Origin of the sequence: Bacillus sp. T33-2 (assembly GCF_002860205.1) — a bacterium.
Classification (GTDB): domain Bacteria; phylum Bacillota; class Bacilli; order Bacillales; family Cytobacillaceae; genus T33-2.
The window spans coordinates 57,672-173,014 of sequence record NZ_PGVB01000029.1 but is presented as its reverse complement, the minus strand read 5'-3'; the positions used below and the strand labels follow the sequence as shown (position 1 = coordinate 173,014).

Genomic DNA, 115,343 nt, shown 5'->3' with positions numbered 1-115,343 from the left:
CCCGAAAACATCCTTTGCTTCTTCCGATAATTTCTTTGACAGTGGGAGGACTGCGGCTTTAAAAGGTGCAAGCGCGGGATGGAAATGCATCACTGCCCGTGTTGTTCCGTCCTCCAGCTGTTCCTCGTCAAACGCATCAATTAAATACGCCAGCGTCACGCGGTCAGCCCCCAGGGACGGCTCAATGCAGTAAGGAACGAATTTTTCGTTCGTTTCCTGGTCAAGGTAATGGAAATCTTCACCTGAAAATTCCATATGCTGCTTTAAATCATAGTCTGTCCGGGAAGCAATTCCCCATAGCTCACCCCAGCCAAACGGGAATTTATATTCAAAATCTGTTGTCGCGTTGCTATAGTGGGAAAGCTCATCGTCCGAGTGGTCGCGCATCCGGATGTTATCTTTCTTCATTCCCAGGGACAAGAGCCACTGTTCTGCGAATTGCTTCCAGTAATCAAACCATTTTAACTCTTCACCTGGCTTGCAGAAGAATTCCAGCTCCATTTGTTCAAATTCCCGTGTCCTGAATGTGAAGTTGCCGGGAGTAATTTCATTTCGGAAGCTTTTTCCGATTTGAGCTATGCCAAACGGCAGTTTTTTCCTCATAGTTCGCTGCACATTTTTAAAATTGACGAAGATGCCTTGCGCAGTCTCCGGACGGAGAAAGATTTCGTTTGTGCTTGATTCAGTGACACCCTGAAACGTTTTAAACATCAAATTGAACTGGCGGATTCCTGTGAATTCTTTGCTGCCACAATCAGGGCATGTGATGTCATGCTCTCTGATCAATTCCTCCATTTTTTCAAACGGCAGTCCATCAACGACCATTTCAATCCCTTTTTCGTCAAGGGCGTTCTCAATGAGCTTGTCGGCACGATGTCGTGCTTTGCAATTCTTGCAGTCGATCATTGGGTCATTGAAATTTCCTAAATGTCCTGACGCCTCCCAAGTACGGGGATTCATCAGGATGGCAGCATCCAATCCCACATTGTAAGGAGACTGCTGGACAAACTTTTTCCACCATGCCTGTTTTATGTTGTTTTTCAGTTCAACGCCAAGCGGACCGTAATCCCATGTATTCGCAAGGCCTCCGTATATTTCGGAACCAGGAAACACAAAACCCCTGTGCTTGGCATGCGACACGATCTGATCCATCGTTACACTCATCTTCTAATCGCTCCTTTTTAAGTAAAAAAATAAAAACTCCCGCCCCTATGCATGAAGCATAGGGACGAGAGTTACCCGCGGTTCCACCCTATTTGCTGCGACGCAGCCTCTTTAAAGCCATGTTGCTCGGGAACGCCTTCCTTTATTCTCCGTCACCCGGCTCGCACCGTCCCGGGTTCGCTTTTACAGAGGGGATAAAGTACTCTTTTCCTTCAGCGCAAACATATGTAATTTACTTTGAATCATATCGAAAAGAAAGTCGATTGTCAACAAGATCACAGCCTGTCTTTTAGCTGATCCATCTGGTTGAGGAACCGTTTCGTCTTCAGGTGCAGCCCTGAGTATTCCTCATAATAGGCGTTGATCACTTTCTTAAGCTCAGCTTTCGTTTCAGGCTTGACGGAAATGGAACCGAGCCTTGAAAGATCCAGAAGGTAAAACAGACGCAGCAGCTTTGCCGTTGCAGGGGAGATTTTAAAATGATACGGGTCTTTCGAAACACAGCGATGGCACAGCAGCCCCCCCTCCCTAACCGAAAAGGAAAAAGTGCCGTCGGTGCGGCCGCAATTAGCACACTGGTCCAGTACAGGGTACAGCCCCAGCACATTCAGCATTTTCATTTCATATATATTCGTCAATATTTCGGGGTCATATTCCTCATTTAAATATTGAAGAGTTTGTAAAAGCATCCCGAACATATATGGGTAGGGTTTTTTGTCATCAGTACTTTTATCAGTTAAATCTACAACATAACTGGCATAAGCCGTTAAAAATATGTCACCCCGGATGAACCTCATCGATGAGATCATTTCCCCTTGCTGCAAGCTTCCAAGGCCACTTCCAGTCTGGACAAGAAAATGGCCGTATGTAAAAAGCTGGGTGATGGCGGAAAGCCTGCTGTTCGGCTTTTTCGCTCCCCTGGCCATCACGCCAACTTTTCCCCATTCCCGTGTATATAAGGTCACGATTTTGTTTGTTTCGCCATAATCTGTTGTTCTTATCACGATGCCTTCACATTTCTGAAGCATCAGCGGTCACCATCCGTTGCAACAGGACAAACCTATGAGATGGGAAAATCAATTTCTGCTAGCTCTTCCTCCTGATTACCGGGCATTTCTTGTGTGTCCTTCTCCAATTCCTTGAAGAGAAGATATGTGTCAATGTTACCTGTTTGTGAAAACACCTTCCAGGTAAAATCCAACATCGAAAACCCCACCTTTCAAATATTCAACTAGCAATTTTATATCCCGAATCTATATCAATATCATAGCCTGTCAGTCCATTTTTCATGTTACATAAAAATTGTCAATCGATAATGCGCATAATTGGCAAAAGAGCTTAATAGTCTAGTTAGGGCTGTTTTTTTAGTGTATTGGGGCAGCCGGCCATCCCTGTCTCCTGTCTGCCCTTTAATATTCATCATCACGGAATCCGAAATCGCGGAGCTGTGAGGCCCTGTTTCTCCAATCCTTCTGCACTTTCACCCACAGTTCCAAAAAAACTTTTGTGCCAAGGAGATTTTCTATGTCGATCCGGGCACGCTGCCCAATTTCTTTGAGCATTTTCCCTTGCTTGCCGATGATGATGCCTTTTTGCGAATCTCTTTCAACTATGATGGTCGCCATGACATGCACGACCTCTTTGCCAGGCTTTTGTTCCATTTTTTCCATCACGACTGCCATCGAATGCGGAATCTCTTCACGGGTCAAATGCAATGCCTTTTCCCTGATCAATTCTGTAATAATAAACCTTTCCGGGTGGTCGGTGACCTGGTCCGCCGGGTAATATTGGGGACCTTCCGGCAGGTAGCCTTTTATTTGCTCGAGCAGCTTTTCGATATTGTTTCCGGTCAGTGCTGAAATCGGTACAATTTCCTTAAATGGATATTTTTCTTTGTAAGAATCAATCAAGGCTAAAAGCTGATCGGGATGGATTAAATCAATTTTATTTATTACGAGAAAAATTGGCGTCTTTACGGTCTGGAATTTTTCGATAATAAATTCTTCACCGCGGCCAAATCCCTCTTCAGCGTTTACCATAAACAGGATCAGGTCTACCTCTTTTAACGTATTCTGGGCTACCTTCATCATGAAATCACCAAGCTTGTGCTTTGGCTTGTGGATGCCCGGCGTATCAATAAAGATAAGCTGTGAATCATCCAGTGTTAACACACCCTGAACCTTGTTGCGCGTTGTCTGCGGCTTATCACTCATAATGGCAATCTTTTGGCCGATAACACGGTTCAGGAAAGTGGATTTGCCTACATTCGGCCTTCCGATAATTGAAATGAAGCCTGATTTAAATGTTGTGTCATTGGCATTATACATGTAATTCCTCCGGGGAAAATGCTTCTGGCAGTAATTGTTTAACCGTTATTTCTTTATTATCCCCTTTCGGATTGGCCAAAACCATCTTCATTTCATTTGGGCTGCCTAAATTGTTTAAGTCCACTATTTTTCTTCCTTCCTTACATTTTATTTTACCTTATTTTTACTGGAATTTCATCGGTTGTAGCAAAAACGTAATAAAAAATTTTTAATTTTCAAAAAACATAATTACAGTGGTAATATATGTACTATCCTGTCATTTTACTTAATATGGACAACGTTTTCAATAAGAGGGAGTCTTCCCAGGAGTCCATACAAACAAAAAGTTGCCGGGACAGGCAACCTTAAAGGAAAAATTAATTTATGATGTCCGCAAGCTTTGGCACAAAGATGATCAATCCCACCAGGACGCAAATAAACGCGAAGATCAGAACAGCACCAGCGGCTATGTCTTTCGCCTGCTTCGCAAGTGGGTGATACTCTTGAGAGGCTAAATCGACTGCCTTTTCAATTGCTGTATTGACTATTTCCAACGCAAGCATTCCACCAATCGCGAAAATCACGAAAAGCCATTCCACCCGCGTAAGCCCAAGAATGAACCCTGCCAGCAGGACTCCCGTCGACAGCCCCAGGTGGATCTGCATATTACGTTCATTTCTCACTGTGAAAGTGATTCCTTTAAATGCAAAACCAAACGAGGCTGCCAGTTTATGTTTCCTGCGGCTTAATTTACCGTTTGAGTCCGTATTCATCCAAAATTTCCTTCTGCCTGGAGAACATCTTCTTTTCGTCCTGCTCAGTTTCGTGATCATACCCGAGCAGATGGAGGAAACCATGCACAGCTAAAAAGCCCAGTTCCCTCATAAACGGGTGATTGTATTCTTCAGCCTGTTCCTGCGCTTTGGACACGGAAATAATGATATCACCAAGCACCCTTGGCATGTCCCCTCCAACCACCATCGTCTCTCCCTCTCCAAGCTCCTCCATGGCGAATGATATGACATCGGTTGCCCTGTCCTTGTCCCGATAATCCCGGTTGATTTCCTGGATACGTTCATTTGAGACAAATGTAACTGAAAGCTCACTCCCGGGTTCAATATTTTCTTTTTGGGCGGCAAAATTCAACAATCGTTGGATTTCCGCCATTTCTTCCTCTGACAATCTGTTTACTTCGTCAAGAAAATCAATTTCCAAAGTCATGCCTGCTTCACCTTCTGTTTAGTCATTTCCGGATATTCAATCCTTGAATGAAAAATCCCTTTCAATGTTTCATGCATCGTGAATGCAACCGTCTCCAGTTCTTTCAGGGTTATGTCACACTCCGACAACTGCCCATCCTGAAGCCTGTCGGAAATGATGTTCCTGACCAGCGCCTCAATCTGGTCAGGAGTGGGATGGGACATCGAACGTACCGCTGCCTCTACACTGTCAGCAATCCCGATGATGGCTGACTCTTTCGTCCTGGCCTTAGGGCCGGGATACCGGTAATCCGCCTCTTTAACATCCGCCCCGCCTTGTTTCGCTTTATGGAAAAAATACTTCAGCAATGTCGTGCCATGATGCTGTTCCGCAATTTCGACAATTTCCTTTGGCATCCGGTGTTTCCTCAGCATTTCTGCACCATCTGCAACGTGGGCAATGATAATATTTTTACTTGTTTGCGGTGGGAGCCTGTCATGGGGATTTTCAATGTTCATCTGGTTTTCTATAAAAAATTGCGGGCGTTTCGTTTTGCCAATATCATGGTAATAACAGCCTACTCTTGCCAGAAGCCCATTCGCGCCGATCGCTTCACAGGCCGACTCTGCGAGATTGGCCACCATCACGCTGTGGTGGTAAGTACCGGGTGCTTCTGTCAGGATTTTCCTTAGCAGCGGATGATTTGGATTGGATAACTCAATCAGCCTCATCGTAGATAGTATGCCAAATCCAGCTTCAAAAAATGGCAGCAGACCGATGGCTAAAACCGCCGAACTGATTCCCGACAGCAGTGCCACCATAAAATAATATCCATATTCAATGCCGGAGTAGTGGCTGTTCCTCAAAAAAGAAAATGAAACAATCAATATCAAGTTTACAAGCCCAACCAAAAGTCCGGACTGCAATATTTTTGATCGGTGATTCTGCTTTCTCAAAAACAGTATCCCGGCCTGTCCGCTGATAAGAATATAAAATCCTACCGTGACGTTTAATGCGCCTGTGACTCCTTCATTAAAAATGATGCTGCCGCACAGGGCGAGCATAACCGTCTGGAAAACAGCAATCCTTTCATCAACCAGTATCTTTATGAGCATCGCACCCATGGCAGCCGGAAAGATATACCCGGTCTCGAAGTACCCGAATTCCTTAAAAATGCTGAGCAGTTTCATGATCATCACAGCAATGACGAATATAAGGCTGAAAATCAGTAAATGTGCCTGTTTTTTCTCAACAACGCCATCCATGTCACTAAAAATAAAATACATGGCAGATACTAAAATGATGAGAAGCAATGCCAACCCGGCGAAGGGCATGAATGAATTTTCGCTTTCAAGCAGACCTACCAGCTTAAGCTGCTTGTATATTTCATTGTTTATGAGTTGGCCTTCCTCGACGAGAATCTGCCCTTCAAGGATTTTCACTGGCTCTACTTTGTCTATTGCCTGCTGTCTCAACTCCTGTGTGGCTTCAGGATCGTAAAACTCATTCTGGACTATAGCATAACGGCCAAGTTCAATTACAGCGTTTTTCATACTTGAGCTCAGGCTGGAATACTTTAATTCCTCCTCGACCCGTTTTTTTGCATTTTCAACGTCATCCCCCGGTATGCGCTGGCTCATCACATTATTTATGGCGGTGACTGCCAAATCCTTGCTGATTGCAAGCTCATCCTTGGGAGCCTGAAGCAACGCCGTGAGCACCACGTCTGATATGTCTTTTGTCACATCAGCCGTCAGCTTCGCCTTTAATCTTGTCAATTTGTCGGAGATGGGCAGATCGGTTACTGGCGGTGCACCACCCGAGCTCTGTCCGTTTTCCGCGCCTTCCCGATTTTTGCTGTCTGCTTCTTCTTTTGCTTCATCGTTTACTTCAGAAGCGGACTCGAAAATGGAGGTAATCAGGTCTACCCGGTTCTCGGTGTATTCCTTTTTAAGGATATAAACATCCTCCACTTGTTCCAAAGCCTCTTTGCGCTTCTTTTCAGTGTTTGATTTATCCTCCACCGTAATAGGAGAACGGACGGTCTGGCCGGCTACACTAAAAAGGCTTAAATCAAGCTTTTCAGGTTTTACATTGCTGTACATCGCTGCATACAGGAAAATTCCGATCAAAGAATATAACAGAATTTTAAAGAATGTAATATTCAGCAAGTTTCTTATTGCATTTAAATGCTGCTGGAGCTTTTCCACCTTTATTGCCCTCCTGCCATGGCTTTAGCTGCCAGATAAGCGTGTGTAAACTTTTGTTATGTAACATCATAACAGTTTTTGTCCGAACTTTCATCTACTATTGAAAGCAGTGAGTAAAGCCCGCTCCTGAAATAGGACGGGCTGTTGATTATTGTTTATTTACGTACGCTGAAATGATCTTTGCAACGAGAGGATGCCGGACGACATCCGACTGTTCAAGATGAACGAAAGAGATTCCCTGAACTGCCCCAAGTATCTCTTCAGCAACAATCAATCCTGACCTTACACCTTTTGGCAGGTCCACCTGGGTATTATCCCCGGTTATGACCATCTTTGAACCAAAACCCAGCCTTGTCAGAAACATTTTCATTTGCGCCTGGGTTGTATTTTGGGCTTCATCCAAAATGACAAACGCGTCATCAAGTGTGCGTCCCCTCATATAAGCCAGCGGGGCAATTTCAATTGTGCCCCGTTCAATCAGCCGCTGAGTATGTTCGGCGCCCAGTACATCATGGAGCGAATCGTACAGCGGGCGCAAGTACGGATCCACTTTCTCCTTCAGGTCACCCGGCAGAAAGCCGAGGCTCTCCCCCGCTTCTACCGCAGGGCGTGTCAAAATGATTTTATTCATATGCCCGTTTTTGAGCGCGTTCACTGCCATTACTACTGCAAGAAACGTTTTCCCTGTGCCTGCGGGTCCGACACCGAACACCAGGTCATTCTTTTTGATTGCCTCTATATAATATCGCTGTCCGAGCGTTTTTACCCTGATCGGCTTGCCTTTGGCATTTTTCGTTATTTCTTCATCATACAGGTCATGAAAATACTCCAATGTGCCTTTTTCAGCCATTTGGACTGCATAAAATACATCCCTCCCGCTGATGTTAATTCCTTTGCGAATCACAGAAAGAAGATTAACAAGGACACTGTTCGCCAATTTGGCGTTCTCCGTATTTCCGGCTACACTGATTGATTCACCCCTGGTAACAATGGATACACCGAGCTGCTGTTCAATGATTTTCAGGTTGGCATCAGCATTCCCGAATAACGAAACAGCTTCATCTGGATCTTCAAGTTTTATTTCAATTGTCAACAAATCTTCTGCCATTCTCAATCTCCTTGGATAATTGGTTGTTCTTTTGCAATATCCTGAATAATATCAAACGAAATGATTACCTTTACTTTATCATTCTCAATCGACTGATGTAAAATTTTTTCTTCTTTTATCTTAGCATCCTCAGAAAGGCGGCTTTTTATATCTTTTCTCGCTATTTCTTTTGCACTGGAGATCGCTTCCAAACGGGTATAGACCCGTGTAACCTGTTCGCTTTCCCGGATCGTCTCCTTCCTGAATGCAAGTGGGAGCTCCCATTTAAAAAGTTTGATTGTATGATCATGTGACGCTGTCTCATATTGTTTGAATTCGGGTTTGCCAAATCCCCAAACAGGGATGGCAAGTTTGCCAAGCTTTATAAAAAACTTTCTTTTTTCCTTTCCATTAAAAACCTGGAATTTGCTTTTCAGAGGGATTTCCACTTGTGTTTCATACCAGGTAATACCATGCACCTCACCTTTGGCTGCCACAGCCTGCTTTTCTTCTTCTTTGCCAATCAAGCCTGACACAAGCAAGTCTCCCTCTTTGACATAATCATTGATGCTTACGACAGGTTCACCTTTTTCAACAAACATGCTATGGATGACAGCTTCCCTGTCAGCCACCAGATTTTGAGGGCTTAGCATTTCAGGTTTTTCCGGCTCATCCTTTTCTACAACCTGAAAATGATAGGTTGTCCCTTTTAGATCAACACCAACCCACGTGAGAGCCTCAATATTATCGGTCAATTCCCTTTGGATCGACTCGGGGCTGCCAATGAAAAACTGCAACGTGCCCGTTTTGATCCCCATCTTGTCCAATTCTTTACGGATCAGGTGCTCTGTAGCAGGGCTTGCCCCTTTTATTTGTATTCCCCATACCATGTTTGATAAAAAGATGACCACAAACAAAAAGACAATGGCCCCCAGCACGAATCCGCTGTTTGTCCACAAACGGTATAAAAAGAAAGGCCCGCCGGACCGTTCAAGAAATCTTATTTTACACCCGTATGACCTGGCCGGGCCCCTTAATTTTTTTGCGTCCTTCAGCCTCATGCTGAATACAACTGCCTCTGTTCCATGTCTTTTCACATTCCATACATGGATGTCCATTCTGATCAGCTGGTTAAGAAATCTTTCTATGCCCTTTCCGGATACTTTCACTTTTAAAATACCAGAATAATATTCAATCCATCGGTTTTTCATGCCCTTCCCCCTGCATTAATCATTGATATATATGACCTGGTCGATTTTCCCCTCAAGCAATATTTCTTCAGGCAAAATGGTTTTTATGACAAAGGCTTTCCCTTTTACGAGCAGCTGGCCCTGCTTTAACAACAGCCTCAGCTCCACGTCGGAAAAAGCTAATAAACCCCGGTGGTTCTCAATATAAATGTGGATATGGCCAATCATGGTGATTCGGGGGAGATCCATGAGAACGTCTTGAGGAAGGTCCATTTTTTGGGTCATCCATTTCCGGATCCGCTGGCTCAATTTTTTTGCCATCAAAAAAGAACCCCCTTTCACCTCATATGTATGAGTTAAAAGGGGGTTCTAGCACATCTTTTTGTTTTTGCAGAAGGGTTATCTGCAAGTCCGGCCGCCCATTGTATGATGAGGTTTTTTTGACCGGGGCGGGCCCAGCACCTCTGCCCAGATAAGTCCTTCGACCAGTTTTTCACTATCAGGCTTTAAGTGTATGGCCAAACCAGAGTCTGTCGGCGCACTGCGCTGCAAATCTATTTTTTTTGGAGAGTTATCAGATGCCGGGCTGATATCCTGCTGCAGTTCCTGATATTCCGCTTTTTTTGAACGGTATATTTCCTCAATATTTCGCTCTGCGGTTCTATCAGTTTCACTGGAGCTCTCCTGTGTTCCCGGGTCCCCGGCCATCCTGCCGGCAACAGGATGGAGTGGGCGGTGTCGATTTTTGCCCTGTCCATTCCCTTTCAGGTTTTTGAAGAACATTGAGATGAGTCCGATTAATATAGCGAGGATGATTGGATTATCAAATAGAACTTCCATCAAGCTGCCCTCCTTCTTTACCGGGCGGGATTCTCCTGTCAGTCATTATTATCATGGTTATTTTTGCCGTTGGACAATCTTCCGATTGAATCCCTCATGTCTGTGTCAGCATTGAGATTTTGGATGTTCATATAGTCCATCACGCCAATATTTCCCTCCCGCAGTGCTTCAGCCATCGCCAGAGGAACGGTCGCTTCGGATTCAACTACTTTCGCTCTCATTTCCTGCACGCGTGCTTTCATTTCCTGTTCCTGTGCCACGGCCATGGCCCTGCGCTCTTCCGCCTTTGCCTGGGCAATTTTCTTGTCTGCCTCAGCCTGCTCAGCCTGAAGGTGGGCACCAATATTTTTGCCGATATCAACATCCGCAATGTCTATCGACAGAATTTCAAAAGCCGTGCCCGAATCCAGCCCTTTTGAAAGTACTGTTTGAGAGATCATATCAGGGTTCTCCAACACTTTCTTATGGTTTTCAGAAGATCCGATAGTGGACACTATCCCTTCACCAACACGAGCTACCACTGTTTCCTCGCCAGCTCCTCCAACGAGCCGGTCGATGTTTGCCCTGACGGTGATCCTCGCTTTTGCTTTTACTTCGATCCCATTCATCGCCACGCCGGCGATAAAAGGGGTTTCGATTACTTTCGGATTTACGCTCATTTGGACAGCTTCCAATACATCTCGGCCAGCAAGGTCAATTGCTGCGCTCCGTTCAAAGCTCAGTTCTATGTTGGCGCGGTGTGCGGCAATCAATGCATTTACAACCCTGTCAACATTTCCCCCTGCTAAATAGTGGCTTTCAAGCTGGTTTGTCGATACATTCAAACCGGCTTTATGGGCTTTGATCAATGGATTGATGACCCTGCTTGGAATTACCCGCCTCAGCCTCATTCCGACCAGCGTAAAAATGCTTACCCTTACTCCTGCTGCCAATGCGGAAACCCAGAGCATCACGGGCACAAATGTCAGTAAAACGCCAAGCAGGATTACACCAAGAACAATTGCGATTAGTAGAAACGCCATTCCTGCATCTATCATTGTGTTTTAACCTCCTTTTAGTACATGTTAAAGTTCTCTCACTACAATTCTTGAACCTTCTGTTTTTATTATCTTTACCTTTCTTCCTTTAGGGATGTATGCACCTTCACTGACCACGTCAATCCGCTCGTCCTCAATCAAAACGGTTCCCGCTGGCCGGAGCGGGGTGATTGCCACGCCTTCAAGGCCGATGAGCTCGAGCCTGTTCTTATTGGATACAAAACCTTTCTCAGTGCTGGTAGAATCAGTCAAAATGATTTTGTTAAACAGTTTCAACCTTTTGCCAAACACCCTCATCATGATTATTGCGGCAAGGATGGAAATACTGATGGCAATCAAAAGCGAGATGGCCATGTGGACCACATTATCCGCAGCAAGAAAGAAACTTCCCAGAATGGCTGCGAACCCCAGGGCTCCGATAATGCCCCCCGGCACAAAGAATTCAAGCAGAACCAGCCCTATGCCGATGATAAACAATATGATAGTCTCATATCCGGCCAATCCGGCCACCATATGCCCAAAAAAGAACATCAGCAATGCTGAAAGGCCAACAAATCCAGCCAGTCCAAACCCCGGCGAAAATAATTCAAGCACGAACCCAAGGATGCCAATAGTCAGCAGCACCGTGACGACAAACGGGTGGGTAAGAAACCGGGCAGCTTTTTCTGCAAAGGTTTCATCTATATTTCTGACTTCCGCATTCTCCAGTCCCGTTTCAGCAAGCAATTCCTCAAGATTATTCACTTCGTCTTCAGCGTAATCTACCTCAAGTGCCTGCTCAGAGGTCAATGTCAGCAGTTTTCCTTTGCCAGCCCCATACTGCGGCAGGTCTATATCTTCATCTGCCATGGCCAGCGCGTATATCGGATCTCTGTTTCCCTGCACGGCTGCACTTTTCATCGCTGCAAGCCAGTATGATTCCGCCTTTTTGCCCGCGGCGTTTCCCTGCTGGTCGATGATTGCCGCAGATCCCATCGTTGCACCTGGCACCATGTAGATTTTATCCATACATAAAGAAATATAGGCCCCGGCAGAAAGTGCCTGTTTATTAATAAAGGCAATCGTTTTCAAATCGGCGCTCGTGAGCAGCTTTCCAATCTCTGCAGCTGCATCGACTGCCCCGCCAGGTGTGTCCACTTCAAATATAATTGCTTTCGCCTGTGCCTCTTCTGCAGTGTCGACAGCCCTTTTTAAAAACGCATACAGTCCCTTTTCCACTGTATTTTCAATCGGCGCAACGTACACAATTTCGTCTTTAGCCAACGCTGTTAACGGAATGGCCAGGCCAGCCAAAATTAACACCAAAAGAAAACTGGAACAAATTCGCCTCAGGTTTTTCCTCAAAATATATGCCCTCCTTTCTAGTACACAAATTGGACTTTCCAATATTTACGTTTACCTATTAAAAAAGTTTCATGTTTTGAATAATTATTTATGTATGTAAACAATGTTTCAGATGCGGATTGCATATTAAAGGAGGAGTTGAACTTCATTGAAGCGACAGTCGGAGAGCGGGAGGAGGGGATTAAAGCAAAAAAGGCAGCAAGTCTTGGACTCGCGGCCTTTGAGCACTTATTATGAAAGGTGTTGTTGCACAAGTTTGTTAACCAATGATCCGTCTGCTTTGCCTTTAACCTTTGGCATCATCGCTGCCATTACTTTACCCATGTCAGCTTTTGATGCTGCCCCGGTTTCAGCAATGGTTTGTTTGACGATGTCCGCCAGCTCTTCTTCTGAGAGCTGCTCCGGCATATAATGCTCGACGTGTTTTAATTCGGTGCGAAGCTTTTCAACAAGATCTTCGCGGCCTGCTTTTTCAAATTCCTGGAGGGAATCCTTGCGTTGTTTTAATTCACGAGAAAGTACTGTTAACTCTTCCTCTTCGGACAGCTCCTGCTTGCCAAGCTTAATTGCTTCGTTTTGCAGTGACGCTTTGATCATCCGAATAGTCGTGAGTCTGTCTTTTTCTCTGTTCTTCATCGCTTGCTTCATATCATCATTTAAACGCTCGAGAAGACTCATTGATTCAACCTCTCTTACCACTTACGCTTTCTGGCAGCTTCAGACTTTTTCTTACGCTTCACACTAGGTTTTTCGTAGAATTCGCGCTTTCTTGCTTCCTGCAAAGTACCTGTTTTGGATACTGTACGTTTGAAGCGTCGAAGAGCATCTTCAAGCGATTCGTTTTTGCGAACGACAGTTTTAGACATCTCTTTCCCTCCCTCCGAGCACAACACACTTACACCAAGACACATGGAAATCCATGTACTTTGCAATTATAATATAACCTCCATACAAGGTCAACTGTAATTAGCCCAGGACAATAAAGTTTCAAGCCCATTTCAAAAACAAGCCCAACCTATTTCTCTATGTTTTAGCATGTCCATCGATGCTGCTCAATACATTTATAGTGAAGGGGGCGGAATCAATGGGTTTATTATGTCTGTTTATTCTCTGTATTGCTCTGTTTATTGGCGGAATGGCTGTCATGAGGAATGGCTTGTTCAAGCTGTCCGCTGAATCGCTGAAACGATGGCTTGCCTCCATGACAGACACTCCATTAAAGGGATTGCTGGCGGGCGCTGTCATAACGGCACTGCTTCACAGCAGCGCGGCGGTAATGGTGCTTACAATCGGTCTCATTTCGGCAAGGCTCCTTACTTTCCCCCGGTCGATCGGCATCATTCTTGGAACCAATATCGGCACGACTTTCACACTTGAAATGATTACCATCAATATCGATATATTTATTGTCCCATTCGCCATCCTTGGGGCAGTCCTGCTTTTTTCCCCGAAAGCGGCATACCGTAACTCGGGGGCAATTTCCCTTGGAATGGCCGCTGTGTTTGCGGCGATGCGTGGCTTTACTTTCATTGCGGAGCCTGTAACAAGCCTGCCCCAGGTTGGATCTTCCCTGCAGATGATGGCAGGCAGCCATTTCTGGAGTGTAATTGCCGGGGCTGCCATAACGGCAGCCATCCAATCCAGCACAGCTGTTACAGGGATTGTAATGGGTTTTTTATCCGAGGATATTTTAAAGCTGGATTCGGGGCTGGCTGTAATGCTCGGTGCGAATATAGGGACATGCATCACTGCCCTGCTGGCCTCGATTGGAGCAGGAAGGGAAGCAAAATTGACGGCTTTTGCGCATGTTTGGCTCAATATAGCGGGCGTGTCAGCGTTTTACCCTTTTATCGACCAATATGCCCAAATCACCTCTTTGACATCCAGCCATCCGGACGTCCAGCTTGCCCATGCCAGTGTACTGTTCAACGCGATAACATCACTTGTGGTGCTGCCATTCGCACAGCGATTTGGCAAAATGATAGAGTTTCTTCACGGACGTTAATCATTACACGAACAAGCAAAAGAGGCCGAAGCATTCCGGCCTCTTTCTTAATAATCTGTTTCTCCCTGCAGCCCTTTTACAATTGCAATCCCAGCGCTCGCGCCAATCCGCGTTGCCCCTGCCTCGATCATTTTTTTAACGTCGTCTGCGCTTCTGACTCCGCCTGAAGCCTTCACACCGATATCCGGCCCGACAGTTTTTCTCATCAGGGCGATATCTTCATATGTTGCCCCGCCTGTCGAGAAGCCGGTTGACGTTTTTACAAAATCTGCACCCGCTTTAACAGACATCTCGCAAGCCCGCACCTTTTCTTCTTCAGTAAGCAGGCTGGTTTCAATGATCACTTTTGTAAGCGCCTTGCCCCGGGCGGCATTGACAACGGCACGGATATCCTCTTCAACATATTCGTTGTCGCCGCTTTTTAAAGCACCGATATTGATGACCATGTCAACTTCACCGGCGCCATTTTCAATGGCATTGGCTGTTTCGAATGCTTTCGTTTCAGGCGTGGCAGCCCCAAGCGGAAAACCGATTACTGTACAAACCTTTACATCTGCCCCGGCAAGCAGCCCGCTGGAAAACTTGACCCAAGCCGGATTTACGCATACCGAGGCAAAGTTGTACTCTTTTGCTTCCTCGCAAAGTGTCTGAATCTGCTCTTTTGTTGCGTCAGCCTTTAATAATGTATGGTCAATCATTCTTGCAATATTTTCTGCCATATATATGTTCTCCTTTCTGTAAATAAAGCCATGCATCTTTATCATAACATTGAGTCCGTATAACCATGCAATTTTAGAGTGCTTTTATTAACAACGGTTGCTGCTGAAAGAGAGAACAGCCGTATTCACGCGTAATTCCTGCCATCTTGTGTAGCGTTGGCAAAACTATGAGGTGAAAGAACCATATCGGGGCCAGATTGAAATATATCGAGTGGGAATAACAAAATATCGAGTGAAGACTGGAATATTTGGAGTGAAAAATAAAAAATATCAATAAAAAATCGGTATATATCAGGGAATCTCCCATAAAAAAAGGAACCGTCCGAAAACAGTTCCTCACACTCACCATTAAATTACAACCTTTTCCATTACAGGCCCATCCTCCAACACGCGGACAAATTGCCCTTCGTTGTACGGATAGCCAGCCTTTGTGATCTTTACTTTTACAATTTGGCCGATCATTTCTTCCAAGGCAGGGAAAACCACTTTTAAATAATTGTCAGTGTACCCGACATAGAGCCCGTCTTGATCTGTACCTTCTTTAAACTTTTCTTCCGGAATAACTTCAAGCACTTCATTTTCAAATTGGGATGCATACTCTTTTGCAAGCTGGTCAGAGAGGGAGATCAAACGGTGGACTCGTTCGTTTTTGATTTCCTCGTCAACCTGGTCCTCCATCCGTGCTGCAGGCGTACCTGTCCGTTTGGAGTACGGGAACACATGAAGCTCTGAAAACTTGTGTTTTTTTATAAAATTGTAAGTTTCCATAAATTCTTCTTCCGTTTCCCCAGGAAACCCGACAATAACATCAGAGGTGACCGCAAGCCCAGGAAGGGCTTCCTTCAGGCGGTCAAGCCTCTCACCGAAAAATTCCATTGTATATTTACGGCGCATCCGCTTCAACACAGTGTCAGAGCCGGATTGCAGCGGAATATGCAAGTGCCTGACAACGATGTTCGACTGGTTGATCACTTCGATGACTTCATCGGTAATCTGGCTTGCTTCGATCGAGGAAATGCGAAGGCGTTTTAAACCACTGACCTTTGTCTCAAGATCACGGAGCAGCATGGCAAGGTTATAGTCCTTCATATCCTCCCCGTACCCGCCTGTATGGATGCCAGTCAGCACGATTTCTTTATAGCCGGCATCCACCAGCTGCTGGGCCTGACGGACGACTTCTTTAGGATCCCTCGACCTCATTAAGCCGCGGGCCCAGGGGATAATGCAAAATGTACAAAAATTGTTGCATCCCTCCTGGATTTTTAGCGATGCCCTCGTCCTGTCGGTGAAAGCCGGGACGTCGAGCTCTTCGTATACGCGGTTTTTCATGATGTTCCTGACACCGTTGATCGGCTGGCGCTCCTGCTTAAACTGATCAATATAGTCGAGCATTTTCACTCTGTCCTGCGTACCGACAACTATATCCACACCAGGTATCGCCATGATTTCCGCAGGGGAGGTTTGGGCATAACAGCCAGTCACGCAAATAACAGCGTCCGGGTTCTTGCGCACGGCCCGCCGGATCACCTGGCGGCTTTTTTTATCGCCAGTGTTCGTAACCGTGCATGTATTGATGATATATACATCAGAGCTTCCTTCAAAATCAACTCGCTCGTAGCCTTGTTCTTTAAATAACTGCCAAATGGCCTCTGTTTCGTAGTGGTTTACTTTGCATCCAAGGGTATGGAACGCAACTGTAGCCATTGATTTCACCTCAGTTCAAAATGATAAGAAGCGGCGGACAAAACATACAGGGGTGCTGTTTCAGTCCGGAGAATGCGAGGGCCGAGCCCGCATGGCACAAAACCATGTTCTTTAAGCAAAGCAATTTCTTCTGCAGCCAATCCGCCTTCCGGGCCGAATACAACAAGCAGGGACTCACCCTCACCCAGCTTTGAAAATGTGCTTGCAAGTACCGAAGACTCTCCCTGCCTTGCTTCTTCTTCATATGCTATTAATTTATAATCATAGTTCGGGCTTTCATTTACTAATTGATGGATATTTACAGGGGTACATATTTCCGGAACCCTTGTCCGGTGTGACTGCTCGGCAGCTTCCCTGGCTATCTTTTGCCATCTTTCGACCTTCTTGGCAGACTTTTTATCATCCCATTTGACGACCGAGCGGGATGCGATGAAAGGGACAAATTGAAAAGCACCCAGTTCAGTCCCTTTTTGGATGATCCACTCCAGTTTATCCCCTTTGGGCAATCCGCTCGCAATCGTAATGTGGACTGGAAGCTCAGATGATCCTTCTATCCATTTTACAATTTCAGCTGCGACAGTTTCATCGGTAATTTCTGCAATTTTGCACAATGCGCTCTTCCCGACAGGATCCACACAAATAATCTCAGCGCCTTCATTCATGCGCATCACACGCACTATGTGGTGAAAGTCGCCGCCTTTAAGATAAAAGCGATTCCCGCCAGAAGCTTCCATACTAAAATACCGCTGCATCCAAAGCACCTGCTCTCCTGATCCTGTAAAATTGATTTTACTAAAATATCCTTTGAAAGAAAAGTCCGCATGACGCTGGCTGTTGATACATTGCCGGTTTCCTGTAATCCAAAAACAGAAAAAGGGGCTTCGTGCTCCCCCTCTTTCCTTAAAATCTATTTCTTTTTGGCAATAATGGCTACCCAGTCTTCCATGACCATGATTTCTTCAATTTCAAAACCAGCCTTGATCAGGGAATCCTTTACGTCCTGCTTTTTCTGCTGAATGATTCCGGAGGTGATGAAATAACCGCCAGCTTTTACAATCCTGGCTGCACCATCGACAAAACGGACAATCACTTCGGCGAGAATATTGGCGACAATGATGTCCGCCGGCCCGTTAACGCCGTCCAAGAGATTATTTTGACGGACTGAAGCTATTTCCTGTACTTTATTCAGCTTGATGTTCAGCTTTGCCGCTTTCACTGCGACATCATCAAGATCAAGTGCCTCGACCCTGCCTGCCCCAAGCTTTGCAGCGGCAATGCTTAAAACGCCGGATCCTGTTCCAACATCAATCACGCTGTCGCCTTGCCTGACAGTACGCTCCAATGCCTGGATACACATGACTGTGGTCGGATGGGTGCCGGTCCCGAACGCCATTCCCGGGTCAAGCTCAATGATGACCTCATCGCTGTGGACAGGAGTATATTCTTCCCAGGTTGGGACAATCGTGAATTTCTCGGAAATCTTGACTGGGTTGTAGTATTTTTTCCACGCAGTCGCCCATTCTTCTTCATTTACTTCGCTGATCGTGACTTTGTTCATACCAATATCAATATTGTAAATAATTAAGTTATTGATCGCTTCTTTTATTTCATCAACCGTTTCACCAAGAAAGCTATTAACGGGAAGGTAGGCTTTTATAGTGACTCCCTCTTCCGGGTAGTCGTCAGGATTGAGCTGATAGATTTCCCCGAATTGGTCCTCTCTCTCTTTAACAAGATCAAACGGATCCTCGATCACTACCCCGCTTGCACCTGCTTCATGCAATATATTTGAAATCGGCTCAATCGCTTCGTTTGTTGTTAAAATGCTGATTTCGGACCATTTCATTTCCTGCCAGCCCCTCCATGTCTTTTATTCACCCTTAAAAGCTCTTTTCACTTTAGAGAAAAAGCCTTCTTCATGCTCCCCAAGAGGCATTTGCCCGCTGATGTCGGCAAACTCCCTCAGGAGCTGTTTTTGCTTTTCTGACAGTTTTGTTGGGGTCACAACACGGACGATTACATGTTGGTCGCCTGTTCCATAGCCGCGTACATTTGGAACCCCTTTTCCTCTTAACCGGAATTTAGTGCCAGTCTGCGTTCCTGCAGGAACCTTTAATTTTACCTTTCCATGGACGGTCGGTACCTCTATTTCGTCACCGAGCGCTGCCTGGACAAATGTAACCGGCATTTCACAATAAATGTCGTCTCCATCCCGTTCAAAAAATTCATGTTGCCTTATATGGAAAACAATGTACAGATCCCCATCAGGGCCCCCGTTTATGCCAGGTTCACCCTTGCCGGCAACTCTTAGCTGCTGGCCGTCGTCAACTCCAGCAGGGATTTTGACATGGATTTTGCGGCGCTTGTTAACTTTGCCTGTCCCTGAACATTTAGGGCACTTTTCCTTGATTTCTTTTCCGGTTCCATTACAGTGGTTGCAGACCCTGCGGTTTACGATTCTGCCAAACGGAGTGTTTTGCTCGATGTTAAGCTGGCCGCTGCCGTGGCAATGTCTGCATGTCTCCACTTTGGTTCCCGGCTTGGCACCGGAACCGTGGCAAGTGTCACATGTTTCTTCCCTTGGGATTTCAATATCGGTTTCTTTTCCGAATACGGCTTCTTCGAACGACAGTGTCATTGTATACTGTAAATCTGCACCCTGTCGTGGTGCATTCGGGTCACGGCGCCTTGAACCGCCGCCGCCAAAGAAAGTATTGAAAATATCCTCGAATCCGCCGAAGCCTCCAAAGTCAGCCCCGCCAAAGCCCTGGTTTGGATCAGCATGCCCAAACTGGTCATAATGGGCGCGTTTTTGCTCGTCGCTTAACACCTCATATGCTTCTTTTACTTCTTTGAATTTTTCATCGGCACCCGGCTCTTTATTAATGTCCGGATGATATGTTTTAGACAGCTTGCGGTATGCTTTTTTAATTTCTTCCTTAGATGCCCCTTTACTAACTCCAAGGACCTCATAGTAATCCCGTTTGCTCATGATTACCACCCCGAATCTTTTCACATAAAGATTATTTTATCACTCCCGGCATCGGGTGTGCAATAATTAATAGCGCTCAAAGAAAAAGCCAAAGCCAAGAATGACCTGACTTTGACTTTACAGCACTTACTTATCGTCATCTACTTCCTCGAATTCTGCATCTACAACATTATCGTCCTTGTTTGTTCCATCCGCACCCGGTTGGCCTTGCTGTGCCTGCGCCTGCTTTGCTGCTTCTTCATAAAGCTTCACAGTCAGGTTCTGGACGATTTCCTGCAGGGCGTCCTTCTTGATTCGGATTTCTTCAAGATCATTTTTCTCGATTGCAGCTTTCAGTTCATCTTTAGCGTCATTTGCTTTCTTCACTTCTGCCTCATCTACTTTACCTTCGAGGTCTTTTAGCGTTTTATCAGTAGTGAACACCAGCTGGTCCGCTTCGTTGCGAAGCTCGGCTTCTTCTTTGCGCTTCTTGTCTGCCTCGGCATTCTCTTCTGCTTGTCTTACCATGCGGTCAATCTCTTCATCAGACAATCCTGTTGAGGATTTAATCGTGATTGCCTGTTCTTTATTCGTTCCGAGATCTTTTGCACGCACATTTACAATACCATTTTTATCGATATCGAATGATACTTCAATTTGCGGGATGCCGCGTGGTGCAGGCGGGATATCGGACAATTGGAAACGCCCCAGTGTCTTGTTGTCCGCAGCCATTGGGCGCTCTCCCTGAAGGACGTGGATATCCACCGCAGTTTGATTGTCAGCTGCAGTTGAGAAAATTTGTGATTTGGACGTCGGGATCGTGGTGTTTCGGTCGATCAGCTTTGTAAACACGCCGCCCATCGTTTCGATTCCAAGTGAAAGCGGAGTAACGTCCAGCAATACTACATCCTTCACGTCGCCGGATATGACACCACCCTGGATGGCTGCACCCATTGCGACTACTTCGTCAGGGTTTACGCCGCGGGAAGGCTCTTTTCCAATTTGCTTTTTGATCGCTTCCTGGACTGCAGGGATACGGGTAGATCCCCCAACGAGAATGACTTTATCAATTTCCGCCGGAGACAAGCCAGCATCCTTCAACGCCTGGCGGGTAGGCCCCATTGTACGTTCTACAAGGTCGGAAGTAAGCTCATCGAATTTTGCACGTGTCAGCGTAACTTCCAAATGGAGTGGACCAGCTTCCCCGGCAGTGATGAACGGAAGGGAAATCTGTGTTGAAGTTACCCCGGACAAGTCTTTCTTCGCTTTTTCGGCAGCATCCTTCAAACGCTGAAGTGCCATTTTATCCTTAGAAAGGTCAATGCCGTGTTCTTTCCTGAACTGGTCAACCAAATAATCGATGATGACCTGGTCAAAATCGTCGCCGCCAAGGCGGTTATCACCAGCAGTAGCTTTTACTTCGAATACCCCGTCACCAAGCTCAAGAATGGAAACGTCAAAAGTTCCGCCCCCAAGGTCATAAACAAGGATTGTCTGGTCCTGGTCCATTTTGTCAAGGCCGTAAGCCAATGCTGCAGCTGTCGGCTCGTTAATGATACGCTCGACTTCAAGGCCTGCGATCCTGCCCGCATCCTTTGTTGCCTGGCGCTCTGCATCGTTGAAATAGGCAGGGACGGTAACGACCGCTTTCGTTACCGGTTCTCCCAAATAATCTTCAGCATAAGATTTCAAATATTGAAGAATGATAGCTGAAACTTCCTGTGGAGTATGCTTCTTGCCTTCAATCTCAACAGTATGGCTTGTTCCCATATGCCGTTTGATGGAAATGATTGTGTTCGGATTTGTAATCGACTGCCGTTTTGCGACTTCCCCAACCTGGCGCTCTCCGTTTTTAAAAGCGACAACAGAAGGTGTGGTCCTGTTTCCTTCCGGATTCGGAATAACCTTTGGCTCGCCGCCCTCAAGCACGGCAACGCATGAGTTTGTAGTTCCCAAATCTATACCGATAATTTTGCTCATGTCCTTTTACCTCCCAGCTAATATGTAAATTTCTATTGGCTCACTTTCACCATTGAAGGCCTGATCACCCGGTCCTTCAGCATGTAGCCTTTTTGGAATTCTTCAATGACAATGTTGGATTCATGATTCTCGTCTTCAACCTGCATAACTGCCTGGTGCATATGAGGGTCAAATTCCTTGCCAACTGCGTCAATCGGTTCAATTCCCTCTTTTTTGAGGGCGTCAAGCAGGCTGCGGTATACCATTTCCATACCTTGAAGCAGTGACTTCGCCTGTTCACTGTCCGCTTCCATTTTTAACGCACGTTCGAAATTATCGATCGCCGGCAAAAGATCCGTAACCAGGCTTTGCGCTCTATATTTTGCGCTCGCTTCAAGATCGAGCCTTGAGCGGCGGCGGAAGTTATCAAAGTCTGCCTGAAGGCGCAGATAGCGATTGTCAGCCTCTTCCAATTTCTGCTCGAGCTCAGCTATTTTATCTTGATCTGAACCCTGCTTTTCCCTGGAAGCTTCCGGACCATTTTCAGGAGCTGAAGTTTCACTCTCAGCAAATATCTCCTCTGCTGCCCCATTTTCCTGGCTGTGTTCAGTTAATTGGGGCTCCTGCTCCACGCCAGTGTTTTTTTCTTCTTCCAAATTACTCACCTCCCTAAAAAGATAAAAGCATAAATTTATTGATGAATGTTCGCCCTGTTACAGGCTTGTGACAAGGATGGAGCAAGCCGCTCCACCCATAATCAATATTTCCAGCCTCAATGGTTTTGATACAGGTCTGTCAGGACTGCCGATAAATCAGTACTTATCAATTTCAGCAGGCTGATTACCCGGGAATACTCCATCCTTGTTGGTCCAAGGACAGCAATCGTCCCCAGCTTCTCGGCACCCATTGAATAGGTAGCCGTAATCAGGCTGCAGTTTTCCATGGCGGAGTTGTTGTTTTCCCTGCCGATCTTGACGTTAATTCCGGCTGGATTCTTCCGGATTAATTGGTAAATGCCATCTTCCTGCTCAATCATATTCATTAAGCTGCGGATTTTTTCAACATCATTGAATTCGGGCTGGCTTAACATATTTGTCTTCCCGCCATAAAAAACCTTTTCGCTGTCAGGCATTTTCAGGGTATCAGCAAGCGCATGGAACATTAAGTCATAATTGCTGATATGCTGCCTGAGCAGGGCTGCAACCTCTTTAAAAATTTTACCTTTTAATTCTACAAGAGGAACGCCTACAAGCCGTTCATTTAAAATGTTGACCATTTTTTCGACATCCCCGGGATCAACGCTGGATGGGAAATGGAACATCCTGTTCTCGACATGCCCAGTGTCAGTGACAATAATCGCGATCGCGGTTTCCGGGTTTAAAGGTATAATCTGAAGTTTTTTCAACTTGTTATCTTTTACAGCGGGACCTAGGACGATCGATGTGTAATTCGTCATATCCGACAAAATCTTCGCTGACTTCTGAACGATTTTTTCCAGTTCATATATTCTTTCAGCAAAGACCGATTTAATATTCTGGACATCTTCACTGCTCAACTTGGCAGGAAGAAGCAAATGGTCAACATAATAACGGTATCCCTGCTCGGAAGGCACCCTTCCCGATGAGGTATGTGTTTTTTCAATAAAACCGAGTTCTTCTAGGTCAGCCATTTCGTTGCGGATCGTTGCCGAGCTGAAGGAAATCTCCTCTTTTTTCGACAAGCTTCTCGACCCGACTGGCTGGGCAGAACGAATAAAGTCATCAACAATTACCTGTAGGATCAACAATTGGCGCTCTGTTAACAACATTCATCACCCCTGTTAGCACTCTGATAGAATGAGTGCTAAATCTAATAATAAATTATCAATAATAGGTGATAATGTCAATGATTTGATACACCAAGGAATGATTGAAATACTTCATTTCCGAGCAGGCGTCCAATCTTGGTAAGCCGGATTTCCTCCTTTGTTGCATAAAGAAGCTTTCTGGCAACCAGGCTGTCGATTTCATTTTTGAACAAGTGCCGGGGATCCGCCCCGAATTTCTCCATAAAACGTCGAACAGGCACACCATTTGTCTTCCTCAGGCCGAGAAATAGCTCTTCTTCCATCTGCTCGGACCGTGTAACAGGGTGGGAATCCAAAACAGGGAGCGATCCTGTCTGGAGCGGTTCCATATATTTTTTCAGCGGGCCATAGTTTGACTGGCGTAACCCGTGTACATAACTATGGGCACCTGCACCGAATCCATAATATTCCTCATTGTTCCAGTAAGTGAGGTTATGTCGGCTTTCGTAGCCCGGAATGCCGAAATTGCTGATCTCATATTGATAAAATCCGTGCAGTTCCATTTGCTCCATCAGCAGTTCATACATTTCTGCTTCTGTCTCTTCCCCGGGCAGACGAAGCGTGCCGCGGTTCATCAAATTGTAAAATACCGTCTTAGGTTCAATGATCAGTGAATATCCTGAATAATGCTGGATGTCAAGCCCAAAAGCAATGTCAAGAGTTTCTTTAAAATCAGCGAGCGTTTGGCCAGGAAGGCTATAGATCAGGTCAATGCTGATGTTGTTAAAACCGGTCTGTTTTGCGGCTTCAATTGATTTAAAGACATCCTTGGCACGGTGTGTGCGGCCGATAGATCTAAGCAGTTCATCATTGAAGGTCTGCACCCCAAAGCTGAGGCGGTTTACACCCGCATCTTTTAAAATCTGCAACTTTTCCTTCGAAAGATCTCCAGGATTGGCCTCAAACGTAAATTCCGTCCGTTCATCATATGGAAGCACCCTTCTTATCGATCCGCACAGTTCAAAAAGCTGGTTCTCATTCAGAGCTGTAGGTGTTCCGCCGCCGACAAAAATGGAGTCAAGCTTTGCAGCCGGCTTATCCTTTAAAGTCAGCACCATCTCTTTTTCCAGGGAAGCAAGATATTCGCCGACAGGCTGGTTTTTCAAAAACACCTTATTAAAATCGCAATAATGGCAGATATGCTCGCAAAACGGGATGTGGATATAAGCGGCTTTAATCATTTGTTCACTTCCTGTCATTTTTGAGTTAATTCCTGAATTTCCATATATCCATTCAAAAAGAGGCCGGGACGCGCCTGAACTTAAGCGTCCCCAACCTCCTTGATAAATCAAAATTCTTATTTCTTTGGATTGCTGTCGTCCATTTTTAATACCGCCATGAAGGCTTCCTGCGGAACCTCTACGGAACCGACCTGCTTCATCCGCTTTTTGCCTTCTTTTTGTTTCTCAAGTAGCTTCCGTTTACGGGAAATGTCACCGCCGTAACATTTGGCAAGGACGTTCTTTCGCATCGCCTTGATCGATGAACGAGCAACGATTTTCTGGCCGATGGCTGCCTGGACCGGCACTTCGAATTGCTGGCGCGGGATTAGCTCTTTCAGCTTTTCTACAATGATCTTGCCCCGGTCATACGCAAAATCCTTATGCACAATAAAACTGAGTGCATCAACTTTTTCACCATTCAAAAGGATATCCATCTTAACAAGCTTGGATGGTTTATAGCCAATTAATTCATAGTCAAAGGAAGCATAACCCCTCGTGCTGGATTTCAGCTGGTCAAAAAAGTCGTAAACGATTTCTGATAACGGAATTTCGTAAACAATGCTTACACGTGTTTCATCCATGTACTGCATATCGATAAAAATGCCGCGTTTTTCCTGGCAAAGCTCCATGATTGCCCCGACATAGTCATTCGGTGCCATCATTGAAGCCTTTACATATGGTTCTTCAATCCGGTCAATTTTCTGCGGATCAGGCATATTGGCCGGGTTGTCCACTTTGACTTCAGACCCGTCGGTCAGGATGACATCGTAAATTACACTCGGCGCTGTCGTAATCAGATCGATTTTGAACTCTCTTTCGATCCGTTCCTGAATGATTTCCATATGCAGCAGGCCCAGGAATCCGCAGCGGAATCCGAATCCGAGTGCCTGGGAGGTCTCTGGTTCAAACTGTAATGCGGAATCATTCAGCTCCAGCTTTTCCAGAGCTTCCCGTAAATCATTGAATTTTGCAGAATCGATTGGGTAAAGTCCACAGTAAACCATGGGGTTTAAGCGCCTGTAGCCAGGAAGCGCCTCGGTTGCCCCGTTTTTGGCTGTTGTAATTGTATCCCCTACGCGGGTATCGCCAACATTTTTGATGGAGGCGGTTAAAAACCCTACATCCCCGACAGACAATTCGTCAACCGCCACAGCTTTTGGCGTGAATACTCCTACTTCCGTGACTTCAAACTCTTTCCTTGTTGCCATCATTCTTATTTTATCGCCGACCTTCACCGTGCCTTCGACGACACGGATATAAGCAACAACCCCGCGGTATGCATCGTATAAAGAGTCAAAAATAAGTGCTTTGAGTGGTGAGTCCGGGTCGCCTTCTGGTGCTGGGACCTTTTCCACGATTTGCTCCAGTATTTCCTCTATTCCTATTCCCGCTTTTGCTGAAGCAAGAACTGCTTCTGAGGCATCCAGGCCGATCACATCTTCTATTTCATTTCGGACGCGTTCGGGATCTGCGCTGGGCAGGTCAATTTTATTGATGACTGGAACGATTTCCAGGTCATTATCCAAAGCTAAATACACGTTCGCCAGTGTCTGGGCTTCGATGCCCTGGGCGGCATCGACAACGAGGACAGCACCTTCACATGCTGCAAGGCTCCGGGAAACCTCATATGTGAAATCGACATGCCCTGGTGTATCTATTAAATGGAAAGTGTACACTTCCCCGTCCTTTGCCCTGTATTTTAATTGAACTGAATTCAGTTTAATTGTAATTCCACGTTCTCTTTCAAGATCCATGGAATCCAGCAGCTGGTCCTTCATCTCCCTTGATGTCAATGCATTCGTCTTTTCAAGGATCCGGTCGGCCAATGTGGATTTGCCATGGTCGATATGGGCGATAATTGAAAAATTACGGATCTTGGATTGTCTTTCAAGCCTTTCTTGTCTGTTCATAACTTCCACTCCTACTATACTCGCGCATGTACACTATTTTTGATTATATCAGTCAGGAAATCAAGATTCAATGATAATAGCGAGTCCAGCTGCTGGAAACACAAATATAGCGGGCTGTGTTCGCCCGCTATTCTTCCTGCCCGTCTTTTGTTTTGCCGGAGATTGATTCAATTGTTTTCTTCACGCCTGAGGATATGCCGTCAGCAAGCTCTTTCCCGATTGAGGAGAAGAAATTGAAGGCCTTCATTTCTTGCAGTTTCTCTCTTTTTTGTTGAAGGTCATGGCTGGACACATCGTTTCCCAGGATTGCGGCTTTATCCTCGTTGATGGACAAGCCACTTTTAAATTCTGGGTCCCCGTAGCCCCTCATATTGTTGATCCCTTCATTCGCCTGCTGCATTCCCACAAGGACAGACAGGAACATCAAGGCAGCCAGGAGGATGCATTTTAACATAAAAATTTTCATTTCGATCACCCGGCCAAATCGTTATTTCTTTTCAGCTGGCGAGCCTTCCGGCTGGTTGACTTTTTCCGCCTGCCAGTAGAATTCACTGAAAACATCAGCAAGAGCTTCGGCTGACCGGTTCAGTTCTTCGAACGTATTGTCCACCCCGCCAAATTCTATTAAAAGGGCATTCTGCGATAAATCCTGGTTGAATTTCCCGTTGGTAGTTTCGCCTTTTTTCTGGATGATTCCCCTGCTCAATCCCTTATATTTCTGCTGAAGCAATTCGTGCAATGCATTCGCCAATGTAAGATTTTTTTCATAATTTACGTTTTCTGCGCCGATGACAAACGCCAATTTGGCATACGGTTGGCCGTTTATATCAATGGTCGTCTTATCCCTGCGGTGGCCATCCCGATGGATGTCAATAAAGTATTGAAGGTTCCGGTCACCAGCCATGGCGGCTGCTACAACCGGGCGGGACTCCTGGTAGGCCCGGCCGAATCCAAGTCCTTTTTTGTTAAGGTTTTCCATGATATCCGTTTTATCCAAGGTGGTGCCGATCCCTTTGCTTTCGAGTGATTCTTTCAGCTTATCTCCTATCCTCGTCACATTAATTTCTGTGTGGTAGGCTTTGTTTGGATCGGTTACCCCTTTTAAATATGGCAGATAAGATTCGCGTGTATGTGTAAAGTAGACGTAAACAACCTTCCTGTCCCCTGTGGTCATCGGCGGTACTGCCGTTCCTGACCCGCTACCAGGGTTCTCAATATCTTCAGTATTCTGCAGGGCTGCCTCCTGCTCTGCTTTTAGCACCTCGATCGGCGGGGCCGACTCCATTGGCATGTTGGTGTAATTGGTTCCTTCTCCTGCTACAAGAATTTCCCCATCAAAAAACGAAAAACCTGGCAGTTCCCTTCCAAGCAAGCTTCGAGGGTCATCGAGGTTGACATTTGTGGAAAGCTTAAACATTAAGCTTGTCAAGCCAGGTGACGTATTTTTGTCGGGAACGGCATCCAGAAAGTAGTGATTTTCCCATCCCATCAGCTGGAAAAGCAATTCACCGGTTATGTTTGTCGCAGCATGATTAACAGAAGCGGAGGCAATACGGTATTCCGGCCGCAGAGAGGTCATTATCCCGCTAAGCGCAAAAACCGTTACAAGAAATAGAACAAACCCTGCAGCAACCTTAAGTACACTTGTCCCCTGGACAGACACAATAATGCCCGGACTTTTGATATGTTTCATCGTTCCACCCCGTTTAGCAAGTCTAGTAGATGTTATGACTTTGCTAGAGAAGATAGAACCGGTTTTTTGACAGATTGTCGTCAGCGTGTATAATAGCCTGCATTGTTTCCAGTTACTGTCTGATGCAACGCGTTATTCAAGCCGGTTGCAAGCAGGTTGGCCATATCTTCAATAAATACGTCAACTTCCTTTGGTGTAACCATCAGATTATGTCCAAGCGGGGACAGCACTTCAAAGATCAACTGCCGCTTCTCATCTTCCTCTAATGCACCTACCATTCCCAAAAAAGCTTTGCGGTGCTGTTCTTCGGGAAGATCGTCTTCCGTCAGTTTCCGCTTTTCTCCAAAGCTCATTCCCGCTGGTGCAAGCGCGCGTGATGGACGCCCGCCCTCCCTCATTTCCTTTCCGAAATGTTTAAGGATAAAATCAATTGTGTCGCTTGTGATTGAAACGGCATCCACAACGGTCGGCACCCCGATCGCAATAACAGGGATTCCCAGGGTTTCTTTGCTCAGCTCTTTCCGTTTATTCCCGACCCCAGACCCAGGATGGATGCCCGTGTCTGAAATTTGGATTGTGGCGTTAACCCGTTCAATTGACCTGGAAGCTAAAGCATCTATCGCAATGACAAAATCCGGCTTTGTCTTTTCTACTACCCCAAAAATGATGTCACTTGTTTCAATTCCCGTTAAACCCATGACTCCAGGCGCAAGCGCACTGACCGCCCGGTATCCTGCGCTGACATTTTCCGGCTGCAACTCGAAAAGGTGCCGGGTCACCAGCAGATTTTCACAAACAAGCGGACCGAGGGCGTCAGGCGTCACATTCCAATTACCCAGGCCTACTACGAGGCATGAGGCATTTTCTTGGAGCCCTACTTGTTTTAGAAAACGGGAAAATTCGTTGGAAAAAACCTTGCCTACATTTTTCTGCAGTTGGGTATCCTGCTGGCGGATACCTGTCACTTCAATGGTTATATACTTCCCTTGCTTTTTCCCCATTGCAGCTTCACCGTCCGCGGTGATTTCCACAAGGGAAATGTTAATCCCGTTTTCTTCTTTTTCTTTTGTGATCACCCCTTCGATCCTTGACTGGTCTTCCTGATCATGGACCGTACGGCCCCGGTCCGCCAAAACCATTTCCCTTGCTTCAATTGCCAAATCTGTTCGAACAGAATATTTGCTTAAATCGACAGATTCCTTCATCATAAACCCTCCAGCTATTGGGATTTTTTAAGTTGTTTCCTATCTTTTCCTTTCAAAGTTAAAAACATTCATGGAATAACTTAAATTGAAGTAGAGTATTGCATTATTATCAGTCGTTTGATAAAATATCACTTGTTCTTTATAATAAGAAATGTACTGGAAAAGTCGAGTTCCATAAATTCTCGATGCTTTTTTAGGAGGTGAACGGAATGCCAAACATTAAATCAGCAATCAAGCGTGTCAAAACTAGTGAAGCAAGCAAAGCACATAACGCTACTATTAAATCTTCCATGCGTACTGCAGTCAAGAAAGCTGAAGCTGGTATCACCAACAATGATGCTCAAGCTAAAGAAGCTTTCGCTGAAGCGGCTAGCAAACTGGACAAAGCTGCTGCAAAAGGTTTAATCCACAAAAATGCAGCTGCCCGCAAAAAGTCCCGCTTAATGAAAAAATTGAACGCAAACGGTTAATAGCCATTTAAAAACGACCCGTAAGGTCGTTTTTTTATTTTCATAAAAACCACGGACAAAATTTTCGTCCGTGGTTTTTCCATGCCTATTTTTGTTTGTCCTTGCCATTAAGCTGCAAGAGAATCATTTCGATTAATAACCCTTTTTTCATCCCTCCGCTTTTCATTTGGTAATCGGCATCAGCAAGCATCTTCATGATCCTTGCCAGTTCTTCGTCTGTGAAAGACCTGGCCTGGCCTGCGGCAAGTTTTATCCTGAAGGGGTGAACCTTTAAAAAGCCGGCAATCTGCTGCTGTCCATACCCTCTCCTTGCCAACTCTTTAACCTGGTAAATCAGCCGGAACTGTCCCGTTATGACAGAAAGAATTTTTATTGGTTCCTCATTTTGTTTAAGCAAGTCATAATATATCCTTAGCGCCTCATCTATTTTCCTATGTACAGCCTTATCGACTAGAGCAAAAATGTTCTGTTCGAGGGACCTTGCCACGAGCTTGTCGACCATCTCTGAATTAATTCTTGTATCCCTGCCTGCATAAAGGGCCAGCTTGTCCACTTCGCCAGTCAGGATAAACAAATTATTCCCGGATAGTATGAGCATCATGTCGATTGCGTCGTCGTCAATTTCAACACCGTTGGAAAATGCACGGTCCTTGACCCAGACTCTCAGCTCCTGCTCCGTTAGCTTTTTAGCCTCCACAATAGCAGCCTGCCGCTTTAATGCTTTTGTAATTTTCTTCCGTTCGTCCAGCTTCTCATACGGGGCAGCGAACACAACAACCGAATATGGAGCAGGCTGGTCCAAATATGCCTCAAGCCGCGACAGGTTATGCTCAACCTTTTCCCTGGTTTTCTCAGATGTCAAAAATACCGGATTTTGCAGCACAATCAGCCGTTTCCCACCCATGAATGGAAAAGTTTCGGCATCCTCTATGGCAGCTTCCACAGGCGTCTCTTCCAGGTCGTACACGGATAAATTAAAATCAGCTTCATCATCTGCCAATACGTGCTTCATCAAAAGCTGCTTTGTTTCATTAATAAGAAAAGATTCCGTTCCATATAATAAATACAGAGGCTGTATTTGATTTTTCTTGATCTGTTTCCAAATGTCTAAAAGCAATCGTCTCGCTCCGATCGAAATGAGTATGTTCCCCTCCTATCGTAAAGAAGCTTGGACATTTTGACAAGTACCCAAAGGGAACTGGCCCCCCTTGTTCCCGGACCAATTCCCAATTTATATTGAACGCCGCCATACAAGGCCTAGGATACTCATATGACGCCGGAAGATCTTAGTTGTAATTTTATTGTAGCCCCGGACAGGGAAAGTATTTGTGACAACTCTTGTCATAATAGGAAAGCAGACATGAGGAATGCTGGATTTTTATTTGGAAATCGCTTATAATTTATGGAAATAGGGGGGATGGACTGTGAACCAATTTGAAAAGAACGTTCAAAGCACTCGCAATGATGCCGTGGATTCAGCTGTGGGCTTCATCGTTTCGTTCGGATTCTTTGCAACAATGTTTATTATTGCAACAGTCATTCATTTAATCGGAAGCTAACAGCGGATACATAAGGTAATTCAGGAGACTGCATTGTCCATGCAGTCTCTTTGCTTTAAACCATGAAAAACCGCCGTCAATCCAAGGATTTAATATTTGGTTATATATTATGGGAGCTGTGTTGAAAATGTTCCATCTTGACCTTTAAATGTGTAGATGACCGCACCATTTTCATCCGTTCTATATGTTTTCACCCCGAAGTCAGATAGGCGGTCCAACACTTCAGTATGAGGATGGCCATAGCGGTTTTTTTCTCCTGCTGATATTACCGCAATCTCCGGCTTGACCATTTTGAGGAACGGATCAGAGCTTGATGACCTGCTGCCATGGTGGCCAACCTTCAATACATCTATGTCCAGCTGGCCATATTCATCAATGAAACGCGTCTCTCCTTCAAATCCCAGATCTCCTGTAAACAGCCACTTTTTTCCGCCGGCATTTGCCAGTATCACGATTGATCCATCGTTTTTATCCTGTGAACGGCCCATAGGGCTAACGATTTGGAAGCTTGTTTTTCCTTCCTTCCATCTGTTGCCGGCGGAAACAAATTTGACCGGAATGTTCCGCTGTTGAGCGAATTTAAGAATATTTCTCTCATAGCCCTCTGGCTGGACAAAGGCAGGCAGGACAATTTCTCTTGCATTGATTTCCGCAAGCAAGCCAACAGCACCGCCGATATGGTCCATGTCTCCGTGTGTCAGGATGAGCTTATCAATGTTCCTGATTCCAATACTTTTTAAGTATGGCACGAGAATATCCTTTCCCGGCTCAAAATCTTCCCGTTGTTTCTTCCACTGCTCTGTCTGGAACGGTATTCTGCCTCCGGTATCGACCAGGTAATTACCTCGATTGTAAGGGAGCTGTATATAAATGCTGTCTCCTTGCCCAATATCGATAAATACAATTTTTCCATAAGGGTTAATATATGGGATCATACACTGTAGCAGAAGGGGAAACAGCGGAATAAACAAGGCTAACAATTTCCTCTTTTCCCACATTAAAAATGAGGCGGGAATTGCACATACATATAGCAGCATTAAGAAAATCCCAGGTTTCCCCACTGTGAAATCTGACATAGGAAAGGCTGCAATGATTTCAGAAAGACGGTTCGAAGCCGATATCAGCTCAGTGGCCAGATTCAACAGTGGGTCAGCCAACTGGGATGATGCAAGATGGAGGAACAAAAGAACGATCACCAACGGGAGAATCGCAGAGAAAAGCGGGACGAAAACCGCGTTTGCGATTACCGATATGAGGGAGAATTCATAAAAGAAGAACAGCAGTACCGGCAGGCTGGATATCTGGGCAATCAGGGAAATTGCTGCTGATTTTGTTAAAAACGATTTGAATTTCGGTAAAATGCCCCGTGTGGATACGAGCAATGAAAAGGTGACACAAAAAGATAGCTGGAGGCCCGGTTCATAAATGGCAAAAGCATCAACCGAGATCAATAATATAAAAGCTAACGACACGGCATCAACGGGACCAATCTTAAAGCCGAACCGTTTTCCGCATAAATAGATCATCATCATGATCACCGCCCGGTTTACCGGCGGTGACAAGCCAGTCAAGACTGCATACACAGGCAAAAATAAAATGAGCGAGGTTTCTGCCTTTTCCCTTGTCATGCCTGTCCTCAAACATACGGCATAAATCATTCCGGAAAGCAGCGCAACATGCAGGCCTGATATGGACAGAATATGAACGGTTCCCGTTTTCTTATATGCCTCATAAGTACCAGGGTCAATTAAAGTCTGGTCCCCAAAAAGCAATGCTGAAGATGCAGCAGCTGTTTCAGGCGGGAAGTTTTTTACCACATATTGAATTCCTTCATGCCTGACCCTTTTTAGCCTGGTTAATAAATTTGCGTGCTGCTGCCTGCACATTCGGGGATCCAGGCTGTCTGGTTTCATAATCCAAAAAATACCCTGCCGGCTCAAGTATGTACGGTAGTTAAATGCATTAGGGTTGCGGGCTTCATCAGGAACATCGAGTGTACCGGTTATTTTACATGCCACACCTGGTTTTATCCTATTCTTCAGAAGTTCCTGTTCCTGCCAGGTTTCGATGTTGTGGCGTACAACAATTTTCTCTCCTGCAGGGATGGCGTTAACCGTTGCTGTCAGACGGCCGCCTTCTATCTTGATGTCTCCATCGAAATAAATGGCAATATCCTTTTCTTTGCCTGTAAGGCGTGTCATGTTTGTGGCCTGTGAAAGATGGCCAATGCCTATAAAAATAAAGTAAGCACACAGAAGCAAATATAGCTGTGCCTTGGTGAAGTTTCTAAACTTCTTTAACAGAATGCCAATGCAAACGAACAATCCAAAAAACAGTATAGACTCCTCTAACGCACTCAAAAGCCCAAGTAAGGAGGCGACCGCAAAATAAAACAGCTTGCCTTTCACATAAGATTCCTGCCTTTTGCCAGCAGGGTCACTGTTGCTCGGCGTTTTGCCCCGGGAACATGAGCGGCGGTGATTCTACCTGCTCAACCTTGACTCCCGCTTTCCTGAACAGTTCCACTGCGTACGGATGATTTTTATAAACCTCTGCATAGTAAACAGTTTTAATCCCTGCTTGGATAATGGCTTTACAGCATTGCAGGCACGGAAAATGAGTCACATATATTTCAGCACCTTCTGTAGGCACGCCAAATTTGGCACATTGCAATAGAGCGTTCATTTCGGCATGGATTGTGCGTATGCAATGGTGATCAATCACATAGCATCCTTCATCAATACAGTGCTCTCCTCCGGCAATGGAGCCATTATAACCACCCGCGATAATGCGTTTTTCCCGCACGATCGTGGCGCCAACTGTAAGACGTGTACACGTGCTTCGCAATGCAAGCAAATGGCTCTGCGCCATAAAATATTCATTCCAGGAAATCCTTTCCATGTTAACCCGCTCCCTTTCTGTCTTTTATACTATCTGTCCTATTTTAGTTTAAAGCTATAAGGAAACGGGCGCAATTCCTTTATGACTAGTTAACTGATATGTTGTCCTTCAACTTTTCAAACGTTTTATCCCCGATGCCGCTGATCAATTTTAAATCTTCTATCGCTTTAAATGGACCGTTTGTTTCCCTGTATTCTAAAATAGCCGTCGCTTTCGAGGGCCCGATGCCTGGCAGCGTTTCAAGATCCGCCGCCTCAGCTTTATTCAAATCAATTTTTCCAGTTCCGCCCGATGTGCCGGTGCCTCCGTTCAGGCTGCCTTCCACTGGTTGAGGAATATTTGATTGCTCACCTTTCTCGGGGATGTACACTGCCATTTCATCCTTGACATGAAGGGCAAAATTTACAGTTGCTGCATCAGCCGTTTCTGACAGCCCACCTGCCGTTTCAATCAAATCAATGACCCGGTCCCCTTCCTTCATTACATAGACGCCAGGCTTCAGCACCGCCCCTTTAATGTCTGCTTTGACCACAGCTGGTTCTGAAGGCTTCTCCTTGTCTTCTTTTTCTGTATCAACAGCTTTATTCTCGATGGCCCAATCCTCCTCTGGGCTGGATTCACCTGAATCTCCGGAAGCAAAAAAAGCATATCCTGAAAAAATCGCAACAAGAAGAGCACAAACTATATACACTTTCTGTTCTTTCAGCCAGTTGATCATTTTTTAACCGCCTTTCTGTTGGTATATTCTAATTTTTTTAATCATAAATTTATATGAGAAAATCGGGTACGAAGGAGGGATGGGATTTGAAAATTGGGATAATTGGCACAGGTAATATGGGGAGGATAGTTGCTGAGGCTTTAATCGATGGCAATGCCGTTTCCCCTTCTTCAATGACAGTGACAAACAGAACGATAGCGAAAGCTCTGCAAATAAAAAATATATATCCGGATATCGGTCTTTGCAAAAGTCCATTGGAGACTGCGTATCAATCCGATGCCATCTTAATATGCGTCAAACCTCACGATGTATTTTCTGTTTTGGAAAACATAAGGCCGGCACTGGCACCGTCAAAATGCGTCATATCAATTACGAGCCCAATCAGTGTCGAACAGCTTGAATGTACAGTGCCTTGCAATGCAGCACGTGCCATTCCAAGCATAACTAACCGCGCGTTGGCCGGGGTATCCCTGTTGACATTCGGTAAAAATTGCAGCGAACAGTGGAGGATGAAAATACAGGAGTTATTTAGCAGCATTTCGGTGCCAGTCGAAATAGATGAAAAAATAACAAGGGTAGCTTCAGACATCGTCAGCTGCGGACCGGCCTTCATCAGTTACCTGACACAGAGGTTTATTAATGCGGCGGTGAAACAGACAGCAATAGACCAGGAAACAGCAACGGTACTTGCAAGTGAAATGCTGATCGGCATGGGGGAATTATTACGGAAAAAGTATTACACATTGCCAGCGCTACAGGAAAAGGTGTGTGTAAAAGGCGGGATTACCGGAGAAGGCATAAAAGTCCTTGAGGGTGAATTGGGTGATATGTTTGAACATTTGTTTGAGGCAACACATTTAAAATTTGAGGATGATCTTGAAAAAGTAAGGGAACAATTTTCTATTAATAAATAATTCTCGATTAGAATGCCATTTTCCTTTTTGATAATAAAAAAAAATTTAAATACAATAAAAGGCTGCGGAAAAGGATCTGCAGCCTCTTAACTATGGTTTTATTGCTACAAAGAATATCCGCTCTGATTCTGGCGCCGGTTCTGTTTCGTTAAAATCCGCGGTTACTTCCTTCACAGTAAACCCACTTTTTTCCAGGAGAGAGTGATAAAAACTGACAGGGAAAGTCCGTTGAAAATGATCCTCATCGATCCTGTCATACTGGCCAGTTTCTTCATCGTGGACAAAGAAAGTCAGTTCATGTTCTACGCTGTCCGGATATTGTCCCGGAAAACAATGCCATATATAAGAAATATCATCCTGGTTCACCGCAAACGTGTGGTCCAGGAATATTTTTTTTATTTTATATTGTGAATGAACATCAAATAAAAACAGTCCGCCTTCATTCAGGTGGCGAAAAACACCAGTGAACGTTTTCTCCACATCATCCCCGGTGCGGAGGTAGTTGACTGAATCGCAATAAATGGACACAATATCAAATAATCCGGGTACATCGAGATCGGCCATATCCTGCTGGAAAAACTGGATTGAAAACCTTTGTTCATCAGCCTTCATCCTGGCAACAGCCAGCATATCATCTGACAAATCTACTCCTGTTACATCCAGTCCTGCACCTGCCAGACGGATCGACATCTCACCTGTGCCACAGGCTAGGTCAAGCAGCTTCGTGCCCTTTATGCCATACTTTTCTTTTAACTTCATCGTCATCTCGGCCCATAGTTCATATGGAACGTCCTGCATCAAGTGATCGTACAGATAGGCAAATTGCTTGTATGTCATTGCTGAAGTTCACTCTGGATGTTCACTAAAGGAGCATCACCCCATAGCCGTTCAAGATTGTAATAGCTTCTTTCTTCACGATGGAAAACATGCGCGACCACATCTCCAAGATCAATCAGTACCCACCTTGCTTCGTCGAACCCTTCCATTCGTTTGACAGAGCCCCCGTTTTCCTCAACTTTATCCTTGATTTCCCGCGCAATCGCCTGAACCTGTTTATCGGAGTTTCCGTGGCAAATAATAAAGTAATCCGCTATTAGCGAAATCCCTTTCATGTTGAGAACCATGATGTCCTCGGCTTTTTTATCATCTGCTGCTTTTGCAGCTGTTAAAAGTAGTTGTCTTTCACTCATTAAATCAGTCCTCCTGTTTACTGACTAGCCAATTATAGGTGTTGAACGTTTCTGGAAAGACAGGCTGGTTTTTTGCCATCAAAAACCTGACCGTATTTTTTATGGCCTGGATCAACGCTTGATCCAGGGTTGACCTTGCCATTTCCCTTACTTCTTCAACACCGGGAAAATGTCTTCCTGGCTCAATATAATCTGCTACATAGATAATTTTTTCAAGCAACGCCATTTTCGGCCTGCCTGAAGTATGAAACCTGATTGCATCCAAAATCTCCGGATCGTCAATTCCCGCCTCTTTTTGGGCAAGAAACGCCCCTACCGGCGCATGCCATAGTTCGCTGTTATAAAGAAGCAGCTCTGGAGGCATTTTCTCATCGATAATGATTTGCCTCATTTCATCTTTGGGGCGGAATTTAGCATAGTCATGGAATATTGCAGCGGTTTCCGCCTTTTTCTGATCCGCGCCGTATTTTCGTGCCAGCTCCAGCGCTGTTTCCAGCACACCGAGCGTGTGCTCGTAACGGTGCTCGGTCAGTTGCTCCCGAACGAGCCTTAAGGCTTTTTCACGATCCATATAAACCATTCTCCTTTATATACATCCTGACCGGCTCAGGGACCAGGTAGCGGATAGTCGTTCCTTGTTCAAGTCGCTTCCTGATCATGCTTGACGATATGTCCAGCATGGGGGTATCCACGTTCAATATTGGATAGTCGGTCACATGGCTGTAGTCAGGCCTTCTTACACCCACGAATGTAACCATTTTGATTAATTGGTCTATCTTATACCACTTGGGCAAATATTCAACCATATCTGCACCAATGATGAAAAAAAATTCGTGGTCATCATACATTTCTTTTAATATCTTCATTGTTTCATACGTATAGGAAGGGCCGCTTCTTTTCAACTCGACTGGCTCTGTCCGAAAACACGGATGTCCTTGAATCGCCAGGTTCACCATAGCATACCGGTCACCATTAGTCGCCCCAGCCGTTTTATGCTTATGCGGCGGCTGCTGGTTTGGCATAAACCAGATTTCATCAAGCCGCAGCGAAAACAGAACTTCATTGGCAATGACCAAATGTCCAATATGGGGCGGATTAAACGTTCCGCCAAGTATGCCTATTTTCTTCAATTTTGGCCCCTCCTCAGGTTACTTTTTCCGGCATATGTCCCGGCAAACGCCCAAAAACACCTGCCTGGTGAGTGGGTTAACCTTGCATGGGCCGGGTATGCATTATGGCAAAATGATTTGTTTGTTCTCTTTCGATTCCTTATAAAGGACGATGGTGTTGCCAATGATTTGTACCTGCTCTGCACCTGCGCCTTCGGAAAGCTTCCGGGCAACCGTATCCTTGTCTTCCTCGCAGTTTTGCAGCACACTCACCTTTATCAATTCCCTTGCCTCGAGCACATCCGCGATCTGCTTGATCATATTTTCATTTACTCCGCCCTTGCCGACTTGAAAAATCGGATTGAGATGGTGGGCTTTTGATCTTAAAAATCGTTTTTGCTTTCCAGTTAACATTCTGATCCTCCTAGCTGTTTCAGGACAATTCCCCTCATTCTGTCCACATCGGGAAAAATGCCGGTCCATTTCTCGAACGCAAGTGCCCCCTGCAGCACAAACATATCAAGTCCGTTTTGAACAGATCCACCTTTAGAAGCTGCATCGTTCAAAAGCTGTGTTTCCAACGGGTTATAAATAATGTCGCAGACAAGGCTGCCACGGTTTAACTTTTCTAAAGAAAGCGGCTGGGCGCTGGTGTCTGGAGTCATCCCTACACTCGTCGTTTGCACGATAATCCCATACTGTTCCATGTTTTCTTGCGCAGAGTGAGTATCCAATATGTTGGAATTAGACGCATAAGGGCACTGATTTACAATATTTGCTGCATTTCCGGGTGTACGGTTGCAAATATCAATCTCCGTCACTCCTGCTTGCGCGAGTGAAAAATAAATAGCCCGTGCTGCTCCGCCAGCTCCAATGATCAATATCTTCTCATTTTGAAACGTTGGAAAAGCTGTTTTCAAGCCATGGACAAATCCCGGTCCATCCGTATTGTAGCCTACATACTCGCCTTCCTCATTCACCACCGTGTTTACCGCCCCAATGGCAGCAGCAAGCGGATCCAGCCGGTCCAAAAGGGGAATGATGGCCGTTTTATGAGGTATGGTGACGTTAAAGCCTGCCGCTCCAATCGCCTTAAAACCTGTTATTGCTGCAGGCAGGTTCGCGGCTGTCACATGGAAGGGGAAATAATGGGCATCAATCCTGTAGTAATCAAATAAATCATTATGCATTAATGGCGACATCGAATGGGCGATTGGATCGCCAATCACTCCGTATAATTTTTTCAAGTTCCTCTCCCCTCCGGAAAAACGGGTTCACACGGAAGAGCTCTACAGCTGCGTGCCGTCTGCCGTGCAGCTAGATCAATGATTGCCTCACCATCACCTGAACTCCTTTTGGCACATGGGCGGCAACCTTCGCTCCGGGGTCATTCACGGTGACCCAGCCAAGCCCGGAAAAGACGATATCCGTTTTTCCTTCTTTAATAACAAATTCATGCCTGACGAGTTCAGGAAAAGTATCCATCTGTTCACGCCGGGGAGGCGTCAATAATTCGCCTGCATGGTTCGCATATAACTCAGAAGCATTATCCAGCTTTGTACGATGTATATTTATTTCATTGGATAGATAACAGACAAACGAACGCCGCCCTCCTGATATATGGTCAAAACGGGCCAGTCCGCCAAAAAACAATGTCTGCCCTTCATTTAGCTGGTACACTTTTGGTTTTATTTCTTTTTTCGGTGTAATCACCTTTAAGTCGCGTTTATCTATATAATGTGCCATTTGATGATGGTTGATGATGCCGGGAGTGTCAATGAGCGACTTTCCGTCATCAAGGGGGATTTTAATAATGTCCAAAGTAGTGCCCGGGAAATGTGATGTTGTAATGATATCGCCCTCTCCGGTCACTTCTTTTATTATTCTGTTTATAAACGTAGATTTCCCCACATTTGTGCAGCCTACAATGTAAACATCTTTTCCTTCACGGAACCGGTCGATTGCGGCCGCCGTTTCCTTGATATTCATCCCCTTGGAGGCGCTCACGAGGAACACCTCTTCCGGCACTAATCCCAGTTCTTTCGATTCCTTCTTCATCCAGTCGGTCAGTTTGTTTTGCTTCACGGATTTCGGAAGCAAATCCGCTTTATTTCCAATCAAAAGGACTTTGTTCTTGCCGGCAAAACGATGCAGGCCCGGAAGCCAGCTGCCGTTAAAATCGAAAATATCAACGATCTTCACGATAAGGGCGTCCTTGTTGCCAATCCCATTCAGGATTTTCAAAAAATCATCGTCTGTCAGGCTGACATCCTGAACTTCATTATAATGCTTCAGACGGAAACAGCGCTGGCACACAATTGCCTCTTTTTCAAGCGAGGGTGGCGGTGCATACCCGAGTTCATGCGGCTCTTCCGTCTGAATTTTAACCCCGCATCCAGTACAAATTATTTCTTGTTGTTCCAATGCTTTAGTCCTCCCAATTAAGCTTGCCTTTTTTCCTGAACCAATTTAGGATCCGCCTCTCAACCATACGGTTAAACCTGGTAACCACCCCGTCGGTCTTCGCAACGGGCACAACCAGGATTGTATGGAAGCCGTTTCTGTTTCCGCCCAGGACATCAGTAAGCAGCTGGTCACCGATCACTACCGTTTCCTGCTGGCGCAGCCCCATCTCCTTTAATGCCCTGCGAAATGCACGGCCCATTGGTTTTCTCGCCTGGAAAATAAACGGTATATGCAGGGGATCGGCAAAAGCCTTTACACGGGTTTCATTATTGTTGGAAACGATAGTCACAAGGATTTCATTCCTTCTCATTTCATCAAACCATTCGATCAATTTGGGAGTGGCGTAAGGCCTGTCCCATTCTACCAGAGTATTGTCGAGATCGGTAATGATTCCTTTAACTCCTTTTTCTTTTAAGTTTTCCGGCTTAATATCAAATATACTTTTAACATGCTGGTCAGGCAGAAAATGGTTTAACACTTTAATTACACCTCATTATATAATTCCTGTCGTAATGTAAACATCATAACTAATTTTACCCCATCTTACAAAACAAACCTGCTATACCAGGCAGTTCCGAGAACGGCTGTTTTTAGAAAATGGAAAAATGGCTGAATATCATCACCAGAAACAAACAAAATACTTGCCCGGCAGGTAATATTTTTCGACAAAAATCTTCTTGTTCCCAGCTGTGGATAACTTTATTCACATTTTACACATTGATTTCATTACTATTTTCCCATTTATAAACAAAATAATCACAGGTTATCCACGGGGCCCTGTGGATAACCAGAACGGTTGTTCTGCCTGATTAAATCTGATAGAGTAAGAGTACAACAAACTGAATTTACTATACTATTTCATAAGTGCTATTTAATTATCATTTTTCGGGGGTGAATGACTGGGATGCGGAAACTTTCAGATGAACTTTTGATTGAATCCTATTTTAAAGCAAGAGAATTAGACCTCAGCCTTGACTTCATTCGTTTAATTGAAACCGAAATTCATCGTCGTTCATTATCTCACAGAATAAGATATTCGTCCTGAACTCGCCCTGATGGGCTTTTTTTTTGCAACTATAAGAACGGCGGAAAAGGCACAGCATTTGAAGCTGTGCCTTAAATATCAGCTCCCAGTCCCAATAAAGCCGATTTTCTCCCCTACTTTTATTTCGGTGGGAAGCATGATGCCAGGCAATAGCTGAAACGAGTCTTTTTCGAATAAAAGCACAACTGTAGACCCAAAAGAGAAATAAGCCATTTCTTCTCCCCTCGTCAGTTGTTCCCCTTCATGCACCGTTTCTATCGAATTGACGAACATGGCTCCTACTTTCACTATCGCCACATGGCCCTTCCCATGATGTACTTCCGTTATGGTCCTGAAGTTTTTGGATAACGGACGGTCCCCATACTTAAGTCCCATTCTGTTAACCGGATACGATTTTGTGCCGAGAGTCCACCGGTTGACAACAGTGCCTGAAACCGGGCTGTGAATCCGGTGGTAATGGCTCGGGCTCAAATAAAGAATCACATAGGTCCCATCTTCGTATTTACGCGTTGCTTCTGGGCTTCCCAGCATTTCCGCAATCGAATATACTTTGCCCTTTACAGTGATCCTTTGATCGGCTCTAACGGTTCCAATATCCTCAATAACAGCATCGACAGGGCTTAACACTGCTGCAGGGTGTCCATCTTTCAGCCTCGCCCCTTCTTTAAGCTTCCTTATAAAAAAATCATGCAATGTTGGATATTCGTGAAGCGGTTTTTCCATCTCAGCGACATTAATTCTGTATATTTTTGCAAATGACGGTACCATTGTTTTGCTTGCCTTTGAACGGGCAAAGCGTTTTAAGGCGCTGGACGACCATCTTCCATTTGTTAATTCGATAAATAAACGATATAAATTCTGAATCAAAGAGCCTACCTCCGGAATGTGTAAAAATACTCTTTACGAACTTGCATAAAAAGCTTAAAATTAAATATTATTATACAACAAAAAACTGAAGGTGCTGCTCCCTTTCACTTTATAAGGAGTGAGGAGAATGTTTTTATTGGATGTACTTGACCACACAGTCAAGAAGCTCAAGGCTCAAACTGCCAATGTATTGACGCTTGCGAATCTGTCACTGGGCGGATTTGCCATAATTGTAGGAATTAACGGTAATCTCAACTTAAGTTTGCTGCTTATCTTTGTTGCAGCTCTGGCGGACCGTTTTGACGGGATGGTTGCCAGGAAGTTTAATATCGAGTCTGAACTAGGGAAGCAATTGGATTCCATGAGTGATATTATATCATTCGGTGTAGCTCCTGCACTATTATTATATCAAGGAATTCTCTATGAATTCGGGGCACCCGGTTCGTTTTTCACCGTATTCTATATTGGCTGCGGGGCTTTCCGCCTGGCCAGGTTCAACATCACTGAAAGCAACGGATATTTCACAGGCTTGCCGATTACCGCTGCAGGCTGCCTGGCTACCTTGAGTTTTCTTGCCATTCCGAACCTGCCGCCGCAGACGTTCCTATTTATTATCATCATCCTTTCTTTGCTGATGGTAAGCCCATTCAAACTAAGAAAGGTTTAAATTTTGTTTGTCAGGATATGCGCCTTGTTTGGCACCGTTGATGAATTGAGTAAGGGGCAGGCGTACCGTCTATCAATAAGCAAACCAGCCGGGTTCGGCTGGTTTTTTGTTTGCTATTCGGTCAGCTTCAGGAATTCTTCTACATCGTCGATGCATATCCTGACTGCTTTTTCCCAAAAATCCTTTTTCGTCAGGTCAACGTGCAGGTGCTTCATCGCAAGGTCCTCCACAGTCATTGAAGCAGAATCCTTTAACAGCGCTATATATTTTTCTTCATAGCCTTTTCCTTCCTCCATTGCCAGCGCATAAATTCCAAGCGAGAACAAGTATCCAAATGTATATGGGAAATTATAGAACGGCAGCCCGCTAATATAAAAATGGAGCTTGGAAGCCCAGAACAGCGGATGATATTGTTCCAGTGCCCCGCCATATGCCTCAGCCTGCGCTTCTTCCATCAATTTGTTTAAACGTCCTGCACTGACCACACCCTGCTTACGCTCTTCATAAAATCTTATCTCAAACAAGAAGCGGGCGTGAATATTCATCAGGAGCGCAACCGAACGCTGGATTTTATCTTCCAGAAGCCCCAGCTTTTCTTCTTTCGTCTTAGCGTTTTTCACAGAGGCATCGGAAACAATCATTTCCGCAAATGTCGAAGCTGTTTCTGCCACGTTCATTGCATAATTGCGGTTTAATAAGTGCTGATCTCTCATGGCATAGGTATGGAATCCGTGTCCCAGTTCATGGGCAAGCGTAGACACATTCGAAGGGGTGCCTGAATACGTCATGAAAATCCGGGACTGGCTGCTCTCCGGAAAAAATGTGTGGAAGCCGCCCGGCTCCTTTCCAGGACGGTCTTCTGCCTCAATCCAGCGGTTTTCAAAGGCCCTCTGGGCAAACTGTCCCATTTCATCACCAAAGAGCGAGAAATTTCCGAGGATAAATTCAGCGCCCTCCTGATATGACATTTTTGATCCCGCTTTTCCGACCGGTGCGTCGAGGTCTTGCCAGCCGAGGCCTTCCAGTCCCAAAAGTTTAGCCTTTCGCTGCAAAAAATCCACAAATGGCTGCTTGTTATTTGCAATGGCTTCCCACATTGCATCCAATGTTTCCTTTTTCATCCGGTTAAGATCAAGGGCCTCTTTCAATATATCCTCCCAGCCCCGGGCCTTATAGACGGTAAGCCGAAAACCTGCCAGGTGATTTAATGTTTTGGCAAAAAAGTCGCTCTTGCCTCCCCAGGCCTTTTCCCATTCATCAAAAACTTGAGTCCTTACGGACCGGTCATTGCTTGAAAACTTATTGGCTGCCTGGCCGGCTGACAAGTACTTTACCTGCCCGTCTTCACGAAAAGGAATTTCAATGCTGCTCACAAGCAAATCATACATCTGGCTCCAGCCATGATACCCATCAACGCCCAAGGCATTGATCAGCGATTCCTCGGCGCCGGACAGTTTTTCTGCAGCCCTTTCCCTGCGCTCTTCAAGAACAAACCTCAGATCTTTGAGGAAGTCATCCTTCATCAATTGTTCCCAATCATTCTGTCCTATTTGGGCAAGCTTTTGGTCAAATACCGTCAGCGCTGTTTGAAAAGCTGCACTTAGCCCTGTCACCGTCACTCGCAGCTCACCGGCTTTTTTGTCTTCCGTATTTTGGGCCTGGAGGCAGCTCACGAACGCACCGGCCTGGCGAATGAATTTTGCTATTTGCTCAAATTCCCCGATAATGACAGTCAAAATGGTTTCGTCAGCCGCATCATTTAGTGGATCCCAGCCGTTAATAATATTTTGAAAAGCTGAGATGCTCTGGGCAGTTTTTTTTAGATGGGAAGAAAACTCCGCTGAAGTGCTTCCCCCTTTAAAAAAGACTTCCAAGTCCCATACATCTGAATATGTAATCGCTGTCACTACAATTCCCCCTTTTTTCGCTTCTTTATTATAAGATTATATACCGGATTGTTCTATACTTTTAAGTTAGTCTTATTTTCTGAAATACTGATTTTACTGTTCTTTTCAAAATCAAATAAAGTAATAAGGCCTGATTCTATTAAGGAATCAGGCCCCTCCGGTTTCATTCCGATAATGCTTTGCTCGCCAGATTTACATCATTCATCAATAGCTTTTGGAGATCATATGACGGGTATAAGCCTCTCTCATACATATAATAAAAGACTCTTCCGTGCCAGTCGATGGCAGTGTTCAATTGTCTGGTCAGCACTTCCCTGAGTGCCGGGGTTGCCGTCTCTGTAACAGCAATTGCATAATACCTTACTGCAGTTTTCGCACTTCCAAGCAAATCCCCTGCAAAAAAGCCAATTTCAGCACGGGCCGCCTCAGGAAATCCTGGGGCCATTGGATAAAACCTTAACAGCTCACGTAAGTTATTTTCAAGAGCATTGATTGAAAAAGCGTAAAGAGCACGCAATTCAGGTTCGGTAACTTTGCGGACGTTCTTTTTAAATTTCCACAGCAAAACTGATTGAAAAGCAACTAGTTCATGCAGTTCCAAAGTTTCATGCCAGGCCAGTCTATTTTGCTTAGCCAAATTCCATACCTCCCAGTATATCAATGTCGACACGAGATACAGTATTCACACGCTCTGAACTGGGTGCATGGTTCTGCCTGGCATAATCCATTAGCGGTGCCAGTGGAAAACACTTTGTAGAATTTAATATGTCAAACCGCTCCATCGTAAGGTTCCGTCTAAATCAAACAGAACTGCCTTGATCAACTTATATCCAACTCCTCTGAAAGAAGCATCACTTATTTGTTAGAATTTTCAGTTTAAAATATAATTAAAGTATATATTACAGACAGGAGTGATGAAATGGCAAATTACCAATTTTCCCACCGGCTTAAGGTTCGATACTCAGAAATTGACGGACAAAAAATCGTGTTCAATGCTCATTACCTGACCTATTTGGATGTAGCGGTCGCAGAGTATTTTGAGGAAGGTTTAAGATTGGATTTGGCGGAGCTGGCGAGGAGCGGAGAATTTGATTTTGTGCTTGCCAAGACCACACTGGAATTTAAAAGCCCGGCACGTTTGAATGATTGGCTCAATGTATGGTGCCGAGTGGCGAGCATAGGGAACTCAAGCATAACAATGAACTTCAAAATAACGAGGGATGGGGAAATCGATCCCCTGCTGCTAGCGGAAATCATTTATGTAAGTTATGATCCACATACCAAATCATCCCGGCCGGTTCCTGATTTTGTACGAGAACGCATTGGACAGTTTGAACAAACAGAAGGCGTCAAGGAGACATAAAGTAACCCCATAAAACCACGGCAGGCCGAAAATTAGCCTGCCGTTTAACTCTTACTGATTTTGACGGGTCGCCCATATAAAGCACAAAAAAAAAGGATCCCCGACCCTTATCTAATTGCGATTCTTCCTTTTTTCTTTTTCTGCCCGGTAAAACTCATGGAACATTTTCATCAATGCGCGTTTTTCAATCCTTGACACATAGCTTCTTGAAATACCGAGTTCTTTGGCGATTTCGCGCTGGGTTTTTTCTTTTTGCAGGTCAAGGCCGAAACGGCCGATAATGACTTCCTTTTCCCGTTCATCCAGTACATCGATATATTCCTTAACCTTTTCAAGTTCCATATTGAGCTGGATTGTGTCTATGACATCCTCTGATTCTGACTTCAGCACATCAATAAGCGATATTTCATTACCCTCTTTATCCTGGCCAATCGGATCGTGAAGCGAAACATCTTTTTTCGTTTTTTTCAGGGCACGTAAATGCATCAGAATTTCATTTTCTATGCAGCGGGCAGCATAGGTCGCAAGTTTTGTTCCTTTACCCTCAGAATAGCTTTCAATTGCTTTGATCAGCCCAATTGTACCGATGGAGATCAGGTCTTCTGAATCCTCGCCCGTATTTTCGAATTTTTTTACGATATGGGCGACGAGCCGCAGATTATGTTCAATCAGCATATTGCGGGCATGAGGATCCCCGGTGGCCATCAGCCTTAAATATTTTCGTTCTTCTGCAGCAGATAACGGTTGGGGAAAGGCATTATTTTTAATATAAGAAACAAGAAAAATGACTTCTTTGACTATATAACCGAGTGCAGCCAAGATTCCAGACACGTTTCCACCCCCGCTTTTTAGGCATTTGCCTATATAAATTCCTATGTAAAAGACGGGCAGTTTGTGTCTGTCCGAAGAAATTATTAACCATGAAAAAATTTCCACCTAGCCGGAAATTATCTTTACAGTTCAGCCCACATGGACAAATTTTGTGTCATTCAGGTAGAATTAAGGAAGTTAAAGAAAAAAGAGGTTGGAAAATGGATCAGGAAAAATTGATTTTATTGGTTGTGTTTGTGGTGGTGGTATTTGCAAGCGGTGCCGAAATCATTTTTGAAGGGTTTTCAGTTAAAACAGTGCTGCTATTTATCGCCACCGCCGGGTTAGTCGCATTCTTATGGTTCCGGCCAAAACGAAAGCATTAACCGCTAGCGGTTAATGCTTTGAATGTTTCCAGCAGACTATTCGACACTCACTTCGGCAGCGATTATACAGCCTACTGCACCGCAAATCCCTAAGCCCATCACGATCATGAACATGTGCCACACCCCTTTAAAACCCCATCTTTACCCCAAATTTATCACATATCTGCAGTAAAAATGGCAGTGGGATGTGAACTTTTTGTTACAACGCGTGAGGCCAGCCTCCGTCTATTTATTATTTTTCGCATTGTTCTTTTTTTTAAAAACAAGGGTTAATAGCAGCACATGCAAGAACATGTTATCCCCTCCCAACTTCCAGTTAGGTGGAATCCTTCTCCACCCAGTAGTATGCAAGCCTTCCTTGAATATGAAATATCATTTTTAATTCCCACCTTTCCATGAATTTTTTTAATCAAAATCAGAACGGACGGTACATAGTGAATTGACGGTCTTTGTTTTCTTCGTGAATTTTTCTGACCATTTCGTCATGCACAGTTTCTTCAATGGATAATTCACGTTTTTGAATCGTAACCGTAAAAAAGAAAATATTCAAAGTCATCCTGTCTCACCTCCTCTTTCTCACATCCCTGAAAATTGAAAAAACCGCAGCGAGATTCCCCGGCGGCTTGTAAAAAGGCACAAAAATGCCGCAGGGCACGCTTCTCCCTGCGGCATGGATATGCTTATTTTAAGAATAAAAGATTCTTAAGCGATCCACTCCGGTTTGGTCGAATGCGTAAATAAGATATAAAATTGCTCTGCTGATACAATCTGGCACTTCATCATCATTTCATTCGACCTCCCTTTCCATAATTTCGCTTACAGAGGTAATTATATCCATTGCGGTTGTGTTTGTAAACCCTAATTAGCCTAAATTTTCGAAAAAGATTTCATACGCGGTTTTAACGATATTAAAACGACTGCAAGTTAGGATCACAACTGTTGAGCTTAATAGTCAATAAGATACAAAACCATGTGCTGTTCATCAAAGTATGTATGATCCACTTTCATCGCTCTTTTGTCTGTTCCAAAAGTCTCAAAACCTAAACAAGAATAAAGTTTTTTTGCCGACTCGTTGGTTGCCATAACGGTTAAATAAATCTGTTCAATTCCTTCAAGTTCTTGTGCTTTCTTAATAGCTTCGATCATTAGCCGTTTTCCAGCTCCTATGCCTCGATTAGCAGGAGAAACATACATGGCAAAGATGTTGGCACGATGCTTGAGTTTAAGTTTGGTTTCTTTAACCAAAGTAACAACGCCAATCAGCTTTTCCTCTTCGAAGGCACCAAGAGTAAAAGCTTCATCGGATTCCAATCTTGCCCTAAAGAATTCAACCGCATGTTCATTTTCCTCCTCATAGCTTGATGAAAAGGCTTCAGGATTGTTCTTAAGTGCTTCTAATCTTAAATTCCGGTAATTTTCCGCATCCCTAGGTGTTATTAGCCTTATATTCATAAATGCCTCCTGAAATAAGTAAGAATGATTTAATTAATATTACTTTATTACCCAGAGTTTTTGTTCAAATTTTTGAAAATAAATAAACGCCCAAAGTTGGACGTTTATTTTTTCATCAAATATTCCTGGCCTTCTTCTGTTTCTGTCAATTTGCTTTGACACTGTTTTGAAAGGAAAAAGAACAAAATCGAAAGCACCAGAAAGCCTGTTGATGCTCCGGCGGATATATAAATGTCTGAAGCGGCCTTTATTTCAGACGGAATAATGGTGCCGAGATAGAAAAATGCACCAACAGCTAACAAGACAACCGCATATTGCTTAAAGTCTATCATTTTCTCGTATAATTGCTTCGGATTCACTATAATCACCTGCACTTTTCTGCAAAACTCATAACTACTTTACCATATGGGAAATGCCGTGGAGCTATGTAATATATGGCAGGCGACATTTTTAACTGTATCTCCTTAACACGAACGTGCCAGGGTGATCAATTATAGTTAACAACTTTCTGTAACCTTAGGCAAAAGGGCACTGAAAAAGCCTGCTGCAATAAGCAGTATGAAAGCAATCAGGAAGGACAACTGGTAGCTGTTTGTCTCATCAAACAACAGTCCGGGAATATATGAACCTATCGCCGATCCCAGCTGGTGGCTCATAAACAGCCACCCTGAAAGCAATCCGAAAGACTGGCCTTTAAAGTAGTCTGAAAGCAGTTTAATAGTTGGGGCAACAGTAGCAAAGTCAACAAGGCCGAAGGAAACAGAAAACGCAAGCAATAAAACAGGGTAATCCATAAACAATTTCATAAGCCCGGCATTGCTTGAAAAAATTAATAGAAAAACAATTGTTAAAGCCCGAGCAAAATACAGGAAAATCAAGATTGTTTTATTGTTTATTCGATCAGCAAGAATTCCTGAAATGAGTGTCCCCAACACGTTGAAACCGGCTAATGCGGCTACAGCTGCGCTCGTTATTCCAGGTGTAAAGCCGCAGTATTGAGCAAATGGAATGAGATGTGTATCCATTAAGCCCGTTGTAGTGACACCGCAAACAAAAAAAGGAATCAACAGGAACAAGAATCGCCGGTCCCACAGACTTGTTTTACTTGTCTGCTGTTGTTTCTTGACCGGAGTAGTAATTTCATGACTGCTTTCGGATCCCAGTGCGGCTAGTCCGGATTCCGAAGGTTCAGATTTCAACAGGATTGCGAGGATGGGGCACACAATCAGGATAAGAAATGATCCCAATATCAGTACAGCCCATTTCCATCCGAATGATTCAATCAGCAGGATCGAGCTTGGAACCAGTACCATCTGGCCTGCCCCAAAACCTGCCTCAACTATCCCCAATGCCAGTCCGCGCTTTTGTGCAAACCACTTCGTAACAGCAACGGATGCTGTCACGCCTGATGCACCTCCGAAACCAAGTGATGCGATAATTCCGTACAAAATGAATAGCTGCCACACAGACGTCACAAAGAAGCTTAAGATGGTGGCAGCACCAACAATAAGCGTACTGAAAACAAAAATGGTTTTGACACCATAATTATCCACCAGCTTCCCGACAATAGGCTGAGACACTGCAAAAACTAAAAAACTGACAAATGATATAGCGGAAATTGTACCCCGGTTTGCGGAAAAGTAGTCTTCCCAAGAGCCCATAAAGGCACCAAAAGTGAAACGGACGCCTTGTGAAGCTAAAACTCCAATAAAAGATACCGCTAAAATTATCCAGGCATAGTGGATTTTTCGACCGTATTTAACTCCCATAAGTTTCCTTTCTATACTATCAATATCTTTTACGATATCCAAAGGAAAGCTATTTGTATAGTGTAAAAATATCTGTTGAATTTTGAAACTGCCCATCCCCATTCATTCTATTGCAAACATTAAAATCGTCCCTAAGTATGACGAAAAAAGGATAGATGAGCAGGCGAGCCTGCTTTCATCTATCCTTCTTTTCTGGTTTGTGGGTTGTCAGCTGTTTAGTGCCTGGTTCAAATCCTCAATCAAATCTTCTGCATCTTCCAGCCCGACAGAGATCCTGACGAGACCGTCGGATATTCCGAGCTCATCCCTGCGCTCCTTTGGAATCGATGCATGCGTCATCCTAGCCGGGACTGAGATCAAGCTTTCGACCGCTCCGAGGCTTTCTGCCAGCGTAAAGTATTTGACGTTTCCGAGGATTTTATCGGCATTTTCTTCACTTCCAACATCAAATGAGACCATCCCGCCGAAACCGCGGGCCTGCCTTTTGGCAATTGCGTGGTTCGGGTGGGTTTCAATCCCAGGGTAGAATACTTTTTTGACAGCCGGATGCTGCTGCAGGAATTCCACTATCCTGCGCGTTGTTTGCTCGTGCTCTTCCATGCGCACTCCAAGCGTTTTGATGCCGCGCATGAGCAGCCAGGAATCCTGCGGCCCCAAGATGCCTCCTGTTGAGTTTTGGATAAAATGCATATCTTCTGCATGCTTGCTGCTGTTCACAACTACAAGGCCAGCGACAACATCACTATGGCCGCCAAGATACTTGGTCGCACTGTGAAGCACGATATCCGCACCCAATTCAATCGGGTTTTGCCAATAAGGAGTAGAAAAAGTATTATCAACGATTGTCAACAGCCCATTTGATTTTGCAACACCCGCAGCCGCTGCAATGTCGGTTATTTTTAGCAATGGGTTTGTCGGTGTCTCAATATAGACTGCCTTTGTGTTCGGCCGGATATTCGCTTCAATGTTGTCGATGTTGCTTGTATCGACAAAGGTGCTGTCAATCCCAAAGCGGTTCAGAACCTTCGTCATGACCCGGAAAGTTCCACCGTACACATCATCTGTAAGGATGACATGGTCGCCGCTGTTAAAGAGCATCATCACCGCTGTTATGGCGGCCATCCCGGAACCGAAGGCAAAACCTGCTTCACCGCCTTCTATGTCCCTGATCAGTTCTTCAAGCGCCTGGCGTGTCGGATTCCCGGTCCTTGAATATTCAAAGCCTTTATGGCCCCCGACACCTTCTTGTTTATAAGTACTGACCTGGTAGATCGGCACAGAAACAGCCCCTGTGTGAGGGTCATTTGCAATCCCGCCATGGATCAATTTGGTTTTCCGCTTCACTTAAATCCCACCTTCATAAATCTTTTTACTTAAATATCGTTCGCTCCCATCCGGGAACACGACCAAAATGTTCGTGCCCGTTTTGGCTATTTTCGCTTCTTCCAGTGCTGCATGCAGTGCGGCTCCTGATGAGCTCCCGACCAAAAGGCCTTCCCGGGCCGCAGCCTCTTTAACCAGATGGAAAGCAGCTTCATCCGCAACCGTGTGGATACTGTCAAAATAAGCAGGATCCATATAGCCGGGCAAAAATTCCATCCCGATTCCCTCGGTTTTATGTGGACCCGGTTCCCCGCCGCCAAGAATCGATCCTTCAGGCTCAACGATGACCGTTTTTATGCCCGGTTTCTGTTCCTTCAAGTAGCGGGCCGTGCCCATGAAGGTGCCCCCTGTGCCTGCACCCGCAACAAATACATGAATTTTGCCGTCCATTTGCTCCCATAATTCCGGGCCGAGCGTTTTATAATATGTCTCAGGGTTGGCAGGATTCGCAAATTGCTGCGGGCAGTATGATCCAGGAATTTCACAGAGCAGTTCCTTTGCCTTCTGGATCGCGCCTTCCATTCCCTCGCTCGTCGGTGTATGGACGATTTCTGCACCGAGGGCCTTCATCAACTCCTGCTTTTCGATGCTAAACTTCTCCGGTACACAGAGGATCACCTTTATGCCAGTATTGATTGCCGCTAGTGCGAGGCCGATACCGGTATTGCCGGCAGTGGGCTCGATGATGGTCCCTCCCGGAGCCAGCTTGCCGCTTTGTAAAGCTTCCCGAAGCAATTCCAGTCCCAGCCTGTCCTTCACACTGCCGCCCGGATTCATATATTCAAGCTTTGCATACAGCCTGACCCCTTCAGGCAATGTAAAACTGGAAATCTCCACGATTGGCGTATTCCCTATTATTTCATGGATTTTTTTAAAGACTTGCAAACTTTTCCCTCCACCGATCATCTTTAATTGGCTTTTTTCAGTGAGGCAACGATTTTTAAAACAAGTGCTGCGGAATTTTTAGCGGCTGTTTCCAAAAACTTGTCAAAAGAAATGTCGGATTCTTTTCCCGCAATGTCAGATAAAGAGCGGATCACCACAAAAGGCTTTTGGAACTGGTAAGCGACCTGTGCGATGGCGGCCGCTTCCATTTCCACTGCCTGCAGTCCGGTAAATTTTGTTTTGATGTAAGCAACCCTGTCAGGATCGCTCATGAATGAGTCCCCAGTGGTGATCAACCCTTTGACTGTCTGTATGCCGGTGATTTCGTTAGCGCTGTTTTCGGCAATCTCCACAAGACGGGAGTCAGCTACAAAAGACGCAGGAAGCTGGGGAACCTGACCGTATTCATAGCCAAAAGCCGTTACATCGACGTCATGGTGGCGGACTTCTGTAGAAATGACCACATCACCCACATTCAAATCAGGATTTAACCCGCCAGCTGACCCGGTATTAATAACGTAGTCGGGATTAAATCGTTCAAGCAAAATAGCCGATGACATCGCCGCATTTACTTTGCCGATGCCAGACCTCAGCAGCACAACTTCCGTACCGTCTATGTGGCCGGACGTAAATTCGCAGCCGGCAATTGATTCCTGGCTCTGGTTCACAATTTTTTCTCTCAAAATGGACACTTCTTCTTCCATTGCTCCGATAATAGCCACTCTCATGCAATATATACCTCTTTCCTTACTTTTTCACACCTGTCATGATCCATACAAAATCGTTGCAGCGTTCAAAGCTTGAACTGAATCCGTTCTTCTCCAGCATTTCCTTTAAGACTGGAATCGTTGTATAGTATTCCCTCTGCAAATCCTCTGCTAGATTTTTGTAGCCTTTTGACAGTGCGTCTTCAACCGCTTTTTCATATGCTTCGATGGAATCATACATCGTGTCGGCAAACACTATTTTACCACCGGAAGCAACATGGTTTCCATAGCCGGAAACCGCCTGCTCTTTCTCCGCATCTGTCAGATGGTGGAACGCATATGTGCTGACCATTGTATCAAAAGTCTGGTCTTCGGGATAATTGAAGAAATCCCCGTCGAGAATGGCTGCTCTGCTTCCAAGCTTTTTCCGGGCAAGGTTTCTCATTGAAGGCGAGGGTTCAACAGCGGTGACTTGCAGGCCTCTTGCAACAAGCTTTTTCGTCAGGTTGCCGGTGCCCGGGCCGAACTCCAGTACTCTTCCCCAGGAACGCTCTGCAACTTCGTTCAGGATCTTTTCATAATGTAAAAACACGTCTTTATATTCAGGGTCATGGCCATCGACCGTAGCATCGTAAGTGTCAGCCCATTGTTCAAACAGCTCAAGAAACTCTTTGCCCATGTTGTTCACTCTCCGTTTTAAACTAATAATTCCTATAAACATAATATGAATTAAAAGATGACTTGTTCCAAATTTATCATAACAGGCAGGCTGAAATCAATTAATACTTGCTCTCGGCCGGCCAGTCCAAATAAAATGGAAAAGCGAAAGGATTTGAAAGGAGCATGAATGATGAATTTACAATTCGATTTGATTGAAGACAAGGTTGAATTCTTTGAGGCGCCTGATTTGAAAACTCTTGAAAAAAAGATCAATAGCCAGATCGAAATAAACAAAGCTATCCTGCTGACAGTCCATTCTGTATCGCACCAAATGCATGCGGATGAAAACGGTAGAACCTATTTCACTGCTGTCGTTCATTTTAAAGCAAAAAAATAAGCGGGGAACCTGGTTTCCCGCTTGTGTTTTGTCTCAGATCTGCCGCATTAATGCAATTCCTCCACTTTTACCGGCTTCCAGCCCTGTCCGTCAACCCATTCGATCGCAACCCTGTATTTCTGGTCTGAACCTTTCTGCGACACTGTACCAATTGCACTGTTCGGCCCGCCGTTATTCCCCAGGCGCCAGACAGTCATATTATTTTTATCCAGTCCGGAAGCATATGAGATGGCCTGGAGCATCTCCTGCCAGTCAACCGAGCTCTCATCATAGACAGCTGCATGCTCGCCTGTCTGGGTAGTGCCTACTGGCTTCCAGTCAGGGTTGACGATTGTGCGCTTAACATTGGGATCGCTTCCTCCCTCAGTAACAACCGGCTCGCTTGGTTCAGCAGTCTCACCTTCATTGGGTGGTTCACTATTTTCGCTATCATCGCCTGATTCAGTTTCATCAGAAGGCTCAGTTTCCACTACATCTTCTCCGTCAGTACCAGACTGGCCATTCTCGGTATTATCATCATTATTTTTTTTGTTTTGTGAACCCGATTTCTTTTTCGATTCGGACTTCTCTGTTCCGGTTTTCTTATTTTCGCTGACTGCCGTTTTGTTATCGGCCGCTCCTTCATCACCGGTAAAAAAAATTCTCATGGACACAAATACAATAAGCAAAATCACTATTACAATCAAGCTATTTAAGACGAGGTTGGTTTTTCTTCGTTTTGCCCGCCTTTTTGAACGGGAACCCCCATGCAGGTTTTCGTTATCGTTTCTCAATTTCTTCCCCTCCCATATAAGGCTGTCAACATTCTACCATGAGTTAATGCAAACATGAAGGATTTTGGCTATTTCTTATTCTGTTTTTTCCAGATTGTAATCATAAATCTCCTGTACCATATCGGCAAAAAGGGGATTGACAGCACCTTCATCCTCGAATACTCCCAGGTTCACTGTTACAAGGGCGTATTTCGGATTCTGGAATGGAAAATAACCGGCGAACCATTTATTGTGCAGCTGTTTTCCATCCACATATATCCCTGTTTCTGCTGTTCCTGATTTGCCTGCTGTTTCATATGGGAGCTCCTTGAACCACCGGCCGGTTCCATGCTCATTCACAACAACCTCCCTCAAAAGCTGCTGCAGCTTCATCACTGTATATGGGGCAAGAGTCTCTCCCTTGATCGCCTTTTGTTCGAAATCCAAAAGGGTTGTACCGTTCTGATAATCGATGGATGAAACCGCTTTTACCATCTCTGTCCTGCCACCCCTTGCTATCGTTGCCATCATATTGGCCACGCCCAGTGGAGTGGCTCTCACCTCATGCTGTCCAATTCCTGACAACGCCGCAAAATTATCGTCTTTACGGTCGTGATCATTCAGGAAAATCCTTCCTTTTTCTTCATCGGCAAGCTGTTTAAAACCTTCCAGATGGTAAACGTTCCCCTGCCATCCAGACGGGCCGGTAAGTGACATCTTCTGTGAGTACTGGTCAAGAATATACGGATTCGTATTTGTCAGTTCCGTGGCCAATTCTCCAAAAGTCCTGTTGCAGCTGCGCGCAAAGCTGTCTGTAAAATTTAGCATGCCATGGTCGTATTTACTGTCCGGCTGCCCATTGATTTTTTTGCTGCAGTCAAAAATCCGGCCTTTATCATCAAGCTGATAATCAATTGCAGCAGCGGCCACAACCGTTTTAAAAACGGAACCGATAATATGCTGTTTAAGCATTAAATTGTTTATGCCCGAATCAGAAAAAGGGTCTTTATGATTGATATTGGGTCTCGATACCATCGCCAGGATGCTGCTTGATTCAATATCTAGCAGTATGAGTCCCCCTTTTTTGATGCCATGCTTGTCGGCGAGGTTCTCCGCGATTTCCTGAAGAGGCTTGTCCAGCGTCGTTTTGATATTTACCGGATAAAAAGGATTGGCGGGCTCCACATATTTTACATTGATGCCAAACAGGGGATCACCCTCCCCGTCGACGTGGTAAACAAGCTTGGACTTTCCCTCACCGACTAAGAACTCATCAAAGCTTTCTTCGAGCCCCGATAATCCTACCAGGGTTTGCGAAGATAATTTTTTTCCTCCGTAGCGCTTGTTTAAAACAGATATGTTTTCTCCGGTAATGCCTATTAATTGCTCTGCCGGATTTTTACTTTTGGTGTATTTCCTTTCCACAGCGAACACACCAGGAATTTTCAGGCTGTTTATTTTATTCACTTCTGCCGGGGATAGAACTACCGGATCCGGGTCTCCAAAGGCGAAAGGTTCTATTGAATCCCCGACTTCTTTTAATAATTTTGTTTCTGAAACGCCAATGATGTGTGCGATTTTCTGTGAAGGCCACTCAATTTTCTTTAGAAAAGGAAACAGAATAAGCACAGGGATTTTATCATAGGTCAGTGGAGTTCCGTTACGGTCAATGAAATTGCCGCGCCCAGTATCGACTATCATTTCCTGCGACCTTTGCTTCACACTTTCCTCAAGGAGATTTATATTATGTTTTGAAAAGGATTTAGAATCAACAAGCTGAATCTGGACCAACCTCCCTATGAGGATGCAAATCATTGCTATGCAGAAAAACAGCCATAACAGGGTTCTTTTTTTCGCCATAAATAAACACCTCGTCAAAAGTGTTGACGAGGTTCGGACATTTCAAACGGGTTGACCGTGGATTAAAGCTAGAACTAATAGAAAAACCGCCCGCATATGATGCGGACGGCCCGTGAATTATTTGATTGAAGTAATGCGGACATTCATTTCGCCGCCTGGTGTCTGGACGGTCACTTCATCTCCGACTTTGCGGCCCATCAAGCTTTTTGCAATCGGGGAGTCATTGGAGATTTTGCCTTCGAAAGGGTCTGCCTCTGCGCTGCCTACTACCGAATAGGTTTCTTCATCGCCGTCGGGAAGCTCCTTGAAAGTGACTGTACGCCCAAGCGTTACAGTATCTTTGCTCAGTTCATCTTCTTCTATAATTTTCGCATTGCGGATCATATTTTCTAAGGTGGTGATGCGCCCTTCAACAAAAGCCTGTTCTTCTTTAGCTGAATCATACTCAGAGTTTTCTGAGAGATCGCCAAAGCTGCGCGCGATTTTAATTCGTTCCACAACTTCTTTACGCTTAACCGTTTTCAAATGTTCCAGTTCTTGTTCCAACTTTTCTTTTCCAGCCTGAGTCATCGGAAAAACTTTCTCTGCAGCCAAAATCATTCACTCCTTCTAGTGTTCACAATCCCCTGATTAGAATGTGTGCTCCATACTTTCTATGTAGTGTTTTTGCAAGGGCAAATAATAGGAGCGCGTCCCTTCCAGGCCGCGCATTAAAGAGTCCTTTTGAACTTTTATGCTCCTGTTCAGCATGCCTCTTAACAAAGCACATGTAAAATATACATTAAAAATCGGCGGAACCACTGTAAATAATATTACGTATTATTTACAATTCACAGGCTGTTCCGCGATCTTTATTTATGCTATTGTGTCACAAAAATGCTTTTTGTTCAAGAATTGTTTGAATTTTTGTTACCATAAGGTCAATTGCAACATGGTTCTGGCCGCCTTCAGGGATGATTATGTCCGCATAGCGTTTTGTCGGCTCGATAAACTGGTTGTGCATTGGCCTCACTACAGTGACATATTGCTCGATTACGGAATCCATCGACCGACCGCGCTCCTTTATGTCACGCAGCAGCCTCCGGATAATCCGCAAATCAGCATCAGTATCCACATAAAGCTTAATGTCCATTAAATCCCGCAGCCTCTCGTCCTCTAGAACGAGGATTCCTTCAAGGATGATGACATCTTTTGGTTCCACCGGGATGATTTCTCTTGAACGTGTATGGATGGAATAATCATATACAGGCTTTTCGATCATTTCATAATCCAAAAGCTTTTTGATATGGGCGATCAGCAGATCATTATCAAAAGCTAGCGGATGGTCATAATTTGTTTTAAGCCGTTCTTCCATAGGGAGATGGCTCTGGTCCTTATAATAATAATCCTGCTCGATCATCAAGATGGAGTGGCCTGTAAAACTATCGTATATTGCCTTCGTAACACTCGTTTTTCCTGAACCGGACCCGCCGGCTACACCTATTACTACAGGTTTTCGTCTCATCTTAGACTCTCCTTCCGCATCATGTTGTAAGGAGACACGGGCTTGTCCATAATAAATTTCACAATTTGAAGTGGATGGCGTGCAGCGTCCAGTTCATTTCCCGCTTCGTCCCAAATCTTTTCGATGGTATAGGTAAAGTTTTTAATGTCGGGGCCAAAAAATTCGACTTCTTCTCCAGGTTTGAAATGGTTGCGCTGCTGAAGTGTGACGATTTTTGTTTCAGGATCATAGCCAAGCACCATTCCGGCAAAATCTGACTTGGTCTTCTTGCTATGGTTTCCAAACATTTGCTCTTTATACCCGGGAACTCCTTCAAAAAAAGCAGGGGCGGATTCCCGAATCGCACATTTATCAAGCTCCTCCAGCCACTCGCGCTGGATCAGGAAGTTGTCGGGATCTGCACAATAGGCATCGATTACTTTACGGTAGACACTGACGACTGTTGCGACATAATGAATTGATTTCATGCGGCCTTCTATTTTAAGGCTGTCTATCCCCAGTTCAATCATGCGCGGAATCGATTCTATCAGCTTCAGGTCTTTCGGGCTCATCGCAAACGGGCTGTCACCTTCTCTGAAAAGAGGTGATTCTTCACCGTCATTGAGCTCGTACAGATCATAGTCCCACCGGCACGACTGGCAGCAGCCACCGCGGTTCGAATCACGTGCTGTCATATGGTTGCTCAGTGTGCACCGCCCGGAATATGCAATGCACATTGCCCCATGGATGAATGTTTCTACCTCAATGTCAACCTTTTCTTTTATTTCACGGATTTCCTCGGCACTTGTTTCCCTCGCCAAAACAACTCGTTCAAGGCCTTCTTCCTTCCAATATTGAACGGCCTTCCAGTTGGACAGTGATTGCTGGGTACTGAGGTGGACCTCAATTTCCGGTGCCAGGCGTCGGCATGTCTCTATAATAAGCGGGTCGGAGACGATGATTCCGGCAATGCCTGTTTCCTGAAGGCCAAGAATATAATCTTCAAGGCCGTCGATATTTTCGTTGTGGGCAAATATATTTGTCGTCACATAAATTTTGGCACCGTATTTTTGTGCGAATTCAACGCCTTCCTTCATTTCGGCGAAGGTAAAATTGTCCGCATTTGAGCGGAGCCCGTATTCCTGTCCGCCGATGAACACGGCGTCAGCACCATACCGCACTGCAATTTTCAGCTTTTCGAGATTTCCGGCGGGCGCAAGCAATTCCGGTTTTTTTACGATGACCCGTTTTCCGTCAACTATTTGTGAAATAGGTTCTTTCACTACAGTCAAGTTGCTTTCCTCCCTTTCCTGTCATGCTTCGGCATATTATTATTGTTTCTATAAGTAGTACAACAGGTACTTTGCATTCCATAGCAATCAACCGTTTATAAAAATATTACAGATTCCTTACAATCCTTAATAAACCGTTTCTTTAAAGAAAAATCCGGTGTCAAGCGGCCGGTTTCCAGGCTGGATCGATTCTGCCTCTTCAAGCAGGCTGTCCTTTTCCTCTTCGTATTGTTCCGGATTTTCACTTGCGAGGTCAATAGCCTTTCGGTACAGCTCAGTGACCGGCACAATATACTCGGGGCTTTTGAGGATCCCATCGATTTTAAAAGAATCGACCCCGGCATCCACCATCTCTTGCAGCTCATCAATGATGCATATGTCATTTGGGCTCATGATGTGGGTCCCGTTGTTATCCTGAAAAATTGGGTATTTGTTATCGCGTTCTTTATCGTGAAGAAACATATTTTTATTTTTTGCCCTGTTTTCCACTTCCATCGCTTTGCCCTGATATTCAAAGTAATTGCCAAGAAGGGAGCGTTTCGACTGGAACATGGCTGTCATGCCGTGGACCTGCACTTCAATTTCCACTTCAGCCTGTTCCTTTATTTCAATGATTGCATCCATATTGATTTCCCTGGCCAGGACAGCGCGTTTCGCCCCTTTTCGCCCCCAGTAATTGCATGTGTACCAGTTTGTCGCTGTCGTTTCTGTATTCCAGTGGAGCTTGATGCCCGGGGCTGTTTCCCGTGCTGCCATAAGGACAGCAGGATCCCCAAATATAATCGCATCGGCGCCTGCTTCATTTAAAAAGGATATATAATCAGCCAGCAGGCCGACTTTTTCATTGTGAAAAATCGCATTCATCGCAACATAGACCTTTTTTCCGCGCGAATGGGCCAGCTCAATTGCGGTTTTTACATCCTCCCTCTTGAATTCCCCGGCCAGGCGCAGGCCAAAATTTTGTTCTCCAACAACGAAGGCATCAGCTCCCGCCTCAGCAAGGGGGAGAATATCATCCACACTAGTGGGTGTCACTAATAATTCAGGTTTCTTCATGTTTTCACCTCTTTTTGCTAATCGCTACCCCATCGCCGACCGGCAGAATCACTGTATCGAACTCCGGATGGCTTGCCAGCCAGTGGTTGAATTCATCGATTTTCTTTGCGAGACTGCGGAGGCGCCGGTTTTCTATTACCGGTTCATACACAAGCCCTTTAAAAAGGACATTGTCAGTAATGATGATGCCCGTGCTGCTCAGGAGACGGGAATATATTTCAAAAAAACGTTTGTACTGGCCTTTAGCGGCATCAATAAAAATTGTCTCGAAAGGCCCGTGGCCGGCAACCTCTTCGCCAGTCTCAAGAGCATCACCTTTAATAAGCGTAATTTGTGATGGTCTGCCGGCCTTTTCTATATAATTTACAGCTAACGCATGCCTGTCTTCGTCTTTTTCAATTGAAATGATTTTGGTTTTTGGCAGTGCTTCCGCCATCCTCAGGGCGGAATAGCCTATCGCGGTTCCGACTTCAAGAATGGCAGATGGCTGCTGTATCCTGAGGATTTGCAGCATCGCTTCGATTCCAGCAGGTTCCATTATTGGAACGCCTTCAAGCCGGGCGTATTCCTCCATTTCCTGAAACAGGACGGACCTTTGCGGGATAAGCCCTTCTATGTAATTTTGCAGTTCTGGCACCTTCAAACTGCCCTCACCTCGCATCCTTAAACATATACCCTTAGCTTTGTCATATAGACATGAAAAAATAGCGTTCGCAGGCAAGAGAGGAAAAATCCGGACAGAATTTTCCGTCGTTCAGCGGATAGCCTCTGAACCTCTGCTCTGCAAGTTACGCTATCGTCAGGTGTACAAAAACACTCGATCAATTTTATCACAGTGAGCGGGGATATGCCATATCGAGTTCCCCTGCACGTTGCACTATTTTTGGCTTGTAATGTATTTTGCTTTCAACTGATTATGCTCTTCCAGTGTTCTTGAAAAATGGACCTCTCCAGATGAATCTGCAAGGAAATACAGTAAGTCGGTCTTTTCAGGTGAAAGGGCAGCTTCAATGGACATCGTGCCGGGATTGGCAATTGGCCCGGGCGGCAATCCAGCGTATTTATAAGTGTTGTATGGTGAATCAACTTCCAGGTCTTTATATACGACCCGGTCTTTATGCTTGCCCTGCGCGTATAGAATTGTCGGATCGGTCTGCAGCGGCATTCCCTGTTCGATCCTATTATGGAACACACTTGAAATTTTATCCCGTTCCGCCTTCTCAGTCGCTTCTTCTTCTATAAGTGACGCCATTGTCATGACATGGTGCACTGACAGGTTTAGTTCCTCCATTTGCCCTCTGTACTCCTCAAGTACGGATTTCGTTTTATTAAGCATGTCGGTTACGATTTTTTCCACTGAAGGATCTTTCGTGTAAAAAGAATAGGTCGCCGGGAACAGATACCCTTCCAGGGGATGTTTTATTTTTTCATTTATGATATCAGCAGACAGCACATCTGGATATTTCTCAATTAATGAATTGACAAATTCCCTGTCATTGAGCTCTGATAAAACTTCTTCATGGTTCCTGCCTGATTTTTCAGCAATGATCCCGGCTATTTGTGACAGCTGCTTGCCTTCCGGAATCGTAATCGTCAACGCCACATCCTGCATGACTCTCCCGGTTTTCAGGCTCGTAATGATTTCGGGGATGGTCATGGACGGCTTCATCTTGTATTCTCCCGCCATGAATCCCGAGTCATTTTTAAATTTTACATAATATTTAAAAATGCGGGCATCCCGGATAATGCCATTGTCCTCGAGAATTTGGGCAATTCCTGAAACGGAAGACCCTATCGGGATCTCGACCGTTTTTACTTTTTTGCTCCCTGGATCGACTGGCTTTAAGGCAGAGTTAACATAAAAATATCCCCCGCCCGCTATCGCACCGATTAGCACAAACAACACGATCGCTGTGATAAACACAATTTTGCGGACGACTTTTGCTTCGCTCTGTTTTTCGATCAATTTCTCATATATTTGCTGTTTTTTTTCTGAACTGCCAGGCTTATTCGTTTCTGTGTTTTTTCCTTCAGACATAAGTTCCCCTCCGGTGAACAGGGTTTAGGGCTGACACCAGGCCCTATTTGCATCTCGACCATTATACTATATTTTTCTAATTTTAGTCGCAAAAAATTACGAAAAATTCCTGAACAAGACATATTTCGACTGCCCATGTAAAAGTGTGGACACTGGTTTTACCCAGTATGTTTCAATCCCGGGCTTGAAATACATGAAAAAACCGGGCCTTGTTTGGCCCGGTCTGCTGGTTTATTCTCCGTCTTCCTGCTCGGTGAGGAAGGTTTCCAGCATCTCCTCGATCATGTCCCACTCTTCGTCTGTTTCGATCGGCATCAATTCGCCATCATCATTGTCCTCCGAAGGTATGAACGAAGATGCGTGAATTTCAATCTCTTCATCGTCCCCTTCCTCGGCACCCATCGGGTAATATAAAACGTACGATTTGCCAAATTCCTCGGATTCAAATGTAAACAGCACCTCACAAAGCTGTTCGTTTCCATTTTCATCTACTACTGTAATGTTGTTTTCACCGTGTTCCATTTCTTTCACCTCATTTAGTTTGGCTGTCCAGATACCCTTGCAAAATCATTACGGCAGCCATTTTATCAATGACCTTTTTCCTTTTCTTCCTGCTGACGTCAGCCTCAAGCAGGACACGTTCAGCAGCAATGGTGGTCAACCGCTCGTCCCAAAGGACGACAGGCAGGCCAAATCGTTTTTCCAGCTCCCCGGCGAAAAATTGGCTGGCTTCGCCCCGGGGGCCGATCGTCCCGTTCATGTTCTTCGGTAACCCAACCACTATTTTACTGACATCGTACTCTTTTATTATTTGACCAATTTGCTCAAACCCAAACACTTTTTCTTCTTCATTGATGTTTAAAGTTTCCAGCCCTTGTGCGGTCCACCCGAACTCGTCGCTGAGCGCGATCCCGACAGTTTTTGAGCCGACGTCCAATCCCATTGTCCTCATTACTTACCCCTCATGCTGCTGTTTCAAATACGATTTTACCAGTTCTTCAATAATTTCATCCCGTTCAAGCTTGCGGATGATGTTTCTTGCGTCCCGATGCCGGGGAATGTAGGCCGGGTCGCCTGAAAGCAGGTAGCCTACGATCTGGTTGATTGGATTATATCCTTTTTCCTGAAGGGCTTCATAAACCTGTAAGAGCACTTCATTCACATCATGCTCATAAGGCTCTTCGGGAAAACTGAATTTCATCGTTTTGTCAAAAGAGCTCATTCCATGCACCTCACTTTTTGTTGGAAGGCAAAAATCTGCTAAAGTTACCTACATTTTACACTACTTTAGTATTATATCAAATGGATTTTACCCATTCTTCAACAAATTGAAGGGCATTGTCGAGCTTTTCAGGGTCCTTGCCGCCAGCCTGGGCCATGTCCGGACGTCCACCGCCGCCACCGCCGCAACGGTTAGAAACTTCTTTGATCAGCTGGCCAGCGTGTCCGCCTTTTTCAATGATATCTTTCGTTACAGCAGCGATCAAATTGACTTTCTCGCCGTCCGTGCTTCCCAGCACTATGACCGCCGACCCCAGTTTTTGCTTCAAGTCATCTGCCATGTTGCGCAGGCTGTTCATGTCTGCGGCCTGTACACGTTCTGCCAATACAGGAATGCCGTTGACTTCTTTAACTTTTGAAGCAAGGCTTCCTGCTTCAATATTCCCCAATTTAGCTGAAAGCGACTCGTTTTCACGCTGGAGCTGCTTCATTTCGGCAAGTACCCCATCTATCCGGTTTGCCACTTCTTTGGGATTTGTTTTTAATTTTGCGGCCGCACTCTTTAAGACTGCGATTTGGTCGATTAAGATTTTGTAAGCTGCCTCACCTGTCACCGCCTCGATTCTTCTCGTGCCGGCACCAATGCCTCCTTCTGAGACAATTTTGAAAAGGCCGATGACGGAAGTGTTAGGCACATGGCATCCTCCGCAAAGCTCAAGGCTGTAATCACCGACTTTTACGACTCGTACGATATCGCCGTATTTCTCGCCGAACAATGCCATCGCACCCATAGCTCTTGCTTCGTCGATCGCTTTATAATCTATTTCAACATGAAGGCTGTGCCAGATTTTCTCGTTGACTATTGATTCAATTTTTTCAAGTTCGTCAGCGGTGACCTGCCCAAAATGGGAAAAGTCAAAACGGAGCCGGTCAGGCTCTACCAAAGATCCAGCCTGATTAACATGCCCGCCTAGGACATCTTTTAAAGCCTGATGCAGAACATGTGTAGCTGTATGGTTTTTAATCACTCTGGACCGGTTGCCTTCATCAACAGCAGCCAGCACGTCCTGTCCCTTTTTCAGCGTCCCCGTTTCTACGAAGGCATGATGGAGGTTCTGGCCGTTCGGCGCTTTTTGCACATCCCGGACGCTCACTTTCAAGCCGTCTGCCGCCAGGGTTCCCCGGTCAGCGATCTGGCCGCCGCTTTCAGCATAAAATGGCGTTTCATCGAGAATGAAATGGAACTCATCACCCTGGCCGACTTCATCAACAAGCTGGCCGTCCTTAACGATGGCCGTGACTTTGCTGGAAGTTTCCAGCGTGTCGTAGCCTACAAATTCACTTGCTTCCTTTATGTTCCCGAGCACACCGCCCTGCACCTGCATCGAGCCGACGTCCTGCCTTGCTGAACGGGCACGGTCGCGCTGTTCCTGCATTGCGGCTTCAAAGCCTTCGTGGTCTACCGTCATCCCTTCTTCTTCAGCATACTCTTCAGTCAATTCTACCGGGAACCCGTAAGTATCATAAAGGCGGAACACATCTTCTCCATTAATGATACTGCTTCCCTTCTGTTTCTCTTTCCGAATCAGGTCTGAAAGAATCGCCAGCCCCTCATTCAACGTTTCATGGAAGCGTTCTTCTTCATTCTTGATGACCTTCTGGATGAATTCGGCCTTATTTTTAACTTCAGGATAAAAATCAGCCATGATTTCGCCGACAACCGGGACGAGTTCGAACATGAACGGGCGGTTGATATTGATTTTCTTTGCATAGCGCACTGCCCTGCGCAGCAGGCGGCGCAGAACATATCCGCGTCCCTCGTTTGATGGGAGCGCGCCATCCCCTACTGCGAAAGCAACTGTCCGGATATGGTCCGCGATTACTTTAAAGGATGTATCCTGTTCGTTGCTTTGACCATAATTTGCACCTGAAATCTGTTCGGTTGATTTAATGATCGGCATGAACAAATCGGTGTCAAAGTTGGTCGGCACGTTTTGGACGACCGATGCCATCCGCTCAAGCCCCATCCCTGTATCAATGTTTTTCTTTGGAAGCGGAGTGTAAGTGCCGTCAGGGTTATGGTTAAATTCAGAGAACACCAGGTTCCAGACTTCCAGATAACGGTCATTTTCTCCACCAGGGTACAACTCCGGATCTTCCGGGTCATTGCCGTATTCAGGGCCCCGGTCATAAAAAATCTCTGTGTTCGGTCCGCTTGGGCCTTCACCGATATCCCAGAAGTTCCCCTCAAGACGGATGATCCTTTCTTCAGGCACCCCTATTTTTTCAGTCCATATTTTGAATGCCTCATCATCTTCCGGGTGGATGGTAACGGATAATTTGTCTTTTTCAAAGCCGATCCATTTTTCATCGGTCAAAAATTCCCATGCCCACTCGATCGCTTCTACCTTAAAGTAGTCGCCGATGGAAAAGTTTCCGAGCATTTCAAAGAATGTATGATGGCGTGCCGTTTTGCCGACGTTTTCAATATCGTTCGTACGGATTGATTTTTGGGCATTTGTAATTCTCGGGTTGTCGGGGATAACCCGTCCGTCGAAATACTTTTTCAGGGTTGCAACGCCGCTGTTAATCCAGAGCAGGGACGGATCATCATGTGGGACAAGCGGTGCGCTCGGTTCAACTGCGTGTCCTTTTTCCTTAAAGAAATCAAGATACATTTTTCTTATCTCTGAACCTGATAATTTTTTCACAGGAATTCCTCCTTTGTTTTTTGGGAAATAAAAAAACCCCCATCCCTGGACAGGGACGAGAGCTTGCTCGCGGTACCACCCTGATTATGGATGCACATTAACGCATCCATCTCTCAAAATATGCCTTAACGCGGCCGACGGCAGTGTTTGGCTGCACTCTGGATTAGCTTTCTGTTATCCTTCACCCGGAATTCCTCTCAGCCGTGGAAATTCCTCTCTTATCGGTGGACTATAACATACTCGATCCTTCAACATTTTGTGCTATTTACGTTTATAACCCGAATTATATAAAGCGGGTTCCGGTTTGTCAAATTTCATCCGTGGCAGGTTCTTTTTCTGAATGGCGGATGCGTGCAAAATGGTCTTTTGCATGGATAATCGCGGCCCTGATGGTGACCATTACAGGCACTGCCAAAATAAGCCCGGCTACACCGGCAATTTCCCCTCCCGCCAGCAAGGCGGCCATGATCAGAAGAGGGTGCATATGCAGGCTTTTGCCGACTATTAACGGGGAAATTACATTGCTTTCGAGGAACTGCAGCGCAAACACGATTCCAAGCGAGACAAGCACCATTTTAACTGATATCGTTGCAGCAATGATAACTGCCGGAACAGCGCCAATCAGCGGTCCAAAGTAAGGGATGACATTTGTGACACCAACGACTGAACCGAGCAACAGACAGTACCGCATTCCTGCAAACCAAAAACTGAGCGATGCCAGCAGCCCAATGATCAAACAGACAAGGAGCTGTCCGCGGATATAGCTGCCGAGCGACTGGTCGACTTCAAGCAGAAATTTTTTCCCAGGCTGGCGCCAGGTGCGCGGTGTGATGTACCAGGCTGCTTTTTTCATAAGATTGAAATCTTTAAGCAAATAGAATGCAATGAATGGAATGACTGCGATTGTCACGATTGAACTGAGGATCCCTCTCAGCACCATGATCATTTTAGCCAGCAGCTTATCTACTGTATTTTCAACAGCAATGATGCCATCATCTATTTGCCTTTGGATGCCCGCCGGCCATCTTGACGTCTGGTCCTGGACTTGATCAACCCATTGCCTATACTGGGCAGCAAATGCAGGGGCATTTTCAGAAAGGTCACGGAGCTGATGTATGATGGCAGGCAAACCCTTATAGATGGCAAAGCCGATCCCTCCAAAAAAAAGGCAATAAATGATCAGGACAGCTATGCCCCTGTGCAGCCCTTTGGCGTGGAGGTTTTCAACAACGGGATGCAGCAGGTATGTAATGAACCCCGCAACAGCAAAAGGTATAAGCATCTTCCACAATACATTAATGACAGGGACCCATATAGGCTGCAGCTTAAAAAATATGTAAACAACAATAAACAACAAGAGAAGAAACCCCAGCCGGTAAACCCATTTCATCCGGATATCCACCAAGTTCGCCCCCTTGCCATTATTGTTGAATGACATGAGAGATAATATTCATCAACGAAAGAATCCCCTGCTTAATCAGGGGATCCAGTTAAACTATTACATTCCGTATTGGCGCTGTTCTTCATCAAAAAGGTCATCCAGGGAACTTAAAGTCCCGTCCTCTTCAACCTGGTGGGTATGGATGATCCCTTGTGACAATGAAAGTTCAATAAAGCAGTTCCAGCAATAATACTGGTTGATGCCTATTTTGCCAATATCTTTACTTGAGCAGTTCGGGCAAGTGAGCATGGAAAGGACACCCCTATTTTCACTATTGGTTACCTGTCATTTTTGACAAAGACAATGATGGCGTCCTTTCCGAATGCAGGGGGTGCTGCGGATTCCACAATACGCTTTCCTTCACTGATATCAGAAAAAAAGCCATCCGATAACTCATACCCTACAATCGTGCCCACTTCCTCCTTGAAATATACATCGGCAAACAGTCCAAGCTGCTCCCCTTCGTTTGAGATGGCCATTTTCCCTGCGAGGCTGTTGCCATGTTCGATTGTATATTCGGGTGGGGACTTCAATAGCTCCATGGCCCCGGCATCCCGAACCATCACGCCATCCCACCCGAAAGAGAGGACGTTTTCCAATTTAATGATAAAGCTCTTTTTAAGAAGCATACCCTTTCTTAAAAGCAAGCCCTCTACTCTTCCATCCCCCGAAATGCTAATGTCGCATACTTCGCCTAATTGTGTTCCGTTTTTGACCTCAAAAACAGGAAGGCCCTTCAATAAGGAAAATGTCCGCAAAGAAAGTCCCACCTTTCCGAACACCCTTAGTTTCCGCTGCCCTCCATGAAATCATAAGGAGTAACGTTTTCCATCCCGATCATCGGATCTTCATTCATCAGCCTTTTCTCATACGTATAGCCTGTTTCGTTTTCTTCTGCAGGGAGATGCTCATTGCTGCCGCCCTGTATCGATTCCTGCAGCTTTTGGCTCAGTGTTGTATTGCGGCGCATGTCGTCAGCCCGTTCAATGCCCATCTTAAGCGCGTCTTCTTCGCCGCACAGAATCAAAAACTGCTTGCTTCTTGTGATGGCCGTATAGATTAGGTTCCTTCGGAGCATCCGGTAATAGCTTTTCACTACAGGGAGGATCACGATAGAAAATTCGCTTCCCTGCGATTTATGGACGGAGCAGCAAAATGCGTGGGTAATTTGCGAAAGATCCTGCCTGGTGTAAGTCACTTCATTTCCTTCAAAAGAAATGATGACCTGGTCCTGTTTCTCTGTATTTTCTTTCGCATAAAATATCGCTACGATTTCACCAATATCGCCGTTGAAAACATTTGCTTCAGGCTGATTCACAAGCTGCAGCACTTTGTCCCTGATCCGGTATTTTACATCACCGAGGACAATTTCTTTGCGTGACCCGTCCGGATTCGGATTAAAAACCTCCTGGAGCAGCACATTCAACCGGTCAATCCCTGCAGGCCCTCTATACATTGGCGCAAGTATTTGCACGTTTTTTGCTGCATAACCCTTGTTTTTTGCGTTCCGCGCCACTTTTTCAACCACGTCCGCAATTTGCCCTGCATTGCACCTGATGAATGATCGGTCCGGCTGCGGGGCTGCCAGGTTCGCAGGAAGTTTACCTTTCTTTATGTCATGGGCCAGTTCAATGATCGATGAGCCCTCAGCCTGCCTGTATATATCAGTGAGGCGCACAGTCGGGATCCGTCCTGAATCGAGCAGGTCTTTAAGGACCTGGCCCGGGCCTACAGATGGCAGCTGGTCTTCATCCCCTACCATGATGACTTGAATATTGTCCGGAAGCGCCTTAAACAGCTGGTTGGCAAGCCATGTATCAACCATCGAGGTTTCATCGATGATAAGGATTTTGCCTTCAAGCGGATGGTCCTCATTTTGCTCGAACCCTTCTGCACCGTTCCACCGGAGCAGCCTGTGGATGGTCACTGCCGGCAATCCTGTCGATTCGGCCATCCTTTTTGCCGCCCTGCCCGTTGGAGCAGCCAGTAAAAAAGGGAAGGGTTCTTCCGCCCGGTAATCCTTTGGATCCAGCGAACAGCCATGGAGTTCCGCATAGAGCTCAACAATGCCCTTTATCACTGTTGTCTTTCCGGTGCCGGGCCCGCCGGTCAAAATGAGCATCGGCGACATTAAGGCTGTCTGGATTGCTTCCTTTTGGGTTGGAGCGTATTGGACTCCGAGCCTGTCCTCAAGATTCCCCAAAGCGAGAAGGAACTCTGATTCCGGAAACTGATCCTCGTACTCTTGCTGGTCAAGAATCCTCTTGATATTTGATACGAGCCCTTTTTCAGCAAAATAAAGCGAAGGGGAGTACACTCTTTTATCTTCAATGATGATCTTTCCTTCTTCTCCGAGCTTGATGACCTCATTGGAAATTTCATCAAATTGGATATTACAGCTCTGGCTTTCTTCCAGGAGCTTTTTTACGTCCTTCAGCAAATCGGAAGCGTTGATATAAACATGGCCAGCCTGCATGCTCGATGTTTCCAGCATATATAGGCATGCTGCCTTTATCCGGTCCGGATGGCTGCCGGTTATCCCAAGCTGCTGGCCAAGCTCGTCAGCCCTCCCGAACCCGATCCCTTCTATGTCTTCAACAAGCCTATAAGGGTTGGATTGGATGATCTCGATTGCCAGCTCTTTGTACACCTGGTAAATTTTCATGGAAAGCTGCGGCCCGAATCCATATTCATTCAGCCTGACCATCACCTGCTCAAGCCCCTGGTGCTCCATCAACGTGTCGTATAGATCTTTCGCTTTGTCAGGCGAGAGCTTTGGGATTTCCTCCAGGACAGACGGATTTTCCATTATCCTGGCGATTGCCCTCTCACCAAGAGTTTCCACGATTTTCTCAGCTGTTTTTTTGCCAATGCCCTTAAAAAGCTCACTTGATAAGTAGTTGACAATTCCCTGTTTTGACTGGGGGATATCCTTACGGAAATGGCTGGCCTGGAATTGGGCGCCAAACTTCGGATGTTCTTTCAGTTCGCCAAAAAATATATAGGTTTCCTGCTCGTGTACACGTGGGAAATACCCGGTGATGACAGCTTCTTTGTCCTCATAGCTTTCATTTGTTTCTTCCACCCGGATCCTAAGGACCGTGTACAGATTGCTTTCATTATGAAAAATCGTCACAAGATGTTTGCCCTTCATAAACTTGCCCTGTTCTGAAAACAGGTCAAGCGAGTCCTGCCTTTGCAACGTGAAGCCCCCCTTCATCAAGGCAATGTAACTTCAAATAGGCACAGCACGGGTTTTGCCGATGCTAATTTCTGAGGCGAAGTATTACTCTCCTTTTTCAAGCAACTGTTTGCCATGGCCTGCCATCTCGTGGCCAGGCTGTACTTCGAGCACCCTTTCAAACATTTCGAGGGCCTTAGCCGTGTCCTCCTTAAACCCGTATGCGACACCAAGGTTGTATAGCGCATCCGCATGGTTAGGCTGGAGCTTAATGCAGGCATTAAACTGCTGGATCGCTTCGTCGATGAAATTCTCCCGGGCCAGGCATAGCCCGTACTGAAATAGAGCCTCCGGGTCATCAGGGTTCAGTTCCGTGCTTCTTTGAAGAAAGGCCACTGCAAGCCTGAATTGTTCTAGCTGGACGAGTGACATGCCGAGCATAAAATAATTGTCGGCTGAGTGGAGGCCTTGTGCCAGTGCCGACTCAAACATAATCTTGGCTTCCGAAAACCTGCCCGATTCGTACAGGAGGTTTCCTTTGCTGTAATAAGCGACGGCCGCCTTTGCATCCAGGCCAATCGCTTTATCGTAATACTTGATCGCTTTTTCACTGTCCCCAACTGCTGCGAGAACATTTCCGAAATTAATATAGGCGACGGTATCTTCGGGATTTTCCTCAATCGCTTCCATAAAAGATTTTGCAGCGAGTTCCCATTTTCCTTCTTGCATATATGTGATGCCAGCCTGGTTCTTGTCCAAACTTTCCACGCTCCGTTCTACCTGCAATTATAGCACAACTTGCCCGCTTAATAGAGGACCCCGGCTTGACGTCCGCAAGCCGGGGCACATGCCAGTGGCTGCTTCAACCGACGTATGTCAGCCTGCTGCCATCCTTATATATTTCATCAATTGTTCCCCCGCCCAGGCATTCGTGACCATTATAAAACACGACCGCCTGTCCAGGTGTTACCGCCCTGATTGGCTCCTTGAACACAATCCTGGCTTTATTATCTCCGAGCAGTTGCACCGTTACCTTGCTGTCAGGCTGGCGGTAGCGGAATTTTGCTGTACATTCAAATTCCCCCGGAACCGGCTTGCCAGATACCCAGCTGATATTAACAGCATTGATTGAATCAGAATACAATTTTTCGTTATGGAAGCCTTGCCCGACGTAAAGAATGTTCCGCTCCAGGTCTTTTCCAATGACAAACCATGGGTCACCTGAACCGCCGATGCCAAGCCCATGCCTTTGGCCGATGGTGTAATACATCAGGCCGTCGTGCCTGCCCATGACTTCACCATCAAGTGTTTCCATGTTGCCCGGCTGTGCAGGCAGGTATCCGCTAAGAAATTCCTTAAAATTCCGCTCGCCAATAAAGCAAATGCCTGTGCTGTCTTTTTTTGCAGCCGTCGCCAGATTCGCGTTTTGCGCGAGTTCCCTGACCTTCGCTTTTTCCAGGTGGCCGATAGGGAACATGACTCTCTTCAGCTGCTCCTGGTCTAGCTGATTCAAGAAATAGGTTTGGTCTTTATTTTCATCATGCCCGCGCAGCATTTTATATTCACCGTCACGGAATTCGACTTTAGCATAATGGCCTGTGGCGAGATAATCAGCGCCGAGGCTTAGGGCATGCTCAAGGAAGGCCTTGAACTTGATTTCCTTGTTGCACATGACATCAGGATTTGGGGTCCGGCCCGCTTTATACTCATCAAGGAAATAAGTGAATACTTTATCCCAGTATTGTTTCTCAAAATTAACTGCATAATATGGAATCCCAATTTGGTTGCAGACCCGGATCACATCGTTGTAGTCTTCTGTTGCTGTACAAACTCCGTTTTCATCGGTATCATCCCAGTTTTTCATGAAGATGCCGATGACATCGTATCCCTGTTCTTTTAAAAGAAGTGCGGCAACCGAAGAATCAACCCCCCCGGACATTCCAACAACGACTCTTGTGTCTTTAGGCGCTTTTTCCATGATTATGGCTCACCTCACTTTATAAAAAATGTTTCTGTTACTTATTTGTTAACCGCTGGACAATTTTCGCCGTAGATTCTGAGGCTTTTTCTATTTGCTCAGCATTATTATATAATCCGAAGCTGAACCGGATTGAGTTTGTCAGTCTGTCAGACCCTTTTCCGAACATGGCGACAAGTACGTGCGAAGGATCGATCGATCCAGCCGTGCATGCCGAACCGCTTGAAGCTGCGATTCCTGCCAAATCGAGGTTGACAAGCATCGCTTCTACATTTGTGCCCGGAAAGCTTAAGTTTAAAATATGCGGCATAGTATTTTCAAGCAATCCGTTTTGATGAAATGAAATCCCGTTTTCTTTCAGCTTTGAGATAAATATTGTTTTATACTCTTTATAAAGTGCCCGTTTTTCCTCCAAATCTTCCAGTACGCGCCTTGCAGCTTCCTGGAAGCCCGCAATTGCGGCTACGTTTTCCGTTCCGGCGCGGCGTTTCCTCTCCTGCTCCCCCCCAAATGAACGCGGAGACAAAGAAATCCCATCCCGTACATAAAGGAAACCAATGCCTTTCGGGCCATTAATTTTATGGGCTGACACAGACAATAGGTCCGCCTGCAGTTCCTCCACATTAATCCTTTCAATACCATATGCCTGCACGGCATCGGTGTGGAAAACTGCCTGGTGCCCTGAAAGGATCTGTCCAATTTCAGAGATTGGCTGCAGGGTGCCGACTTCATTGTTGCCGTACATGACCGTTACCAAAATTGTATCGTCACGTAATGCTTCCTGGACTGCGTCCGGAGAAACGATTCCCGTTTCATCAACCTCAAGGTATGTTACTTCAAAACCGCGCTTCTCAAGTTCTTTACAGCTGTGCAGGACCGCATGGTGTTCAATGGAAGTGGTAATGATGTGCTTTCCCCTGGCCACCAGGCTTTCGGCTGACCCGATAATGGCGAGATTGTCAGCTTCAGTTCCCCCGCTTGTAAAAATAATATTATTCGGCCTGGCTCCGATGCTTTTTGCAAGTACGTCCCTTGTCTCATCGAGGATATGCCGTGCTTCCCTCCCATAAAAATGGATGCTGGAAGGGTTGCCGAACTGGGTTTCCATTACCTCCATCATTTTTTGTATAACATCGGGGTGAATTGGCGTTGTCGCAGCATGATCCAAATATATCCTGTCCAATCTAACACCTTCTTTTAATTGTTATCATTGCCTGTTTAAATCTAAATATAAAACATGTATGAATCTGTATCGCCTTGATCGTCTGAATGATTAGCGAGGTCTTCAACGGTAGTATTATCGAGGACATCTTTTACGGCATCCCTGATCCTGATCCACAGCTCACGCTTTGCCGGCTCTTCATCTTCAATTCCTTCAACCGGGCTGATCGGACCCTCCAAAACACGAATGATGTCACCTGCAGTTATTTTTGATGGAAGATCTCCAAGTATGTAACCGCCATAGGCACCCCTGATGCTTTTTACAAGCCCGGCATTTCTGAGTGGCGCAACAAGCTGCTCCAAATAATGCTCGGATAATTCATTAGTCTGTGCAATTGATTTCAGTGAAACCGGACCGTCCCCGTATTTTTTCGCGAGTTCAATCATTATCGTCAATCCATAACGGCCTTTTGTTGATATTTTCATAAAAGAGCACCTCTATTCTTTTCTTCTCCTGAATTCCCCAGTTCAATACCACGTTTGCGATTTATTGCCTTCAAAAATTTATCGGTAATTGATTGGCATTGCGGCAACGCTTTGCCCGCGATCGGCCCGATAAAGATACTGAAAAAAATGGTTCCCCAAAAAACGGGGCCGCCAAGCCTCCAGCCGGCCAACAATACGATAACCTCGATCAGGGCACGCACATTGCGAATTTGCCAGCCGGTCCGTGACGAAATCGCAATCATCAGGCTGTCCCTGGGGCCAGCTCCAAACTGAGCCGAAATATACAGACCCATTCCATATCCCTGTAGCAGAATGCCAATTGCAAACATGGCCGTTTTTCCAGCAGTGGAAGATGGAGTGTCAAGGAAAGACATCCATAAATACATGTCTATGAAGGCCCCAACAAGAATCATGTTCAAGAAAGCCCCAATCTGCGGGATTTCCTTGGCCAGGATAGCTGCAACCGTCAAAATGAACAAACCAGCCAACACAGACCAGCTGCCAATTGTAAGGCCCAACTGATGATAGAGCCCAATATGAAGGACATCCCAAGGCGTGGCACCCAAATCGCTTTTGATCAATAAAACGATGCCCAGGGACATCACCAAAAGCCCAGTAATATAAATGAAAAACCTTGGGCGCACCTGACCTTTCCTTTTTTCCATTTCTACACCTTCTATTATAATTTTTCCCAATTGAACGAAAAATTCCAACTAATTAGGTCGGCTTTAGTCATTATAGCATAATTCGCCATAAAAATGCATTGGCCTCTTTTTCATGTTAAAATAGAATATACGTTCTTTAATTTTTTGGAGTGATGGACTTGAATGAAAAACCGCTTGCCTTCAGGATGCGGCCAAGGACGATTGATGAAATTGTCGGCCAGCAGCACTTGGTAGGTGAAGGAAAGATCATTAATAGAATGGTAAAGGCCCGGCAATTGTCATCGATGATTTTGTACGGCCCGCCCGGCATCGGGAAGACTTCGATAGCAAGTGCTATTGCCGGCAGCACAAAATACGCGTTCCGGACCTTGAATGCCGTAACAAATAATAAAAAAGACATGGAAGTGGTGGCAGCCGAAGCAAAAATGTCAGGGAAAGTGATATTGCTGCTAGATGAAGTCCACCGCCTTGACAAAGGGAAACAGGATTTCCTGCTTCCTTTCCTTGAAAACGGGATGATTACAATGATTGGCGCGACAACAAGCAACCCCTACCATGCAATAAACCCTGCGATCAGGAGCCGCTGCCAGATTTTTGAATTGAAGCCGCTCAGCCCTGAAAATATTGAAGAAGCATTGCTGAGGGCTTTAAAAGACGATGAAAGAGGGCTCGGAAGGCTTGAAACGGACATTTCCGCTGGAGCGCTATCACACTTTGCCGCCGGGTCCAACGGGGATGTCAGAAGTGCATTGAACGCACTCGAGCTTGCGGTCCTTTCAACCGAACCGGATGAGCGCGGCATCATCTCCATCGATGTGAAGACAGCGGAAGAATGCATGCAGAAAAAGAGCCTGGCACATGATAAAGATGGCGATGCCCACTATGATGTGCTGTCGGGATTCCAGAAATCCATCAGGGGCAGTGATGCGAATGCCGCCCTTCATTATCTCGGGCGCCTTATTGAAGCAGGAGACCTTGTCAGCATCGGCAGGAGGCTGCTTGTCATTGCCTATGAAGATATAGGGCTCGCAAATCCACAGGCCGGGGCAAGGACCTTAGCGGCAATCGAAACAGCCGAAAGAATCGGGTTTCCGGAAGCACGGCTACCCCTTGCCAATGCCGTGATCGAATTATGCCTGTCCCCAAAATCAAACTCTGCCATTATGGCAATTGATTCGGCTTTGAGTGATATCCGGGCAGGGTTGAGCGGTGAAGTGCCGGATCATTTGCGTGACGCCCATTACAAGGGAGCAACAGAACTTGGCAGGGGGAATGGCTATCTCTACCCGCACGATTACGATGGCGGCTGGGTGAAGCAGCAGTACCTCCCTGACAAACTTAGAAACAAGCTCTATTTTAAACCGAAAAAGACAGGCAAATTTGAGCAGGCGCTGGCAGCCGTGTACGATAAGATTAATAGTTCGAAAAAATAGCGGGAGGCAAAGGCCTCCCGTTTTTGTATGCTGATTGCTGTTTATTTCATGAAATCGTCCTATTCGGGCAAACTACAGGCATGTATTAGGGGAGTTGAGATCATGAGCCAGCGTAAAGATGCGTGGACAAAAGAAGATGATGATCGTTTGGCCGCAATGGTGATTGAATACTTGAATTCAGGAAAAACGAAAATAGAGGCATTTAAGCAGGCTGGTGCAATTTTATCAAGAACTCCAGGGGCGTGCAGATACCGGTGGAATGTGGTTTTAAAAGATAGATTTGCAGGTCTTGATATGATGGACACTGAAACCATTAAAGATTCAGAAGTGCAGAGACACCGGGTCACTGGGGATTCGGTCGGGACTCATCTAGCCGGAGGTGCAGATGAGTCGGATACTCTTTTAGTAGGAGGTTTTGCAGTTAAGACCGTTGCTGAACATCTACCCCGCACTTCGACAGAAACAAACACCTTTCTCCTGGACGAATTCGGCCGTCCACCCGTAAACCTCGCCTCAATCATAGATTTTCTGGACAGGCTGGATAAAAATCCTCCGTCATGCCAGAACCAAGCTGAAAATGAAGCGTTGAAAAAGGAATTGGTCTCTTTAACGGATATTAATCAGTCCCTTGCTCAATCCTTCAAAAAAAAGCAACAAGAATATAAGAAGCTGGAGGAAGACTATTCACTGCTGTTGAGAATCATCCAGGATGCCAGCGAATTGGAAGAAAAATCAGAAGCAGCAAAAATGCAATGAAAACACCCCTTTGATTGCTGTCAAAGGGGTGGATAATCTATTAGTTTTCTTCATTTACCCGATGTATTTTAATGCCTTCCAGCAGCGACCTTACGACATAACTGGCCATGATCAATCCGGCGGTGGATGGCACAAAAGCGTTGGAGGATGGCGGCATTTTTGCCTTGCGGATCGGCGCACTTTCTTTTCCTACGACTTTTCGCACGTCTTCCCTTATGACAATCGGGCTTTCATCAGAAAATACTACCGGGATCCCCTTTTTAATTCCATCTTTTCGCAAATGGGTGCGGATAACTTTTGCAATGGGGTCTGTGTGCGTTTTAAAGATATCCGCAATCTGGAAACGGGTCGGATCCATTTTGTTGGCGGCACCCATGCTTGAGATCATCGGAATATTGCGACTGAGGCATTCCTTGATCAAGTGTATCTTGTAAGAAATCGTGTCAGACGCATCAACGACGAAGTCAAGGCCATAACTGAAAAACTGCTCATATGTTTCTTCTGTGTAAAACATTTTTAATGCGATTACTTCACAATCAGGATTAATGTCCTTTATCCTGTCTCTCATCAGCTCTACTTTTGGCTGGCCAACCGTTGACAACAGTGCAATCAGCTGCCTGTTTACATTCGTGATATCGACATCGTCCTTGTCCACAAGCACAAGTCGTCCGACACCTGAACGTGCCAGTGCTTCGGCCGCAAACGACCCTACACCGCCAATGCCCAACACAGCAACCGTACTATTTTTCATGCGGTCCAGGCCTTCCGTGCCGATTGCCAGCTCATTCCTTGAAAATTGATGAAGCATATTATCTCACTCCAAACCGAATTTCATAGCGTAATGTTTACTGCTATTTCGATATACATTTATATACCCGCTAAACAATATATCATACTTTACGCCAAAAACAACCATGTGTTCAAAGAGTTGATTTCAACAAAAAAAACTCCATGCCTGCTGGACATGGAGTGATCCGTTATGTACGAAAGAGTCCCAATCGTGCCGTTGTTTATGGTGCCTTCGTTTTGAACCCGCTCGCAGCAGGTGGGTGTCCTGTTTCAAGCTGCAGTAAGTCCTCTGCTAAGCAAGGCATGTACGCGGCCCAAAAACTCCAGACTCCCGTAAACAAAATGTTCGGTCAAAACTTCAGGTGATACAACTAACACATCAGGACTCTTTATCTGTTGAATATATATTAGCACAAACTCAGTACTTTTTCAAGGAATAAGCCAGTGCATTATGCTTTGTCTATATTAAGATTTAGTGACAAATGAAGCTCTTCCAGCTGTTCCGGGCTGACTTCCCCCGGTGCTTCAGTAAGCAGGCAGCTCGCACTTGCTGTCTTTGGAAAGGCAATGGTGTCACGAAGGTTTGACCTCCCAGCAAGAAGCATAACCATGCGGTCGAGACCGAGGGCAATTCCTCCGTGCGGCGGTGTTCCATATTCAAAAGCATCGAGGAGGAAGCCAAACTGGCTTTGAGCTTCTTCCCTGGTAAATCCGAGAACTGAGAACATTTTTTCCTGGATGTCGCGTTCGAATATCCTCAAAGATCCCCCGCCAAGCTCATAGCCGTTTAAGACTAGGTCATATGCTTGCGCCTTCACGCTGGCCGGATCTGTTTCCAGAAGTGGCAGGTCTTCACGTACTGGCATTGTAAATGGATGGTGGGCGGCATAGTAACGGCCTTCCTCCTCATCGTACTCAAGTAATGGCCAGTCAGTTATCCACAGGAAATTGAACTTGCTCCGGTCAATCAAGTCCAGCTCTTTGCCTAGCTTCAAGCGCAGTGCGCCCAATGCATCGGCAACCACGCTCTTTTTGTCGGCGACAAATAATAGCAGGTCGCCTGTTTCAGCATCAAGCACTGCCTGCAATGTCTGCTGCTCTTCTTTAGTAAAGAATTTTGAAATCGGCCCCTTTAATCCGTCCTCTTCCATCTTCAGCCACGCGAGCCCTTTAGCGCCGTACCGCGAAACGAATTCAGTCAGACCATCAATATCCTTGCGGGAATACTTGGCGGCCGCACCTTTCACATTGATTGCCTTTACCTGGCCCCCGCTTGACACTGCTGCTGAAAACACCTTGAATCCTGAATTTACAACGGTCTCAGATACATCAACAAGCTCGAGGCCGAACCTTGTGTCCGGCTTGTCGGACCCAAACCTGCTCATTGCCTCATCGAATGGCATCCGTTCGAACGGAACATGAATATCGATTCCTTTTACATCCTTCATCACTTTTTGCATCATTTTTTCAGTTAATGAAAGGATATCTTCCTGGCTCATAAAACTTGTTTCAATATCGATCTGTGTAAATTCCGGCTGGCGGTCTGCACGCAAGTCCTCGTCACGGAAGCAGCGTGCAATCTGATAATAGCGCTCAAAGCCACCGACCATCATTAACTGCTTGAATATTTGCGGTGATTGGGGCAATGCGTAAAATTCCCCCGGATGAACACGGCTGGGTACCAGGTAATCCCGTGCCCCCTCTGGAGTGCTTTTCGTTAAAATCGGTGTTTCAACATCGAGGAACCCTTCCCCGTCCAAATAATCACGGATTGCTTTTGTCACCTGGTGCCTCATTTTGAAGGTTTCGAACATGACCGGGCGGCGAAGATCCAAATAGCGGTATTTAAGCCGGATATCCTCTGAAACATCTGTATTGTCAGCAATCGTAAAAGGAGGCGTCTTTGCATCGTTTAAAATCGTTACTTCCTCGGCCTGCACCTCTACTTTTCCAGTCTTAAGATTTTCATTCACCGTCCCCTGCTCCCGGGCAACTACCGTCCCTTTTATATCAAGGACGTACTCATTGCGGATCTTCTCAGCGGTTGCCAGGGCTTCCTTGGATAAATGCGGATTGAATACCACCTGGACTATGCCAGAACGGTCGCGAAGATCGATGAAAATTAACCCTCCAAGGTCCCGGCGCTTTTGTACCCATCCCTTTAAGCTCACTTTTTCACCAATGGCCTTTTCAGTGACTTCACCGCAAAAATATGATCTTCCAAACATATAGGTTTCCCCCGTTATTTATAGTTTTCCTTGAACTTTTCCAGAAATGAATCAAGCTCAATTTCTACCTGATCCCCGGTTTCCATCGTTTTTAAAGTAATTTTATTCGCTTTTAGCTCGTCTTCTCCAAGCACGGCAACATACTTGGCATTCGAACGGTCTGCTGCCTTAAACTGTGCTTTTATTTTTCTGTCAAGATAGTCCCGTTCAGCTGAATACCCTGCCGACCTTAATTCATGGAGCAGACTGACCGTATGATCCTTTGCTTCTTCCCCGAGCGACACAAGATAACAGTCGATTCCTTTTTTCACAGGAAGTTCAACGTTTTCAGCCTCAAGCGCGGCAACAAATCTTTCAAGACTTAAGGCGAAACCTATTCCAGGTATTTCAGGACCGCCTATTTCCTCGACCAGGCCGTTGTACCGGCCGCCGCCGCAAAGTGTTGTAATTGCTCCGAACCCTTCAGCGCCACTCATAATTTCAAAAGCAGTGTGGGTATAATAATCAAGGCCCCTCACAAGATTTGGATCTTCCTCGAAAGGGATGCCGAGATCAGTTAAATATCGCTTCACTTTTGCATAATAGTGGCTGGAATGATCATTCAGGTAATCAATGATGGACGGGGCTGTTTTCATAAGCTCGTGGTTCCGGTCCACTTTGCAGTCAAGGATCCGCATTGGATTTTTTTCAAGCCGGCCCTGGCAATCACCGCAAAACTCGCCGATCCGCGGTTTGAAATGGCTGACAAGTGCGTCCCTGTGCGCTTTCCGGCTTGCTTTGTCGCCCAGGCTATTAATGACCAATTTGATTTGCTTTAAGCCAAGCTCCTTGTACAGGCTCATGGCGAGGGAGATAACCTCCGCGTCAATGGCGGGATCCGCACTGCCAATAGCCTCGACCCCAAACTGGACGAACTGGCGGTAGCGCCCTGCCTGCGGGCGTTCATAGCGGAACATCGGTCCCATGTAATACAGCTTTACAGGCTGGTTTGCATCTCCGAACATTTTATTTTCGATATATGACCTCACCACAGCTGCGGTTCCCTCCGGACGGAGAGTCAGGCTCCGGCCGCCGCGGTCCTCGAAGCTGTACATTTCTTTTTGGACAATATCGGTCGTATCCCCGACCCCCCTCAGAAACAAGTCAGTCTGTTCAAAAATCGGTGTCCGGACTTCCCGGTACTGGTATCTTTCACAAAACTCCCTTGCTTTTGCTTCAATCATCTGCCACTTTTCCACCTGGCCCGGCAATATATCCTGTGTGCCTCTAGGTACGCGGATTGACATTATATACATCCTCCTTGTTTCGGATTTAGCTCTTATGTAAATAAAAAAGCCCTCGTCTCCTTGTCTAAAACAAGGGACGAGAGCCTGGATCCCGTGGTGCCACCCTAATTGAAGGCGCAGAAACACGCACTTCCTCTTTAACAGTTAACGCCTGAATACGTTCTCCCCTACTAATGGCTAAGGTCGCCAGCTTTCAGGGGGAAACCTCCGGAGTGTTCATTCATCAAGACATCATGCGGAAATGCTTTCAGCCACGGCATATCCTCTCTATTCATGTGGTTCTTAACTACTATGCTCCATTAACGGTAATGTAACCATATGACATTTTTATTTATCTAATGATACGGACTCGTTTTTAGAATGTCAAGAACCAATTAAGACCGCTCAAGATGTTTTTTTAACTTTTTCACATCTCGAAGCGACAGTCCAAATTCTGATGCCAGTTCGATCATGTTGGAATTTTGCTCCATATCGATAAAATCATGAAAGTTGACACCAAATAGTTGATTTTTGCCGAAATGTGCAGCCATCCCTTTTTCACTTAATCTCATATGATCACCTTCCGTTTCTTTGTCCCCCCTATTCTTCCCACCTCATTTAATATTTTTTCACTACTTTTTGGGTAAATATAGGATTTTGTTTAAATATTCGTAGGCCTATGGACGATATTTATCAATGAGCAGTGTTTTAACTGCCAAAATCCTTTAAACTAAAAATCAGGGATACTATACGGACAGGCTTTACTCATACATTTCAGGGGAGAGAGAGAATTGCTCAGACATAGAATAATTGCAGTTTTGCTGACTATTACACTTGCTGCCGGAAGCTTTGCGGATCAACATCCTGCGATTGCTGAAAGCAAATCTGTTACGATCGGCACCAATAAGCTAAATGTCAGGGAAGGCCCGGGTTTGAGCTACTCAGTCACAGCCAGGGTAAACAAAGGGGAGAAATATCTAGTTGTAAAACAAACCGGGGATTGGATTCAGATTAAGCTTACAGGTGCAAAAAAAGGCTGGGTTGCGGAGTGGTTCGTTACGGTTGACGAGAAAAATAAGCCAGCGGAAGGAACAGAACCTTCCGGCAAAACCAGACAGGGCACGGTAACAGCTGATTCCGTCAACATCCGTGATGGAGCTTCCATGAACGCTAAAGTAATCGGGAAGATGAACCGGGGGGAGTCCATTACGATCCTCTCACAATCAAACAGTTGGACACAAATTAGCTTTTCTCGACAAAAAGCATGGATCAACAGCCAATTTGTCTCCGTATCCAGTGATAACCAGCCCAAGAATGCAGGCAGTACAGTGGGAACGGTGACTGCCTCCACATTAAGCGTCAGGAATCAAGGATCCCTGAATGCAAAGCTGGTAGGATCTGTTTCACAAGGTGAGCAATTTAAAATTTTGGAGGAAACTAATAATTGGGTGAAGATAGAATATAAACCAGGATCTTATGGCTGGGCAGCTGGCTGGTTTTTTGAAAAAACCTCTCAAAAAAAGCCGGTTCCATCAGCGGATGCGCTAAAAAACAGCCGGGTAAAGATATTATTCAACGGCACAAATATCCGCAAGGGGCCTGGCACGGAAAATGCAGTGGTCCAGCGGGCCAGCCAGGGGGATTCTTTTGAAGTGGTGGGCCTGAATAATGACTGGTACCAAATCCGCTTAAAAAATGGTTCCGATGCATACATAGCAGGATGGCTCGTTTCCGTTGCCGGTGCGGGACCCCAAATCGAAAAACCCGGAGCCGAAGTCCACGCCAGGAATAAACTGATCATAATTGACCCCGGCCACGGAGGAAGGGACAACGGCACGACAGGTGCACGCGGGACATTGGAGAAGGAACTGACCCTCAGGACAGCCAAGCTTGTCTATGCGAAATTGAAAAGCTCTGGTGCCAATGTAGTCCTTACCCGAAGCCACGATACATATATGTCTTTAAGCGCTCGGAGAAGCATGGCAAACAGCCTTGATGCAGATGTTTTTATTAGCCTGCATTATGACAGCATCAACGACCGGAGTGTAAGAGGGATGACAAGCTATTATTATCATGGATACCAAAAGGCTCTATCCGAACAAATTCACTCATCAGTGATTAAAAGGACAAAATTAAAAAACCGCGGAGTCAGGCAGGGTGATTTTCATGTCGTGCGGGAAAACAGCAGTAAAGCTGTGCTTCTCGAGCTTGGCTATTTGAGCAGCCCAACCGAGGAAATGCTGGTCAAATCATCACAATACCAGGAAGCGGTGGCAGCCGGGATTTATGAAGGGCTGGCCCGGCATTTTAAGGAGAATTAACCTGTTGGTGCGAGATTCAAATATTCAGGGAATAACAGCATTCTCGCGTTAGTACGCACTAATTTCGCGATTGATACATCAAAAAAAGGAAGGACTCGAACGATGCCGAGTTCTTCCTTTTATTTACTTTCGATTATCAATGTGACGGGACCGTCATTTGTAAGCTTCACATCCATCATCGCCCCAAACACTCCCGTCTCGACTTTTAAACCTTTTTCTCGCAGATGATGATTGAAAGCATCGTAAATTTTGACAGCGTGCTCCGGGCGGGCCGCTTCCATGAAATTGGGGCGCCTGCCTTTCCGGCAATCCCCGTAAAGGGTAAACTGCGAAACGGATAACACTTCACCGGCCGCATCCAAAAGTGATAAATTCATCTTTCCCCCTGTGTCTTCAAAAACACGCAGATTGGCGACCTTATCCGCCAGAAATGCGGCATCCTCTCCCTTGTCCCCATGCGTAACCCCAACGAGGACAACAAAGCCATGCCTGATTGAGCCGGTGATTTCCCCGTCCACAGTCACCGACGCTTCTTTGCTTCTCTGTACAACGACTCGCATGTTTTTCCCCTTAACTCATCATTCTTCTTACCGCATATATATCCGGTATTTGTTTAATTCTGTCGACCACCTTATGAAGGTGGCTCACATTGTGGATAGCAATCGACATATTGATTGTGGCGACCTTGTTCCGGTCTGATTTTCCGGCCACAGCCGAGATGTTCGTCTTTGTTTCATTGACGGCCTGAAGAACCTCATTGAGCAGGCCGCGCCTGTCATAACCACTGATTTCAATGTCGACATTGTATTCTTTCCGGTCGTTCAGCCCTGTTTCCCATTCGACCGGAATAAGCCGCGCCTGTGCATCATCTGTATTGATGTTCGTGCAGTCAGCGCGATGGACGGAAACGCCTCTTCCCTTCGTGATGAAGCCGACAATTTCATCACCCGGGACCGGGTTGCAGCAGCGGGACAGCCTGATCAGCAGATTATCAATTCCTGATACCCTCACACCTGATTCCCGCTTTTTCACATTTGGCAGCGTTTTGAGTTCTGATACAGCGTTAGAGATGTCGACTTCCTGCTCCTTATCCCGCTTTTTCCGCCATTTTTCAGTCAGGCGGTTGGCAACTTGAAGGGCAGTGACACCGTTATAGCCGACTGCGGCGTACATATCTTCATCACTCGCAAAGTTAAACTTATCCGCTACCCTCTTCAGGTTATCAGGCGTCAAAATCTCTTTTATGTCAAATTCCATCGCCTTGATTTCTTTTTCGACAAGCTCGCGCCCTTTTTCTACGTTTTCATCCTTGCGCTGCTTTTTAAAGAACTGCCTGATTTTATTTTTTGCCTGCGATGTCTGTGCCAGTTTCAGCCAATCCTGGCTCGGACCATAAGAATGCTTGGATGTCATGATCTCGATGATATCCCCCGTTTTAAGCTTATAATCCAGGGTAACCATCTTGCCGTTCACCTTTGCACCAATCGTCTTATTGCCGATCTCCGAGTGGATCCGGTACGCAAAGTCAATCGGAACCGATCCGGATGGCAATTCAATTACATCCCCCTTTGGGGTAAATACGAATACCATATCCGAAAACAGATCAATTTTCAGTGACTCCATAAACTCTTCGGCATTCGCGGTGTCGTTTTGAAATTCGAGAATCTCCCTGAACCAGGTGAATTTCTTCTCAAGCGCGGAGCTTTCACTGACAGGCTTTCCTTCTTTATACGCCCAGTGGGCGGCAATCCCGAATTCAGCAATCTGGTGCATATCAAACGTCCGGATCTGGACCTCTAGCGGGTCCCCTTTTGGCCCGATCACCGTTGTATGCAGAGATTGGTACATATTCTGCTTCGGCATCGCGATATAATCCTTAAAGCGCCCAGGCATCGGCTTCCAGCATGTATGGATGATACCGAGCACTGCGTAACAGTCTTTGATGCTGTTGACGACAATCCGGACTGCCAATAAATCATATATTTCATTAAACTGTTTATTCTGCAGTACCATTTTCCGGTAGATGCTGTAAATATGCTTTGGCCTTCCCGAAATTTCAGCCTTGATTGAAACTTCACTCACGCGGTCACGGACTTCCTGGATGACATCTTCCAAATACTGTTCACGCTCAGCCCGTTTCTTTTTCATCAGATTAACAATCCGATAGTATTGCTGCGGATTTAAATACCGTAATGCAGTATCTTCAAGCTCCCATTTAATTTTTGAGATCCCGAGACGGTGTGCCAGAGGCGCAAAAATCTCCAATGTTTCATTGGAAATCCTCCGCTGCTTTTCGGCCGGCAAGTGTTTTAAAGTCCGCATGTTATGAAGACGGTCAGCCAGCTTAATCAAAATGACCCGTATATCCTGGGCCATCGCCACAAACATTTTGCGATGGTTTTCGGCCTGCTGCTCTTCTTGTGATTTATATTTAATTTTACCGAGTTTTGTCACTCCATCTACAAGCATAGCTACTTCATCATTGAACGCATCCTCGATATCCTTCAAGGTTACTTCTGTATCTTCAACGACGTCATGGAGAAAGCCGGCTGCGACTGTAGCCGGATCCATTTCGAGGTCAGCAAGTATCCCCGCAACCTGGATGGGATGGATAATGTACGGTTCGCCGGATTTCCGATACTGGTCATGGTGGGCCTGTTTAGCGAATTCATAAGCTTTTTTAACCATTTCCACATTCTCATCATTTAAATATGCTCTTGTACAATCGATGACTTGCTCGGCGGTCAACACCTGATCATTCGCCATAGGATCACCTAATTTTATCTCATTTATAAAAATTTATATATTTCTGAAAGAATGCGCCGTTTACTTCAGGGATCAATTTTAAAAAACATGGATAAAACATTATAGTCCGAAATTAATCAATTGAATACTTTTAAGGATTGTTATTATTATTCAAGAAAAAAACAAAGATGTAAAGAGATTGATGCTTTTTTTCGGCGAAAATAAGAATTATGTCGAAAAATATTTACCAGCAACACAAAAAGGGCACTCCATTACGAAGTGCCGCCTTTACTTGTTAAAATTGCATCAATGTCAAAATATCGTAGCCATCAAGCTTGCTGCGCCCTTCAAGGTAAGCCAGCTCGATTAAAAAAGCTATCCCGGCAACAACGCCCCCGAGCTCTTCCACAAGCTTAATCGTCGCTTCAATTGTTCCTCCAGTTGCCAGCAGGTCATCAGTGATGAGCACCCGCTGTCCCGGTTTGATTGCATCTTTGTGAATGGTTAAAACGTCCTTGCCATACTCGAGGCCGTAATTCACCTTAATGGTTTCGCGGGGGAGCTTGCCTTCCTTGCGGACAGGGGCAAACCCGACTCCGAGTGAATAAGCGACCGGACATCCGATAATGAAGCCGCGCGCTTCCGGTCCGACAACAAGGTCAATCTTCTTCTCGCGGGCATAGGCCACGATCTGGTCAGTCGCATATTTATACGCATCCCCGTTATCCATCAATGTTGTTATGTCCTTGAACTTAATCCCTGGCTTCGGCCAGTCGGGAACGATGGTTACGTATTGCTTTAAATCCATTATTTAATTGCCTCCTCATTTTTCACCGACCCTTGAATGACTTGGTCGAACCAGCCTTTTAACTGCTGAAACGGTGAATACAGCAAATCATTTTCAAGAGCAAATGTTGCAAGTTTTTTCCGATAGGATGTCGATTCTGATAAATCCCTTTTAGGAACACTTTTTTCTAAAGAAATAAATCCATTGTTTATTTTAACAAAATCCAATTCAAAAAACACCTGTGACATAAAATCAACGGTTTCCCTAGTCCAGCCCCGGTATTTTGCGAGCTCGCCGCCATGCCTGTTTAAATCGAACGGCCCTTTTTTAGCCAGGAAAGCATAAAACCATTTAAAATGGTCCCTAGTGGGCACCGTGCTGAAAAAGTCACTGTCTTCTTTATAGAAATATGCATAAATCCTGGCCGGTGCCTTCCGGTTGGCCAGCTTGAAAAGTATCTCCTTTGATGGAGGTAGGTCCAATAATACGAGATTCGCATCTTCTATCAATATATTTTCAGCATCAGCTTCGGTCTCGATAACTGTGATGCTTTCCGGGCAGTAAGCAGAAAACTTATTGATCACCCCTCCATCGAACAAAATCCATTTCCGGTTTTGTGCAGGGACAAGATCAGGCAGCCTCTCCGGCCGCTTTAAGCCCCTCAGGTCAAATAGCTGCCAAGAATCTACAGCCAAATCTTTAAGGAATATTTGCGGTTTCCTAACATTGTTCCATTCATTTATCGATAATTCCCCAATAGCTGACAGGCTTGAAAAAGGGGAAATCTGGTCGTAAAGGTCACCAAGGCCAAAACCGATCCCATCAAGGGTGCTGCCTTCTTTTTCAAGTGTCATCTTTAAATGGTTCTGGCCTGATCCAATTTTTCTCATCGCCGATACCCGTGCATCCTTTAACATCATGGTCGGCTTCGGATTACTGACGCCATAGGGTGAAAGTAAACCGATTTCTTCGATTGAATCGAGGCGAATGTCAGACAAGTCAACAATGCCATCTATTTGCACAGCCGGAATTAAATCCTCTTCCGTTAACTGGCTGCGGGCGAGTCCGTTCAGGCGGCGCCTGAGCTCGTCCACATCCTCCAGCTTCAGCGTCATCCCTGCTGCCATCGGATGGCCTCCGAAGTGGGGGAGCAACTCACGGCATTTGGACAAATTTTTAAACAAATCAAAGCCTGCTATGCTTCTGGCCGATCCTTTGGCAAGTCCCTTTTCCTCATCAAAACTCAGCACGATTGCAGGACGGTAAAACTTTTCAACAAGCCGTGATGCGACAATGCCTATCACCCCTGCGTTCCAGCCGCTTTGCCCGACAACAATCACGTCATTTTCAATGATCGGGTAGTTCTTTTCCACTTTGAAGATGGCTTCTTCGGCAATTGAGGAAACAAGGGCCTGCCTTTCCTTATTGAGAACATCTATCTCTTCTGCCAGCATTCTTGCTTCAGAAGGATCATCTGTCATGAGCAGATGTACAGCCGGTTCGGCACTGCCAAGCCTTCCAGCAGCATTGATCCTGGGGCCAACGAGAAACCCAATCGTCTCTTCATTAATACTGCCCATGTCGGTCTTGGTCAATGAAAACAAGGCGCGAAGCCCAGTATTGGTGGTAGTCTTCAGTTTTTCAATTCCTTTTCGGGCGATAAGCCGGTTTTCGCCAAGCAGTGGGACGAGGTCTGCGATCGTCCCAATCACCGCAATTTCCAATAAATGTCCAGGTACGTCTCCATAAAGCGCGTGTGCAAGCTTAAAAGCTACACCGACACCGGCGAGGTCCCTGAATGGATATTCGCTGTCCCGAAGTTTAGGATGGATAATCGCGTATGCAGCCGGCAGCTCAGGTCCTGGTTCATGATGGTCGGTGATGATCAAATCCACGCCAAGCTCGCTGGCCACATTTGCTTCATGCACCGCAGCGATGCCGGTATCGACGGTAATAATTAATTTAACACCACTTTCAGCTGCCTGCCGGAACGCTGCCTCATTAGGCCCGTATCCTTCTGTAAAGCGGTTTGGTATGTAAAATTCGACGTTGGCGCCAAGCTCCAGCAGGGTTTTCATCATCACAGCGGTACTGCTGACCCCATCGGCATCATAATCTCCGAATATCAGAATCTTGTCCTGCTGTTCGATTGACTTTTTTATCCGGGCCACTGCTTTATCCATGTCCTTTAACAAAAAAGGATCATGGAATTCCCTGTCCTGGTCAAATAAAAAATACCGGGCAGCTTCCACGGTATCCAGTCCGCGATTGACAAGCAAGGATGCTGTCAGAGGAGTTATATTCAGTTCATTTGCCAACTGTTCGGTTTTATTTGGGTCGGACTGCTTAACAATCCACCGTTTTTTAGACTTTAACATTCGTTCACCCCTCAGCTTATTCATTATACAAAAGCAGCAGGGACGTTTCAATCGAATTAAGGAACTCGTATGAATTTACTCCCGCATAAAGGCAGTTTACTCCCAGTTAGCCGAACTTTACTCCTGAATGGCCGAACTTTACTCCCGCATGGCCGCACTTTACTCCCGCATGGCCGCACTTTAGTCCCGCATGGCCGAACTTTACTCCTGCATGGCCGAACTTTACTCCTGCATGGCCGAACTTTACTCCTGCATAACTTCAATTTACTCCCGCAGGAGCATTACTGCCGCATAGCCAATTTCAGCACAAAAATACCGCGGGAACAGTCCCGCGGGAGAATAATTTTATACTTGTGGCTCATCGGAAATTTTGCGTTTTTCTTTATATGTGATGATGACGCCTTTTTTCTTGAGCTCCCTGTTCTTCCATTCAACCCAAAGCTGGGCGGCGATAAAAATCGAGGAGTACGTTCCGACAATCAATCCGACCAAAAGGGCAATCGAAAAGCCGCGGATTGACTCGCTGCCAAAAATCAGCAATGCGACAACCGTCAGGGCAACCATCATCACAGTATTGACTGAGCGCCCCAATGTCTGGCGGATACTGGTGTTGACAACATCGGTGATGTCCTGTTCCGTCTTCAGGCGTCTCCTTTTCTGCATATTTTCACGCATCCGGTCAAATGTCACGATTGTATCATTTATCGAATAACCAACAACCGTAAGCAATGCCGCAATAAAGGTGATGTCAATTTCCCACCGAATGATGCTGAAGAACGGAATGATAAAGAACGCAGCGTACAATAGTGCTATTACTGCTGACACAGCCATCGCCAGTTCAAACCGGAATGAAACAAACACAATCAGGCCAAGTGATGTAATCAGCAATGCCTTCATTGCATTTTTGGCGAGTTCCCGGCCAACTGTCGGGGATACGCTGTTTACATTTGGCTCGTTGCCAAACTCCTCGTTGAGATGGGATTTCAGCTCGGCTATTTCGCCCTTCGAGAGAACGTCCTTAAACCTGGCTACACCGATATTGTTCTCATCACCGGATATGACGATGTCGTTTGTAGGCAGATCCAGCTTTTCAAGCTCCGCAGCCACCTTCTCCGTCGTGAGGCGTTCGTCGGCAAGGATTTCAACCCGGGTACCCTTCGTGAAATCTATGCCCAGATTCAGACCAAGCACAGACAGGATGACAACTCCGGCCACAAATAGCGCCCCTGAAGCCGCAAAGAACCTCCTTCTGTATTTAACAAAGTCAAACCGGTCAAATTTCGTTGGCAGGTCAAGAGTGTCAAAGTTTTCGGAAAGGCTCTTAATCTCATTTTTCTTCACCCCGAACCAGCCAGGTTTTTTATCGAGGAACCCACTGTTAACCCATAGGCCGAGCAACCATCTTGACAGGTACACGTTTGTGAAAAAGCTTCCTAATATACCGATGATCAAACTGGTCGCAAATCCTTTCACAGAGCTTGTACCATAAAAGAAAAGTACGGCACCGGCAAGCATCGTTGTCAGGTTCGCGTCTGTGACAGTTGAGAATGAATTTGTATTTCCAGCTTTGAAAGCTGACTTGATCGATTTCCCAACCTTTATTTCTTCCTTTATCCGTTCATAGGTGATGATATTGGCATCAACCGCCATACCAACCCCCAGTATCAATGCCGCAATACCCGGCAATGTCAGCACCACGTTCATCCAGTCAAAAATAAGTACTGTCAAATAAAGGTAGACTGTCAAGGTAATGGTCGCGATAAATCCCGGGAAACGATAATAGCCGATCATGAACAGGAATATGCCCAGGATGCCGATGACTCCTGCCAGCACAGTCTTATCCATCGCATGCTCGCCGAATTTGGCCCCTACGGATGTAGAATAAACTTCGTCAAGCTTTACCGGAAGTGAACCGGCGTTCAGAAGCTTGGCAAGCTGCTGTGCTTCTTCTACTGTAAAGTTTCCGGTGATCTCTACGTTTTTTTGTGATAGTACATTATCCACATTTGGGGCAGAGAGAAACTTGGGATCTTCCTTCATCCTTTCTGCTTTAAAAGAATCTTTGCCTTCTTCGAAATCAAGCCAGATGACAAGCTGGTTGTCAGGAGCCATCGCCAGGATTTGTTCCGTTACCTTACGGAATTCATCCCCGCTTTTCAGCGTAATGGCAACACTTGGCTGGTTGTTCTGGTCGAAGGACTGCTTAGCGCCGTTCTCAGCCAGGTCTGTACCATCCATCATCAACTTGTCGTTGACGTCCCGGAAAGAAAGGTTTGCCTCAGTGGCCAGCATTTCACGTGCCTTGTTCTGATCCTTCACTCCTGCGAGCTGGACACGGATCCGGTTTTCGCCTTCGATCTGGATATTCGGCTCGCTGACACCGAGAGCGTTGACGCGCCTGTCAAGCGCCTCAACCGTGCTCGTCAATGTTTCACGGTCGATTTTCTGGCCTTTTTCGGCCGGTGTTACTTCATACAGCACTTCAAAGCCGCCCTGCAGGTCAAGGCCAAGCTTAATATTATCTAAAATCCCGCGGGCGGTTGTACCCATGGCGCCTCCTATCAGCAAGATTAGCAGAAAGAAAGCGATAATGCGGTTGCGTTTTACCATTATGAATAAGTCCTCCTTAAATATGCCGGGCAACAAAAAAATAGAAAAATATATAAAAATAACAGCACAAAGCCAGAATACCTTCTTGCAATAACTCTAAAACAAGCATTTTCATTATGTAACAGAATGAAAATGCTGTCAATTTGTCCACTTAAACGACATAGAATATTGCGTCCGAGGCTATTTCAACAATTCCAGCCGCTCCTGGTCGTCCTCAAAGGAAAAGCCGCTGAACTTAAAGGCTTCAACAGTAGCGTAGTTCATGAATTGGCCTGGCTGTACAGAAAGGATATCCGCGACAATTTCGTATACATGCACATCTTCCTTTGGTTTCTTCCACTTTTTCTTTGTTAAATAATCCCAGAGTTCTTTTTCCGTGACTGTACCATACCCCAGCATGCTGAACTCCTCCAGCTTGCTTTCCAATGCGGGTTTGACTTTGCCGTAAAATTGTTCATACATATGGCCGAAATCCATGCCAGCTGCCCCCTCGCGATTTCTGTCAATTCGAAAAATGGATAACCTGTCATGCTTTGTCCACTTAACAGCATATAGTTAATTGTATATGAAATTAGCTATTTTGAGAAGGCAGGGACCAGGATGTCAAAGTTTGTAAGAGGGACAATCATTTTACTGTTAGCCGGGCTTGTGACGAGGGTCCTTGGTTTCATTAACCGGATTGTCATTGCCCGTCTTATTGGTGAAGAAGGGGTAGGCCTGTATATGATGGCGTTCCCAACCCTTATCCTTGTTGTGACCGTCACCCAGCTTGGCCTCCCTGTTGCTATTTCAAAGCATGTAGCAGAAGCAGAGGCAAAAGGGGATTACGCCAAAATAAAAAAGATCCTGGTGGTGTCACTGGCAACGACGATTTCACTTTCACTCGTGTTTACACCTGCCCTGATTATGCTGGCCCCTTTATTATCTAATATATTATTCACCGATTCACGGGTACTTCTGCCGCTGTTGGCAATCACGCCAATCATCCCGATTGTAGCTGTCTCATCTGTTATTCGCGGCTACTTCCAGGGAAGGCAAAACATGAAGCCTGCCGCAGTATCACAGGTGCTTGAACAGCTTATGAGAATTACTTTGATAGCGGTCGTTACACGCGCGTTCCTTCCTTATGGAATTGAATATGCCGCTGCAGCCGCGATGGTTTCCTCTGTTATCGGAGAACTGATTTCGCTTGTCTATCTATTAACCTCGTTTAAACTCAAGAAAAAGTTCCGGCTTCGCAAAAATTTCTTCCAATTTGTGCAATCCGGAAAATCGACTTTTCGTGAATTAATGGGCATTGGGCTTCCTACCCTGGGCAGCAGGCTGATCGGTTCAATCTCCTGGTTTTTCGAGCCGATAGTTGTGTCCCACAGCCTTGCACTGGCAGGTGTAGCAGCTGTAACAGCGACAAAGCAGTACGGCGCGTTAACGGGCTTTGCCTTGCCGCTGCTACTGCTTCCGTCATTCATTACTTTTTCCCTATCAACGGCACTGGTTCCAGCGATCAGTGAAGCCCATTCCAAAAACAATGGAAAACTGATCGAGCATCGGCTTCAACAATCGCTGCGTTTTTCACTGATGACCGGCGGCCTGTCAGTGGTCGTTCTCTATGTACTTGCTGAACCGCTTATGATGGTCATGTATGGTTCCGGGAGCGGAGCCCAATTCATCAAGCTGATGGCACCATTTTTTATTTTTTACTACTATCAGGGTCCCCTTCAGGCTACGCTGCAGGCGCTGAACCTGGCACGTGCAGCGATGATAAACAGCCTTATTGGAAATATTGCCAAGACAGCAGTCATTTTCCTGCTCGCGAGCCAGCCTTCATTCGGAATTAAAGGGGCAGCTTTAGGAATCATCATGGGAACAGTGCTTGTCACAATACTGCATTTTGCCACAGTATTAAAAAGAATTTCATTCACTTTCCATATACGTGAGTACGTCAAAGTTTTCATTGCAATCGTAATGTCCGGATGGGCTGGATTCTGGATGTGGGGCAGGCTCGGCACTGAAGGCCCGTTGACGGTGAAAGTAATGGCTGCTGCGGCTGTCATCGTCATTCTGTACACTATGACAGTGGTCATGCTGGGATTAATTAAAAAAGACGAAATCAACCGTATTCCATGGATCGGCAAGCCCCTGTCACGGTGGGCGTTTAGATGAAAAACTTTATGTGCGTTAGCCAATGAAAAAGAACACGGCCCCGTGTTCTTTCATATTTCGTCCTTGATATCGATATAAAAGTTCCCGTTTGTGTAACTGCAAAACGAAATGTTTTTCACCTCACTGTGCCCTTGTGCTTGTAATTTCTCAAGAAGCCAGGATTCAGTTTTGTGGATTTTTTCCAGGTGTTCTTTCTGGATAACACCATCAATAACTAGCGGGAGAGGGATCCCGCTCCCCTTCTTATTTTCATTTTTTTGAAAAACAGACAGTGTCCCGGATGGTTCGAGAACCGCAAACTCGACGTCAGCAACATTTTTTATATCTTTTTCCCTTAACTGCAGCAGCAGATCATCGAAGTTATAGCGCTGGGCCCTCATGGCATGTTCGTCAATCTTGCCCTGGTTAATGATGATCGTAGGTTTCCCGTCAACGATGTCGCGGAATTTTTTGCTTTTCAATGATAATAGTGCAAGGATAATTTGGATGGCTACCAATAAAAATATGGGCAAAATCGAATGCAGTAATGGCTCATTTGTATTCTCAATGGCAACTGCGGCCATCTCAGCAATCATGATATAAACCACGAGATCGAGAATGCTCAGTTCCCCGATTTCTCTCTTTCCCATTAATCTAAAAATCCCAAGGATCAGAATATAAAGGATCAAAGTCCTGATGATGATCGGGAAATATTGTTCCATGTAGCCTCCCCCTTCGTTATCTCCGTCTAAAATAGTCTTTACAAAAGTGTGTGAATCATATCGTGAGTTTTTTCCATTGATGTTAATTCTTTCTCATTACCTGAAAATTTGTATTCTACTTTGGCCAGCTGGTGAATATGCTTGTACTAATCGATATGGAGTGAAACCTGGGATCAACACAGCATTTCCATGTGATTTTTGGAGGGAGAGGGGCAAATGGAATCAAAAAGTGTTGCAATAGCAATATTGTACGGAGTGATTGTCGTTTTTTTAGTGGCAATTGTGAGCAGTTTTATCCTGGCGCTTCTATTAAGATTTACTTCGGTACAGGAATCTTCGTTGCAGTACGTCATGACAACCGTCTCGTTTATGTCTTTGTTCGTCGGGGGATTTATTTCGGGGGGTAATGGCAAACAAAAGGGTTGGCTCCTTGGCGGGATGACAGGGCTTATTTATTCGTCGATTATCTTCCTGTTTCATTATCTGGGCTATGACAGCCTCTTTTCCATTGAACAAGTCATATATCACGTGTGTTACACAATCACAGCGATGATGGGCGGAATTCTCGGGGTCAATATGTCATCAAACTCGAGGACAGCCTGATTCATTTAATATGGAAAAGAAGCAGGCTCAAGTGCCTGCTTCTTTTCGATGCCATTATTTACTTGCGAGTTTTTCTCCTGCTGCTTCCACTACTTCACGGACAGCGCCGCGGTCATATGTAAGCCTGCTTCCGTCACCGCATTTAATCACGATCGTGCCTTCATCAATGGCGTCCACAGTTCCATGCAGCCCGCCAATTGTCACAATGCGGTCGCCTTTTTTAAGGTCGCTTTGCATCTGCTGGACAGTTTTCTGCCTTTTTTGCTGAGGACGTATCAACAGGAAGTACATCAGCGCAAACATCAATATCAGCGGGAATACTGTACCTAGTAAGTTTCCATTCATTCTATTCCCCTCCTTTCAGTATTCACAAAGGTTAAAAATTTTTCGCATCAGGCTTGTTGAAACCGTAACGTTCGAAAAACTCTTCCCTATAATCGCCAAGGCGGTCTTCACGAATCGCCTGGCGGACATGCTCCATTAATTTTAGCAGAAAATATAAATTATGGTAAGTTGTTAATCGAATTCCGAATGTTTCATCACATCTGATCAAGTGGCGGATATAGGCACGCGAATAATTCCGGCAAGTGTAGCAGTCGCATTCCGGATCAAGCGGCCCATAATCCCTTGCATATTTGGCATTTTTAACAACCAGCCTGCCTTCACTTGTCATCAGCGTGCCATTTCGGGCTATCCTAGTCGGGAGCACGCAGTCAAACATGTCTATGCCGCGGATGGAACCATCAATGAGCGAATCAGGGGAGCCTACCCCCATCAAGTATCTCGGCTTGTTTGACGGCAACAGCGGCGTCGTGAATTCAAGCACGCGGTTCATTACGTCCTTCGGTTCGCCGACAGACAATCCGCCGACTGCATATCCCGGGAAGTCCAGAGAAACTAAATCGCTGGCACTTTGCTTGCGCAGCTCTTCATATTCCCCGCCCTGCACAATCCCGAACAGGCCCTGGTCATGCGGGCGCTTATGCGCTGAGAGGCAGCGCTCGGCCCATCTTGATGTCCGCTCTACCGATTTTTTCATATATTCGAAAGATGCCGGGTACGGCGGGCATTCATCGAACGCCATCATGATATCGGAACCAAGGTCATTCTGGATTTCCATTGCCTTCTCCGGAGACAAAAACAGCCTGTCCCCGTTCATATGGTTGCGGAAGTGGACTCCTTCTTCCTCAATCTTGCGGAAATCACTTAAGCTGAAGACCTGGAATCCTCCTGAATCTGTCAAGATCGCACGGTCCCAGTTCATAAATTTATGCAGTCCGCCTGCTTCCCTGACAATGTCATTTCCGGGCCGCAGCCACAAATGGTAAGTGTTGCTTAAAATAATGCCTGCCCCCATTTCCCTCAATTCCTCCGGGGACATCGTTTTTACCGTTGCAAGTGTCCCGACAGGCATGAACGCGGGGGTATCAAAGGAGCCATGAGGCGTATGGACCCGGCCAAGCCTTGCTCCAGTTTGCTTGCATGTTTTTATAAATTCATAACGAATAGCAGACAATTAATTGCGCTCCTTCCCTGTTTCCAATCTGACTGAGCTGCCTAAAGGATGAGCATGGCATCTCCAAAGCTGAAAAACCTGTATTCTTCTTGTACCGCTGTATTGTATGCCCTTAGAACACTTTCACGCCCTGCAAGCGCGCTTACGAGCATGATCAGCGTCGACTTGGGCAAATGGAAATTCGTGATCATCCCGTCAATGGCTTTAAACTCGTAGCCCGGGAAAATAAAAATGTCCGTCCAGCCGCTTTCCGCAACAATGCGCCCACCGTTTGCGGATGCAATCGCCTCTAGGGTCCGCGTTGAGGTTGTGCCTACGGAAATAATCCGTCCACCCGACTCCCTCACCTCATTTAGGAGCCTTGCGGTTCCTTCGGAGACCTGGTAAAACTCGGCATGCATTTCATGCTCTTCGATGGAGTCCACGCTCACAGGCCTGAAAGTTCCGAGACCGACATGTAACGTGATGAAGGCAATATGGACCCCTTTTTCCTGGAGCTGTTCAAGCAATTCTTCCGTGAAATGGAGCCCGGCTGTGGGGGCTGCAGCAGAACCGCGTTCCTTGGCAAACACCGTCTGGTAGCGGTCCTTGTCCTCCAGCTGCTCTTTTATATATGGAGGCAGCGGCATTTCACCGAGCTGGTCAAGAATTTCATAGAAAATCCCTTCGTAATTGAAATCCAATATCCTACCGCCATGGCCATTTTCACCTGTACACATTGCGGTAAGCAAACCGTCGCCGAATACAATCCTTGTGCCTTCTTTCACACGTTTGGCCGGCTTTATCAGTGTTTCCCAACTGTCGCCCTGCAGCTGTTTCAACAGCAATACTTCTATTTTTGCCCCTGTATTCTCTTTTGTTCCAAACAGACGCGCCGGCAACACGCGGGTGTCATTCAAGACAAGGCAATCCCCTGGTTGAAAATAGTCTTTAACATTTTTAAAAATATCATGCTTAATGCCGCCATCATCCTTATTTAACACCATAAGCCTGCTTTCAGACCTTTTTTCAAGAGGTGTCTGCGCAATAAGTTCTTCAGGTAGCTCAAAATCGAACAAATCTACTTTCATTTTTTTCACCTACTGTTTTTACGGTTAACGGAAGCGGTTTATAAAATAAAAAACCGCCGACAACAAAATGCTGAGTACTATGGAAGTAACAATTGGAAAATAAAAGGTGGCATTTCCTTTTTTAACAACAATATCGCCTGGCAGGCGGCCAAGCCCGGTAAATTTCATGAGAAACCCTGCGATAAACAAGACAGCTCCTGCAATCATCAGCAGTTTTGCGAGCCCGCTCATTGTCATGCACCTCCAAAAGAGTTGCGATTTTCAATCAGACGGCATTTCCATGTGAAAATGCCGGTAAACCGCCTCCGTCGCGATTCTTCCTCTTGGTGTCCTCTGCAGGAAACCAATCTGGAGCAGATACGGTTCATAAACGTCTTCAATTGTATGCGGCTCCTCGCCAATCGTCGCAGCGATCGTGTCAAGGCCGACGGGTCCGCCACGGAACTTCTCCACAATCCCTATTAGTAATTTATGGTCAATATGGTCGAGTCCTAAACGGTCGACCTGCATGAGTTCAAGCGCTTCCTTTGCCAGCTTGTCATCGATTGTCCCATTGCTGCGCACCTGGGCAAAATCTCTTACACGTTTAAGCAGGCGGTTGGCAATTCTCGGGGTCCCCCTGGACCTTCTCGCGATTTCAACAGCAGCATTGCTGTCTATTCGTGTTCCAAGCAAATCTGAAGTCCTGACCACAATTTCAGTGAGTTGCGCTTCATTGTAATATTCCAGCCTGCTGAGCACTCCAAACCGGTCCCGCAGCGGGGCTGACAGTGAACCTGACCTTGTCGTCGCGCCAACAAGGGTAAAGGGCGGCAGGTCAAGCCTGACGGAACGGGCACTCGGTCCTTTCCCAATCACGATGTCCAGGCAAAAGTCCTCCATGGCTGGATATAATACTTCCTCAATCGAACGCGGCAGCCGGTGAATTTCATCAATGAATAAAACATCACCGGGCTCCAGTGCTGTTAATATTGCAGCCAGGTCGCCCGGCCGTTCTATCGCCGGCCCTGAAGTGGTCCTGAGGCTGACACCCATTTCGTTGGCAATGATTGCAGCAAGAGTTGTTTTTCCCAATCCCGGCGGGCCATAGAGAAGGACATGATCGAGAGTTTCTTCCCTCATCCTTGCTGCAGCAATGAACACCTCGAGGTTAGCTTTCACTTTGTCCTGGCCAATATACTGTTTTAACGTTTGCGGCCGCAAGCTTTGCTCAAATGAAAGATCCTGGACATCGGCTTCACCGGAGATGATACGTTCTTCCATCTGTAATCACCCTTTTTTCATAAAAATTCCGTATCAGTAAGGTATTGCGGTCCAATTGATGCGCAGGCTATTTCAACAGTTTTTGCAAAGCCTTTTTGATGTACTGGTCGGTGGAAAGCTGTTCCTTGCGGAGCTCAGGCATGATTTTATTAATCTCTTTTTCCGAGTAACCCAGAGCTTTCAAGGCAAGCATTGCTTCATCAAAATCGTGGGAATAGCCGCTCGTTTGGTGTTTGTGATCTTCAGCAGAAAACAGGTTCGGGAAAAAATCCGGCACCAGGTCTTGAAGCTTGCCTCTGAGGTCAAGAATCATCTGCCTTGCCGTCTTTTTGCCTACTCCCGGGAATTTTACAAGATAGGCCTCATCTTCATTTTCGATTGCCTGGACCACCTGTTCTGGCTGGCCGGATGCCAAAATTGCCAGAGCACCCTTAGGCCCGATCCCCGAGACATTCAGCAATCTGGCAAACAAGGCCTTTTCCTCCCTTGTTTTAAAACCGTATAGAGCAGCCACATCCTCCCGTACATAGTGATAAGTATAAATAAGCGTGTCCTTGCCTGATTCATTGGTATATATAAACGGGTTGGGAGCCATGATTTGATAGCCGATTCCGTGATTCTCGATAACTATGTATTCAGGGCAGACATATTCGACTTTCCCTCTAATAAACTCGAACAATTTCTCTTCGCTCCTCTTTTTTGCTGTACCTCATTTTATCATACTATTTTTATAGGAACGAAGAAAAATGTTGCATTAGGTCATTTTTGTCATTATAATGAGAGAGTCGAAAAATTCAGACTAGGGGGTAAAAATTCGATGAAGAAATTACTAGCTTTATTAGCAGCATTTGCTCTGACTTTTGCTGTAGTTGGATGCTCTGCCGATAAAAAAGAAGAGCCGGCAGCTTCTGAAGAGAAAAAAGAAGAAAAAACAAATGAGTTGACTGACCAGGTTAAATCCAAAATGTACAATACCGTCCGCATTGCAGCCGGAAAGGTTGATGAAGTTTTCGCCAAGGAAACTGTTTCTGAAGAAGATACAAGGCCAGTAGTCAACTCTTCCTTTGCAGATGAAACTTCAGCAGTCGAGTTCCTGTCCAAATATTTCAGTGAAGATATAGCACAAGAAATCTATGCTCATTATAAAACTGACCAAAAGACAGAAGATGGCAGAATGATCGTAAACGAAGAGCCATACATCCCTGCAACATTCCTTGAAGGAAAACAAGCCGATGCAACTGTTGAAGGCGATGCAACCAAAGGCACTGTCAAGACGACAGACAGCGGTACATACACAGTAGAGCAAAAAGACGACAACTACGTTGTTACTGGTATAGAGAAGTAAGAAAAATGGAGGCATTCGTGCCTCCATTTTTTTAATGCTACTTTTGCAGACTGTCCTGCTTTGTGTAAGGCTTATATGCTTCCAGCACTTTTTGGTACTGGTCCTTCGTTTTGATCTGTATCCCCTTTTTCAGCTCTTCCCTTTTGACACTCTCAAGCTTGCCGAGGTCTATTTGAAAAAAAGACTGGATGATATTTGACTGTTCGGGCCGGCCATTAAAGATGGTGAGCAGTCCGTCATTTGTTAATCCGAAGTAGCCGTTCGCTTTTAAAAGCGGGGAAATATCGTCTACATCCTGCCTGAAAACGACCAATCCTTCATCCATGTTTACAAGTGTCCAATTATCATATTTGGCCCAGAAATCCTCCATCGACAAAATGGTCTCCGCAACCCGTTCTTCACTAATTTCCCCGTCCAAGTATTTTCTCTCCAGGATCACAGTCACTTCCAACTGCCTGATTTCTTCATTATCGGCTTGTGAAGGTACCTCAGCAATAACAGGTCCTGCCATCACGTATGCTTGCTCAAAAGAACCCAATCCAAACAAAATCAAAGCTGATCCAAACAATACCATAATGAAAAGCCTGGAGCCCATTGCTGATCACCCCTTCTCTGTTTTCCATTGTTAGTCTGGCCAATTTTTTGAAATTTATCCCCGGTAGCCTTGTCTGCGCGGCGGCATTTACACATGCATATGTGGCATCAATTTTCACTGCTGATCTATTTTATCTTTTAGTTTTTTTATAAAGGCTTTCCGCTCCTGAAATTGCACGGCAGTCAATTGTACAACTTGGTTGACGTAGCTTGAAGAAAGGCGGCTGTTTTCTCTTATGATCCTGTTCCATTCCCGCAATATGTCTGCAGGGAACACCAATCCGTATAAAAATGCTTTGTCTTTTAGAAACCCCTCCAAAGTTTGAAGTTCACTCAAACCTTCAAGAGACCAATCAATGAATGGAAGGATCCTGTTTGCATATTGAAGATAATCAAAGCTTCGCGGACCCATGCTTATCAAATCGAAATCTATCAAATAGAGCTGTCCGTTGTATGCGCGGATAAAGTTGTGATGAGCTACGTCCCCGTGAAGGATCACCGGCGGATCTTTTTCGTTCAATTCAGCTTTTAGCCCCTCCATGGCATAGTTAGCCCATGAAATAATCTCATGAGTCATAGATACTTGCACAAAAGAATTCACAATTTTGAGGTTACTGCTGAATAATGCCAATCGGTCCTCCCATTTTTGGAGGAGGTTTGCCTTTGGCAGAAGTGATGAATATGAGTTGGTCAAAGTGCTGCTGACTGAATGGTATTGCTTTAAAAGTTCAAGGCCTTCACGCCGGTCCCTCTCGGTATGAAACGTAAAACTGGCCCGGTGGGGAGTGATGTACTCCAGGCATCCATAAAAATTGTTTTTAAAATAGAGAGGCTTGGCGTCGAATGGACAAAAAGAATAAGAATGTTTAAAGCCAGCTTTTCTCAGTGAGGCAGTATAGGCTTTTTGAAGATTCAGCCTGTAGAGGCTTTCAAAAGATTTTAAAATAAAATACATCCTGGCCGTTCTCACAAGAAATACATGGTCGCGTATGGGAATAACATCGCTGATCTTTAAAGGCAGCTGGGAATTTAAATAGGAGAGGAGACGATTTTTTACCAAATCGTCTCCTCCAGGTTGGAGCTTAATCTTCATCAGTTTCTTCGTCAGTCCGGGGCATCCAGTACTGGCCGCCCATTGAACCGTGGCCAAATGGATACATTTGTGGTCCAAAGCCATAGCCCATTTGCTGTCCATATGGTGGTGTATATACGGGAGAGGTTCCGCCAGGCCCATAAGGAGCGCCCATTGCCTTAGGACCGCCGCAGCCACAATCAGCCTGCTGCATCATCGGTGATACCATTTGTGGCATCTTCGGCATCTTGGGCGCTTCAAATGCCCCATGTACCTGGGGCGGCAATTGGAAGTCTTTTGCACCCATTACCTGCGGCGGCATTTGATACTCCTGTGCACCCATCACCTGCGGCGGCATTTGGTAGTCCTCTGCACCCATCACCTGCGGCGGCATTTGGTAGTCCTCTGCGCCCATTACCTGCGGCGGCATTTGATACTCCTCTGCGCCCATTACCTGCGGCGGCATTTGATACTCCTCTGCGCCCATCACCTGCGGCGGCATTTGATACTCCTGTGCGCCTAGCACCTGTGGCGGCATTTGATACTCCTGTGCGCCTAGCACCTGTGGCATCATTTGTGGATAACCGCCCGGAGCCTGCATAAATGGTCCACATGGGTAACCGGCTCCAGGCATAACTTGTGAAAAAGGCATTACATTCGTTGGGCCGCATGGCATGTGCATTGCGGGTGCTGTCTGGGTAAATGGCATTTGTGCCGGAATATTTTCTGCACCCATTACAGCCTGCGGGGCCATGCTTGGAATGAATGGGGCTTGCTGCTGGTCAAAAGGAGATGACTCCATTCCTGCCTGCTGCATGAAGCCTGAGCTTTCATTCCCTGGATAACCCGTTTGGTACATCGGCATTGTGCCCGCACCCTGGACCTGCGGATATTGTCCCATTGGCTGGAATCCTCCAGGGTACCCCCCTTGAAAACCATAACTGGGAGCTTGCATACCAAAACCTGGTGCCTGCGCACCGAAACCGGGTCCTTGCATACCGAAACCTGGTGCCTGCGCACCGAAACCGGGTCCTTGCATACCGAAACCTGGTGCCTGCGCACCGAAACCGGGTCCTTGTGTACCTGAAGCAAATGGATATTGTTGTTGAGGATAAGGAATCATAGGCTGTTGGTAACCTCCTTGGAAAATGGGCATCATGGAAGACGACTCTTCCATAGGCTCTTTATTTTTTAAGTGAATGTCAGGCTTTATTTCCTGCTTGGCCTGCGGCTTGATATCAGCTTTAATTTCAGGGAATACTTTGGCTGGTTTGGGCGGAAGTTTTGGCTGCGGCGGTAACGGGAGCTTTTGTTGCGGTTGCTGGACAGGCTGTTCTTTAGGTTTTGCTTCAGCCTGCTCTTTTGGCTGTGCCACCGGCTGCTCTTTTGGTTTCACAACAGGCTGCTCTTTTGGTTTTGCCACCGGCTGTTCTTTTGGTTTCACAACAGGCTGCTCTTTTGGCTTTGCAACAGGCTGTTCTTTTTGCTTCACAATAGGCTGCTCTTTTGGCTTTGCAACAGGCTGTTCTTTTTGCTTCACAATAGGCTGCTCTTTTGGCTTTGCAACAGGCTGTTCTTTCGGTTTCACAATAGGCTGCTCTTTTGGCTTTGCAACAGGCTGTTCTTTCGGCTTGGGGGCTGGCTGCTGAACCGACATGTTTGCCATATTTAGCAAATAGTAGTTGTTTATATCAATTTCAGGGATGACTGGCTGGGGCATTTTTGGAGTATATGGCTGTTTTGCGGCTTCTTTCGGCATTTCCTTTTTAGGCTCTTCCTGTTTTAATGCTTCCTGTTTGGGCATTTCCACTGGTTGTTTCGCTTCTGGCATTGCTTCACCAGGTACCTGGGCAGGCTTCAGTGCTGCAAAAGGGTGTTCAGTAACCGGCATTTCTTTTTTGCCACCCATATTGATCTTTGCCTGCGGCGCTTCCCCCTGGTTTGGAGTTTCTTTTTTTACCGTTCCTCCTGTCGTTGGAACTTTTATTTTCATGCCGGGCATAATCATATCAGGATTGCTGAGCTGCGAATTCATCTTCTTCAGCTCTTCAAAATTCACGCCGTACTTCTTGGCGATCTTCCAAAGAGTATCCCCTTTCTGTACGATATGGATTTTCACTCTGGTTTCCCTCCTATGGCATAAGTCCATATAATGTATGACGGTATGGGCAAAATGGTAACAATCTTTACAAAAACTTATGCATAATGGAGGAAATTTATGAATCCCGTTATCCCTCCCCGGCTGGAGGAAATTTCAAATTATACATATGCTCAAATCCCGGATATAGCGCCTGAACAAAAAACTTTTTATCTTTAGGGAACATTATGCTAAAATTTTGGAATCAGGACAGTGAGGAGCGGGCAAAAATGAACGACCAGAAAAAAATTCGCGGGGAAGCGCGGCGATCGTTTCTATTACAATTGTTAAAAGACAGCAAAGAACCGATAACCGGCAGTGAGATGGCGTCGCGAACCAACGTGAGCCGTCAGGTGATCGTTGGAGATATCACCCTGTTGAAAGCTAAAAATGAGCCGATTATCGCCACCAGCCAGGGATATATATATTTAGCCGCTGCTCCTTCCAGCCATGTTGAAAGGACGATAGCATGTCAGCACATGCCGGAAAGAACAGAAGAAGAATTAAATATGCTGGTTGACCATGGTGTAACAGTAAAGGATGTCAAAATCGAGCACCCCGTATATGGTGATTTGACCGCTTCCATCATGGTTTCAAACCGGGCTGAGGTCAAACAGTTCATGCAGAAAATTAACTCAACCAATTCAGGATACCTGTCTGAACTGACAAGCGGGATCCATTTGCACACCATCTCTGCACCATCAGAGATAGCCCTTGACGAGGCAGAGGAAGCCATGAAAAAAGCGAATTTCCTCATTAGCTAAAAATGCGGGACTCTTGCCGGAGTAGTGAAGCTATTTCATGATATATTAACTGACAAAGCCAATCACTCGGGACGCCATCGCCTCATATTTTATCTGAACTTAAAAAAATCCATCATTAGATGGATTTTTTTGTTTTCATAATTTATAAGATGGATAACTTCCAAGAATCCTCACTGAGCAGCCTAATGCCTCAAGCTCTGCCATTGCGCCGGGAATCAGCACCTCGTCCATTTTCATATCGACATCAATGATGAAAAAGTAGTTGCCGAGGCCTGTTTTCATCGGACGGGATTCAATTTTCGACAGGTTCAGCTTTCTCCATGAAAATGCGGAAAGAACCTGGTGAAGCGCTCCTGCCCGATCAGACGGAAGGGTAATGAGCATGGTCGTCTTATGGCCATTGAACGCAGCACTGTCCATTTGAAATTCAAGGGGTTGCTTTGACAACAGCACAAACCGGGTATGGTTATGGTCAAAATCATGGATATTTTCCTTCACAATGGCAAGTCCGTATTCCTGTGCAGCGAGTGAATTTCCGATAGCTGCTGCTTTGACATGCGGATGTTCCTGTACATATCGGGCTGCTGCGGCGGTAGATGTCATGTTTTCACATCTGACCCCTGTTAGTTCTTTATGTAAAAATTTATGGCACTGGGCAAGTGCATGAGAATGGCTGTAGATTATGTTAACATGATTCCAATTATTCACGTTAACAGGATGGATCATCAAATGCTGCTGGACAGGCGCGGTCGCTTCCCCGCAAATGACCAATCCCGTTTCATGAATCAAATAGTCCAGCGTGATATTCACGGATCCTTCGAGGGCATTTTCAAGCGGGACGACAGCAGCGTCCACTTCATTATTGAAAACTGCATCCATGCATTCGGGTATCGTCATGAAAGGAACCCGCTCTTCACCACTGAACATTTCCCGGACTGCAAGATCTGTGAAGGTAGCCCGGGGCCCCAAAAAACCAATTTTCAACCTGATCCCTCCCAATTTTCATTTCTGTCTATACTACGCTCCAGAGCCAAGTACATCAACTTTTTCAACAAATTCCAGTTCCCGGAGTTTCTCGAGCATTTGATCCATCTCAATGTACATTTCAGTTACATTGAGGGACATTGTTACGTTCGCCCGCCCCTGAAGCGGGATGGTCTGATGGATCGTCAGGACGTTGCATCCCGTCGATGCCACCACACCAAGCAGCTGGGACAGAGTGCCCGAGCGGTCCTCCAGATGAAAAAAAAGCGTGATGATGCGTTCTTTGACGATTGTATGGAATGGAAAAACCGTGTCACGGTATTTATAGAAGGCGCTTCTGCTTAAATCCACCCTGTGGACAGCATCCCACACTGATTCTGCTTTTCCCCGTTCGATCATTTCTTTTGCTTCAAGCGTCTTTTTCATCGCTTCAGGAAGAACGTCTTCCCGCACCAGATAAAATTTTTTAACAGGTTTGTTTTGTTTCATGATCCACCCCGACCTGGACAACGTTATTCGATAAATTCGAATTCATAATCAAGGAGCCTGACCGTATCGCCGTCTGAAGCCCCTCTCTCCCTCAGTGCTTCATCCACACCCATTCCACGCAGCTGCCGTGCAAACCTGCGGACTGATTCGTCCCTTGAAAAATCGGTCATTTTAAAGAGCCTTTCAACCGTATCACCGGAAATTACATAGCTTCCATCTGGGTCACGGGTAATGACAAAGTCCTTCTGCTCCCCTTCATGCCTGTACACCACACGGTTAACCCCGGTTTCTTCCTCTTCTTCCTCAAATAGCGGAAACTCTGGTGTATGCTCCAGCAAATCTGCAACTGCGAACAACAGATCACGCAATCCCTCCCGGGTCACAGCGGAGATTGGATAAACAGGATGATCATCCCCAAGTTGTTCTTTGAATTTCTCGAGATTCTCTTCTGCCCCCGGCATGTCCATTTTGTTCGCGACAATGATTTGGGGCCTCTCTGTCAATCGAAGGTTGTACTCCTTCAGTTCGTTGTTGATCGTGACGTAATCTTCATAAGGGTCCCGCCCTTCCATAGCGGCCATGTCGATAACATGGACGATGACCCTGGTCCTTTCGATATGCCTTAAAAATTGATGGCCCAACCCCACACCAGAATGGGCGCCTTCAATCAGTCCTGGCAAATCAGCCAAAACGAAGCTTCTGCCATCGTCTGTCTCCACCATGCCGAGATTAGGAACGATTGTCGTAAAATGGTATTCCGCTATCTTCGGCCTGGCTGCAGAAACAACCGATAACAAGGTTGATTTCCCAACGCTAGGAAAACCCACAAGACCGACATCAGCCAGTAGTTTTAACTCCAGAGTGACATCTCTTTCCTGACCAGGTTCGCCATTTTCAGAAAGCTCTGGGGCGGGATTGGCAGGGGTCGCAAAACGGCTGTTTCCCCGTCCTCCCCTTCCGCCTTTAGCGATTACTACCTGATGGCCGTGCTCTGTTAAATCGGCAATGACCTCATTCGTTTCGACATCCGTCACGATCGTACCAGGCGGAACTTTAACAATGAGGTCTTTTGCGTTTCGTCCATGCTGATTCTTCGACATTCCGTGTTCGCCCCGGTCCGCCTTGAAATGGCGCTGGTAGCGAAAGTCCATAAGTGTTCTGAGCCCTTCTTCCACTTGGAAGATGACATTGCCGCCTTTTCCTCCATCGCCGCCAGCAGGGCCACCCTTTGGAACATATTTTTCACGGCGGAAAGCAACCATTCCATTGCCGCCGTCGCCACCTTTTATATAAATCTTAACTTGATCGACAAACATTTTTATACCCACCCGTCTTCATTTTGTTTATCACCCATCCTCTGCAGAGGTACCGTTCCCAATTTCTTTCCTTAGCCCGGAAGTAAAAAAACTTCGATGGAAAGCTCATCCTCTTTGAGGCATGTGACTTGGACAGTCAGTGCCGAGTCCGGATTTCCCAGAAACCTCTTAAGATGTACATTATCTGTTATTATTCCTTTAAAATCAAAAAAGAAACGGATTCCTGCTTCCTCGGGTTGAATTGTAACGGAAAGATAATTCTCCTGAAAAGGTTCAATACACTGATCGACGGCCAGAAACAGATCATTTGTCCATTTTGCAAGCAGCTCGTCATCTACATGATTAGTGTGCGAAGATTCAATCACTTCATAGTCCAGCTTGAACAAATGTTTTTCCCAATTGCATGTTAACAGCAATGAGGCGAAACGGGGCAGTTTTAAGTTTGAAAGCCTTGTTTCCTGCTGGGATTCCATGACAATTTGATCAATGATTTCATGGACCTTTTCCGGCCTGTCCATTGACAGATTCATCTTTATTAATTGAAGTTTATTCAGCCAGTCATGCCTTGCATGCCGCAGGACTTCAATGGTGTCCCATTTTTTATCCATGATCAGTACTCCTACTCTTAAGACTGCTTGCTGTTAGTATATCAAAAAAGTTGTCCAAGGAAAGCAATTATAGGAGAATGATGCAGATATTGGTTATGTTTTACGGTAAAAAGAAAACCCTAACCGGAATGGTTAGGGTTTTCTGTTGAAGGCTTAAGCTTCTTGAGCCTGAGGATAAACAGATACCTGCTTGCGGTCACGGCCTAAACGTTCAAATTTAACAACGCCGTCAACTTTCGCGAATAGTGTATCGTCTCCGCCTTTACCCACGTTCACACCTGGGTAGATCTTTGTGCCGCGCTGACGGTAAAGGATTGATCCGCCAGAAACGAACTGGCCGTCTGCACGCTTTGCACCAAGGCGCTTAGAAATGGAGTCACGTCCGTTCTTTGTAGAACCTACTCCTTTTTTGGATGCGAATAGCTGAAGATCTAGTTTTAGCAACATGTCATTCCACCTCCTGCTTTTTATATGTGATTTTTATATGCGTTCCGTACTGTTCTTCTATCGTCTGCAACGCGACAAGCATTCCCTCGAACAGAAGTTGAATTTTCTCATGTACCTCTTTCGGAAGATCCTCAGGCACGGTACAGCGGAGAAATCCATTTTCATCATGTTCGATATCCGGAGCAATGCCAGTCAGTTCATGGACTGCATTTATTGCACCTACGGACACCGCGGATACGCCTGCACAGACGATATCCTTGCCGCGTTCGTCAAAAAATGCATGGCCGCTGATTGCGAACGATTGAATAGCGCCGGAGATCGTTCGATTAATCATGATTTGGATCATCGGTCAGGTCGCCTTACGCGTTGATTGCATCAATGACAACTTTTGTGTATGGCTGACGATGACCTTGCTTTTTGCGGTTATTTTTCTTCGCTTTGTACTTGAAAACGATGATTTTCTTTTGACGGCCTTGTTTTTCAACTTTACCTGTAACCGTAGCGCCTTCAACTAATGGGCTTCCTACTTTTACATCATCACCGCCAACGAAAAGAACCTTGTCAAAAGTAACTGTTTCGCCTTCACCTGCGTTAAGCTTTTCAACGTAGATAGCTTGGCCAGCTTCTACTTTTACTTGCTTGCCGCCAGTTTCGATAATTGCGTACATTCCACTGCACCTCCTCTATAGACTCAGACTCGCCATCCCAGGCGTTTGCCTGCGGCAATCCTTAATACCTGTTCTGTGCGGTTGTAGCACGGGTGCGCTACAAACATAACGTTAAAATAATAACATACAGGATGGGCAGTGTCAACATCATTTTCTACGGCAGCAAAATGGTGAAGATATCATCATTTGTACGATTACTTCCCGTTATAAGAACGGACTACCTCTACTTCAGAGCCGAATTGCCTGATTTCGTATGCAGCCCTGGAAGTTTCCAAAGGCACAAAAAAGATTTTAAGGCCTGTTGCCTCCTCGATCCTTTGTTTATGCTCCTTGTTGGTGCCTGAAAAAACCTCTTCTACAGCCGATGTCGCCGCTACCAGAACAGCTTCATGATCGCTGTTCCTATTTTCCCATAGTTCCCGCTCCAACCTGAAGGCCACTGTTTCCGGGCTTAAAACTTTACCGGTCCCGTTGCATGTTCCGCAGTTTTCTTGCAGAGCCTCTGAAATCGAGATTTTTGTCTTCTTCCTGGTCAGCTGCAAAATTCCCAGTGGCGTAAAACCGATAAGATTGGTCCTGCGTTCGTCCTTCGCGAGCTCTCTCGCCAGTACAGTGACAACCTTTTTCCTGTCTTCTTCCTGCATATCAATAAAATCGATCAACACCATTCCGCCGATATCACGGAGCCGCAGCTGCCTGGCTATTTCTTCAGCCGCAAGCAGATTGGCCGCCAGGACTGTATCCTTCAAGTCATGTTTACCTGAAAATTTGCCGGTATTCACATCAATGATCGTAAGCGCCTCGGCCATATCGAAAACAAGGTAAGCACCATTGTCCAGCCATACGATCCTTTTTAAAGCTTTTTCAACCTCATGCTCCAATTTATAATGGGAGAAAATATTTTCTTTTCCATTATAATAACTAACTTTAAGTTCTTTGTTATAGAGCAGAGGTTCAAGATTTTTTTTGAACTCGAGGCTGTCTACTATTATCTCGCCGGCATCCATTCGCTCAAGCTCGCGTGCAAGCTGTTCAAAGAAATAGTCTTTTTCATGCATCAGGCCGGTTTTTTTAGGTGATGCTTGTAATAAAAGCTGGCGGTAGCTTGTTCGGAGCTGTTCGAGTTCATTTATTAACGTTGCTTCACTCGCATTGATGCTGCTTGTCCGAAAAATCAGCCCTTCTTCCTCTGTTTTCATCACAGTGCCGAATTGCCGCATTCGATCCCGGGCCGCTTCGTCTGCCAATTTTCTAGAAACCGCGACATATTTGCCGTTCGGCATATAGACCACATGCTGCCCTTGAAGCTCAATGATCCCTGTCACCCTTGGCCCCTTCGTACCTGCTGCGTCCTTTTCGACCTGCACGAGCAGTTTCTCACCCTGGTGCAAAAACGAAGAAACACTCCTGTTTGCTTTTGCCTGGTCATTTGAAAGGACAAAGGACGGTATTTTATCCTTGTGCAAAAAGGCATTTTTCCCCTGGCCTATATCGACAAATGCTGCATTCATGCCGGGTAGGACTTTTTCAACCGTACCCAAATAAATATTCCCGACCAGCGACTGCTGCCCGGGCTGCTCTATATAAAGCTTGTCAATCTTGCCATTTTTTAATAGTGCATAGCGTTTTTCCCTTGTCGCAGAATTAACGACGAGCTTCATTTATTTTTCCCCGCTTTTTGCCATAGTTCTTGCCCGTTCACAGTGTAACGAACATGTATCATTCCTATTATCTATCTTCAATAAGTGTAAAGCAAATCGCTGATTTTGGCAGTTAATAATTTATCGGTAAAATACGCATGCAGCAGTTCATTTTCGTCCAAAGCGGTTTCCATACCGTGATGCTCGACAATGACGGGATGCTTGCAGCCCCTCTGGAATTTCTGCAGCACATTGACCAGTAAATCTTCCTTTGCCACCCTGAGGGGCTTCATTGACCTGAACCCTTCCTGTTTTCCGTAATACCTTTCCATTAAAAAGCGGATAAAAATGTAACGCCGCTGCTTCCATTCAATGTAAAGTGAAACAGCCAGAAAGATCATGATGATCCAGACGTTCAAGGTGAAGGGGGCAGTCAACAATACAATTAATATGAACACCATCAGTGAAACAGCCGAAAATGACAGTGTATGCAGATGGGCTTCTGGAAAAGGTTTATTCAAAGAGAACAGCAGGAACAGGATTTTACCACCGTCGAGTGGCCAGATTGGGAACAGGTTGAAAAGTAGAATCATTAAGTTATATTCAATAAACAATGAATACCAATACTCCGGGAAAAGCCCCGAAAAATAAAGGAAAAGCCCCAATACCATTAACCATACGTGCTGGATTGGCCCGGCAAGTACAACAATTGCCTCTTCAAATAGCGGCCGGTTGCCATGCTCCTCCATTTCAGCCACCCCGCCAAAGGGGAGCAGGCTGATTTTCCTGACTCTCCATGAAAAAAAAGCAGCCGCTGCCGCATGACCCATTTCGTGAATAAAGATAATAAACAGCAGAAGGGATACTTCCACAAAATGGGCAGTGGCAACCGCAACGGCAATCACGGCCCACATGAGGGGATGGATATAGACCAGCTTTAAAAGGTCAAAATATTTATTCAAACCGGATCACCGGAATGGGATCGACAAAATCATCCCCTTTTTTAATGGCAAAATAGAATGCTCCCTTTGTGCCATCTGCGCTTTCGGTCGGGGTGCCAACCTTCCTCCCTTTATCAATGTACTCCATCAGACTGACATCAATCTTGTCCAAGTTCCCGTACCATGATTCACTTTTGTCGGCGTGCTGGATGATCACGGTCTTCCCGAAGCCTTCCTTCACCCCGGCAAAGCTGACGAGCCCTTCATTCATTGCTTCGACAGCGGTGCCTTTGCCTGTCTCTATTGTGATCCGTTGGCCGTTGGCTCCGAAATCTTCAATAATTTTTCCGGAGGCCTCGAGGGCGTACTCAGTCCCTGAAGACTTTTTTTTACTGTTGCTGCTATCTTCTTTAAGCGGCAATAATGCGAGCGGCTTTCCGAATTTCTTCTCGTACCAGTCGGAAACAGCCACAAACCGGAACTCGCTTTCCATCGCGTGCTTTATATAATTTCTCGCCGGTTCAGCCTGCTCTGCCTGGCTCCGGAACAGGACCGCGACGATCAGCACAAGACACGCGGAACATAAAATCTTAAACAGGAATACTTCCTTCCGGAATAAAGGATGGCCACCTTCACCTGGAGTGAACTCATAAGTTGGCAATTTGTCGAAACCGTACCGTTCTTCATCGTCTGCCCACGGGAGACGGTGCTGCGTGACTTTTTGATGGCGCTCCCGGTCTTTCTTTCTCTTCATCATCCTTCTTCTTATATCATCAGCTCTTGACCCCATTTTCACCCCACCATTCTCCATTTGCACAATTTGTACAAGTCTATGAGAATTTAGGTAGGAGTATGACTGGAAACGCAGGACAATCTTGTCTGTGGCGGCGTCAATGATGAATATGCAGTTTTGTGCAAAAAGTAAAAGAGGCTGCCCCAATGGACAACCTCCTGACGATTCTAATCAATCTTTTTGGATGCGGCTATAAAATAAATGAAGAACACACTGCAAATGAATGCAATGAACGCATAACCACCGAAAATATCAAATCTCGCCGATACATAACCAAAGCCCATGCCTGTAACGATCAGCACTGCATTCAGCCCCTAAAGACTGGAACGAATC

General features: G+C 45.7%; 119 protein-coding genes, 1 other RNA gene, 2 pseudogenes and 2 other annotated features (2 of these 124 cut by a window edge). Of the genes and pseudogenes, 16 read left to right on the top strand and 106 right to left on the bottom strand.

Annotated elements, in window-relative coordinates; genetic code table 11:
• The 16 genes from CVD19_RS19045 to rpsU form a co-directional block, all read right to left on the bottom strand.
• A protein-coding gene (locus CVD19_RS19045) for a glycine--tRNA ligase (RefSeq protein ID WP_101584461.1) crosses the window boundary here: on the bottom strand, positions 1–1,164 show its 5' portion. It extends 219 nt beyond the left edge of the window; 1,164 of the gene's 1,383 nt are visible here — the first part of the coding sequence; it begins with the start codon at positions 1,162–1,164; its stop codon lies beyond the left edge, outside the window.
• 275 nt (positions 1,165–1,439) lie between these two features.
• On the bottom strand, positions 1,440–2,192 hold the full coding sequence (gene recO, locus CVD19_RS19040) for a DNA repair protein RecO (RefSeq protein ID WP_101584458.1): 753 nt from the start codon (positions 2,190–2,192) through the stop codon (positions 1,440–1,442).
• A 32-nt stretch (positions 2,193–2,224) separates the two neighbouring features.
• The gene (locus CVD19_RS19035) at positions 2,225–2,368 is read right to left on the bottom strand and encodes a YqzL family protein (RefSeq protein ID WP_101584455.1); all 144 of its coding nucleotides are present in this window, start codon (positions 2,366–2,368) and stop codon (positions 2,225–2,227) included.
• A gap of 205 nt (positions 2,369–2,573) precedes the next feature.
• Positions 2,574–3,491 (bottom strand): GTPase Era, encoded by a 918-nt coding sequence (gene era, locus CVD19_RS19030; protein ID WP_101584453.1) that lies wholly within the window; start codon positions 3,489–3,491, stop codon positions 2,574–2,576.
• Entirely contained in the window at positions 3,484–3,615 is a 132-nt protein-coding gene (locus CVD19_RS25590; protein ID WP_257985196.1) for a hypothetical protein, read from the bottom strand. Before CVD19_RS25590 ends, era begins: the two co-directional genes overlap by 8 nt.
• Before the next feature lie 232 nt (positions 3,616–3,847).
• Positions 3,848–4,243 (bottom strand): diacylglycerol kinase family protein, encoded by a 396-nt coding sequence (locus tag CVD19_RS19025; RefSeq protein ID WP_101584450.1) that lies wholly within the window; start codon positions 4,241–4,243, stop codon positions 3,848–3,850.
• Positions 4,221–4,691: an rRNA maturation RNase YbeY gene (gene ybeY / locus CVD19_RS19020; protein ID WP_101584447.1), complete on the bottom strand. Its 471-nt coding sequence runs from the start codon at positions 4,689–4,691 to the stop codon at positions 4,221–4,223. Before ybeY ends, CVD19_RS19025 begins: the two co-directional genes overlap by 23 nt.
• Complete coding sequence (locus CVD19_RS19015) at positions 4,688–6,880, bottom strand: HD family phosphohydrolase (protein ID WP_101584445.1); 2,193 nt, start codon at positions 6,878–6,880, stop codon at positions 4,688–4,690. Before CVD19_RS19015 ends, ybeY begins: the two co-directional genes overlap by 4 nt.
• A 148-nt stretch (positions 6,881–7,028) precedes the next feature.
• The gene (locus tag CVD19_RS19010) at positions 7,029–7,988 is read right to left on the bottom strand and encodes a PhoH family protein (RefSeq protein ID WP_101584443.1); all 960 of its coding nucleotides are present in this window, start codon (positions 7,986–7,988) and stop codon (positions 7,029–7,031) included.
• A gap of 2 nt (positions 7,989–7,990) precedes the next feature.
• Positions 7,991–9,178 carry a sporulation protein YqfD gene (yqfD, locus tag CVD19_RS19005; RefSeq protein WP_101584440.1) on the bottom strand — a complete coding sequence of 396 codons (1,188 nt, stop codon included), beginning with the start codon at positions 9,176–9,178 and terminating at the stop codon, positions 7,991–7,993.
• Between the two features lie 15 nt (positions 9,179–9,193).
• Positions 9,194–9,478, bottom strand: coding sequence for a sporulation protein YqfC (yqfC, locus tag CVD19_RS19000; protein ID WP_101584434.1), 285 nt, complete (start codon positions 9,476–9,478; stop codon positions 9,194–9,196).
• Between the two features lie 78 nt (positions 9,479–9,556).
• On the bottom strand, positions 9,557–9,997 hold the full coding sequence (locus CVD19_RS18995) for a hypothetical protein (protein ID WP_101584431.1): 441 nt from the start codon (positions 9,995–9,997) through the stop codon (positions 9,557–9,559).
• A gap of 38 nt (positions 9,998–10,035) precedes the next feature.
• Positions 10,036–11,019, bottom strand: coding sequence for a flotillin-like protein FloA (gene floA, locus CVD19_RS18990; protein WP_180953708.1), 984 nt, complete (start codon positions 11,017–11,019; stop codon positions 10,036–10,038).
• A 42-nt stretch (positions 11,020–11,061) separates the two neighbouring features.
• Positions 11,062–12,378, bottom strand: coding sequence for an NfeD family protein (locus tag CVD19_RS18985; protein WP_101584425.1), 1,317 nt, complete (start codon positions 12,376–12,378; stop codon positions 11,062–11,064).
• Positions 12,379–12,609: 231 nt separating this feature from the next.
• Positions 12,610–13,056: a GatB/YqeY domain-containing protein gene (locus CVD19_RS18980; protein WP_101584423.1), complete on the bottom strand. Its 447-nt coding sequence runs from the start codon at positions 13,054–13,056 to the stop codon at positions 12,610–12,612.
• Between the two features lie 14 nt (positions 13,057–13,070).
• Positions 13,071–13,244, bottom strand: a complete 174-nt coding sequence (gene rpsU, locus CVD19_RS18975; RefSeq protein ID WP_026692851.1) for a 30S ribosomal protein S21 — start codon at positions 13,242–13,244, stop codon at positions 13,071–13,073.
• 218 nt (positions 13,245–13,462) lie between these two features.
• Between rpsU and CVD19_RS18970 the strand changes: the two genes are divergently transcribed.
• On the top strand, positions 13,463–14,383 hold the full coding sequence (locus tag CVD19_RS18970; RefSeq protein ID WP_101584421.1) for a Na/Pi symporter: 921 nt from the start codon (positions 13,463–13,465) through the stop codon (positions 14,381–14,383).
• Positions 14,384–14,430: 47 nt separating this feature from the next.
• Here CVD19_RS18970 and deoC read toward each other — a convergent pair whose 3' ends face one another.
• The 13 genes from deoC to gpr form a co-directional block, all read right to left on the bottom strand.
• Positions 14,431–15,102: a deoxyribose-phosphate aldolase gene (gene deoC, locus CVD19_RS18965; RefSeq protein ID WP_101584419.1), complete on the bottom strand. Its 672-nt coding sequence runs from the start codon at positions 15,100–15,102 to the stop codon at positions 14,431–14,433.
• Positions 15,103–15,450: 348 nt separating this feature from the next.
• The gene (gene mtaB, locus CVD19_RS18960; protein ID WP_101584417.1) at positions 15,451–16,806 is read right to left on the bottom strand and encodes a tRNA (N(6)-L-threonylcarbamoyladenosine(37)-C(2))-methylthiotransferase MtaB; all 1,356 of its coding nucleotides are present in this window, start codon (positions 16,804–16,806) and stop codon (positions 15,451–15,453) included.
• A 5-nt stretch (positions 16,807–16,811) separates the two neighbouring features.
• Positions 16,812–17,558 (bottom strand): 16S rRNA (uracil(1498)-N(3))-methyltransferase, encoded by a 747-nt coding sequence (locus tag CVD19_RS18955; protein WP_101584415.1) that lies wholly within the window; start codon positions 17,556–17,558, stop codon positions 16,812–16,814.
• A 155-nt stretch (positions 17,559–17,713) separates the two neighbouring features.
• The gene (gene prmA / locus CVD19_RS18950) at positions 17,714–18,652 is read right to left on the bottom strand and encodes a 50S ribosomal protein L11 methyltransferase (protein WP_101584413.1); all 939 of its coding nucleotides are present in this window, start codon (positions 18,650–18,652) and stop codon (positions 17,714–17,716) included.
• Positions 18,653–18,676: 24 nt separating this feature from the next.
• Positions 18,677–19,798, bottom strand: coding sequence for a molecular chaperone DnaJ (gene dnaJ, locus CVD19_RS18945; protein WP_101584412.1), 1,122 nt, complete (start codon positions 19,796–19,798; stop codon positions 18,677–18,679).
• 126 nt (positions 19,799–19,924) lie between these two features.
• Complete coding sequence (gene dnaK, locus CVD19_RS18940) at positions 19,925–21,757, bottom strand: molecular chaperone DnaK (protein ID WP_101584411.1); 1,833 nt, start codon at positions 21,755–21,757, stop codon at positions 19,925–19,927.
• A gap of 32 nt (positions 21,758–21,789) precedes the next feature.
• Positions 21,790–22,392: a nucleotide exchange factor GrpE gene (gene grpE, locus CVD19_RS18935; RefSeq protein ID WP_101584409.1), complete on the bottom strand. Its 603-nt coding sequence runs from the start codon at positions 22,390–22,392 to the stop codon at positions 21,790–21,792.
• A gap of 116 nt (positions 22,393–22,508) precedes the next feature.
• Complete coding sequence (gene hrcA, locus CVD19_RS18930) at positions 22,509–23,540, bottom strand: heat-inducible transcriptional repressor HrcA (protein WP_101584542.1); 1,032 nt, start codon at positions 23,538–23,540, stop codon at positions 22,509–22,511.
• Positions 23,541–23,617: 77 nt separating this feature from the next.
• Positions 23,618–24,763, bottom strand: coding sequence for a radical SAM family heme chaperone HemW (gene hemW, locus CVD19_RS18925; RefSeq protein WP_101584408.1), 1,146 nt, complete (start codon positions 24,761–24,763; stop codon positions 23,618–23,620).
• 116 nt (positions 24,764–24,879) lie between these two features.
• Positions 24,880–26,715, bottom strand: coding sequence for a translation elongation factor 4 (lepA, locus tag CVD19_RS18920; RefSeq protein ID WP_101584407.1), 1,836 nt, complete (start codon positions 26,713–26,715; stop codon positions 24,880–24,882).
• Between the two features lie 127 nt (positions 26,716–26,842).
• Positions 26,843–27,181 (bottom strand): DUF3679 domain-containing protein, encoded by a 339-nt coding sequence (locus CVD19_RS18915; RefSeq protein ID WP_101584406.1) that lies wholly within the window; start codon positions 27,179–27,181, stop codon positions 26,843–26,845.
• A gap of 21 nt (positions 27,182–27,202) precedes the next feature.
• Positions 27,203–28,408: a stage II sporulation protein P gene (gene spoIIP / locus CVD19_RS18910; protein WP_101584405.1), complete on the bottom strand. Its 1,206-nt coding sequence runs from the start codon at positions 28,406–28,408 to the stop codon at positions 27,203–27,205.
• A gap of 80 nt (positions 28,409–28,488) precedes the next feature.
• On the bottom strand, positions 28,489–29,613 hold the full coding sequence (gene gpr / locus CVD19_RS18905; RefSeq protein WP_101584404.1) for a GPR endopeptidase: 1,125 nt from the start codon (positions 29,611–29,613) through the stop codon (positions 28,489–28,491).
• A gap of 209 nt (positions 29,614–29,822) precedes the next feature.
• On the opposite strand from gpr, the gene rpsT reads away from it, so the two are divergent.
• Positions 29,823–30,083 carry a 30S ribosomal protein S20 gene (gene rpsT / locus CVD19_RS18900; RefSeq protein ID WP_101584402.1) on the top strand — a complete coding sequence of 87 codons (261 nt, stop codon included), beginning with the start codon at positions 29,823–29,825 and terminating at the stop codon, positions 30,081–30,083.
• An 85-nt stretch (positions 30,084–30,168) separates the two neighbouring features.
• Here rpsT and holA read toward each other — a convergent pair whose 3' ends face one another.
• Complete coding sequence (gene holA / locus CVD19_RS18895; RefSeq protein WP_101584399.1) at positions 30,169–31,200, bottom strand: DNA polymerase III subunit delta; 1,032 nt, start codon at positions 31,198–31,200, stop codon at positions 30,169–30,171.
• A 307-nt stretch (positions 31,201–31,507) separates the two neighbouring features.
• On the opposite strand from holA, the gene CVD19_RS18890 reads away from it, so the two are divergent.
• Positions 31,508–31,642, top strand: coding sequence for a YqzM family protein (locus tag CVD19_RS18890; RefSeq protein WP_101584397.1), 135 nt, complete (start codon positions 31,508–31,510; stop codon positions 31,640–31,642).
• Positions 31,643–31,749: 107 nt separating this feature from the next.
• Here CVD19_RS18890 and CVD19_RS18885 read toward each other — a convergent pair whose 3' ends face one another.
• The 3 genes and pseudogenes from CVD19_RS18885 to CVD19_RS18875 form a co-directional block, all read right to left on the bottom strand.
• Entirely contained in the window at positions 31,750–34,050 is a 2,301-nt protein-coding gene (locus tag CVD19_RS18885; protein ID WP_101584394.1) for a DNA internalization-related competence protein ComEC/Rec2, read from the bottom strand.
• 34 nt (positions 34,051–34,084) lie between these two features.
• A pseudogene (locus CVD19_RS18880) lies at positions 34,085–34,543 on the bottom strand (ComE operon protein 2); the annotation flags it as partial.
• An 85-nt stretch (positions 34,544–34,628) separates the two neighbouring features.
• Entirely contained in the window at positions 34,629–35,261 is a 633-nt protein-coding gene (locus CVD19_RS18875; protein ID WP_101584389.1) for a helix-hairpin-helix domain-containing protein, read from the bottom strand.
• A gap of 86 nt (positions 35,262–35,347) precedes the next feature.
• Here CVD19_RS18875 and comER point away from each other — a divergent pair, with 86 nt between their 5' ends.
• Positions 35,348–36,175, top strand: a complete 828-nt coding sequence (comER, locus tag CVD19_RS18870; protein WP_101584388.1) for a late competence protein ComER — start codon at positions 35,348–35,350, stop codon at positions 36,173–36,175.
• A gap of 90 nt (positions 36,176–36,265) precedes the next feature.
• On the opposite strand, the gene CVD19_RS18865 is transcribed toward comER, so the two are convergent.
• The 8 genes from CVD19_RS18865 to CVD19_RS18830 all read right to left on the bottom strand — a co-directional run bounded on the left by CVD19_RS18865 (position 36,266) and on the right by CVD19_RS18830 (position 41,418).
• On the bottom strand, positions 36,266–37,012 hold the full coding sequence (locus tag CVD19_RS18865; protein WP_101584387.1) for a class I SAM-dependent DNA methyltransferase: 747 nt from the start codon (positions 37,010–37,012) through the stop codon (positions 36,266–36,268).
• Positions 37,009–37,365 carry a ribosome silencing factor gene (rsfS, locus tag CVD19_RS18860; protein ID WP_101584385.1) on the bottom strand — a complete coding sequence of 119 codons (357 nt, stop codon included), beginning with the start codon at positions 37,363–37,365 and terminating at the stop codon, positions 37,009–37,011. Before rsfS ends, CVD19_RS18865 begins: the two co-directional genes overlap by 4 nt.
• 4 nt (positions 37,366–37,369) lie before the next feature.
• Positions 37,370–37,936 (bottom strand): bis(5'-nucleosyl)-tetraphosphatase (symmetrical) YqeK, encoded by a 567-nt coding sequence (yqeK, locus tag CVD19_RS18855; protein ID WP_101584382.1) that lies wholly within the window; start codon positions 37,934–37,936, stop codon positions 37,370–37,372.
• Positions 37,926–38,495, bottom strand: a complete 570-nt coding sequence (locus tag CVD19_RS18850) for a nicotinate-nucleotide adenylyltransferase (protein WP_101584381.1) — start codon at positions 38,493–38,495, stop codon at positions 37,926–37,928. The genes yqeK and CVD19_RS18850 overlap by 11 nt, the downstream gene beginning before the upstream one ends.
• A 102-nt stretch (positions 38,496–38,597) precedes the next feature.
• Positions 38,598–38,888: a ribosome assembly RNA-binding protein YhbY gene (gene yhbY / locus CVD19_RS18845; protein ID WP_101584379.1), complete on the bottom strand. Its 291-nt coding sequence runs from the start codon at positions 38,886–38,888 to the stop codon at positions 38,598–38,600.
• Entirely contained in the window at positions 38,882–39,721 is an 840-nt protein-coding gene (aroE, locus tag CVD19_RS18840; RefSeq protein ID WP_101584377.1) for a shikimate dehydrogenase, read from the bottom strand. The genes yhbY and aroE overlap by 7 nt, the downstream gene beginning before the upstream one ends.
• Positions 39,722–39,791: 70 nt before the next feature.
• Positions 39,792–40,898, bottom strand: a complete 1,107-nt coding sequence (yqeH, locus tag CVD19_RS18835) for a ribosome biogenesis GTPase YqeH (protein ID WP_101584375.1) — start codon at positions 40,896–40,898, stop codon at positions 39,792–39,794.
• Between the two features lie 4 nt (positions 40,899–40,902).
• A complete protein-coding gene (locus tag CVD19_RS18830) occupies positions 40,903–41,418 on the bottom strand; it encodes a YqeG family HAD IIIA-type phosphatase (protein WP_101584373.1) in 516 nt (171 codons plus the stop codon).
• 426 nt (positions 41,419–41,844) lie between these two features.
• Here CVD19_RS18830 and CVD19_RS18825 point away from each other — a divergent pair, with 426 nt between their 5' ends.
• Positions 41,845–41,985, top strand: a complete 141-nt coding sequence (locus CVD19_RS18825; RefSeq protein ID WP_101584371.1) for a sporulation histidine kinase inhibitor Sda — start codon at positions 41,845–41,847, stop codon at positions 41,983–41,985.
• A gap of 78 nt (positions 41,986–42,063) precedes the next feature.
• Here the strand turns inward: CVD19_RS18825 and CVD19_RS18820 are convergent, their stop codons facing one another.
• Entirely contained in the window at positions 42,064–42,852 is a 789-nt protein-coding gene (locus tag CVD19_RS18820) for a phosphatidylserine decarboxylase (RefSeq protein WP_101584370.1), read from the bottom strand.
• Positions 42,853–42,979: 127 nt separating this feature from the next.
• Here CVD19_RS18820 and pssA point away from each other — a divergent pair, with 127 nt between their 5' ends.
• Entirely contained in the window at positions 42,980–43,519 is a 540-nt protein-coding gene (pssA, locus tag CVD19_RS18815; protein WP_101584368.1) for a CDP-diacylglycerol--serine O-phosphatidyltransferase, read from the top strand.
• Between the two features lie 113 nt (positions 43,520–43,632).
• Here pssA and CVD19_RS18810 read toward each other — a convergent pair whose 3' ends face one another.
• On the bottom strand, positions 43,633–45,426 hold the full coding sequence (locus tag CVD19_RS18810; protein ID WP_101584366.1) for a M3 family oligoendopeptidase: 1,794 nt from the start codon (positions 45,424–45,426) through the stop codon (positions 43,633–43,635).
• 163 nt (positions 45,427–45,589) lie between these two features.
• Positions 45,590–46,063 carry a spore coat protein gene (locus tag CVD19_RS18805; RefSeq protein WP_101584364.1) on the bottom strand — a complete coding sequence of 158 codons (474 nt, stop codon included), beginning with the start codon at positions 46,061–46,063 and terminating at the stop codon, positions 45,590–45,592.
• A gap of 282 nt (positions 46,064–46,345) precedes the next feature.
• Between CVD19_RS18805 and CVD19_RS18800 the strand changes: the two genes are divergently transcribed.
• Positions 46,346–46,789 carry an acyl-CoA thioesterase gene (locus CVD19_RS18800; protein ID WP_101584363.1) on the top strand — a complete coding sequence of 148 codons (444 nt, stop codon included), beginning with the start codon at positions 46,346–46,348 and terminating at the stop codon, positions 46,787–46,789.
• 111 nt (positions 46,790–46,900) lie between these two features.
• Here CVD19_RS18800 and sigK read toward each other — a convergent pair whose 3' ends face one another.
• Positions 46,901–47,620, bottom strand: coding sequence for an RNA polymerase sporulation sigma factor SigK (gene sigK / locus CVD19_RS18795; protein WP_101584362.1), 720 nt, complete (start codon positions 47,618–47,620; stop codon positions 46,901–46,903).
• Positions 47,621–47,820: 200 nt separating this feature from the next.
• Here sigK and CVD19_RS24945 point away from each other — a divergent pair, with 200 nt between their 5' ends.
• Positions 47,821–47,985: a hypothetical protein gene (locus tag CVD19_RS24945; protein ID WP_180953703.1), complete on the top strand. Its 165-nt coding sequence runs from the start codon at positions 47,821–47,823 to the stop codon at positions 47,983–47,985.
• A gap of 415 nt (positions 47,986–48,400) precedes the next feature.
• Here the strand turns inward: CVD19_RS24945 and CVD19_RS18790 are convergent, their stop codons facing one another.
• The 8 genes from CVD19_RS18790 to CVD19_RS18755 form a co-directional block, all read right to left on the bottom strand.
• Complete coding sequence (locus CVD19_RS18790) at positions 48,401–48,541, bottom strand: YrzI family small protein (protein ID WP_101584361.1); 141 nt, start codon at positions 48,539–48,541, stop codon at positions 48,401–48,403.
• 389 nt (positions 48,542–48,930) lie between these two features.
• Positions 48,931–49,437 (bottom strand): GNAT family N-acetyltransferase, encoded by a 507-nt coding sequence (locus tag CVD19_RS18785; RefSeq protein WP_101584359.1) that lies wholly within the window; start codon positions 49,435–49,437, stop codon positions 48,931–48,933.
• Between the two features lie 104 nt (positions 49,438–49,541).
• Positions 49,542–49,796, bottom strand: a complete 255-nt coding sequence (locus CVD19_RS18780; protein ID WP_257985195.1) for a YrhC family protein — start codon at positions 49,794–49,796, stop codon at positions 49,542–49,544.
• Between the two features lie 138 nt (positions 49,797–49,934).
• Positions 49,935–51,206 carry an MFS transporter gene (locus tag CVD19_RS18775; protein ID WP_101584538.1) on the bottom strand — a complete coding sequence of 424 codons (1,272 nt, stop codon included), beginning with the start codon at positions 51,204–51,206 and terminating at the stop codon, positions 49,935–49,937.
• Positions 51,207–51,413: 207 nt separating this feature from the next.
• The gene (locus CVD19_RS18770; RefSeq protein ID WP_101584356.1) at positions 51,414–52,550 is read right to left on the bottom strand and encodes a bifunctional cystathionine gamma-lyase/homocysteine desulfhydrase; all 1,137 of its coding nucleotides are present in this window, start codon (positions 52,548–52,550) and stop codon (positions 51,414–51,416) included.
• Positions 52,551–53,474 carry a PLP-dependent cysteine synthase family protein gene (locus CVD19_RS18765; RefSeq protein ID WP_101584355.1) on the bottom strand — a complete coding sequence of 308 codons (924 nt, stop codon included), beginning with the start codon at positions 53,472–53,474 and terminating at the stop codon, positions 52,551–52,553.
• A 23-nt stretch (positions 53,475–53,497) separates the two neighbouring features.
• Positions 53,498–54,202, bottom strand: a complete 705-nt coding sequence (gene mtnN / locus CVD19_RS18760; protein ID WP_101584354.1) for a 5'-methylthioadenosine/S-adenosylhomocysteine nucleosidase — start codon at positions 54,200–54,202, stop codon at positions 53,498–53,500.
• Between the two features lie 19 nt (positions 54,203–54,221).
• On the bottom strand, positions 54,222–54,860 hold the full coding sequence (locus CVD19_RS18755) for a class I SAM-dependent methyltransferase (protein WP_101584352.1): 639 nt from the start codon (positions 54,858–54,860) through the stop codon (positions 54,222–54,224).
• Between the two features lie 171 nt (positions 54,861–55,031).
• Here CVD19_RS18755 and CVD19_RS18750 point away from each other — a divergent pair, with 171 nt between their 5' ends.
• Positions 55,032–55,238, top strand: coding sequence for a YrzA family protein (locus CVD19_RS18750; protein ID WP_101584351.1), 207 nt, complete (start codon positions 55,032–55,034; stop codon positions 55,236–55,238).
• A 47-nt stretch (positions 55,239–55,285) separates the two neighbouring features.
• On the opposite strand, the gene CVD19_RS18745 is transcribed toward CVD19_RS18750, so the two are convergent.
• From CVD19_RS18745 to CVD19_RS18645, 21 genes are all read right to left on the bottom strand, one after another.
• Positions 55,286–56,011, bottom strand: coding sequence for a YrrS family protein (locus CVD19_RS18745; protein ID WP_257985194.1), 726 nt, complete (start codon positions 56,009–56,011; stop codon positions 55,286–55,288).
• A 75-nt stretch (positions 56,012–56,086) separates the two neighbouring features.
• Positions 56,087–57,850, bottom strand: coding sequence for a peptidoglycan D,D-transpeptidase FtsI family protein (locus CVD19_RS18740; RefSeq protein ID WP_101584350.1), 1,764 nt, complete (start codon positions 57,848–57,850; stop codon positions 56,087–56,089).
• 117 nt (positions 57,851–57,967) lie between these two features.
• Positions 57,968–58,444, bottom strand: a complete 477-nt coding sequence (gene greA, locus CVD19_RS18735; protein ID WP_101584349.1) for a transcription elongation factor GreA — start codon at positions 58,442–58,444, stop codon at positions 57,968–57,970.
• A 274-nt stretch (positions 58,445–58,718) separates the two neighbouring features.
• Positions 58,719–59,354: a uridine kinase gene (gene udk, locus CVD19_RS18730; protein ID WP_101584347.1), complete on the bottom strand. Its 636-nt coding sequence runs from the start codon at positions 59,352–59,354 to the stop codon at positions 58,719–58,721.
• Positions 59,351–60,625, bottom strand: coding sequence for a peptidase U32 family protein (locus CVD19_RS18725; RefSeq protein WP_101584344.1), 1,275 nt, complete (start codon positions 60,623–60,625; stop codon positions 59,351–59,353). The genes udk and CVD19_RS18725 overlap by 4 nt, the downstream gene beginning before the upstream one ends.
• Before the next feature lie 126 nt (positions 60,626–60,751).
• A complete protein-coding gene (locus CVD19_RS18720; RefSeq protein ID WP_101584342.1) occupies positions 60,752–61,681 on the bottom strand; it encodes a peptidase U32 family protein in 930 nt (309 codons plus the stop codon).
• Positions 61,682–61,685: 4 nt separating this feature from the next.
• Complete coding sequence (locus tag CVD19_RS18715; RefSeq protein WP_101584340.1) at positions 61,686–62,324, bottom strand: O-methyltransferase; 639 nt, start codon at positions 62,322–62,324, stop codon at positions 61,686–61,688.
• A gap of 234 nt (positions 62,325–62,558) precedes the next feature.
• Positions 62,559–63,719 carry an endolytic transglycosylase MltG gene (mltG, locus tag CVD19_RS18710; protein ID WP_101584339.1) on the bottom strand — a complete coding sequence of 387 codons (1,161 nt, stop codon included), beginning with the start codon at positions 63,717–63,719 and terminating at the stop codon, positions 62,559–62,561.
• Between the two features lie 231 nt (positions 63,720–63,950).
• Positions 63,951–64,241 (bottom strand): DUF1292 domain-containing protein, encoded by a 291-nt coding sequence (locus CVD19_RS18705; protein WP_101584338.1) that lies wholly within the window; start codon positions 64,239–64,241, stop codon positions 63,951–63,953.
• A gap of 10 nt (positions 64,242–64,251) precedes the next feature.
• Positions 64,252–64,671 carry a Holliday junction resolvase RuvX gene (ruvX, locus tag CVD19_RS18700; RefSeq protein ID WP_180953702.1) on the bottom strand — a complete coding sequence of 140 codons (420 nt, stop codon included), beginning with the start codon at positions 64,669–64,671 and terminating at the stop codon, positions 64,252–64,254.
• Positions 64,672–64,674: 3 nt separating this feature from the next.
• Positions 64,675–64,941, bottom strand: a complete 267-nt coding sequence (locus CVD19_RS18695; RefSeq protein WP_101584337.1) for an IreB family regulatory phosphoprotein — start codon at positions 64,939–64,941, stop codon at positions 64,675–64,677.
• Positions 64,942–65,017: 76 nt separating this feature from the next.
• Positions 65,018–67,618: an alanine--tRNA ligase gene (alaS, locus tag CVD19_RS18690; protein WP_374702906.1), complete on the bottom strand. Its 2,601-nt coding sequence runs from the start codon at positions 67,616–67,618 to the stop codon at positions 65,018–65,020.
• Positions 67,619–67,958: 340 nt separating this feature from the next.
• Positions 67,959–69,053 carry an AI-2E family transporter gene (locus tag CVD19_RS18685; RefSeq protein WP_101584335.1) on the bottom strand — a complete coding sequence of 365 codons (1,095 nt, stop codon included), beginning with the start codon at positions 69,051–69,053 and terminating at the stop codon, positions 67,959–67,961.
• Positions 69,054–69,149: 96 nt separating this feature from the next.
• A complete protein-coding gene (locus tag CVD19_RS18680; RefSeq protein WP_101584333.1) occupies positions 69,150–69,341 on the bottom strand; it encodes a hypothetical protein in 192 nt (63 codons plus the stop codon).
• A gap of 29 nt (positions 69,342–69,370) precedes the next feature.
• Positions 69,371–69,850: a PRC-barrel domain-containing protein gene (locus CVD19_RS18675; RefSeq protein WP_101584332.1), complete on the bottom strand. Its 480-nt coding sequence runs from the start codon at positions 69,848–69,850 to the stop codon at positions 69,371–69,373.
• Between the two features lie 26 nt (positions 69,851–69,876).
• Entirely contained in the window at positions 69,877–72,294 is a 2,418-nt protein-coding gene (gene recD2 / locus CVD19_RS18670; RefSeq protein ID WP_180953701.1) for an SF1B family DNA helicase RecD2, read from the bottom strand.
• A gap of 84 nt (positions 72,295–72,378) precedes the next feature.
• Positions 72,379–73,032: a tetratricopeptide repeat protein gene (locus tag CVD19_RS18665; RefSeq protein ID WP_101584529.1), complete on the bottom strand. Its 654-nt coding sequence runs from the start codon at positions 73,030–73,032 to the stop codon at positions 72,379–72,381.
• 103 nt (positions 73,033–73,135) lie between these two features.
• A complete protein-coding gene (mnmA, locus tag CVD19_RS18660) occupies positions 73,136–74,251 on the bottom strand; it encodes a tRNA 2-thiouridine(34) synthase MnmA (protein ID WP_101584331.1) in 1,116 nt (371 codons plus the stop codon).
• A 37-nt stretch (positions 74,252–74,288) separates the two neighbouring features.
• Positions 74,289–75,434, bottom strand: coding sequence for a cysteine desulfurase family protein (locus CVD19_RS18655; RefSeq protein WP_101584330.1), 1,146 nt, complete (start codon positions 75,432–75,434; stop codon positions 74,289–74,291).
• A 41-nt stretch (positions 75,435–75,475) separates the two neighbouring features.
• Positions 75,476–75,898 (bottom strand): cysteine metabolism transcriptional regulator CymR, encoded by a 423-nt coding sequence (gene cymR / locus CVD19_RS18650; protein WP_101584329.1) that lies wholly within the window; start codon positions 75,896–75,898, stop codon positions 75,476–75,478.
• Positions 75,895–76,584, bottom strand: coding sequence for a YczE/YyaS/YitT family protein (locus tag CVD19_RS18645; RefSeq protein WP_101584328.1), 690 nt, complete (start codon positions 76,582–76,584; stop codon positions 75,895–75,897). The genes cymR and CVD19_RS18645 overlap by 4 nt, the downstream gene beginning before the upstream one ends.
• Positions 76,585–76,736: 152 nt before the next feature.
• On the opposite strand from CVD19_RS18645, the gene CVD19_RS18640 reads away from it, so the two are divergent.
• Together CVD19_RS18640 and CVD19_RS18635 are read left to right on the top strand one after the other, a co-directional pair.
• Positions 76,737–78,017, top strand: a complete 1,281-nt coding sequence (locus CVD19_RS18640; RefSeq protein WP_180953700.1) for a replication-associated recombination protein A — start codon at positions 76,737–76,739, stop codon at positions 78,015–78,017.
• 102 nt (positions 78,018–78,119) lie between these two features.
• Positions 78,120–78,773 (top strand): hypothetical protein, encoded by a 654-nt coding sequence (locus tag CVD19_RS18635; protein ID WP_180953699.1) that lies wholly within the window; start codon positions 78,120–78,122, stop codon positions 78,771–78,773.
• A gap of 40 nt (positions 78,774–78,813) precedes the next feature.
• On the opposite strand, the gene CVD19_RS18630 is transcribed toward CVD19_RS18635, so the two are convergent.
• The 5 genes from CVD19_RS18630 to CVD19_RS24940 form a co-directional block, all read right to left on the bottom strand.
• Complete coding sequence (locus tag CVD19_RS18630) at positions 78,814–79,581, bottom strand: tRNA threonylcarbamoyladenosine dehydratase (protein WP_101584325.1); 768 nt, start codon at positions 79,579–79,581, stop codon at positions 78,814–78,816.
• 179 nt (positions 79,582–79,760) lie between these two features.
• Positions 79,761–79,951: non-coding RNA, 6S RNA (gene ssrS / locus CVD19_RS18625), on the bottom strand.
• A 60-nt stretch (positions 79,952–80,011) separates the two neighbouring features.
• On the bottom strand, positions 80,012–81,790 hold the full coding sequence (gene aspS / locus CVD19_RS18620) for an aspartate--tRNA ligase (protein ID WP_101584324.1): 1,779 nt from the start codon (positions 81,788–81,790) through the stop codon (positions 80,012–80,014).
• A 14-nt stretch (positions 81,791–81,804) separates the two neighbouring features.
• A complete protein-coding gene (gene hisS / locus CVD19_RS18615; RefSeq protein WP_101584323.1) occupies positions 81,805–83,076 on the bottom strand; it encodes a histidine--tRNA ligase in 1,272 nt (423 codons plus the stop codon).
• A 69-nt stretch (positions 83,077–83,145) separates the two neighbouring features.
• Positions 83,146–83,388 (bottom strand) — a binding site (T-box leader).
• Between the two features lie 62 nt (positions 83,389–83,450).
• Positions 83,451–83,627 (bottom strand): hypothetical protein, encoded by a 177-nt coding sequence (locus CVD19_RS24940; protein ID WP_180953698.1) that lies wholly within the window; start codon positions 83,625–83,627, stop codon positions 83,451–83,453.
• A 219-nt stretch (positions 83,628–83,846) separates the two neighbouring features.
• On the opposite strand from CVD19_RS24940, the gene CVD19_RS18610 reads away from it, so the two are divergent.
• A complete protein-coding gene (locus CVD19_RS18610; protein ID WP_257985193.1) occupies positions 83,847–85,376 on the top strand; it encodes an N-acetylmuramoyl-L-alanine amidase in 1,530 nt (509 codons plus the stop codon).
• 119 nt (positions 85,377–85,495) lie between these two features.
• Here CVD19_RS18610 and dtd read toward each other — a convergent pair whose 3' ends face one another.
• The 6 genes from dtd to CVD19_RS18580 form a co-directional block, all read right to left on the bottom strand.
• Positions 85,496–85,936 (bottom strand): D-aminoacyl-tRNA deacylase, encoded by a 441-nt coding sequence (gene dtd / locus CVD19_RS18605; RefSeq protein WP_101584322.1) that lies wholly within the window; start codon positions 85,934–85,936, stop codon positions 85,496–85,498.
• Positions 85,937–85,946: 10 nt separating this feature from the next.
• Positions 85,947–88,142, bottom strand: a complete 2,196-nt coding sequence (locus CVD19_RS18600; protein WP_101584320.1) for a RelA/SpoT family protein — start codon at positions 88,140–88,142, stop codon at positions 85,947–85,949.
• Between the two features lie 274 nt (positions 88,143–88,416).
• Positions 88,417–88,929 carry an adenine phosphoribosyltransferase gene (locus tag CVD19_RS18595; protein WP_101584318.1) on the bottom strand — a complete coding sequence of 171 codons (513 nt, stop codon included), beginning with the start codon at positions 88,927–88,929 and terminating at the stop codon, positions 88,417–88,419.
• Positions 88,929–91,286, bottom strand: coding sequence for a single-stranded-DNA-specific exonuclease RecJ (gene recJ / locus CVD19_RS18590; RefSeq protein WP_101584316.1), 2,358 nt, complete (start codon positions 91,284–91,286; stop codon positions 88,929–88,931). The genes CVD19_RS18595 and recJ overlap by 1 nt, the downstream gene beginning before the upstream one ends.
• Positions 91,287–91,631: 345 nt before the next feature.
• Positions 91,632–93,896 (bottom strand): protein translocase subunit SecDF, encoded by a 2,265-nt coding sequence (secDF, locus tag CVD19_RS18585; protein ID WP_101584314.1) that lies wholly within the window; start codon positions 93,894–93,896, stop codon positions 91,632–91,634.
• A gap of 180 nt (positions 93,897–94,076) precedes the next feature.
• Positions 94,077–94,373, bottom strand: a complete 297-nt coding sequence (locus CVD19_RS18580; RefSeq protein ID WP_101584312.1) for a post-transcriptional regulator — start codon at positions 94,371–94,373, stop codon at positions 94,077–94,079.
• A 123-nt stretch (positions 94,374–94,496) separates the two neighbouring features.
• Here CVD19_RS18580 and spoVB point away from each other — a divergent pair, with 123 nt between their 5' ends.
• Complete coding sequence (gene spoVB, locus CVD19_RS18575; RefSeq protein WP_101584310.1) at positions 94,497–96,059, top strand: stage V sporulation protein B; 1,563 nt, start codon at positions 94,497–94,499, stop codon at positions 96,057–96,059.
• A 50-nt stretch (positions 96,060–96,109) separates the two neighbouring features.
• Here spoVB and CVD19_RS18570 read toward each other — a convergent pair whose 3' ends face one another.
• Complete coding sequence (locus CVD19_RS18570) at positions 96,110–96,760, bottom strand: DUF421 domain-containing protein (RefSeq protein WP_101584308.1); 651 nt, start codon at positions 96,758–96,760, stop codon at positions 96,110–96,112.
• A 216-nt stretch (positions 96,761–96,976) separates the two neighbouring features.
• Between CVD19_RS18570 and CVD19_RS18565 the strand changes: the two genes are divergently transcribed.
• Positions 96,977–97,363 carry a TIGR04086 family membrane protein gene (locus tag CVD19_RS18565; protein WP_101584307.1) on the top strand — a complete coding sequence of 129 codons (387 nt, stop codon included), beginning with the start codon at positions 96,977–96,979 and terminating at the stop codon, positions 97,361–97,363.
• A gap of 54 nt (positions 97,364–97,417) precedes the next feature.
• Here CVD19_RS18565 and yajC read toward each other — a convergent pair whose 3' ends face one another.
• From yajC to ruvA, 6 genes are all read right to left on the bottom strand, one after another.
• Complete coding sequence (yajC, locus tag CVD19_RS18560; protein ID WP_101584305.1) at positions 97,418–97,708, bottom strand: preprotein translocase subunit YajC; 291 nt, start codon at positions 97,706–97,708, stop codon at positions 97,418–97,420.
• A gap of 31 nt (positions 97,709–97,739) precedes the next feature.
• On the bottom strand, positions 97,740–98,879 hold the full coding sequence (gene tgt / locus CVD19_RS18555) for a tRNA guanosine(34) transglycosylase Tgt (protein ID WP_101584304.1): 1,140 nt from the start codon (positions 98,877–98,879) through the stop codon (positions 97,740–97,742).
• A gap of 41 nt (positions 98,880–98,920) precedes the next feature.
• Positions 98,921–99,949: a tRNA preQ1(34) S-adenosylmethionine ribosyltransferase-isomerase QueA gene (gene queA / locus CVD19_RS18550; protein ID WP_101584303.1), complete on the bottom strand. Its 1,029-nt coding sequence runs from the start codon at positions 99,947–99,949 to the stop codon at positions 98,921–98,923.
• Positions 99,950–99,973: 24 nt separating this feature from the next.
• Complete coding sequence (locus tag CVD19_RS18545) at positions 99,974–100,180, bottom strand: DUF2905 domain-containing protein (RefSeq protein ID WP_101584302.1); 207 nt, start codon at positions 100,178–100,180, stop codon at positions 99,974–99,976.
• A gap of 30 nt (positions 100,181–100,210) precedes the next feature.
• Positions 100,211–101,212, bottom strand: coding sequence for a Holliday junction branch migration DNA helicase RuvB (gene ruvB, locus CVD19_RS18540; protein ID WP_101584301.1), 1,002 nt, complete (start codon positions 101,210–101,212; stop codon positions 100,211–100,213).
• Between the two features lie 67 nt (positions 101,213–101,279).
• Positions 101,280–101,891, bottom strand: a complete 612-nt coding sequence (gene ruvA, locus CVD19_RS18535) for a Holliday junction branch migration protein RuvA (protein WP_101584300.1) — start codon at positions 101,889–101,891, stop codon at positions 101,280–101,282.
• A gap of 138 nt (positions 101,892–102,029) precedes the next feature.
• On the opposite strand from ruvA, the gene CVD19_RS18530 reads away from it, so the two are divergent.
• A complete protein-coding gene (locus tag CVD19_RS18530) occupies positions 102,030–102,557 on the top strand; it encodes an endonuclease (protein WP_101584299.1) in 528 nt (175 codons plus the stop codon).
• Positions 102,558–102,594: 37 nt separating this feature from the next.
• On the opposite strand, the gene CVD19_RS18525 is transcribed toward CVD19_RS18530, so the two are convergent.
• The 3 genes and pseudogenes from CVD19_RS18525 to safA form a co-directional block, all read right to left on the bottom strand.
• A complete protein-coding gene (locus tag CVD19_RS18525) occupies positions 102,595–103,152 on the bottom strand; it encodes an intercompartmental signaling factor BofC (protein ID WP_101584298.1) in 558 nt (185 codons plus the stop codon).
• Between the two features lie 114 nt (positions 103,153–103,266).
• Positions 103,267–104,211: an aminoglycoside phosphotransferase family protein gene (locus CVD19_RS18520; RefSeq protein ID WP_257985192.1), complete on the bottom strand. Its 945-nt coding sequence runs from the start codon at positions 104,209–104,211 to the stop codon at positions 103,267–103,269.
• 1,672 nt (positions 104,212–105,883) lie between these two features.
• A pseudogene (gene safA, locus CVD19_RS26055) lies at positions 105,884–106,342 on the bottom strand (SafA/ExsA family spore coat assembly protein); the annotation flags it as partial.
• Positions 106,343–106,590: 248 nt separating this feature from the next.
• Here safA and CVD19_RS18510 point away from each other — a divergent pair.
• Positions 106,591–107,124, top strand: coding sequence for a transcription repressor NadR (locus CVD19_RS18510; RefSeq protein ID WP_101584295.1), 534 nt, complete (start codon positions 106,591–106,593; stop codon positions 107,122–107,124).
• Between the two features lie 135 nt (positions 107,125–107,259).
• On the opposite strand, the gene pheA is transcribed toward CVD19_RS18510, so the two are convergent.
• The 11 genes from pheA to CVD19_RS18455 form a co-directional block, all read right to left on the bottom strand.
• A complete protein-coding gene (gene pheA, locus CVD19_RS18505; protein ID WP_101584294.1) occupies positions 107,260–108,108 on the bottom strand; it encodes a prephenate dehydratase in 849 nt (282 codons plus the stop codon).
• A gap of 33 nt (positions 108,109–108,141) precedes the next feature.
• Positions 108,142–108,597: an ACT domain-containing protein gene (locus CVD19_RS18500; protein WP_101584293.1), complete on the bottom strand. Its 456-nt coding sequence runs from the start codon at positions 108,595–108,597 to the stop codon at positions 108,142–108,144.
• A gap of 23 nt (positions 108,598–108,620) precedes the next feature.
• Positions 108,621–109,913, bottom strand: coding sequence for a GTPase ObgE (gene obgE / locus CVD19_RS18495; protein ID WP_101584291.1), 1,293 nt, complete (start codon positions 109,911–109,913; stop codon positions 108,621–108,623).
• A gap of 71 nt (positions 109,914–109,984) precedes the next feature.
• Positions 109,985–110,521 carry a Spo0B C-terminal domain-containing protein gene (locus tag CVD19_RS18490; RefSeq protein WP_101584289.1) on the bottom strand — a complete coding sequence of 179 codons (537 nt, stop codon included), beginning with the start codon at positions 110,519–110,521 and terminating at the stop codon, positions 109,985–109,987.
• Positions 110,522–110,674: 153 nt separating this feature from the next.
• Complete coding sequence (rpmA, locus tag CVD19_RS18485) at positions 110,675–110,965, bottom strand: 50S ribosomal protein L27 (protein WP_101584523.1); 291 nt, start codon at positions 110,963–110,965, stop codon at positions 110,675–110,677.
• A 4-nt stretch (positions 110,966–110,969) separates the two neighbouring features.
• A complete protein-coding gene (locus CVD19_RS18480; protein WP_101584288.1) occupies positions 110,970–111,314 on the bottom strand; it encodes a ribosomal-processing cysteine protease Prp in 345 nt (114 codons plus the stop codon).
• A 13-nt stretch (positions 111,315–111,327) separates the two neighbouring features.
• Entirely contained in the window at positions 111,328–111,636 is a 309-nt protein-coding gene (rplU, locus tag CVD19_RS18475; RefSeq protein ID WP_101584286.1) for a 50S ribosomal protein L21, read from the bottom strand.
• A 15-nt stretch (positions 111,637–111,651) separates the two neighbouring features.
• Positions 111,652–111,729 (bottom strand) — a sequence feature (ribosomal protein L21 leader region).
• Positions 111,730–111,830: 101 nt separating this feature from the next.
• The gene (locus CVD19_RS18470) at positions 111,831–113,297 is read right to left on the bottom strand and encodes an Rne/Rng family ribonuclease (protein ID WP_101584284.1); all 1,467 of its coding nucleotides are present in this window, start codon (positions 113,295–113,297) and stop codon (positions 111,831–111,833) included.
• 77 nt (positions 113,298–113,374) lie between these two features.
• Positions 113,375–114,238, bottom strand: a complete 864-nt coding sequence (locus tag CVD19_RS18465; protein ID WP_101584282.1) for a M50 family metallopeptidase — start codon at positions 114,236–114,238, stop codon at positions 113,375–113,377.
• Entirely contained in the window at positions 114,231–115,007 is a 777-nt protein-coding gene (locus tag CVD19_RS18460; protein ID WP_101584521.1) for a M23 family metallopeptidase, read from the bottom strand. Before CVD19_RS18460 ends, CVD19_RS18465 begins: the two co-directional genes overlap by 8 nt.
• A gap of 255 nt (positions 115,008–115,262) precedes the next feature.
• A protein-coding gene (locus CVD19_RS18455) for an MFS transporter (protein WP_257985191.1) crosses the window boundary here: on the bottom strand, positions 115,263–115,343 show its final stretch. It continues 912 nt past the right edge of the window; the window shows 81 of its 993 coding nt (coding positions 913–993); its start codon lies beyond the right edge, outside the window; it ends in the stop codon at positions 115,263–115,265.

Excerpts from the sequence above, each read along its gene's own strand:
- recO (WP_101584458.1), bottom strand. The coding sequence starts at position 2,192 with ATGCTTCAGAAATGTGAAGGCATCGTGATAAGAACAACAGATTATGGC.
- CVD19_RS19035 (WP_101584455.1), bottom strand. The coding sequence starts at position 2,368 with ATGTTGGATTTTACCTGGAAGGTGTTTTCACAAACAGGTAACATTGAC.
- era (WP_101584453.1), bottom strand. The coding sequence starts at position 3,491 with ATGTATAATGCCAATGACACAACATTTAAATCAGGCTTCATTTCAATT.
- CVD19_RS19025 (WP_101584450.1), bottom strand. The coding sequence starts at position 4,243 with ATGAATACGGACTCAAACGGTAAATTAAGCCGCAGGAAACATAAACTG.
- ybeY (WP_101584447.1), bottom strand. The coding sequence starts at position 4,691 with ATGACTTTGGAAATTGATTTTCTTGACGAAGTAAACAGATTGTCAGAG.
- CVD19_RS19010 (WP_101584443.1), bottom strand. The coding sequence starts at position 7,988 with ATGGCAGAAGATTTGTTGACAATTGAAATAAAACTTGAAGATCCAGAT.
- yqfD (WP_101584440.1), bottom strand. The coding sequence starts at position 9,178 with ATGAAAAACCGATGGATTGAATATTATTCTGGTATTTTAAAAGTGAAA.
- yqfC (WP_101584434.1), bottom strand. The coding sequence starts at position 9,478 with ATGGCAAAAAAATTGAGCCAGCGGATCCGGAAATGGATGACCCAAAAA.
- CVD19_RS18995 (WP_101584431.1), bottom strand. The coding sequence starts at position 9,997 with ATGGAAGTTCTATTTGATAATCCAATCATCCTCGCTATATTAATCGGA.
- floA (WP_180953708.1), bottom strand. The coding sequence starts at position 11,019 with ATGGCGTTTCTACTAATCGCAATTGTTCTTGGTGTAATCCTGCTTGGC.
- CVD19_RS18980 (WP_101584423.1), bottom strand. The coding sequence starts at position 13,056 with ATGAGTCTTCTCGAGCGTTTAAATGATGATATGAAGCAAGCGATGAAG.
- rpsU (WP_026692851.1), bottom strand. The coding sequence starts at position 13,244 with ATGTCTAAAACTGTCGTTCGCAAAAACGAATCGCTTGAAGATGCTCTT.
- CVD19_RS18970 (WP_101584421.1), top strand. The coding sequence starts at position 13,463 with ATGGGTTTATTATGTCTGTTTATTCTCTGTATTGCTCTGTTTATTGGC.
- deoC (WP_101584419.1), bottom strand. The coding sequence starts at position 15,102 with ATGGCAGAAAATATTGCAAGAATGATTGACCATACATTATTAAAGGCT.
- mtaB (WP_101584417.1), bottom strand. The coding sequence starts at position 16,806 with ATGGCTACAGTTGCGTTCCATACCCTTGGATGCAAAGTAAACCACTAC.
- CVD19_RS18955 (WP_101584415.1), bottom strand. The coding sequence starts at position 17,558 with ATGCAGCGGTATTTTAGTATGGAAGCTTCTGGCGGGAATCGCTTTTAT.
- prmA (WP_101584413.1), bottom strand. The coding sequence starts at position 18,652 with ATGAAATGGTCCGAAATCAGCATTTTAACAACAAACGAAGCGATTGAG.
- dnaJ (WP_101584412.1), bottom strand. The coding sequence starts at position 19,798 with ATGAGCAAACGGGATTACTATGAGGTCCTTGGAGTTAGTAAAGGGGCA.
- dnaK (WP_101584411.1), bottom strand. The coding sequence starts at position 21,757 with ATGAGCAAAATTATCGGTATAGATTTGGGAACTACAAACTCATGCGTT.
- hemW (WP_101584408.1), bottom strand. The coding sequence starts at position 24,763 with ATGATTAAAGCCGCTTATATCCACATCCCGTTTTGCGAGCATATCTGC.
- lepA (WP_101584407.1), bottom strand. The coding sequence starts at position 26,715 with ATGAACAGACAAGAAAGGCTTGAAAGACAATCCAAGATCCGTAATTTT.
- CVD19_RS18915 (WP_101584406.1), bottom strand. The coding sequence starts at position 27,181 with ATGAAAATTTTTATGTTAAAATGCATCCTCCTGGCTGCCTTGATGTTC.
- spoIIP (WP_101584405.1), bottom strand. The coding sequence starts at position 28,408 with ATGAAACATATCAAAAGTCCGGGCATTATTGTGTCTGTCCAGGGGACA.
- gpr (WP_101584404.1), bottom strand. The coding sequence starts at position 29,613 with ATGAAGGAATCTGTCGATTTAAGCAAATATTCTGTTCGAACAGATTTG.
- rpsT (WP_101584402.1), top strand. The coding sequence starts at position 29,823 with ATGCCAAACATTAAATCAGCAATCAAGCGTGTCAAAACTAGTGAAGCA.
- CVD19_RS18875 (WP_101584389.1), bottom strand. The coding sequence starts at position 35,261 with ATGATCAACTGGCTGAAAGAACAGAAAGTGTATATAGTTTGTGCTCTT.
- CVD19_RS18865 (WP_101584387.1), bottom strand. The coding sequence starts at position 37,012 with ATGACATACAAGCAATTTGCCTATCTGTACGATCACTTGATGCAGGAC.
- rsfS (WP_101584385.1), bottom strand. The coding sequence starts at position 37,365 with ATGAGTGAAAGACAACTACTTTTAACAGCTGCAAAAGCAGCAGATGAT.
- yqeK (WP_101584382.1), bottom strand. The coding sequence starts at position 37,936 with ATGGATCGTGAAAAAGCCTTAAGGCTCGTTCGGGAGCAACTGACCGAG.
- yhbY (WP_101584379.1), bottom strand. The coding sequence starts at position 38,888 with ATGTTAACTGGAAAGCAAAAACGATTTTTAAGATCAAAAGCCCACCAT.
- CVD19_RS18825 (WP_101584371.1), top strand. The coding sequence starts at position 41,845 with ATGCGGAAACTTTCAGATGAACTTTTGATTGAATCCTATTTTAAAGCA.
- pssA (WP_101584368.1), top strand. The coding sequence starts at position 42,980 with ATGTTTTTATTGGATGTACTTGACCACACAGTCAAGAAGCTCAAGGCT.
- CVD19_RS18800 (WP_101584363.1), top strand. The coding sequence starts at position 46,346 with ATGGCAAATTACCAATTTTCCCACCGGCTTAAGGTTCGATACTCAGAA.
- CVD19_RS24945 (WP_180953703.1), top strand. The coding sequence starts at position 47,821 with ATGGATCAGGAAAAATTGATTTTATTGGTTGTGTTTGTGGTGGTGGTA.
- CVD19_RS18790 (WP_101584361.1), bottom strand. The coding sequence starts at position 48,541 with ATGACTTTGAATATTTTCTTTTTTACGGTTACGATTCAAAAACGTGAA.
- CVD19_RS18785 (WP_101584359.1), bottom strand. The coding sequence starts at position 49,437 with ATGAATATAAGGCTAATAACACCTAGGGATGCGGAAAATTACCGGAAT.
- CVD19_RS18775 (WP_101584538.1), bottom strand. The coding sequence starts at position 51,206 with ATGGGAGTTAAATACGGTCGAAAAATCCACTATGCCTGGATAATTTTA.
- mtnN (WP_101584354.1), bottom strand. The coding sequence starts at position 54,202 with ATGAGAGTGGCTATTATCGGAGCAATGGAAGAAGAAGTGTCCATTTTG.
- CVD19_RS18755 (WP_101584352.1), bottom strand. The coding sequence starts at position 54,860 with ATGGGCAAAGAGTTTCTTGAGCTGTTTGAACAATGGGCTGACACTTAC.
- CVD19_RS18750 (WP_101584351.1), top strand. The coding sequence starts at position 55,032 with ATGAATTTACAATTCGATTTGATTGAAGACAAGGTTGAATTCTTTGAG.
- CVD19_RS18740 (WP_101584350.1), bottom strand. The coding sequence starts at position 57,850 with ATGGCGAAAAAAAGAACCCTGTTATGGCTGTTTTTCTGCATAGCAATG.
- udk (WP_101584347.1), bottom strand. The coding sequence starts at position 59,354 with ATGAGACGAAAACCTGTAGTAATAGGTGTAGCCGGCGGGTCCGGTTCA.
- CVD19_RS18720 (WP_101584342.1), bottom strand. The coding sequence starts at position 61,681 with ATGAAGAAACCTGAATTATTAGTGACACCCACTAGTGTGGATGATATT.
- mltG (WP_101584339.1), bottom strand. The coding sequence starts at position 63,719 with ATGTCTGAAGGAAAAAACACAGAAACGAATAAGCCTGGCAGTTCAGAA.
- CVD19_RS18705 (WP_101584338.1), bottom strand. The coding sequence starts at position 64,241 with ATGGAACACGGTGAAAACAACATTACAGTAGTAGATGAAAATGGAAAC.
- ruvX (WP_180953702.1), bottom strand. The coding sequence starts at position 64,671 with ATGAGGACAATGGGATTGGACGTCGGCTCAAAAACTGTCGGGATCGCG.
- CVD19_RS18695 (WP_101584337.1), bottom strand. The coding sequence starts at position 64,941 with ATGAGCTCTTTTGACAAAACGATGAAATTCAGTTTTCCCGAAGAGCCT.
- alaS (WP_374702906.1), bottom strand. The coding sequence starts at position 67,618 with ATGTATCTTGATTTCTTTAAGGAAAAAGGACACGCAGTTGAACCGAGC.
- CVD19_RS18680 (WP_101584333.1), bottom strand. The coding sequence starts at position 69,341 with ATGCTCACTTGCCCGAACTGCTCAAGTAAAGATATTGGCAAAATAGGC.
- mnmA (WP_101584331.1), bottom strand. The coding sequence starts at position 74,251 with ATGGAAAAAGCGCCTAAAGACACAAGAGTCGTTGTTGGAATGTCCGGG.
- cymR (WP_101584329.1), bottom strand. The coding sequence starts at position 75,898 with ATGAAAATATCAACAAAAGGCCGTTATGGATTGACGATAATGATTGAA.
- CVD19_RS18645 (WP_101584328.1), bottom strand. The coding sequence starts at position 76,584 with ATGGAAAAAAGGAAAGGTCAGGTGCGCCCAAGGTTTTTCATTTATATT.
- CVD19_RS18640 (WP_180953700.1), top strand. The coding sequence starts at position 76,737 with ATGGACTTGAATGAAAAACCGCTTGCCTTCAGGATGCGGCCAAGGACG.
- CVD19_RS18635 (WP_180953699.1), top strand. The coding sequence starts at position 78,120 with ATGAGCCAGCGTAAAGATGCGTGGACAAAAGAAGATGATGATCGTTTG.
- CVD19_RS18630 (WP_101584325.1), bottom strand. The coding sequence starts at position 79,581 with ATGCTTCATCAATTTTCAAGGAATGAGCTGGCAATCGGCACGGAAGGC.
- aspS (WP_101584324.1), bottom strand. The coding sequence starts at position 81,790 with ATGTTTGGAAGATCATATTTTTGCGGTGAAGTCACTGAAAAGGCCATT.
- hisS (WP_101584323.1), bottom strand. The coding sequence starts at position 83,076 with ATGTCAATCCGCGTACCTAGAGGCACACAGGATATATTGCCGGGCCAG.
- CVD19_RS24940 (WP_180953698.1), bottom strand. The coding sequence starts at position 83,627 with ATGAGATTAAGTGAAAAAGGGATGGCTGCACATTTCGGCAAAAATCAA.
- dtd (WP_101584322.1), bottom strand. The coding sequence starts at position 85,936 with ATGCGAGTCGTTGTACAGAGAAGCAAAGAAGCGTCGGTGACTGTGGAC.
- CVD19_RS18600 (WP_101584320.1), bottom strand. The coding sequence starts at position 88,142 with ATGGCGAATGATCAGGTGTTGACCGCCGAGCAAGTCATCGATTGTACA.
- CVD19_RS18595 (WP_101584318.1), bottom strand. The coding sequence starts at position 88,929 with ATGGATTTAAAGCAATACGTAACCATCGTTCCCGACTGGCCGAAGCCA.
- recJ (WP_101584316.1), bottom strand. The coding sequence starts at position 91,286 with ATGTTAAAGTCTAAAAAACGGTGGATTGTTAAGCAGTCCGACCCAAAT.
- secDF (WP_101584314.1), bottom strand. The coding sequence starts at position 93,896 with ATGGTAAAACGCAACCGCATTATCGCTTTCTTTCTGCTAATCTTGCTG.
- CVD19_RS18580 (WP_101584312.1), bottom strand. The coding sequence starts at position 94,373 with ATGGATTTCGGCCATATGTATGAACAATTTTACGGCAAAGTCAAACCC.
- spoVB (WP_101584310.1), top strand. The coding sequence starts at position 94,497 with ATGTCAAAGTTTGTAAGAGGGACAATCATTTTACTGTTAGCCGGGCTT.
- CVD19_RS18570 (WP_101584308.1), bottom strand. The coding sequence starts at position 96,760 with ATGGAACAATATTTCCCGATCATCATCAGGACTTTGATCCTTTATATT.
- CVD19_RS18565 (WP_101584307.1), top strand. The coding sequence starts at position 96,977 with ATGGAATCAAAAAGTGTTGCAATAGCAATATTGTACGGAGTGATTGTC.
- yajC (WP_101584305.1), bottom strand. The coding sequence starts at position 97,708 with ATGAATGGAAACTTACTAGGTACAGTATTCCCGCTGATATTGATGTTT.
- queA (WP_101584303.1), bottom strand. The coding sequence starts at position 99,949 with ATGAAAGTAGATTTGTTCGATTTTGAGCTACCTGAAGAACTTATTGCG.
- CVD19_RS18545 (WP_101584302.1), bottom strand. The coding sequence starts at position 100,180 with ATGAGCGGGCTCGCAAAACTGCTGATGATTGCAGGAGCTGTCTTGTTT.
- ruvB (WP_101584301.1), bottom strand. The coding sequence starts at position 101,212 with ATGGAAGAACGTATCATCTCCGGTGAAGCCGATGTCCAGGATCTTTCA.
- CVD19_RS18530 (WP_101584299.1), top strand. The coding sequence starts at position 102,030 with ATGAAGAAATTACTAGCTTTATTAGCAGCATTTGCTCTGACTTTTGCT.
- CVD19_RS18525 (WP_101584298.1), bottom strand. The coding sequence starts at position 103,152 with ATGGGCTCCAGGCTTTTCATTATGGTATTGTTTGGATCAGCTTTGATT.
- CVD19_RS18510 (WP_101584295.1), top strand. The coding sequence starts at position 106,591 with ATGAACGACCAGAAAAAAATTCGCGGGGAAGCGCGGCGATCGTTTCTA.
- CVD19_RS18500 (WP_101584293.1), bottom strand. The coding sequence starts at position 108,597 with ATGAAACAAAACAAACCTGTTAAAAAATTTTATCTGGTGCGGGAAGAC.
- obgE (WP_101584291.1), bottom strand. The coding sequence starts at position 109,913 with ATGTTTGTCGATCAAGTTAAGATTTATATAAAAGGTGGCGACGGCGGC.
- CVD19_RS18490 (WP_101584289.1), bottom strand. The coding sequence starts at position 110,521 with ATGGATAAAAAATGGGACACCATTGAAGTCCTGCGGCATGCAAGGCAT.
- CVD19_RS18480 (WP_101584288.1), bottom strand. The coding sequence starts at position 111,314 with ATGATCCAAATCATGATTAATCGAACGATCTCCGGCGCTATTCAATCG.
- rplU (WP_101584286.1), bottom strand. The coding sequence starts at position 111,636 with ATGTACGCAATTATCGAAACTGGCGGCAAGCAAGTAAAAGTAGAAGCT.
- CVD19_RS18470 (WP_101584284.1), bottom strand. The coding sequence starts at position 113,297 with ATGAAGCTCGTCGTTAATTCTGCGACAAGGGAAAAACGCTATGCACTA.
- CVD19_RS18460 (WP_101584521.1), bottom strand. The coding sequence starts at position 115,007 with ATGGGGTCAAGAGCTGATGATATAAGAAGAAGGATGATGAAGAGAAAG.